This window comes from Pseudomonas sp. GD04158 (assembly GCF_029834875.1).
GTDB lineage: Bacteria > Pseudomonadota > Gammaproteobacteria > Pseudomonadales > Pseudomonadaceae > Aquipseudomonas > Aquipseudomonas hydrolytica.
On record NZ_JAODYT010000002.1, the window covers coordinates 55,244 to 168,275 of the forward strand.

Below are 113,032 nucleotides of genomic sequence, written 5' to 3' on the forward strand. Positions count from 1 at the left end.
GGGGCACCTCGCGACTCTCGCGCACCAGCAAAATGCAAGCGCTATACCAAGCGCCACCCCGGTCACTACCCGACTATTCTTGCGGAACCCTCGCGCCGCAGCGCACTCGTAAACTTTACATACCCCAACGCAGAGGACTGCTCACCATGCAAAACAAAGCCGCTACTCAGAGCACCAAGGACGCCCTGCTGGATGAATTCCAGGCCCTGGTCAGCGACACGGAGAAGCTCCTGCATCATTCCGCCAGCCTCGCAGGCGAACAGGCTGAAGCGCTGCGTGACGACATTCGCAGCAGCCTGGGCCGGGCCCGCGAAACCCTGCACAACGCCGAGGCCAGCCTGCGCGAGCAGGGCAAGATCGCCGTCGATGCCACCGAGGAATACGTGCACAAGCATCCGTGGCAGGCACTTGGTCTGTCGGCCGCCATCGGCCTGGTGCTCGGCCTGCTGATCAGCCGCCGTTGACCGTCCCCATGTCCAACAGCCCATCACCTCGTCGTCTGGGCGCAGCGCTGCTCGGCCTGCTGCAAGGCCATGTGGCGCTGCTCGCCCATGAACTGGAAGACCAGCGCAACCAGGCGCTGCGCGCCCTCCTGCTGGGCGGCATGTGCTTCAGCTTTGCGCTGCTCCTGCTGTTCGGGCTCTCGGTTCTGCTGCTGGTTCTCTACTGGGACAGCCATCGCCTGGCGGTCGCCATAGGCCTGTGCCTGTTCCATGGGCTCGGTCTGCTGACCTGCGGCACCTGGCTGCTGCGGAGCCTGCGCAATGCCGAACCGCCTTTCAGTGCGACCCTCGAAGAACTGCAACGTGACCGCGAGCAACTGCTGCCATGACCACTCCAACCCTGCCCCCTGGCGCCTCACCCCGACAACTGCGCAAGGCCGTTCTGCGCATGCGTCTGGAAATGCGTCGCCAGGAGGTGCGCCACGAAGTACTGCAGCTCACCAGTCCACTCCGCCAGGTCCGCGAGTACGGCCAGCGCCTGCGCCAGGGCACTGCACCATTCTGGCTCGCTGGCGGAGCGGCGACCCTGACCGCCCTGCTCGTTCGCAAGCAGGGCTGGCGCCGCTGGCTGCGCCTGGCATTAATACTGATTCCCCTGCTCAGGCGACGTCCTCCCATGCGATAGCAAAATGGCACCGTCGACGCCTGGGCTGGCCGCAATCTTGCTAGGTTGCTCAGTCTGCCGCCTCCATGCGGCCAATCGCTCGCCGCTAAGGACCTCAGGTGCTCGACGGATTGCCTTTCGCCGTCTTCCAACCCTTCATCGACACGGCCACCGGCCGCATAGCTGGCGTCGAGGCGCTGGCTCGACTGCGCGATAGCGATGGCCTGGTGCACTCCGCCGGGCCCTTGTTCGCCGACCCGAAAACGCCCCCGGCCGCCTTGCGCCGCCTCGACCGCCAGGTGCGCGAGGACGCCTTGCGCCGTTTTCACCAGGCACCCAAGGACTGGTTTCTCAGCCTGAACATCTCGCCACGCTGGATCAGCCGCCTGCGCCCGACCCAGCCCTTGCCCAGCCTGATCCAGCTGCAACGCAGCGGCATCGACCCGGCACGCATCGTCTTCGAGATCACCGAACTGGGCGGCGCCAGCCAGCGCCTGCCCAGCGTCGTCTCGCGCTACCGCGAGGCCGGCGCGCGCATCGCCATCGATGACTTCGGCGCCGGCTACTCGCAGCTCGACCGCGTGCTGGCGCTGCAGCCGGACATTCTCAAGCTGGACATGCGCCTGTTCCAGGAAGCAGCCCGCGGCGGCCCCAGCGGCGAGGTGGTCAAGGCACTGGCCCAGATGGCAGAGAAGACCGGCTGCTGGATCATCGCCGAAGGCGTGGAAACCGAAGCCGAGCTGAACTTTGCCCTGGAGTGCGGCGCCCGCTACGTGCAGGGCTTTCTGTTCGCCAGAGCCGAGGAGGAATTCTTCGCCAGCGACGCCTTCGTCGGACGTTTCGCGCGTCTGCGCGACAGCTACGTGCAACAGAAGCTCGCCGAACGCGCCCGCCTGGTGAGCCTGCGCCAGCAGTTGGCCGAACTGATGGGCGAACTCCGGCAGTGGGCCGAAAGCGGCGCCTCGGCAGCTAGCCTGCTGGCGCCGGACAACTATCCCTGGCTACTGCGCATCTACCAATGCGATCGCCATGGCACCCAACTGACGCCGAACCTGGAGTGGCGCCAGCAGACCTGGCACGCCGATGACCGCTACCTAGGGCACAACTGGTCATGGCGCCCCTACTTCTATCAACTGCTGGCCGAAGGCTGGGAAGAGCGGCGCCTGACCCTCTCCACCACCTACCGCGACGCCACCAGCAACCAGTACTGCCTGACCGCCGGCCAGTTCATCGACAACGGCCGCCGCCTGCTGCTGGTGGATATCGACGCGGCGGGTCTGTAGATGCGCCTCGGGCTTGCAGGCAGCGTTCCGAACACCCAAGCTAGGAGGCTGGATCAACTGGCGAGGATCAGCCTTGGATTGGCACACCCTGCTCACCCGTGAACGTCTAGGCAAACCCGCTCCCAGCTCGGCAGAGCTCGGACGCAGCCCTTTCCACAAGGATCATGACCGCATCATCTTCTCCGGTGCGTTCCGCCGCCTGGGTCGCAAGACCCAGGTGCACCCGGTCACCAGCAACGACCATATCCACACCCGTCTGACCCACTCGCTGGAGGTCAGCTGCGTCGGCCGTTCCCTGGCCATGCGCGTCGGCGAGATGCTGCGTGACGAGCTGCCCGACTGGTGCGCCCCGAGCGACCTGGGCATGGTCGTGCAGTCCGCCTGCCTGGCCCACGATATCGGCAACCCGCCGTTCGGCCATTCCGGCGAAGACGCCATTCGCCACTGGTTCCAGCAGGCCGCCGGACGTGGCTGGCTGGATGCGATGAGCGATGCCGAACGCGCCGACTTTCTCAATTTCGAAGGCAACGCCCAGGGTTTTCGCGTGCTCACCCAGCTGGAGTACCACCAGTTCGACGGCGGCACCCGGCTGACCTACGCGACCCTCGGCACCTACCTCAAGTACCCCTGGACGGCCCGCCATGCCGACGCCCAGGGCTACAAGAAACACAAGTTCGGCTGCTATCAGAGCGAGTTGCAGCTGCTCGAGCAGATCGCCGCCAAGCTCGAGCTGCCGCAGCTGGAGGCTCAGCGCTGGGGGCGCCACCCGCTGGTCTATCTGATGGAGGCGGCGGACGACATCTGCTACGGCCTGATCGATCTGGAAGACGGCGTGGAGATGGAGCTGCTCGACTACACCGAGGTCGAGGCCCTGCTGCTGGACCTGGTCGGCGACGATCTGCCGGAAACCTATCGCCAGCTCGGCCCCAAAGACTCGCGTCGGCGCAAGCTGGCGATCCTGCGCGGCAAGGCCATCGAGCACCTGACCAATGCCGCAGCCAGTGCTTTTGTCGAGCAGCAGCGCGACCTGCTCGCCGGCCAGCTGCAGGGCGATCTGGTCGAACACATGCACGGCGCCGCCAAGCGCTGCGTGCAGAGCGCGAAGTCGCTGGCGCGGGAGAAGATCTTTCACGACAAGCGCAAGACGCTGCATGAAATCGGCGCCTACACCACGCTGGAAATCCTCCTCAACGCCTTCTGCGGCGCCGCACTGGAGCAGCACAGCGGTCGCACGCTATCGTTCAAGCACCGGCGCATTCTCGATCTGCTCAGCTACTACGCCCCGGAACCGGGCTGGCCGCTGTATCGCTCGTTCATGCGGGTGATCGACTTCATCGCCGGCATGACCGACAGCTACGCTACGGAAATGGCGAGGGAAATGACGGGCCGCTCGAGCCCCGTCTGACGACAAGAGCGCATGAAGAACCTGATCCGCAGCAGTTTCACCTGGCATGCCGGCCCACCGGCCTGGGGCCCGGCCATCGTCGCCGGGCTGGGTTGTGCCTTGCCGCTGGTGCTCGGCCTGTTCACCGCCCACAGCGGTTTTCTCTGGGCGTCGGCCGGCGCCTTCCAGGCCGCGCAGGCCAATCCGCTGCACCGCTTCGGCATGCTGCGCATGTTGCTGCTCACCGGTCTTGGCGCCTGCAGCGCCGGCCTGGGGTTCTGGGCGGCCAGCCACCCGCTGATCAGTCTCGGCATCTTCGCCGCCTTCGGCCTGTTGCTGGCCTGGCTGCAGCGTTTCGGCAGCGAGGCCGGCAAGCTGGGCATCGGCCTGTGCATCTGCCTGTGTCTCGGCCAGGGGCAGTTCGGTATCGGCAACCTGCACAACCCCTATGCGGTGGCCATGCTGTTCATCCTCGGCGGGCTCTGGGTCATGCTCCTGGCCTTCGGCCTGCGCGGGCTGCACGGCCTGCGCATGTGGCCCTACATGCCGCGCTTTCTCGCCATCCTCAAGGTGCTCAAGCGCCACGCGCAGCGCCTGCCGCGCCAGCAATGGCGCCTGCATGCGCTGGCCTGCATGCTGGCCTTCGCCGCATCCGGGCTGATCGTCAATCTGGCCGGGCTGTCGCGCGGCTACTGGCTGACCCTGACGGTGATCACCACACTGCAGCTGGAATTCCAGGGCAGCCTGGTGCGGGCCCTTCAGGCCAGCCTCGCCAGCCTCGCCGCGGCCGGCTTGCTGATCCTCTTCGGTCACAGCCTGCAGAGCCCGCCGCTGATGGTCATGACCCTGCTGATGCTGGTCGTCCTCAGCCGCGCCTTGCAGGCCAATCACTACGGCCTGTTCGTGCTGCAGACCAGCCTGTGCTTCGTGCTGCTGGCCGAGAGCCTGGCGCAGGACTGGCATCTGGCCGAGGTGCGCCTGCTCAACGCGCTGATCGGCGTCGCCCTGACCCTGACCGTGGCCTTGCTGGTACACGGCCTGAAGCTGCATCTGAGCAAGCCGCAGCGACTGCAGCAAAAGCAGCAGTCGTCCTAGGCTCTGCCTCGCGCCCCGCGCTGCCGGACAAGCGAATTATTGCGACGCAGCGCACTAACCGCCCCCTCTGCATGCCCATTGACTCTTCACTATGCTTGCTGTGCCAGCAGCGCTACCCAAGGAGTGAAGTGCGATGCGCAAACCTGCCGCCCCTCGCGAGCGTCGATTCCCCCTGCATGTCCATATCAGTGCCCTGTTCACGCTGCTACTGCTGCTCACCGGCGTGGTGCTGGGTCTGTTCAATTATCAGCAGACCAGTCAGATCATCTTCTCCAGCAGCAGCAAACTCTTCGAACGCATCCAGCAGGATGTCCAACAAGGGCTGGACAATACCTACCGGCCGATCCGCCACGTGCTCAGCCTGCTGGCCCTCGACCCGGCCACCCGGAGCGATCATCTGGATGGCCGCCTGGCGCTACTGCCCCCCTTCGTTCAGGCGCTGCGCGACAACCCCAAGCTCGGCTCGCTGTTTCTCGGCTACGAGGACGGCGACTTCTTCATGGTCCGGCCGCTGCGCAGCGATGCCCTGAAACAGCGCTTCGATGCCCCGCCAGGGGCGGCCTATCAGGTCTGGTCGATCGACCGTAGCGCCACCGGCACCGAGTCCTACTATCTGTTCTACGACGGCTCGCTGAACCAGATCAGCCGTCGTCAGCGCCTGAGCGAGAACTACGACCCGCGTACTCGGGACTGGTACAAGCGCGCCCGCGGCGATGGCGGGCAGATCACCACGGCGCCCTACGTGTTCTTTTCCACCGAGGAGGTCGGCACCACCCTGGCCCGGCGCAGCGGGCTGACCAATGTGCTGGCCGCCGACCTGACGCTGGACGACCTTTCCGCCACGCTCGCCGCGCACCGGGTGACCGCCAACAGCGACCTGGTGCTGGCCGATGCCGAGGGCAATGCCGTGGCCTATCCCGACAGCAGCCGCCTGATCCGCATCGAGGGCAGCAGCAAGACGCTGGTCAAGGTGCGCGATATCAATCCGGTGCTGGGCGAGCTGCTTGAGGGGCAACTGAACAAGCAGGATCAGGGCATCGTCGAGCTGGCCAAGCAGCGCTGGGCCATGGCCCACCGGCATATCCAGGAAGGCGGGCCGCAGGGGCTGCACCTGGCCCTGGTAGTGCCCGAGCACGAGCTGCTCGCCGATGCCTACCGCATTCGCTGGCAGGGTGCGCTGATCACCCTGACCACCCTGCTGCTTTGCGTACCCCTGGGCTGGCTGGCCTCGCGCCTGGTGGTCAAGCCGTTGCGCGCGCTGGTGCAGGAAGCCGAGGCGATCCGCCGCTTCGACTTCGACTATCCGGCCAGCGGCCGCTCGCCGGTGCTCGAGGTGGACCAGCTGGCCGTCTCGATGACGCGCATGAAGGACACCCTGGGCCGCTTCCTCGACATCGCCGCCAGCCTCTCGGCAGAAACCCGCTTCGATGCCTTGCTCCGGCGCGTGATGGACTCCACCGTGGCCATCAGCGAAGCACAAGGCGGCTTGATCTACCTGCTCGACGCCGACAGTGGCCGCCTCGAGCCACAGGGCGTGGTGCTCGACGGCGAGGCGCAAGATCTGGAGGAGCTGGGTATTCGAGGCTTCGCCCTGGACGAGCCAACACTGCCGGACTGGCTGCGCGGGCCGGCCTCCGGCGGCGCCAGCAACGCCATGTCCATCGGCTTCGACCAGGCCGGCAGCTTTCGCGGCCTGCTGGTGAAACTGGACAGCCCGCGTCTGCACCTGATCGCCGCGGGCCTGCACAATCGCCAGGGCGACACAGTCGGCGTGCTGGTATTGCTGCAACGAGACGAAGGCGACGGCAACGACAGCATGCTACGCCCCGAGCGCCTGGCCTTCGTCGAGGCGGTGTCCGGCAGCGCCGCGCTGTGCATCGAGAGTCAACGCCTGCTGGCAAGGCAGAAGCAGTTGCTCGACGCCTTCATCCAGCTGATCGCCGGTGCCATCGACGCCAAGAGTCCCTACACCGGCGGGCACTGCCAGCGTGTGCCGGAGCTGACCCTGATGCTGGCGCGCGCCGCTGCCGACAGCGACGCTCCGGAGTTTCGCGATTTCCAGCCGGGCGACGAGGAATGGGAGGCGTTGCACATCGCCGCCTGGCTGCACGACTGCGGCAAGGTCACCACCCCCGAATACGTGGTGGACAAGGCCACCAAGCTGGAAACCCTCTACGACCGCATCCACGAGGTGCGCATGCGTTTCGAAGTGCTCAAGCGCGATGCCTGGATCGTCTACTGGCAGGGCTGCGCCGCAGGGGGCGAAGAAGCGGCACTGGCCAGCCTGCGCGACCGGTTGCTGGCCGAACTGGACGACGAGTTCGCCTTCGTCGCGCGCACCAACCTCGGCGGCGAAGCCATGGCCGAGGCGGACCAGGCGCGCCTCAGGCAGATCGCCGAGCGAACCTGGCTGCGCACCCTGGACGACCGCCTGGGCGTGTCGTGGGAGGAGGCCAAGCGCCAGGAGCGCTCACCGGCGCCAACGCTGCCGGTGGCGGAGCCACTGCTGGCGGACAAGCCGGAACACCTGATCGAACGTCCCGCGCAGGAGCTGATCGCCCCGGACAACCGCTGGGGCTTCAAGCTCGACGTGCCGCAGCACAAGTTCAATCGCGGCGAGCTGCACAACCTGAGTATTGCCCGCGGCACCCTGACGGCCGAGGAGCGTTACATCATCAACCACCATATCGTGCAGACCATCCTGATGCTCGACCGGCTGCCGTTCCCCAAACACCTGCAGGGCGTGAGCGAGATCGCCGGCGGCCACCACGAGAAGATGGACGGCACCGGCTATCCCAAGCGCCTCGTACGCGAGCAGATGAGCCTGCCGGCGAGGATGATGGCGATCGCCGATATCTTCGAGGCACTGACGGCGGTCGACCGTCCCTACAAGAAGGGCAAGACCCTGTCGGAAGCGCTGAACATCATGGTCGGCATGTGCAAAGGAGCGCACATCGACCCCGAGCTGTTCGCCCTGTTCATCCGCAGCGGCATACATCGGCGTTATGCCGAGCGCTTCATGCTGGCCGAGCAGATCGACGAGGTGGACGAGCAGGCGCTACTGGAAAAGGCGGGAGTTCTGTAGGGTGCGCCGTGCGCATCAGCAGTTCGACTTGCTGCCGAGGCTCGGTGCGCACGGCGCACCCTAGCTGATAATCGGCGCCGGAGAACCCGGCGCCGAATAGCGATCAGGCCTGGTTGATCGGATTTTCCGGGTACCAGACGTCCAGCAACGGGCTGATTTCGAAGTTCTGCAGCTCGTCGCGGCCCTTCAGCCAGGCCTCCACGGCAGTGCGCTGCTCTTCGTTGACCGAGCCACGCTTGGCCAGGCAGACCAGGCCATAGTCCTCACCACCGACGTAGTCGAGGCCGTTGGCGGCGATGGCCTGACCGAGGAACTGCTCGACGAAGGTGTCGATGGTCTGGTCGTTCAGGTCGGCCTTGAAGTTCAGGGTCAGCTCGAAGCCCAGCTCCTGGAATTCATCGACACAGAGCTTCTTGCGCAGACGGCGGGAACGGTTGGTCGCCATGAAACAATCCTCAAAGGTAATAACGCGCGGCACTCTAGCAGATCGCCCGAGTTACCGCTCGCTCTCGCGCTGCCTTGCGGCATAATGCTCGGCAACTTTTCCAAAGGCCTGGCTGTCGTTATCTGCAGCCGTGCAGCCTGTTCCATATTTCGTTGTGACCGCCCGAGCGCGCAAGGTTTTCCAACATGATTCAGCGGTTTCGCCAACTGGCGCTGAGCGCCCTGCTACTGCCCCTCGCCTTTTCCTGCCAAGCCGCCAGCGGCGCCCTTCCCGCCAAGGTCGAACAGGCGCTGAAGGCCAACAAGATTTCCGACGCTTCCCTCGCCGTGATGACCGTGCCGCTGGGCGGCCAGGCCGGCGGCCTGCAGTTCAACGCCGACGTTTCGGTCAACCCGGCCTCCACCATGAAGCTGGTGACCACCTATGCGGCCCTGGAGCTGCTCGGCCCCAATCACCAGTGGAAGACCGAGTTCTATGCCGACGGCCCGCTCAAGGACGGCGTGCTGCACGGCAATCTCTACCTCAAGGGTGGCGGCGATCCGAAGCTGAACATGGAACGTCTCTGGTTGCTGCTGCGCGACCTGCGCATCAATGGCGTGCGCCAGGTACAGGGCGATCTGGTACTGGACCGCAGCTTCTTCGTCGCGCCGCAGCTACCGGCCTTCAACGACGACGGCGGCGATGCCAACAAGCCCTTCCTGGTGACCCCGGACTCGCTGCTGGTCAACCTCAAGGCGCAGCGCTTCATCACCCGCGCCGACGGCGGCAAGGTGCACATCGCCATGGACCCGCCGATCGCCAGCGTGCGCATCGACAACCAGGTCAGGCTGCTCAAGGCCGCGCCCTGCCCGGCCTGGCCGGACGTGCGTTACAACGCCGTGGAGCAGTACGACGGCACCACCCTGATCGTCAGCGGTCAGCTGGCCGAGGGCTGCACGGCGCAGACCTACCTGTCGCTGCTCGATCACCCCAGCTATGCCGCCGGTGCGGTTCGCGGCATCTGGCAGGAGCTGGGCGGCAAGATTCTCGGCAAGGATCGCATGGCCCCGATACCGGAAAAGGCCCGCCTGCTGGTACGCGCCTATTCGCCGGATGTGGTGGAGATCGTCCGCGACATCAACAAGTACAGCAACAACACCATGGCGCGGCAGCTGTTTCTCAGCATCGGCGCGCAGTTCCGCACCGACGCCGACAAGGACGATGCCATGGCCGCACAACGGGTGATCCGCAGCTGGCTGGCGCGCAAAGGCATCACCGCGCCACACCTGGTGATGGAGAACGGTTCAGGTCTGTCGCGTGCCGAGCGCATCAGTGCGCGCGAAATGGCCCTGATTCTCCAGGCCGCCTGGCGCAGCCCCTATGCCGCCGAGTTCCGCAGCTCGATGCCGCTGGTGGCCATGGACGGAACCATGCGCCGGCGCCTGCAACGCACGCCGCTGGTGGGCGAAGCGCATATCAAGACCGGCACCCTGAACAACGTGCGTGCCATCGCCGGCTACAGCCGCGACAGCAACGGCCAGGACTGGGCCGTGGTGGCCATCCTCAACGACCCCAAACCCTGGGGCGCCACCTCGATTCTCGATCAGGTGCTGCTGTACACCTATAACCAGCCCAAGCGCTGACGACCACATAGCAGGATGCCGTCCGGGGCCTGATTCACAAGCCCCCGGATGGCATCCGGGCTACGCAGTCAGCGAGCGGTGAAGCGCCAGGCGCGGTGGATCTTCGGGTTACGGGCAAAGTCCGGATCCAGGGTCTGCGCGCTGATCTCCTCGACCTGGTAACGCGCCACCAGACTCTCGTCGAGCTGGAACTTGCGGAAGTTGTTGGAGAAGTACAGCACCCCGCCACGAGCCAGACGGGCCATGGCCAGGTCGAGCAACTCGACGTGGTCGCGCTGCACATCGAACACACCTTCCATACGCTTGGAGTTGGAGAAGGTCGGCGGGTCGATGAAGATCAGGTCGTACTCGCCACGATCCTCGGCCAGCCAGGCCATCACGTCGCCCTGCTCCAGGCGATGCTTGTCGGAAAAGCCGTTGAGCGACAGGTTGCGCCGCGCCCAGTCCAGGTAGGTTTTCGACAGGTCGACGCTGGTGGTGCTGCGTGCCCCGCCCTTGGCCGCATGCACGGTGGCCGTGGCGGTGTAGCAGAACAGGTTGAGGAAACGCTTGCCGGCCGCCTCGCGCTGGATGCGCAGGCGCAGCGGACGGTGATCGAGGAACAGGCCGGTATCCAGATAGTCGGTGAGGTTGACCAGCAGTTTGACGCCGCCTTCGCTCACCTCCATGAACTGGCCCTGGGCGGCCTGGCGCTGGTACTGCTTGCTGCCGGTCTGGCGCTCGCGGCGCTTGATCGCCACTCGGCTCTGCGCCACACCCAGCGCCTGCGGGATCGCGGCCAGCGCGTCGAGCAGGCGCGCCTGCGCCTTGTCCGGATCGACCGAGCGCGGCGCAGCATATTCCTGCACGTGCACCCAGTCGCGGTACAGGTCCACCGCCAGGGCGTACTCGGGCATATCGGCATCGTATAGGCGATAGCACTCCACCTCCTCGCGGCGCGCCCACTTGCCCAGCTGCTTGAGGTTCTTCTGCAGGCGGTTGGCGAACATCTGCCCCCCCTCGGACAGGCGCGCCTGTGACGACGCCTCCGCCACTGGTTCGTCCTCGGTCCTGGTGCGCCGCTCGCCGGTGACGAACTGCTCGGTCTGCACCTTGATCAGCAGCAGCTTGCACGCCAGCGCGCCGTTCCAGAACGAATACTGCTTGTGGCTGCGCAGGCCCATGCGCTTGCCCAGTTCGGGAGCTCCGGTGAACACCGCTGCCTCCCAGCCCTGGCAAGCCTGACGCAGGCGCTCGCCAAGGTTCTGATAGAGATACAGCAGACTGGCTTCGTCGCCCAGGCGCTCGCCATAGGGCGGGTTGCTGATCACCAGGCCCTTCTGGTTCTGGTCCGGCCGCGGCTCGAAACTGCCCAGCTCGCCCTGGTAGATCTTCACCCAGTCGGACAGGCCGGCGCGCTCGACGTTGTTGCGCCCAGGCTGGATCAGCCGTGGGTCGGCTTCATAGCCGCGAATCCACAGGGGCGGCCTGGCCAGGCCGGCCGCCGCGCGCTGCTCGGCCTCGGCATGCAGCTTCTTCCAGATCACCGGCACATGACCGAGCCAGTTGGAGAACCCCCAGCGTTCACGCTTGAGATTGGGCGCCACATCGGCGGCCATCAGCGCCGCCTCGATGAGGAAGGTGCCGACACCGCACATGGGGTCGGCCAGCGCGCCGCCCTCGGCGGCGATGCGCGGCCAGCCGGCGCGGATCAGCACTGCGGCGGCGAGGTTTTCCTTGAGCGGCGCGGCGCCCTGCTGCAGACGATAGCCACGCTGGTGCAGGCTGTGGCCGGAGAGGTCCAGCGACAGCACGGCCTCGCCGCGATCCAGACGCAGATGCACGCGCAGGTCCGGATTGATCTTGTCGATGCTGGGCCGCTCGCCACCGGCCGTACGCAGGCGGTCGACGATGGCGTCCTTAACCTTGAGCGCGCCGAAGTGGCTGTTGTCGATTCCCGAGCCGTGGCCGCTGAACTCCACCGCCAGGCTGCCGGCCGGCTCCAGGTGGTCGCGCCAGTCCACCGCCTTGACGCCCTCGTAGAGCTCCTCGGCGTTATTCATGGAAAACCGCGACAGCACCAGCAGCACGCGGTTGGCCAGGCGCGACCACAGGCACAGGCGGTAGGCGACCTCCAGCTCGGCCTGGCCACGCACCGCGGCAGTCTGCTCGCGCGCCTCCTCCAGTCCCAGTGCCCTGGCCTCTTCCAGCAATAGTCCTTCGAGGCCCTTGGGGCAGGTCAGCACGATTTCGTAACGATCAGACATGGATGTTCCACTGCCTATGGCAATCAGGGAGATGTGGCTGCACACCTCGACTCAAAATAAGTGACAAAGCGTCGCACCGCGACCCTTCGTCGGAATAAGCAAGCACTCTCATTCGCACTAGCACAGTGCCGGTCTCACCGGCTACGGCCAGGCAGTTGGGCGCTTGGCCGGACATGGCTGGACATATGCCCAGCCTCCTTATGGCCTCACCGGCATTTAGGTTACGCCCTTATGACAAATCGATCATTCACAGGCCCGAGTGCATTCGTTAGAACACTACCTAAGGCTTTCGCTGCAACGGCGAAGGCACAGAAGGTTCGCCACGCCGGCAGCGGACCTTCGCAGGCAGATACGTCTGCCAGGCCTTGCCACAAGGCCAACGGGACATAACAGTCAACAGTGAGGGCAACACCCTATGAGAAGACTTAAGCGTGATCCGTTAGAACGAGCTTTCTTGCGCGGCTATCAGTACGGCATCAATGGTAAATCCCGCGAACTCTGCCCCTTTACCCTGCCTTCGGTTCGGCAAGCCTGGCTCAATGGCTGGCGCGAAGGTCGTGGCGACAACTGGGATGGGCTGACCGGCACCGCCGGCATTCATAGACTCAACGAACTTCACGCTGTCGGCTGATCAGGATCACACCCGACTTCACCATGCCGACCCCATCCGGGCGGCGGGCGCAAGCCCAAGGGCTCCTTGAGGAGCCCTTTTTATTTGCGCAATGCCGCAATGGCATCCACCGCCTCGCGGATCAGCGCCGGTCCCTTGTAGATGAAGCCCGAATAGATCTGCACCAAGCTCGCCCCAGCGGCAATCTTCTCCGCCGCATGCCGACCTTCGGTGATACCGCCGACGGCGATGATGGGCAGACGCCCCCCCAGCTCACCAGCCAGTACCTTGACGATATGCGTGCTCTTGTCGCGTACCGGCGCGCCGGAGAGACCGCCAGCCTCGTCGGCGTGGGCCAGGCCCTCGACGCCTTCGCGACTGAGCGTGGTATTGGTGGCGATGACGGCATCCATATCCGCGCCCAACAGCGCAGACGCGACCAACGCGGTCTCCTCGTCGCTCATGTCCGGGGCGATCTTGATGGCCAGCGGCACGCGCTTGCCATGCTCCTGGGTCAGATCCTCCTGGCGGCGGCGCAGCGCCTCGAGGAGCTCCTTGAGCGAATCGCCGAACTGCAGGCTGCGCAGCCCCGGCGTGTTCGGCGAACTGACGTTGACCGTGACATAGCTGGCGTGGGCATAGACCTTGTCCAGGCAGGTCAGATAGTCGTCCACTGCCCGCTCGACCGGCGTGTCGAAATTCTTGCCGATGTTGATACCCAGCACGCCTTGGTACTTCGCAGCCTTCACGCGCTCCAGCAGGTGATCGACACCGAGGTTGTTGAAACCCATGCGGTTGATCACCGCCTCGGCCTGCGGCAGACGGAACAAGCGTGGCTTGGGGTTGCCCGGCTGCGGACGCGGAGTCACGGTACCGATCTCGACGAAGCCGAAACCCAGCTGGGCAACCCCGTCGATGGCATCGCCGTTCTTGTCCAGACCGGCCGCCAGACCGACCGGATTGGCGAACTGCAGCCCCATGACGCTGGTCGGCAAGCTTGCCGGCGCTTTCGTCAGCAAGCCGTTCAGCCCCAGGCGGCCGCCGGCACCGATCAGGTCGATGGACAGCTCGTGGGAGGTTTCTGGGGACAGTTTGAACAGCAGCTCGCGGGCCAGGGAGTACATGGGCAGGCTTAGCTCGATAGATGAAAAAGGGCAGGCCGGCGATTATAGCCGCGCAGCCATGGCCGGCGCGAGGCACGCACGCCAGATCAGTCCAAAGGGCGTAAGCTGAGAAGCTCGCCCGAGTTGCTGAATTCCAGCACGAAGGAACCATAGATACCGGCATGGGTCAGATAGGGCCGCAAATGATGAGCCGGTAAACTGACTCGGCGGCCATCGCGACTTTGCGCCATAATCCGGCTGGCATGGCCGCGGTAGATGGCCTGCAATCGTTCGGCCGATAACGCAATATCCAGCACCAAGCTGGGCATGGAGGCACCCTCGCAAATGAATGCGGCTATTTTGCCACAGACCTGTACCGCCACTATCGCTACCGCGCCGCGCTACGCTATATGGGCAACAGCCGTTTGCGTCTGCCACACTGCAAGGGACGCTTCAGGAGCGATCTGCCGGCCATGAGTTTGTCCGAGTCTTCCCCTCTCAGCACCCGCCTGACCGCTCTGGCACAACGCCTGGGGCTGATCGGCCGTGGCTCGCGGCAGATATTCGCCAGGGCCAGCGCGTTGCGTCTGCCCTTCAAGGTACTACCGGCACCCGAGACCAGCATCTGCTGGCATGCCAACCCTCATCTGCAGCGCCTGATCGACCTGCCGCGAGGCGCACTGTCCGGTCCGGTTCAGGAAGACAAGGCGCAGGCACACTCGGCCCTGACTCAGGTGGTGGAAGCCGAAGCTCAGCAACTACAGACTTTCGACCTGCGCCTGATCCACGGGTTCGCCTGTGCGACCGCAGGCTCGCAGAGCTACGCCAGCTTCGAGGACTATGCCGCGAGCGAACACTGCAAACAGGTTCGCATCATCAGCTACAAGGATTTCGTCAAGACCATCAGCCTGGCCCTGCCACGCTTTCTCGCCGGAGAGCCCATCGAACTGCGCCAGGCCAGCTGGCGCGGCGCGCAAACCTTCTGGGCAGGAGAACATCAGGGCGAGGCCTTTGCCGGTGCCATCGCCTATGCACGCAGACGCGGCCTGGAAGTGATGCTGCCAGCCAAGCTGGTTCGTTACCGCCTGAGCCAGCCGGGTCTCGAGAATCTGCAGGCGCGTTATCACGTTCTGGCCATGCCGGGCGAGGCCTGGAGCGACCCGAGTTTCATGGGGCTGCTGCTGGACAATGGCTTGCCCTACGCACGCCTGTCCCTGCTCAAGACCGTCGGTGCACCGGAGTTTCTGCTGCTGCCCAAGGAGCACCCGGAGGCCACGGCCCTGGGCGAAGGCTTGCGCCTGGCCGGCGCGCCGGACGTACTGGGCTATCTGCACCAACTGGGTCTGTAACGCGGCGACGGGCCCATTCGCATAAGCTGCGCTGCGCGCACCGGCCATCCCATCCGAGCTGGTGTACGTGACGCTACGATCACTCGTCGCAGCCGCGCAACAGGCGCCCGATCATATCCAGGGAGTAACCGCGATAAGCGAGAAAGCGCCCCTGCTGGGCACGCTCGCGGGCATCATTAGGTAGCCGGCCGGCGTACTTGCGCTGCCAGGTCTCACGCAGCTGTTCGAACCAGTCGATCCCGCTGTCGCGCAGCGCCTGGTCGATATCGCCACGCGCCAGACCGCGCTGTCCCAGCTCTTCGCGAATGCGCTGCGGACCATAGCCGGCACGGGCGCGATAGGCGACGAAGCTTTCCAGATAGCGCGCCTCCGACAGCAACCCCTCTTCCGCCAGACGATCCAGGGCGCCGTCGATCAGCTCATCCGGGGCGCCGCGCTTGCGCAGCTTTCGGGTCAGCTCCACTCGCCCGTGTTCGCGTCGCGCCAGCAGGTCCATGGCCGCCCGCCTCACGGCGAGCGGGTTATCCAGCACGGCGGTCATGCTCCAATGGCTTAGAAGTCGACTTCGGCGTCAGCCAGCTCGTCTGCCGCGGCTTTGACCGGCGCACCGCTGACCAGCAGTTTCTCGCGGATCTGGCCTTCGATTTCGCGGGCCACCGCCGGGTTGTCTTCCAGGAACTTGGCGGCATTGGCCTTGCCCTGGCCGATCTTGTTGCCCTGGTAGCTGTACCAGGCGCCGGATTTCTCGACCAGGCCCTGTTGCACGCCCAGGTCGATGATCTCGCCGTTGCGGTAGATGCCCTTGCCGTAGAGGATCTGGAACTCGGCCTGGCGGAAAGGCGGGGCCACCTTGTTCTTGACGATCTTCACGCGGGTCTCGCTGCCGACCACTTCCTCGCCTTCCTTGACCGCGCCGGTGCGGCGGATGTCCAGACGAACCGAGGAGTAGAACTTCAGCGCGTTACCGCCGGTGGTGGTTTCCGGGCTGCCGAACATCACGCCGATCTTCATGCGGATCTGGTTGATGAAGATCACCAGGCAGTTGGCATTCTTGATGTTGCCGGTGATCTTGCGCAGCGCCTGGCTCATCAGGCGCGCCTGCAGGCCGACGTGCATGTCGCCCATCTCGCCTTCGATCTCCGCTTTGGGCACCAGGGCGGCCACGGAGTCGACGATGATCACGTCGATGGCGTTGGAGCGCACCAGCATGTCGGTGATTTCCAGTGCCTGCTCGCCGGTGTCCGGCTGCGACACCAGAAGGTCGTCGACGTTGACGCCGAGCTTGCCAGCGTAATCGGGATCCAGCGCGTGCTCGGCGTCGACGAAGGCACAGGTGGCGCCGTTCTTCTGCGCCTCGGCGATCACCGACAGGGTCAGGGTGGTCTTACCGGAGGATTCCGGCCCGTAGATTTCGACGATACGGCCCTTCGGCAGGCCGCCGATGCCGAGGGCGATGTCCAGCCCCAGCGAACCAGTGGAGATGGCCGGAATGGCCTGACGCTCATGGTCGCCCATGCGCATCACCGCGCCCTTGCCGAACTGCTTCTCGATCTGGCCCAGGGCAGCCGCCAAGGCGCGCTTCTTGTTCTCGTCCATTACCATCCTCGCGTATTCAGTAGGGCCTCAGCGGCCGCCAACAACTGTATAAGTAGCCAGTATTATTCCACAGGGCAAGTCGCCCGCCTACCCCGCAGACGGATTTTCCTCTGCAAGCAGGCGCGAAAGCCCCGCCAGAGCGGTCTCGACCGTTTGTCGGCGAACTTCCTGGCGATCCCCTGCGAACTGTTTGCGCACGCTGAACAGCCGCTCGCCATCGCCCCAGGCCAGCCATACGGTGCCTACCGGCTTCTCCGGCGACCCGCCGTCGGGCCCCGCCACACCACTGACCGCAACCGCATAGCGCGCACCGCTATGGGCCTGGGCGCCGCGCACCATAGCCTCAACCACCTCGCGACTGACCGCCCCAACGGTGGCGAACAGCTCGGCAGACACACCCAGCTGCTTGCTCTTCTGCGCGTTGGAGTAGGTGACGTAGCCGGCCTCGAACCAGGCCGAGCTGCCGGGGATACGAGTGATGGCCTCGGCGATGCCACCCCCGGTGCAGGACTCGGCAGTGGTCACCTGGGCGCCAGCGTCTTGCAGTTGCCGGCCCAGTTGCGCGGCCAGTTGGCTGATTGAATCCATATCTTCTCCGGGGTGAAACGAGTCAGGCCGATACCCTACACTAGGCGCTTTTGCGATTTAAGCCGGACAGTCGAGACCATGACGGACCTCTCTCAGCACACCCCGATGATGCAACAGTACTGGAAGCTGAAGAACCAGCACCCGGACCAGCTGATGTTCTACCGCATGGGGGATTTCTACGAGATCTTCTACGAAGACGCGAAGAAAGCCGCGAAACTGCTGGATATCACCCTGACCGCGCGCGGCCAGTCCGCCGGTCAGTCGATCCCCATGTGCGGCATTCCCTTCCATTCGGTCGAGGGCTACCTGGCCAAGCTGGTCAAGCTCGGCGAATCGGTGGTGATCTGCGAGCAAATCGGCGACCCGGCCACCAGCAAGGGGCCGGTGGAACGCCAGGTGGTGCGCATCATCACCCCCGGCACCATCAGCGACGAAGCGCTGCTCGACGAGCACCGCGACAACCTGCTGGCCGCCGTGCTGGGCGATGAACGCCTGTTCGGCCTGGCCGTGCTGGACATCACCAGCGGCCGTTTCAGCGTGCAGGAGATCAGGGGCTGGGAAAACCTGCTGGCCGAGCTGGAGCGCCTGAACCCCGCCGAACTGCTGATCCCGGATGACTGGCCGCAGGGCCTGCCGGCGGAAAAGCGCAAGGGCTCGCGTCGGCGCGCGCCCTGGGACTTCGACCGCGACAGCGCCTTCAAGAGCCTGTGCCAGCAGTTCGGCACCCAGGACCTGAAAGGCTTCGGCTGCGAGAACCTGACCCTGGCCATCGGCGCCGCCGGCTGCCTGCTGAGCTATGCCAAGGAAACCCAGCGCACCGCCCTGCCCCACCTGCGCAGCCTGCGTCACGAGCGCCTGGACGACACGGTGATCCTAGATGGCGCCAGCCGCCGCAACCTGGAGCTGGACGTCAACCTTTCCGGCGGTCGCGACAACACCCTGCAATCAGTCATGGACCGCTGCCAGACCGCCATGGCCAGCCGTCTGCTGGGCCGCTGGCTGAACCGCCCGCTGCGCGATCGCGCGGTGCTGGAGGCGCGCCAGGACGCCATCGCCTGCCTGCTCGACGGCTACCGTTTCGAAACCCTGCAGCCGCAGCTCAAGGAGATCGGCGACCTCGAGCGCATCCTCGCCCGTATCGGCCTGCGCAATGCGCGCCCGCGCGACCTGGCGCGCCTGCGCGACGCCCTGGCCGCGCTGCCGGACCTGCAGCAGGCGATGACCACACTGGACACGCCACACCTGCAGCAGCTGGCCACCTCTATCGCCACCTACCCGGAACTGGCCGACCTGCTGGCCCGCGCCATCATTGACAATCCACCGGCGGTGATTCGCGACGGCGGCGTGCTGAAGACCGGCTATGACGCCGAACTGGATGAGCTGCAGGCGATGAGCGAGAACGCCGGCCAGTTCCTCATGGATCTGGAAGCGCGCGAGAAGGCCCGCACCGGCCTGGCCAACCTCAAGGTCGGTTACAACCGCGTGCACGGCTATTTCATCGAGCTGCCGACCAAGCAGGCCGAATCGGCGCCGGCCGATTACATCCGCCGGCAGACCCTGAAGGGTGCCGAGCGCTTCATCACCCCGGAGCTCAAGGAATTCGAAGACAAGGCACTGTCGGCCAAGAGCCGCGCCCTGGCCCGCGAGAAGATGCTCTACGACGAGCTGCTGGAACGCCTGATCGGTCACCTGGCACCACTACAGGACAGCGCTGCAGCACTGGCCGAACTGGACGTGCTGAGCAACCTGGCCGAGCGTGCGCTGAATCTGGACCTGAACCGCCCGCGCTTCGTCGACGAGCCGTGCATGCGTATTGATCGGGGTCGCCACCCGGTGGTCGAGCAGGTGCTGGCCACCCCCTTCGTGGCCAACGACCTGGATCTCGACGACAACCGCCGCATGCTGATCATCACCGGGCCGAACATGGGCGGTAAGTCCACCTACATGCGCCAGACCGCCCTGATCGTGCTGCTGGCCCATATCGGCAGCTTCGTCCCGGCCGCGGCCTGCGAGCTGTCGCTGGTCGACCGCATCTTCACCCGGATCGGCTCTTCCGACGACCTGGCCGGCGGCCGCTCCACTTTCATGGTGGAGATGAGCGAAACTGCCAACATCCTGCACAACGCCAGCGAGCGCAGCCTGGTGCTGATGGACGAAGTCGGCCGCGGTACCAGCACCTTCGATGGTCTGTCGCTGGCCTGGTCGGCGGCCGAGCACTTGGCGCGCCTGCGCGCCTTCACCCTGTTCGCCACCCACTATTTCGAGCTGACGGTGCTGCCGGAAAGCGAGCCGGTGGTGGCCAACGTGCACCTTTCAGCCACCGAGCACAACGAGCGCATCGTTTTCCTCCATCACGTCCAGCCCGGGCCGGCGAGCCAGAGCTACGGCCTGGCGGTGGCGCAACTGGCGGGCGTACCGGGCAGCGTCATCAGCCGCGCGCGCGAGCACCTGGCGCGCCTGGAAGCCACCAGCCTGCCCCATGACCTGCCGCGCCAGGAGCCCGGCCAGCCGCAGGTGCCGATGCAAAGCGACCTGTTCGCCAGCGTGCCGCACCCGCTGCTTGAGCAATTGCACAAGATCAACCCGGATGATCTAACGCCACGCAAGGCACTGGAGCTGTTATATACCTGGAAGACGCAGATCTAACGCTCACTACAACAAGCTGCTAGAATCGCGCGCAAATTTACGACCGCCCGGTTTATAGCCTGAGCCGCGGCCACAGACAGAGCGCCTGACAGCCCTTCGCAGAAAGGGCGCAGGCCGCCGCCCGAGGAGAGAATCAGACATGACCTTCGTCGTTACCGACAACTGCGTCAAATGCAAATACACCGACTGCGTGGAAGTCTGCCCGGTTGACTGCTTCTATGAAGGCCCGAACTTCCTGGTGATCCACCCGGACGAGTGCATCGACTGCGCCCTGTGTGAACCCGAGTGCCCGGCTCAGGCGATCTTCTCCGAGGACGAAGTGCCCGAGGACATGCAGGAATACATCGAGCTGAACGCCGACCTGGCAGAAGTCTGGCCGAACATCACCGAGAAGAAGGACTCGCTGCCGGACGCCGAGGAATGGGATGGCGTGAAGGACAAGCTGCAGTATCTGGAACGCTGAGTTCGCCTGGAAACACGAAGACCCGCCGAGTGCGGGTCTTTTCGTTTCTGCGGGGCAATTTTTTGATCGTTGCCGCGGCGAAACGGGCGGCCCCAAGAAATCGCAGGCAAAAAAAGGGGCGGCTTGCGCCGCCCACTTTTATTCCCTAGTCCCTTTGTTTCCCAACTCATCGTCCTGATGGATCGCATCTTGCGACAGTCCTGATCATCATCCTGATGACCTGTGCTTGTCCCTGAGCACGGGTGTGATATTAGCCGCTACAGCATTCAGCACAACCTGATCGAAATACTCCGCAAGGGTTCGCGCTCATTCGTCGAAAAACTTAAAATTTCTTTATAATCATGTACTTATAAAAAATCTCGGCTCATGGAAGCCAGATATCCTCGGCCGCGCGGCACAAACACTGACAACATCTGTAAGCAATGGCTTACATGCCTGCGCATAAAAAACCCGGCCGAAGCCGGGTTGGTGATCAGGGCATGGGTCTACTGGAACAACGCATCGCTGGACAGGCCATTCTTCTCAAGAATTTCGCGCAGACGCTTGAGCGCCTCGACCTGGATCTGCCGCACACGCTCGCGCGTCAGGCCGATCTCCTGCCCTACTTCTTCCAGGGTACAGCTTTCGTGCCCGCGCAGACCGAAGCGGCGCACGACGACTTCGCGCTGCTTGTCGGTCAGGTCCGACAGCCACTGATCGATGCTTTGCGACAGATCATCGTCCTGCAACAGCTCGCAGGGATCGGTCGGTCGATCATCGGTCAGGGTATCGAGCAGGGTCTTGTCCGAGTCCGGACCGAGCGAGACGTCCACCGAGGACACCCGCTCGTTGAGGCCGAGCATGCGCTTGACCTCGCCCACCGGTTTTTCCAGCAGGTTGGCAATTTCTTCCGCAGAGGGCTCGTGGTCGAGCTTCTGGGTCAGTTCGCGAGCCGCACGCAGGTAGACGTTGAGCTCCTTGACCACATGAATCGGCAAACGGATGGTTCGCGTCTGGTTCATGATGGCCCGTTCGATGGTCTGGCGGATCCACCAGGTCGCATAGGTCGAAAAACGGAACCCCCGCTCCGGATCGAATTTTTCCACGGCGCGGATCAAGCCCAGATTGCCCTCCTCGATCAGGTCGAGCAGGGAAAGGCCGCGATTGACGTAACGCCGAGCAATCTTCACCACCAGGCGCAGGTTGCTTTCGATCATGCGCTTGCGCCCGGCAGGATCGCCCTTCTGCGCCAGACGCGCGAAGTGCACTTCCTCCTCGGGAGTCAGCAGGGGGGAAAAACCGATTTCGTTGAGATACAGCTGAGTGGCGTCGAGCGCCCGGGTGTAGTCGATGTACTTGTGCTGCTTGGAGGGGGTGGCGTGCTTGGCCTTGGCGCGCGCGACCGGTGTTTCCACCTCATCGCTCTGAACCTCGCCCAAAACGATGCCTGGCTCCATGAGGAGCAGTTCATCGTCGACGTCAAACTCCGGCGCTTCTTTTTTGGTGAGAGCCATTGTTGTTGTCCCTAGCTGAGTTCGACAACAGACTCTGGCGGTACCTTCCTGGCCACACCGGAGCCCGTCCCTCCTACGCGATGGGACGGGCCGGCGGCGGATCAACGACGTGGCAGATACTGCAGCGGATCGACAGGTTTACCTTGGCGGCGAATCTCGAAGTGCAGTTTCACCCGGTCGGCCCCTGTAGACCCCATCTCGGCAATGCTCTGCCCGGCTTTGACCTGCTGCCCCTCCCGTACCAATAGCCTGCGGTTATGACCGTAGGCACTTACGTAGGTATCGCTGTGCTTGATGATGATCAACTCGCCGTAGCCCCGCAAACCACTCCCGGCGTACACCACTGAACCATCAGACGCAGCTAAAACAGGCTGTCCTAATTCCCCCGCGATATCAATGCCTTTATTCAAACTACCGTTTGAGGAGAAACGGCTGATGACCGTGCCCTGCGTTGGCCAGGCCCAGCCACTGGCAGAGCGGCTCACCGGCGTGACCGGTGTGGTGGCAGGCGCGCTGGCCACAGGCGGTCTGGTCGGCGCTGGCGTGGGTTGCGTACTCGGCGTGGTAGCTACCGGTGGACGCCTGGGCGCCGGCTGCGTCGCTACCGGAGCACTGCCAGCCGAAGGCGCCGAGGCTATCGGCTGAGCCGGGGTCGGGCGATTGTCGAAGCGGATGACCTGGCCGACACGAATCAGGTAGGGGTCACGCAGGCCATTGTGCGCGGCCAACGCCTTCCAGTCCCAACCGAAACGAAAGGCAATGGAATAGAGCGTATCGCCACGCTGCACCACGTAATGACCGCTGCGTACCGGCTGACGCTGCACCACCGGAGCGCTGCCCTGATTATGCCCGCGGTCGACCACCTGTACGCCACCCGGCGGCGGACTGGCGCAACCGGCCAATGCGCTGGCGGCAAGCAAGGCGAGCCACAGGCGAAAGCCTGCAGCTCTGCGAACTAGCACGTGAACGGCAGTGCAACTCACCCAACTGCTCCCTGAACGATTCCGAATATGGCGGCTATTGTGCCGGATTTATCTGGCACGACCATCATCGGCCGGCTGGCGCCCGGCCAGCCATTCCAAACCCAGCACCAGTGCGATACCGCCTGCCGCCAGCAGCACGGCCAGCAGCAGCTGCGGGTCCTGACCACTGACCTCGGCGAAATGCCCGGGCAGCAGATTGTTCTGCAGCAGCGGTACCTGCGCACCCTTGCTGTCGATGCGCCAGCTCAGGGTCTCCTTCCAGGGCCATACCTTATTCAGAGAACCCAACATCAGCCCGGTGAGAAACGCCAGGCTGAGGTCGCGCCAGCGTGCCAGCAACCAGCTGAGCAAACGCGCAAAACTCAGAAGCCCGACCAGACAGCCAGCGGCAAACACCCCCAGCACGGCAAAGTCGAGCTCCTTCACCGCGCCCAGCACCACCGAATAGAGCCCGAGCAGCAGCAGGATGAAACTGCCGGAAACCCCCGGCAGGATCATGGCGCAGATGGCGATGGCGCCCGCGAGGAGCAGCGTCGGCAGGTCGCTGCCCCACTGTACCGGCGCAGCCACGGTAATCCAGTAGGCGAAGGCCATGCCGAGCAGAAAACTCAGCGCCCGGCTCCAGTTCCAGCGCCTGATTTCACGGCCGACCAGGTAACAGGACACCAGGATCAAACCGAAGAAGAACGACCAGACCGGTACCGGATGATGCTCCAGCAGATAGGTGATCACCCGCGCCAGGGTCACGATGCTGGTCAGGATGCCGCCGAAAAGCACCAGAAGGAAGGTCGCATTGGCCATCTGCCAGGCGTCCTTGAGCTTCCCGCGCAACAGCAGCACGAGCGCCTCGGGAATACTGGCGATGGAACGCAACAGCTCGTCGTAGATGCCGCTGATGAAGGCGATGGTGCCACCGGACACGCCCGGCACCACATCGGCAGCGCCCATGGCCATACCCTTGGCATAGAGCAGGAAGTGTTTCTTCATGGATCCTTCCAGAAATGAAAGAGCGGTCAGGCCAGCGGCCCGTTGAGTAAGGGGACGAAACGCACCGCATCCAGCACATGGCGAGAAAAACCATGCTCTTCGCGCACGATCAGCAGCAGTTGCTGCACATCTCCCGCGCCGACCGGGATGACCAGACGGCCACCGGGCGCCAGTTGGTCGAGCAGCGCCTGCGGAACCTGCGCCGCCGCCGCGGTGACGATGATGCCGTTGTATGGCCCCAGCGCATTCCAACCTTCCCAGCCATCACCCCAGCGGAAGACCACGTTGCGCAGGCTGAGTTCGGCCAGACGCTCCTTGGCGCGGTCCTGCAATACCTGGATACGCTCGACCGAGAACACCCGCTCCACCAGTTGCGCCAGCACGGCGGTCTGGTAGCCGGAACCGGTGCCGATCTCCAGCACCTTGTCCAGCGGGCCGGCAGCCAGCAGCAGCTCGGTCATGCGGCCGACCATATAAGGTTGGGAAATGGTCTGGTTGTGCCCGATGGGCAGCGCCGTGTCCTCGTAGGCACGGTGCGCCAGCGCCTCGTCGACGAACAGATGGCGCGGCGTGCGCCGAATCACCTCGAGCACCCGCGCGTTGGACAGCCCCTCTTCGTAAAGACGCTGAATCAATCGCTCACGGGTGCGCTGCGAGGTCATGCCGATCCCGCGGCGCTGCATATCGTCCTGGCCACGCATCAGAAGATGCCCTCCAACCAGCCATCCATAGTTTCGAGAGCCTCATTGAAGGTGCGATCGAGCCGTAACGGCGTGATCGATACATAACCCTGCATCACGGCATGGAAATCGGTGCCCTGGCTGCCGTCCTCGACATCGCCGGCGGCGGCGATCCAGTAGCCTTCCTTGCCGCGCGGGTTGACCACCTTGACCGGCGCTGCCGCGCGTGCGCGATGGCCCAGGCGGGTCAGTTGCACGCCACGGATATGCTCCAGCGGCAGATTCGGCACGTTGACGTTGAGCACGGTACGCGGCGGCAGTTCGAGGCGCTCGTGCGCTTCGACCAGCTTGCGAGCGAAATAGGCGGCGGTGGGCAGATTGTCGGGAAGACGCGAAAGCAGCGAAAAGGCGAACGCCGGCCTGCTCAGGAAGCGGCCTTCCAGCGCGGCGGCGACGGTGCCGGAATAGAGCACGTCATCACCCAGGTTGGCGCCCAGGTTGATGCCGGAGACGACCATGTCCGGCGTCTGTTCGAGCAGGCCGTTGAGCCCAAGGTGCACGCAATCGGTAGGCGTGCCATTGAGGCTGATGTAACCATTGCTCAGGGCCATGGGATGCAGCGGACGGTCGAGGGTCAGCGCACTGCTGGCACCGCTCCTGTCTTCGGCAGGGGCAATCACCACGCACTCGGCATAATCGGCCAGCGCCTGGTGCAACGCGGCGATGCCGGGTGCGTTCACCCCGTCGTCGTTGGAAATCAGAATTCGCATGGAGTATCCGTCTGCCCTGCTGGCACCAGATCGAGAAGTTCGCGCACCACCACGGTGGCGAAACATCCGGCCGGCAGGACGAATGCAAGTTGCAGAATATCGGGTTCCGGATAATGCCATGACAGGCCGCCGATGGGGAGGCGCAGAATGCGCCGTTCGTGCGCCATGTCCGCCTTGACCAGCCAGTCCACCAATTGCCCGGCCTCGTCGGCCACGCTCTGCTCCAGCATCTGCGTAGCGCCGCCGGTCGGCAGCGGCCCGTCGCCCCACAGCGGCCCGGTCGGATGCAGGTCGAGAATGGCCAGGCGCGGATCGCTGCATTCGGCCTCGCCGGCCAGGAAGAAACTGCGGCTGCCGGTAAAGGCCAGCAGGTCGCCGATCTGCGCCTGGTTCCAGGTGCCTGCGGCGACGCGACGGGCCAGTACCTGATTGAACAGGTGGCTGCGCGCCGCGGAGAGCAGGCGCGAACGCAGGTTGCGCTGCACCGGCAGCTCCTGGCGGGCGGCGAAGTCTCGAGCCTGCACGACGTTGCCACCGTCGAAGCCGAAGCGCTGCAGGCCGAAGTAGTTGGGCACGCCCTGCTCCGCGACGCGCTGCAGGCGCTGCTCCAGGGCATCGCGGTCCGCTTCGAGGGCCGTCAGGCGCAGGGTGAAACCATTGGCCGAATGGGCGCCGCGCTGCAGCTTGCGGTTGTGCCGCTGGCTGCGCAGGATGGCCAGGTCATCGCCCTGTGCAGCGGCCAGGTCGGGATCGGCCTTGCCCGGCAGGTGCAGGCTGAACCACTGCCGGGTCAGCGCCTGTCGATCCTTGAGCCCGGCGTAGCTGACCGCCTTGAGCGGCAGGCCGGCGGCGCGGGCAATGCGCCGCGCCGCCTCCTCGGTGTTCAGGCCGCGTTTTTCCACCCACAGCCACAGGTGTTCGCCCTGCCCCGTGAGCGGAATGTCCAGCACCTCGTCGACCTGAAAATCCTCGGCACTGGCCTTGAGCACGGCGCGCCCGCAGGCTTCGCCATGGGCCCGCGGCCCCAGCAGTTGCAGCTCGTTCATGCCTTGACCAGCAAGGCCACGGCGTGCACCGCAATACCTTCCTCGCGCCCGGTGAAGCCGAGCTTCTCGGTAGTGGTAGCCTTGACGTTGACCTGATCCAGCTCGACGCCGAGGTCTTCGGCAATGCGCTCGCGCATGCTCTGGATATGCGGCGCCATCTTCGGCGCCTGGGCGATGATGGTGGCGTCGACATTGCCCACGGCGTAGCCCTTGCCCCGCACCAGGCTCATCACATGGCGCAGCAGGGCGCGGCTGTCGGCGCCCTTGAAGGTCGGATCGGTATCGGGGAAGTGCTTGCCGATATCGCCCAGCGCCACCGCACCGAGCAGGGCATCGCTCAGCGCGTGCAGCAGCACGTCGCCGTCGGAATGAGCGACAAGACCGAATTTATGGGGAATCCGTACGCCGCCGAGGGTGATGAAATCGCCTTCGCCGAAGCGGTGTACGTCATAGCCATGACCGATACGCATAAAGAACAACGCCCTGAAAAAGTCAGGGCGTGATTCTACATGCACAGACTGCAGTAGGGTGCGCCGTGCGCACCACCGAGAACCGGAGTCCGCCCTGTTGCACGCAACCTAGGCGGCCCCGCCCCTCCTACGCCAGCGCTTCGGCGTGATGACGCAGGTGCTCGTCGATAAAGCTGGCGATGAAGTAGTAGCTGTGGTCATAGCCCGGCTGCATGCGCAGCGTCAGCGGATGACCGGCGGCCTTGGCGGCAGCCTGCAATGCCTGGGGTTTGAGCTGGCCTTCGAGGAAGTCGTCGCGATCGCCCTGATCGACCAGGATCGGCAGTTTCTCGCTGGCTTCGGCGATCAGCACGCTGGCATCCCACTCGCGCCAGCGCGAACGCTCCTCGCCCAGGTACAGCGAAAAGGCCTTCTCGCCCCAGGGGCAGTTCATCGGGTTGCTGATGGGGGCAAAAGCCGATACCGAGCGATAGCGCCCCGGATTCTTCAGCGCACAGATCAGCGCACCGTGCCCGCCCATGGAGTGGCCGGCGATGCCGCGCTTGTCCGAGACCGGGAAATTGGCCTCGATCAGCGCCGGCAACTCCTGCACCACGTAGTCGTACATGCGGTAATGGCGCGCGAAGGGCTCCTGGGTGGCATTGACGTAGAAACCCGCGCCGAGGCCGAAGTCATAGGCGCCATTGGCGTCGTCGGCCACCCCTTCGCCGCGCGGGCTGGTATCCGGCGCGACGATGATCAGCCCGAGTTCGGCGGCCATGCGCTGGGCGCCGGCTTTCTGCATGAAGTTCTCGTCGGTGCAGGTCAGCCCGCTCAGCCAGTACAGCACCGGCAGCCTGGCGCCCTGCTCGGCCTGCGGCGGCAGGTAAACGGCGAACACCATGTCGCAGTTGAGGCTGCTGGAGCGATGGCGGTAGCGCTTGTGCCAGCCGCCGAAGCTCTTGTTGCTGGAAACGATTTCGAGGGTCATGACCACTCCGTAGGGTGCGCCGTGCGCACCAGGGTTAGCGGTGCGCGCAGCCCAGGCGGCCCCGCGCACCCTACGAAAGAATCCGCACGACCATCGGCCGTGCGGCGCGTCATCAGAAATGAATGACGGTACGAATGCTCTTGCCTTCGTGCATCAGCTCGAACGCTTCGTTGATCTGATCCAGCGGCAGGTTGTGGGTGATGAAGGTGTCCAGCGGAATCTCGCCGCTCTGCGCCTTTTGCACATAACCCGGCAGTTCGGTACGGCCCTTCACGCCACCGAAGGCGCTGCCGCGCCAGACGCGACCGGTGACCAGCTGGAACGGGCGGGTGCTGATCTCGGCACCGGCCGGCGCCACGCCGATGATGGTCGACTCGCCCCAGCCCTTGTGGCAGCACTCCAGCGCTGCACGCATCAGCTGCACGTTGCCGATGCACTCGAAGCTGTAGTCGACGCCACCGTCGGTCATCTCGACGATGACCTCCTGGATCGGCTTGCTGTGCTCCTTCGGGTTGACGAAGTCGGTCAGCCCCAGCTCACGCGCCACGGCTTCCTTGGCCGGGTTGATGTCGATGCCGATGATGCGCGAAGCCTTGGCCATCTTGGCGCCGATGATGGCCGCCAGGCCGATGCCGCCCAGACCGAAGATGGCCACGGTGGAGCCTTCGGTGACCTTGGCGGTATTGAGCACGGCGCCAATGCCGGTGGTCACGCCGCAGCCGAGCAGACAAACCTTCTCCAGCGGCGCCTCCTTGGGAATCTTGGCCAGGGAGACTTCCGGCAGCACGGTGTACTCGGAGAAGGTCGAGCAGCCCATGTAGTGGTAGATCGGCTCGCCGTTGTAGGAGAAGCGACTGGTGCCGTCGGGCATCAGGCCCTTGCCCTGGGTGGCGCGCACGGAGCTGCACAGGTTGGTCTTGTTGGATTTGCAGAATTTGCACTCGCCGCATTCGGCGGTGTACAGCGGAATCACGTGATCGCCGACCGCCAGCGAGGTGACGCCCTCGCCCACCGCCTCGACGATACCGCCCCCTTCGTGACCGAGAATGCAGGGGAACACGCCCTCGCTGTCCTGGCCGGACAGGGTGTAGGCGTCGGTGTGGCAGACGCCGGTCGCGACGATGCGCACCAGCACTTCACCGGCCTTGGGCGGCGCCACATCCACTTCGACGATTTTCAGGGGCTCGTTCGGGGCGAAGGCAACGGCGGCGCGGGACTTGATCATGACAGCTCTCCGGGGGAGTCGTGGACAGTGGCCGGCAGTCTAGTTCACATACCAGGCGAGACAATCAGCAGAAGAGCAAAACATTATTGCCATACAGGGATAATATTGGGCCTCTTTACATCGCCCGCAAGCGGGCTCCTACAAGTGCAGGATGCAATCGGGCACAGGAGAAAAAGCATCGATGAGTCGCTGGGAAGGGCTCGACGAATTCGTCGCCGTCGCAGAATGCGGCCAGTTCAGCGCCGCCGCCGAGCGCCTGGGGCTGTCCACGTCACAAGTCAGCCGCCAGGTGGCACGCCTGGAAGAACGCCTGCAGAGCCGCCTGTTCTACCGCAGCACCAGGCGGGTGGCGCTGACCGAGGCCGGCCAGTTGTTTCTGCAACACTGCCAGCGCCTGCAGGATGCCCGCGAAGAAGCCCTGCGCGCGGTTGGCGATCTCGGCGCTGAACCCAAGGGGCTGCTGCGCATGACCTGCGCGGTAGCGTATGGCGAGCGTTTCATCGTGCCGCTGGTCAACGACTTCATGGCGCGGCATCCGCAGTTGCGCGTGGAGATCGAACTGTCCAACCGCCAGCTCGACCTGCTGCACGAAGGCCTGGACCTGGCCATACGCCTGGGTCGCCTGCAGGACTCGCGCCTGATGGCCGCGCGCCTGGCCCCGCGAGAAATGTACCTGTGCGCGGCGCCCGAGTACCTGCAGCGCTACGGGCGCCCGCACTCGCTTTCCGAACTGGCCCGGCACAACTGCCTGATCGGCAGCAGCGATCACTGGAGCTTCGTCGACAACGGACGGGAGACGCAGATGCGCGTGCAGGGCAACTGGCGCTGCAACAGCGGCCAGGCGGTACTCGATGCGGCGCTGCGTGGCTTCGGCCTGTGCCAGCTACCCGATTACTACGTGCTGGAGCATCTGGCCAGCGGCGCACTGGTGTCCCTGCTGCAACAGCACCGCCCGCCGAATACGGCGGTCTGGGCGCTCTACCCGCAGCAACGGCATCTCTCGCCGAAAGTGCGCCAACTGGTCGACCACCTCAAGGCGGGCTTGAGCGAGCGCATCGAGTACCGCCCGCAACAGAATGTCACAGCCAACGGTTGAACCGTGGGGGATCGGCAAGGCCATACTGAAAGCAGGACTCTTTCAGCGGCGCTGACGCCGCGTTCCCCCTGGCAACAGAAGGAAAGCCTCATGCAAGTCATGGTCAACAGCGATAACCACATCCACGGTTCTGCCGCCCTGGAAGACCGAGTACGCGGTCGGGTCACCGACAAACTCAAGCGTTTCGAGGATCATCTGACCCGCATCGAAGTGCATTTCAACGACGAGAACAGCCACAAGAGCGGCGGCCAGGACAAGCGCTGCCAACTGGAGGCTCGTCTCAAGGGTCGAGACCCGGTCTCGGTCAGCCATAACGCCGATCAGTTGGAACAGGCACTGGAGGGCGCCATCGACAAGCTCGGTACGGTGCTGGAACGCAATATCGGCAAGCAGCGCCCCAGCTGATCTCAGCGCTGCCGGTCGCGTTCGACCCAGGCCTGGCGTAACCAGGCCAGGTCCTCGGGGCGGGTGATCTTGAGATTGTCCGCCCGCCCCTCCACCAGACGCGATGATTGCCCGCACCACTCCAGCGCGGAGGCCTCATCGGTGATCGGCACGCCTGCCGCCAGCGCGCCACGCAGCGCCTGGCTCAGCGCCCCAAGGCGGAACATCTGGGGCGTATAGGCCTGCCAGATCTGGCTGCGATCGACGGTTTGCGCCACCCGCCCATCCGCGTCGGCACGCTTGAGGGTGTCACGCACCGGCACCGCGAGCAGACCGCCGACCGGGTCGTCCGCCAGAACGACCAGCAACCGTTGCAGATCTTCGCGCGCCAGATTGGGCCGGGCTGCATCGTGCACCAGCACCCAGTCTTGCTCACCTGCGCCGGCAGCCTGCAACGCATCGAGCCCAGCCAGTACCGAGTCGGCGCGCTCACGCCCGCCTGGCGCACGCCTTACGCGCGGATCACTGGCTACTGCCAGTTGCGGCCAGTAGGGGTCGTCCGCAGCCAGGCACACCACGGCGCCCAACAGGTCGGGATGATCGAGAAAACAGTCGAGGGTGTGTTCAATGATGCAGCGCCCGGCGACTTGCAGGTACTGCTTGGGCCGATTGGCCGCCATTCGCGCACCGACGCCGGCGGCCGGGACCACCAGCCAGAATTTCGTGCTCATTCGGTCAGCAGATAGAGGGTTTCGCCCTCTTTGAGCATGCCCAGCTCATGACGCGCCCGCTCTTCCACGGTTTCCATGCCGCGCTTGAGCTCCATCACCTCGGCCTCGAGGATGCGGTTGCGTTCCAGCAGGCGCTCGTTCTCGCCCTGCTGCTCGGCGATCTGTTGCTGCAGACGGCTCGCGGCAGCCAGGCTGCCGTCGCCTATCCACAGTCGATACTGCAGACCGGCCAGCAAAAGGATCAGCACGATGAACAGCCAATACGGACTACGCATGGAGCGGCTCGCAGATTGAGTCATCGGCATGGTAGGGGCTGCATTCATGCTTGAAAAGAAGCCGTCTGATGAGTGACATGGGGTTTCGGTACCTGCATCCGTGCAATGGTTCCCAGGGATCGACGAAGCGTCCACGAAAAAGGGCGACTTGCGTCGCCCTTTTCTACCACGCAGTGATCAGCCGCGGAACTCGGCACGGCCTTTGTATGGTGCTTTGCCACCCAACTGCTCCTCGATGCGCAGCAGCTGGTTGTACTTGGAAACGCGGTCGGAACGGCACAGCGAACCGGTCTTGATCTGACCTGCGGCAGTACCCACGGCCAGATCGGCAATGGTGCTGTCTTCGGTTTCGCCGCTGCGGTGCGAGATCACCGCGGTAAAGCCGGCGGCCTTGGCCATCTGGATGGCTTCCAGGGTCTCGGTCAGCGAGCCGATCTGGTTGAACTTGATCAGGATCGAGTTGCCGATCTTCTCGTCGATGCCGCGCTTGAGGATCTTGGTGTTGGTCACGAACAGGTCGTCGCCAACCAGCTGCACCTTGGCGCCGATCTTGTCGGTCAGCACCTTCCAGCCGGCCCAGTCGGACTCGTCCATGCCGTCTTCGATGGAGATGATCGGGTAACGCTGGGTCAGGCCAGCCAGGTAGTCGGCGAAACCGGCGGCGTCGAAGACCTTGCCCTCGCCTTCCAGGTCGTACTTGCCGTCCTTGAAGAATTCGCTGGAGGCGCAGTCCAGCGCCAGAGTCACGTCATCACCCAGCTTGTAGCCGGCGTTGGCAACAGCTTCGGCGATGGCGGCCAGGGCGTCTTCGTTGGAGGCCAGGTTCGGCGCGAAACCACCTTCGTCACCCACGGCAGTGTTCAGGCCACGGGCCTTCAGTACGGCTTTGAGGTGGTGGAAGATTTCGGCGCCCATGCGCAGGGCATCAGCGAAATTCTTGGCGCCGACCGGCTGGACCATGAATTCCTGGATGTCGACGTTGTTATCGGCATGCTCGCCGCCGTTGATGATGTTCATCATCGGCACCGGCATGGAGTAGACACCCGGGGTGCCGTTCAGGTCGGCGATGTGCGCATACAGCGGCACGCCCTTGGCCTGAGCGGCGGCCTTGGCAGCAGCCAGGGACACGGCGAGGATGGCGTTGGCGCCCAGCTTGGCCTTGTTCTCGGTACCGTCGAGCTCGATCATCGCGCGGTCCAGCGCCTGCTGATCGGTCGCGTCCTTACCCAGCAGCAGGTCGCGAATCGGGCCGTTGATGTTGGCGACGGCTTTCAGCACGCCCTTGCCCAGGTAACGGCTCTTGTCGCCGTCACGCAGCTCCAGCGCCTCGCGCGAGCCGGTGGAGGCGCCGGACGGAGCGCACGCGCTGCCGACAATGCCACCTTCCAGAATTACATCGGCTTCCACGGTGGGGTTGCCACGGGAGTCGAGAACCTCACGACCCTTGATGTCGACGATCTTTGCCATTCTTGATAACGCTCCAAAGGTTGACGATAAGACGGCAGCAGCAGGCTGCGCTGGGCCGCCGCTACCCGAGGGCAGATCGGCGGCTCACTCTGACTCACGGGTCAGGGGATTTTTCTCGGGCGGCACTTTACCGGATTGCGTCGGCTTCAGGCAGTCTCGATTGGCGGAAAACTCTTCACCAGATCGTCAAGCTGCTTGAGCTGGGTGAGGAAAGGCTCCAGCTTGTTCAGGCGCAAGGCGCACGGGCCATCGCACTTGGCGTTTTCCGGATCCGGATGCGCTTCGAGGAACAGACCGGCCAGGCCCTGGCTCATGCCGGCCTTGGCCAGGTCGGTTACCTGGGCACGACGGCCACCAGCGGAGTCGGCGCGACCACCTGGCATCTGCAGGGCGTGGGTCACGTCGAAGAACACCGGGTATTCGAACTGCTTCATGATGCCGAAGCCGAGCATGTCCACCACCAGGTTGTTGTAACCGAAGGAGGAACCGCGCTCGCAGAGGATCAGCTGATCGTTACCGGCCTCTTCGCACTTGGTGAGGATGTGCTTCATTTCCTGCGGGGCGAGAAACTGCGCCTTCTTGATGTTGATCACCGCACCGGTCTTGGCCATGGCCACCACCAGGTCGGTCTGCCGCGAAAGGAAGGCCGGCAGCTGGATGATGTCGCACACTTCGGCCACGGCAGCCGCCTGATGCGGCTCGTGGACGTCGGTGATCACCGGTACGCCGAAGGTCTTCTTCACCTCTTCGAAGATCTTCATGCCCTCTTCCAGGCCAGGGCCGCGGAAGGAGGTGATGGAGGAACGGTTGGCCTTGTCGAAGCTGGCCTTGAACACGTAGGGGATGCCGAGCTTCTCGGTCACCCGCACGTATTCCTCGCAGGCCTGCATGGCCAGGTCACGCGACTCGAGCACGTTGATGCCACCGAACAGCACGAACGGCTTGTCGTTGGCGATCTCGATATCGCGAACCTTGATGATCTTCTGCGCCATGGGTCAGACCTTCTTCGCTTTCTGCGCCAGCGCGGCGTTGACGAAACCGCTGAACAGCGGGTGACCGTCACGCGGCGTGGAGGTGAATTCAGGGTGGAACTGGCAGGCGACGAACCACGGATGATCCGGCGCCTCGACAACTTCCACCAGCGCGCCGTCGCCGGAACGACCGGTGACCTTCAGGCCAGCCTCGGTCAGCTGCGGCAGCAGGTTGTTGTTCACTTCATAGCGGTGACGGTGACGCTCGACGATCACGTCCTTGCCGTAGCAATCGTGCACCTTGGAGCCGGCCTGCAGCTGGCAGTCCTGCGCACCCAGGCGCATGGTGCCACCCAGATCGGAGTTCTCGCTGCGCTGCTCGACGCTGCCCGCGGCGTCCTGCCATTCGGTGATCAGGCCGACCACCGGGTGCTGGCTGGCCATGTCGAACTCGGTGGAGTTGGCATCGCTCCAGCCCACCACGTTACGGGCATACTCGATGACCGCCACCTGCATGCCGAGGCAGATGCCCAGGTAAGGGATCTTGTTCTCGCGGGCGTACTGCACGGTCTTGATCTTGCCTTCCACGCCGCGCAGACCGAAGCCGCCCGGCACCAGGATGGCATCGACGCCTTCGAGCAGGCCGGTGCCCTGGTTCTCGATGTCTTCGGAGTCGATGTAACGCAGGTTGACCTTGGTGCGGTTCTGGATGCCGGCGTGGCTCATCGCTTCGATCAGCGACTTGTACGCATCGAGCAGCTCCATGTACTTGCCGACCATGGCGATGGTGACTTCTTTCTCCGGGTTGAGCTTGGCATCGACCACGCGATCCCACTCGGACAGGTCGGCGCCGCCGCACTCCAGGCCGAAACGCTCGACGACGAAGTCATCCAGACCCTGGGCGTGCAGCACGCCCGGAATCTTGTAGATGGTGTCGACGTCTTCCAGGCTGATCACCGCGCGCTCTTCGACGTTGGTGAACAGGGCGATCTTGCGGCGCGAAGACACATCGATCGGATGGTCGGAGCGGCACACCAGCACGTCCGGCTGCAGGCCGATGGAGCGCAGCTCCTTGACCGAGTGCTGGGTCGGCTTGGTCTTGGTCTCGCCGGCGGTGGCGATGTACGGCACCAGGGTCAAGTGCATCAGCATGGCGCGCTTGGCACCCACTTCCACGCGCAGCTGGCGAATGGCTTCGAGGAACGGCTGCGACTCGATGTCGCCAACGGTGCCGCCAATTTCCACCAGGGCCACGTCGGCATCGCCGGCGCCCTTGATGATGCGACGCTTGATCTCGTCGGTGATGTGCGGAATGACCTGGATGGTCGCACCCAGGTAGTCACCACGGCGCTCCTTGCGCAGCACGTCTTCGTACACGCGGCCGGTGGTGAAGTTGTTGCTCTTGCTCATCGTGGTGCGGATGAAGCGCTCGTAGTGACCCAGGTCGAGGTCGGTCTCGGCGCCGTCATGGGTGACGAACACCTCACCGTGCTGGAACGGGCTCATGGTGCCCGGATCGACGTTGATGTAAGGGTCCAGCTTGAGCATGGTGACCTTCAGGCCCCGCGCCTCCAGGATGGCCGCCAGTGAAGCCGAGGCGATGCCTTTCCCCAATGAAGAAACAACACCACCCGTGACGAAGATGTAGCGCGTCATGAAAAACCCTAGAAGTCTGCGTTTAAGCGGTCAGTGCCGCCGGGGAAAGCGAAGGAGCGCCATCGACAACACAATGGCAAGCTCGCCAAGCTCCCTGAGGGAGTCGGCAAAAGCTGTAGTAAGACGGGAGCGTAGTCTACCCGAAAGGCCTTACCAGCTCAAACCTCGATCACCGATAGGCGGCGACCAGTGCAGACGCACCCCGCCCGCCGCCATTCCTGGCGCTTGCGTCAGGTTCGCCACCGCCACCAGCTCATCGCCATCGAACAACAGCGGCAGACGCGAGCGCACGAATGGAGGCACGCGCATTTCGTTCAGCAAGCGTTTGAGATCACGCCGACCACGTCCCGGTACCTGCAGCGACTCGCCGCCGACGCGGTAACGCAGATGCCAGTGACCTTGAGGCAGTTCGCCAGACAGGTTCACACGACCATTGCCGGGGAGCTCGACAGGTTCGCCAAGCGCACCGCAGGGTAGATCGAACGGCTGCGGCGGCCTCAACCAGTCCCCGCTGAGCCACCAGAGCCGCCCCTCCGCCCTGTGCAGCTCGCCATCGGCCAGTTTCCAGATCGGCGTCGCATCCGCAGCCGCATCACGCAGGTCATACCAACCGGCCCAATGGTCGCTGTCGGGCATTCGGCTCATAGGCGCCAGCCAATGCCGCAGCAAATTGCGCTGACGCGCATCGCTCAGCGCGGCCACGGCCGACAAATCCAGGGAAGGCAACGGCAACCAGGGCAAAGCGCAAACGCCACGAGCAGCCAGCAGGTCCATCTCGGCCAGCTCTTCCAACAGCTGCTGGGCCTCGCCCAGATGGCCGGCGCTGCGTGAAAGGCTTGCAGCCAGCTGCGGCCAGCGCTCGGCCAGCAGCGGCATCACCTGTCTGCGCAGGAAATTGCGACTGAAACGCTCGTCGGCATTGCTCGGATCCTCGACCCAGGCCAGCCCATGGCACTGCGCGTAGGCATGCAATTCGGCCCGCGAGCAGCCGAGCAAGGGCCGAAGCAGAGTGCCGCAACCCAGTGACCGGCTGACCGGCATGGCCGCCAGGCCGCGCACGCCAGCCCCACGCAGCAGGCGAAACAGCAGGGTTTCGGCCTGGTCGTCGCGATGCTGGGCACCGAGCAAAATCTCGCCAGGGCCCAGCCGCTCAGCGAACGCCGCATAGCGCGCCCGCCGCGCGGCCTGCTCCAGACTAGCCCCCGGCGCCACCTGCGCCCTGACGATGTCCAGTGGAATATCCAGCCGCGCGCAGACCAGCGCGCAATGCTCAGGCCAGGCATCGGCAGCCGGCTGCAGGCCATGATGGACATGAATGGCGGAGAGCGGCGGCAACTCCTCGTGCTGGGCCCAGTCGGCGAGCAGATGCAGCAGCACGCTGGAATCCAGGCCACCGGAGAAGGCGATACGCCAGGCAGGAGCCGTGCGCCACGGCTGCATGGCCTGGCGCAGGCGAATGGTGAGATCGGTCATCGGCCAAGCTTAAACAACAACGGGCCCGAAGGCCCGTGGTGGTGTGCGATAGATATAGCAGGGTGCGCCGTGCGCACCAAGATACCGGCGCTACAACCATTGGTGCGCACAGCGCACCCTACAACAGCCGTTGAGAAACTCAGGCGATGCCGTAGCTCATCAGGCGCTGGTAACGACGCTCCAGCAGCGCCTTGGTGTCGTGCTTCTGCAGGCTGGCCAGTTGCTTGGTTAGCTCCTGACGGATCGACTCGGACGCGGCAGCCGGATCGCGGTGTGCGCCGCCCAGCGGCTCGGCGATCACCTGATCGACGATGCCCAGGTCCTTCAGACGCTCGGCGGTGATGCCCATGGCTTCGGCGGCGTCCGGGGCCTTCTCGGCGGTACGCCAGAGGATCGAGGCGCAACCTTCCGGCGAGATCACCGAGTAGGTGGAGTACTGCAGCATGTTCAGCTGATCGCAGACGCCGATGGCCAGCGCGCCGCCGGAGCCGCCTTCACCGATCACGGTGGCGATGATCGGGGTCTTCAGACGCGCCATGACGCGCAGGTTCCAGGCGATGGCCTCGCTCTGGCCGCGCTCCTCGGCATCGATGCCCGGGTAGGCGCCGGGGGTGTCGATAAAGGTGAGGATCGGCATCTTGAAGCGCTCGGCCATCTCCATCAGGCGGCAGGCCTTGCGGTAGCCCTCGGGACGCGGCATGCCGAAGTTGCGGCGCACCTTCTCGCGCACTTCGCGGCCCTTCTGGTGACCGATGACCATCACCGGCTGCTCGCCGAGACGGGCGACACCACCGACGATGGCGGCGTCATCGGAGAAGTGACGGTCGCCGTGCAGCTCATCGAACTCGGTGAAGATGTGCTGGATGTAATCCAGGGTGTAGGGGCGGCGCGGATGGCGAGCCAACTGGGCGATCTGCCAGCTGGTCAGGTTGCCGAAGATGCTTTCGGTCAGCGCACTGCTCTTGTCCTGCAGGCGGGCGATCTCGTCGCCGATGTTCAGCGCGTTGTCATTGCCAACCAGGCGTAGCTCTTCGATCTTGGCTTGCAGGTCGGCGATCGGCTGTTCGAAATCGAGGAAATTCGGGTTCATAGTCATCCGTCTTGCGTCGACGGCCAAGTGGCCGGGGAGCTTTATCCATGTGGCGCCCTACCTTAAGGGATGGGGCGCTGCGGGTCGAGTCTGCTGCGCGAAGAGGGAGACCAGCCCCCTCTCGCATCAGCGGTAGTGCAAAAAGACGTTGTCGCGCCCGAACTGGTCACGCAATGCCTGAATCAAAGTGTCGGCCGGGTCGATTCGCCAGGCATCGCCGAATTGAAGCAAGGCGCGTGCCTCCTCGCCACTGTAGTCGACGGTCACCGGGCAGGCGCCCCTGTGCTTGCTGCACAACTCGGCCAGCCAGCGCAGGCGATCGCCCTTGAGCGCTTCGCTGGCTACCCTCACGCGCAGGCTGTCGGCCAGACCGGTCCGCGCCTCTTCCAGGCTCATCACGCGCTTGGCGCGCAGACGCAGGCCACCGGAGAAGTCGTCATTGCTGACTTCGCCCTCGACCACCACCAGCGCATCGTTCTGCAGCAGCGCCTGGTTGCTGGCAAAGGCATCGGCGAACAACGAAGCCTCGATCCTCCCTGATCTGTCATCCAGGGTGATAAAGCCCATCTTGTCGCCCTTCTTGTTCTTCATCACCCGCAGGTTGACGATCATCCCGGCGATGGTCTGGGTGTCGCGCGCGGGCTTGAGCTCGACGATGCGCTGGCGGGCGAAGCGGCGAATCTCGCCTTCGTATTCGTCGATCGGGTGGCCGGACAGGTAGATGCCCAGGGTGTCCTTCTCGCCTTTCAGGCGTTCCTTGATCGGCAGTTCGCGAGCCTTGCGGTGGTTGGCATAGACGTCCGCCTCGGGCTCGGCGAACAGGCCGCCGAACAGGTCCATATGGCCGCTCTCGGCGCTGCGCGCGGTCTGCTCGGCGGACTGCACGGCCTCTTCCATGGATGCCAGCAGCACGGCGCGGTTCTTGTCCACGCTGGCCTGATAGGCCTTGAGCTCGTCCTGGTAGTAGGGGCCGAGGCGATCCAGCGCGCCGCTGCGGATCAGCGCTTCGAGGGTGCGCTTGTTGATGCGCTTGAGGTCGACGCGGTTGCAGAAGTCGAACAGGTCCTTGAACGGCCCGCCCTCGGCGCGGCATTCGACGATGGCCTCCACCGGCCCCTCGCCCACGCCCTTGACCGCACCGAGGCCGTAGACGATGCGGCCGTCGTCGTTGACGGTGAACTTGAATTCGGAGACGTTCACGTCCGGCGGATCGATGCGCAACTTCATGTTGCGGCACTCTTCCACCAGGATCACCACCTTGTCGGTGTTGTGCATATCCGCCGACAGCACCGCGGCCATGAACGGCGCCGGGTAATGCGCCTTGAGCCAGGCAGTCTGATACGACACCAGGCCATAGGCAGCGGAGTGCGACTTGTTGAAGCCGTAACCGGCGAACTTTTCCACCAGGTCGAAGATGTTGCCGGCCAGGTCGGCATCGATGCCGTTGTTGGCACAACCTTCAATGAAGCCGCCGCGCTGCTTGGCCATCTCCTCGGGCTTCTTCTTGCCCATGGCGCGACGCAGCATGTCTGCACCGCCGAGGGTGTAGCCAGCCATCACCTGAGCGATCTGCATCACCTGCTCCTGGTACAGGATGACGCCATAGGTGGGCTTGAGCACCGGCTCCAGGCCGGCGTACTGGTAATCCGGGTGCGGATAGGACAGCTCGGCGCGGCCGTGCTTACGGTTGATGAAGTCGTCCACCATGCCGGACTGCAGCGGGCCGGGGCGGAACAGCGCCACCAGTGCGATCATGTCTTCCAGACAGTCGGGCTTGAGCTTCTTGATCAGCTCCTTCATGCCGCGCGATTCGAGCTGGAAGACCGCGGTGGTCTCCGCCTTCTGCAGCATGTCGTAGGTCTTCTTGTCATCCAGCGGGATGAAGTCGATGTTGACCAGGTCCTCGTCCGCGGCGCCGTCGCGCTTCTGGATGCGGTGGATGGTTTCCATCGCCCACTTGATGATGGTCAGGGTGCGCAGACCGAGGAAGTCGAACTTGACCAGGCCGGCCTGCTCGACGTCGTCCTTGTCGAACTGGGTCACCAGGCCGCCGCCCTCCTCGTCACAGGCGATCGGCGAGAAGTCGGTGAGCTTGGTCGGTGCGATCACCACGCCGCCGGCGTGCTTGCCGGTGCCGCGCACGATGCCTTCGAGCTTGAGCGACATGTCCCAGATCTCCTGGGCTTCCTCGTCGTTCTTGAGGAACTCGCGCAGCGGCTCCTCCATCTCGTAGGCCTTCTCCAGGGTCATGCCCACTTCGAAGGGGATCATCTTCGACAGGCGATCGGCCAGGCCGTAGGACTTGCCCTGCGCCCGCGCCACGTCGCGCACCACCGCCTTGGCCGCCATCGAGCCGAAAGTGATGATCTGGCTGACCGCGTTACGCCCGTATTTCTCGGCCACGTAGTCGATCACCCGGTCGCGGCCGTCCATGCAGAAGTCGACGTCGAAGTCGGGCATGGAAATCCGCTCGGGGTTGAGGAAGCGTTCGAACAGCAGGTCGTAGGCCAGGGGATCCAGGTCGGTGATCTTCAGCACATAGGCCACCAGCGAGCCGGCACCCGAACCACGGCCCGGGCCGACCGGCACGCCGTTGTTCTTGGCCCACTGGATGAAGTCCATCACGATCAGGAAGTAACCGGGGAAACCCATCTGGATGATGATGTCCAGCTCGAAGTTGAGGCGGTCGACGTAGACCTGCTTCTTCGCCTCGTAATCCGGCGTGTCCTTGGGCAGCAGGACCTGCAGACGCTCCTCCAGGCCCTCGAAGGAGGCATGACGCAGGTAGTCGTCGATGCCCATGCCGTTGGGCGTGGGAAAGTCCGGCAGGAAGTACTTGCCCAGCTGCACATCGATATTGCAGCGCTTGGCGATCTCGACGGTGTTTTCCAGGGCTTCCGGCAGATCGGAGAACAGCTCCCACATTTCCGCCGGAGTCTTGAGGTACTGCTGGTCGGAGTAATGCCGCGGCCGGCGCGGGTCATCCAGGGTACGCCCCTCGCCGATGCAGACGCGGGTTTCGTGCGCCTCGAAGTCGTCCTGCTTGATGAAGCGCACGTCGTTGGTCGCCACCAGCGGCGCCTCGACGCGGTCGGCCAACGCCACGGCGGCATGCAGGTATTCCTCGTCGCCGACACGGCTGGTGCGCTGCACTTCCAGATAGAAGCGGTCCGGGAACACCGCCATCCACTCGCGCAGGCGCGTTTCCGCCAGGGCCTCGTCACCGGCCAGCAACGCCAGGCCGACTTCGCCTTCGCGCGCGCCGGACAGCGCGATCAGGCCTTCGGCCGCGTCCTTGACCCACTCACGCTGGATGATCACCAGGTCGTTGCTCTGCCCCTCGGCCCAACCGCGGGAAATCAGCTCGGTGAGGTTGCGGTAGCCCTTGGGGTTCATCGCCAGCAGGGTCAGGCGCGTCAGCGGGCCGTCTTCCTCGGCGCTGGCCATCCAGATATCGGCGCCGCAGATCGGCTTGACCCCGGCGCCCATGGCCGTCTTGTAGAACTTCACCAGCGAGCACATGTTGCTCATGTCGGTGACCGCAACCGCCGGCATGCCAGCCCCGGCCACGGCCTTGATCAGCGGTTTGACCCGCACCAGGCCATCGACCAGGGAGTATTCGGTGTGCAGACGCAGGTGGACGAAAGCTTGGGTCATGGGCGGCCTTGCAGGTGAAAACGACAAAGCGCGGATTGTAGCCTAAGCGGGTCTGACTTAGGGCCAGAGGTTCAGACCGTGGCGGCGATGCAATCGACGGCTACAGGCTCGAGCAACGCCCGCACCGGGGCGAAGGAGCGCCGATGGATGGGGGTCGGCCCCAGGCGCTGCAGCGCCTCGAGATGAACGGGCGTCGGATAGCCCTTGTGACCGGCGATGCCGTAACCGGGATAGAGGCGATCCATCTCGAGCATCTCGCGGTCGCGGCTGACCTTGGCCAGAATCGAAGCCGCGGCGATCGCCGGTACTCGACTGTCACCCTTGACCACCGGTGCACTGGGTACCGTCAGCCTGGGGCAGCGGTTGCCATCGATCAGCGCCAGTTTCGGCGTCACGCTCAGCCCTTCGACAGCTCGCTGCATGGCCAGCATGGTGGCATGCAGGATGTTCAGGCGGTCGATCTCCTCCACCTCGGCGCGGGCGATGCACCAGGCCAGGGCCTTCTCGCGAATTTCGTCGAACAGCACTTCGCGACGCGCCTCGGTAAGCTTCTTCGAATCGTTCAGACCGATGATCGGCCGCAGGGGATCGAGAATCACCGCCGCCGTGACCACCGCGCCGCAGAGCGGGCCACGGCCGACTTCGTCCACTCCGGCGACCAGCTCTTCGACCAGGGTGAAGTCGAGGCCCAGCTGCATCAGTCGCGCCCCGCCAGCTTGAGCACGGCGTCCGCCGCCGACACCGAGGCGTCGCGACGCAGCGCACGGTGAATCACGTCGAAGCCTTCGGTCTGTACCTGACCGCCATCGATCAGCGGCGCCACGGCCTGGGCCAGAGCCTCGGCGGTCGCCGCCTCCTGGATCAGTTCGGGCACCAGCAGACGCTCGGCCAGCAGATTGGGCAGCGAGATGTAGGGACTCTTCACCAGGCGCTTGAGAATGCGATAGGTCAGCGGTGCCACGCGATAGGCCACCACCATCGGACGCTTGTACAGCAGTGCCTCCAGCGTGGCGGTACCCGAAGCGATCAGCACCGCATCGCAGGCGGCCAGCGCCTCGTGAGAGCGGCCGTCGAGCAGAGTCAGCGGCAGATCGCGGCTGGCCAGCATCTGCTCCAGCTGCGCGCGCCGCTCGGGCGTGGCGCAGGGCAGCAGGAAGCGAACGCCTGGACGCAAGGCGCGCAGGCGAATGGCCGCATCGAGGAACAGATCGCCCAGACGCGCCACCTCCCCGCCTCGGCTGCCCGGCATCAGGGCGACGACCGGCCCGTCCTGCGGCAGGTCCAGCGCTTCGCGGGCGGCGGCGCGGTCGGCCTGCTGGGGAATGGCATCGGCCAAGGGATGACCAACGAAACGCACCGGCACCTGATGGGCGTCATAGAACTGCGCTTCGAAGGGGAACAGGGTCAGCATCAGGTCGCAGGCTTCGCGAATCTTCAGCACGCGCTTCTGCCGCCAGGCCCAGACCGACGGGCTGACGTAATGCACGGTCTTGATGCCGGCTCGGCGCAGCTTGAGCTCCAGGCCCAGATTGAAGTCGGGGGCGTCGATACCGATGAACACGTCCGGCTTTGCGGCGATCAGATCGCGGGCCAGTTGACGGCGGCGCCCCAGTAACTCGAACAGACGGCCCAGTACCTCGACCAAGCCCATCACGGCCAGGCGCTCCATCGGGAAATAGGATTTAAGGCCCTCGGCTTCCATGCGCGCACCGCCGACGCCGATGAACTCGGCATCCGGATGGCGCGCCTTGATGGCCTGCATCAGGCCGGAACCGAGAATGTCACCGGACGCCTCACCGGCGACCAGTGCGACGCGAATAGGTCTGCTCATGGGAATCAGCGCGTGATGCCGCGTGTGGAGGCCTGGATGGAGTCGCGGAACACCGCAACCTCCGGGAACTGCGCAGCGGACTCGGCCAGCTCCGTCAGCGCCTGCTCGACAGTCAGTCCCTGGCGATAAACCAGTTTGTAGGCCTTGCGCAGCGCAGCGATGGCCTCGGCCGAAAAGCCACGACGACGCATGCCCTCGAAGTTCATGCTGCGCGCTTCGGCCGGGTTGCCGAACACGGTGACGTACGCCGGAACGTCCTTGCCGATGGCAGTGCCCATGCCGGAGAAGCTGTGCGCGCCGATGCGGCAGAATTGATGCACCAGGGTGTAACCGGAAAGAATCGCCCAGTCGTCGACCCAGACATGACCAGCCAGGGCGGTATTGTTGACCAGAATGCAGTGATTGCCGATCACGCTGTCATGACCGATATGGGCATAGGCCATGATCAGGTTGTGGTCGCCAATGGTGGTTTCGCTACGATCCTGCACGGTGCCACGGTGAATGGTGACGCCTTCGCGGATGGTGTTGTGATCGCCGATCACCAGGCGCGTCGGCTCGCCCTTGTATTTCAGGTCAGGCGTATCCTCACCCACCGAGGAGAACTGGTAGATGCGGTTGTGCTTGCCGATCACGGTCGGCCCCTTGAGCACCACGTGCGGGCCGATGACTGTACCCTCGCCGATTTCCACATCGGGCCCGACAATGCTCCACGGGCCGACGACGACGTCGTCGGCCAGTCTGGCACTGGGGTCGATGATGGCGCGGGGGTCAATCGAACTCATAGTTTGCGTTCCGCACAGATGATCTCAGCGGAGCAGACTTCCTTGCCATCGACAGTGGCGCGGCACTCGAATTTCCAGATGCTGCGACGATCGCTCAGGTACTTGGCTTCCAGCGTGAGCTGATCGCCCGGCAGCACCGGCGAGCGGAAACGCAGCTTGTCCGAACCGACGAAGTAATAGAGGGTGCCGTCGGCCGGCTTCACGCCCATCATCTTGAAACCGAGGATGCCGGCGGCCTGGGCCATGGCCTCGATGATCAGCACGCCAGGCATGATCGGGTGCTCGGGGAAATGGCCATTGAAGAACGGCTCGTTGATGCTGACATTCTTATAGGCGCGAATCTGCTTGCCTTCGACGTCCAGGTCCACCACACGATCCACCAGCAGGAAAGGATAGCGGTGCGGCAAATATTCACGAATTTCGTTGATGTCCATCATGTCCGATTAAGCCTGTAAGAAAAGAAAAGAGCACTACAACGTCGTGCTCAGGCATCAGATGAGACGTTCGCCGTCTGGGTCACGGCGGCCAGCTGTTTTTCCAGCTCACGCAAACGCTTGGCCATCTCGTCCAACTGACGAATACGCGCCGCGCTCTTCTTCCATTCGCCCGCCGGTTGCATGGCGGTACCGGAAGAATAGGCGCCCGGTTCGGTGATCGAGCGCGTGACCATGGTCATGCCGGTGACGAATACGTTGTCGCACACCTCGATGTGACCAACCATGCCGACGCCACCGGCGATCATGCAGTTCTTGCCGATCTTGGTGCTGCCGGAAATACCGCAGCAGCCGGCCATGGCGGTGTTGTCACCGACCTGCACGTTGTGCGCGATCATGATCTGGTTATCCAGCTTCACGCCATTGCCGATCAGGGTGTCGGAGAGCGCACCCCGGTCGATGGTGGTATTGGCGCCGATCTCTACGTCATCACCGATGGTCACCCCACCGATCTGCGCGATCTTCTGCCAGACGCCCTTCTCGTTGGCGAAACCGAAGCCCTCGCCACCGATCACCGCACCGGACTGGATCACCACACGCTTGCCGATCTGCACGTCGTGATACAGCGTCACGCGCGGTGCCAGCCAGCCGCCGTCACCGATCACGCTACGGGCACCGACCACACAGTGCGCGCCGATACTGACCTCGGCACCGATACGCGCGCCACTCTCGATGACCGCGTAGGGCCCCACACTGGCGCTCGGATCGACCTGCGCGTCGTCGGCGACCTGGGCGGTGGCATGAATGCCGGGAGCAGCCTTGGGCTTGCGATCGAACAGATGCGAGAGCTGAGCGTAGGCCAGATAGGGATTGGCAACGATCAGGGCATCGCCAGCGTAACCTTCGGCATCAGCTGCGCTCAGCAGCACAGCGCCGGCCTGGGTCTGCGCCAGAAACTTGCGGTACTGGGCGTTGGCCAGGAAGCTCAACTGTTCGGGCCTGGCCTCCTGCAAGGTGGCCAGGCCCGTTATGACCTTAGCTTCGGCGCCACGCAAGGTGGCGCCCAGGCGCTCGGCCAACTGGCCGAGGGTAAATGTCGCACTCATGCTCAGCGCATCTGATTCATGCGCTCGATGACCTGGCGAGTGATGTCGTACTGAGGCTTGACATCGATCACCGCACCGCGCTCGAGCACCAGGTCGAAGTTACCCTTCTTGATCACTTCTTCCACGGCTTTGTCCAGGTTCGGCTTGAGCTTGGCCAGCATCTCGCGATCGGCGATGGCCTTGGCTTCGTTCAACTCCTTGGACTGGAACTGGAAGTCACGGGCCTTCTGCTTGAACTCGAGCTCGAGGCGCTCGCGCTCGGCCTGCTGCATCTTCTCGCCATCCTTGACCATGCGGTCCTGAATGCGCTTGGCATCGCTCTCCAGGGCCTTGAGCTTGTTCAGCTGCGGACCGAACTTCTTCTCGGCATCGACCGCGTAGCGCTTGGCCGCATCCGATTCGAGCAGCGCCATCTGATAGTTCAGCACGGCCACTTTCATCTCGGCGAACGCCGGAGTGGCGATCAGAGCGGCGGTGAACAGAACCAGTTGAGTCAACTTACGCACAATGCACTCCTGCAACAAAACTGTTGGCTTTCGGTGAATGAGTTTTAGAAGGTCTGACCCAGGGAGAACTGGAAGACCTGAGTATCGGCATCATCCGGCTTCTTGATTGGCATGGCCAGGCTGAAGCTCAGCGGGCCGAGCGCGGTAATCCAGGTCAGGCCGACACCCACGGAGCTGGCCAGGTTGCTGAAATCGATGTCGCAGCTGTCGCTGAGCTTCTTCTGGCTCGACGAGCAGTTGGTATCGAAGACGTTACCCACATCCCAGAACAGCGCGGTACGCAGCGAACGCTGATCCTTGACGAACGGCATGGGGAACAGCATCTCGACGCCGCCCTGCACCAGCACGTTACCGCCGAACGGCAACGGATCCTGGTCCGGGTCGCGGAGCGTGCCAGGCTTGTTGCCGGAGCTCGGCGTACTGCGTGGCCCCAGGCTGCTGTCCTTGAAGCCGCGTACCGAGTTGAAACCACCGGCATAGTAATGCTCGTAGAACGGCAATTCGGCGGTGGAGCCATAGCTGTCGCCATAACCCAACTGGGTATGGAAGCGCAGGGTGTAGGTGTCGCTGATCGGTTTGAATACCTGGCCGCGGTAGTCGAGCTTGTAGAACGACAGATCGCTGCCCGGAATGGTGGTTTCCAGCACCAGGCTCTGCGAATGACCACGGTTGGCCAGCACGCCACGGTTGAGGGTCGACTCGGACCAGCCGATGGAGCCCTTGAAGTTCAGGTAATTGTCGCCCTCGGCCTCGATGAAATCGAAGATCTCGTCGACGGTGTAGCGGCCGGTATCGATAGTATCCTGCTGCACGGTCAGACCGTAGGTCAGACGCGCGGTCTCGCTGATCGGATAACCGATGTTGATGCCGGCACCCAGGCTGTCGACCGAGTAGCTGGATACATCGACATCGAGCTCGTCGTAGTCGGTGGTGCGGTAGAAGGCGTTGTAGCCCAGACTGACGCCGTCGACGGTCCAGTAGGGATCGACGAAGCCGAAGCTGTAACGGGTCTGGTATTCGCTGCGGGTCAGACCGAGGCTGACGCGGTTACCGGTACCCAGGAAGTTGTTCTGGCTGATCGAGCCACCCAGGATCAGACCGGCGTTCTGGGCGAAACCGACGCTGGCGGTGATGGAGCCGGACGGCTGCTCTTCGACGCTGTAGTTGACGTCGATCTGGTCGTCGGTACCCGGCACCTGCGGAGTTTCGACGTTGACTTCCTTGAAGAAGCCCAGACGCTCGAGGCGCACCTTGGACTGATCGATCAGATAGGTCGAGGCCCAGCCACCTTCCATCTGGCGCATCTCACGACGCAGCACCTCGTCCTCGGACTTGGTGTTGCCGCGGAAGTTGATGCGGTTGACGTAGGCGCGCTTGCCCGGGTCGACGAAGAAGGTGATGGAAACGGTGTTGTCCTCGTCGTGCGCTTCCGGCACGCCGTTGACGTTGGCGAAGGTGTAGCCCTCGTTACCCAGGCGACGGGTGATCAGCTCGCTGGTCGTGGTCATCACCTTGCGCGAGAACACCTGCCCTTCCTTCACCAGCAGCAGTGCACGCACGTCTTCTTCCGGTACCTTGAGGTCACCGGACAGTTTCACGTCGCGAACGCTGTACTTCTCGCCCTCTTCGACGTTGACGGTGATGTAGACGTGCTTCTTGTCCGGGGTGATGGATACCTGGGTGGAGCTGATATCCATGTTGATGTAGCCACGGTCCAGGTAGTAGGAGCGCAGACGCTCCAGGTCACCGGACAGCTTCTCGCGAGCGTACTTGTCGTCGTTCTTGAAGAACGACAGCCAGTTGGTGGTCTTCAGTTCGAACAGGTCGGTCAGGTCTTCATCGCTGAACACCGTGTTGCCCACCACGTTGATGTGCGAGATGGCGGCGACGGTGCCTTCGTTGATGGTGATCTTCAGCGCCACGCGGTTGCGCGGCTGGGGAATCACCTCGGCCTGGATTTCCGCGGAGTAGCGGCCCTGCGCAACATACTGGCGCTGCAGCTCGTTGCGCACGCCTTCGAGCGTGGCGCGCTGGAAGATCTCGCCCTCGGCCAGGCCGGACTGATTCAGACCCTTGAGCAGGTCCTCGGTGGTGATGGCCTTGTTGCCTTCGATTTCGATACCGGAAATGGAAGGACGCTCGACCACGGTGATGACCAGCACGTCGCCATCGCGACCGAGCTGGATATCCTGGAAGAAACCGGTGCGGAACAGGGAGCGGGTGGCATCGACCAGCTGGCGGTCGTCGACCTGCTCACCCACGTTCAGCGGCAGTGCGCCAAATACGCTACCGGCGGAAACCCGCTGGAGACCGTTGACGCGTATATCGGAGATGGTGAAGGACTCGGCGTGAACTTCGGCGATCATCAATGCGGACAGTACCGCAGGTAGCAGCAGACGTTTCATGAAGTCCTTTCTTATTCCAACTGACGATAAAAACTGCCGCCCAAGGCGACACTTCTTGTGAATCTCGAGAGCGCAATTCAGCAATGCTTACAGACGGCCAAGATCGTTGACCAGAGCCAGCAACATGACCCCGATGACCAGACTGATGCCGATCTGCATCCCCCAACCCTGGACCCGCTCAGACAAGGGGCGACCACGCACCCACTCGACCAGATAAAACAGCAGATGCCCACCATCCAGTACGGGGATGGGCAGCAGATTCAGAACCCCCAGGCTAATACTCAGATATGCAAGGAATTTCAGGAAATCCCCCAGCCCTGACTCAGCTGAAGCGCCCGCCACTTTAGCAATGGTTATCGGCCCACTCAAGTTTTTTACCGAGAGCTCTCCGAACAGCATTTTCCGCAATGAATCGAGGGTCAGAAGGCTCATCGCCCAGGTCTGACGCATGCCTTCGGCGATGCCTTCGATGGGACCGTAGCGCACCTCACGCAGCATCTCCGGCGGCCATTCCACCCCCTGCACGCCGGCGCCCAGATAACCGCTGCGCACCTCACCCTCGCCGCGCGCCGCCAGTGTCAGCTCGACATCCTGCGCTTGCCCGGCACGCTCGATGCGCAGGGTCACGGCCTCTCCCGGCAGCGCCCGCACGCGATCGACCAGATCCTGCCAGTCGGCCAGCGGCTCGCCATCAAGCGCCAGCAATCTGTCGCCCGTTTGCAGCCCTGCCGCGTGGGCCGGCCCCTTGGGGTCCACCTCGGCCAGCACCGGCTCCAGAGCCGGACGCCAGGGACGAATGCCCAGCGACCCGATGGGATCGGGCTCGTCGACGCCACGCTGCCAATTGTCCAGCTGCACCTGCTTGGGCGTTTCAACGGTCGACCCAGGCTCGAGGACGCGCAGATTCAGGGTGCCGCTCTCACCGAGACGACGCACCAGTTGCAGGTTGACCGCAGCCCAGCCGCTGGTTGCCTCGCCATTGACCGCGACGATCTCCTGCCCCGCCTGCAGCCCCGCAGCCGCTGCCAGACTGCCTTCCTGCACCGCGCCGATGACCGGGCGCACCTGCTGGCTACCGAGCATGGCGACGAACCAGAAGAACAGCAGAGCCAGCAGGAAGTTGGCCAGCGGGCCTGCAGCGACGATAGCGATGCGCTGGCGCACGCTCTTGCGATTGAAGGACTGCTCGACCAGCTCGGGCGGCACGTCGCCCTCACGCTCGTCGAGCATCTTCACGTAGCCACCGAGCGGAATGGCCGCGATCACGAATTCGGTGCCCTGCCGGTCATGCCAGCGCAGCAGAGGCGTACCGAAGCCGACGGAAAAGCGCAGGACCTTGACCCCGCAACGCCGGGCCACCCAGAAATGCCCGTATTCGTGAAAGGTCACCAGGACACCCAGAGCGATCAGGGTGCCGACCACCATATACAGCCCACTCATCTATTCTCTCCAGCCCATCAATGCCGGGCGAGCCATTCACCAGCCAGGGCGCGCGCCCGGCGATCGGCCTCGAAGACCGCATCGAGCGCTTCGACTGCCCGCGCCGACTCCGCGTTCAACACGAACTCAATCATACGCGCGATATCGCTGAAGCGGATGCGGCGCTGCAGAAAGGCGTCGACCGCGACCTCGTTGGCCGCGTTGAGCATCGCCGGAGCGCTGCCGCCGACCTGCGCCGCCTCGCGCGCCAGACGCAGACAGGGAAAGCGCTGCTCGTCGGGGCGCTCGAAATCCAGGCGACCGATGGCAAACAGATCCAAGGGCGACACCCCCGAATCGATACGCTGCGGCCAGGCCAGGGCATGGGCGATGGGCGTGCGCATGTCCGGGTTGCCCAACTGGGCCAGCACCGAACCGTCGACGTAATCGACCAGCGAATGAATCACGCTCTGCCGGTGAATGACCACCTCGATCTGTTCGGGACGGGCGTCGAACAACCAGCAAGCCTCGATCATCTCCAGGCCCTTGTTCATCATGCTTGCCGAATCGACCGAAATCTTGCGCCCCATCGACCAGTTCGGATGTGCACAGGCCTGCTCGGGCGTGACACGCTCCAGCTCGGCCAGCGGCGTTTCGCGAAAGGGACCGCCGGAAGCGGTGAGCAGCACCCGACGCACGCCGACCGCCTGCAGCCCGCGGCCGTAGTCGCTCGGCAGACACTGGAAAATGGCGTTGTGCTCGCTATCGATCGGCAGCAAGGTGGCGCCGCTCTCGCGCACCGCCTGCATGAACAGGGCGCCGGACATCACCAACGCTTCCTTGTTGGCCAGCAGCACTTTCTTGCCGGCCTGCACCGCCGCCAGGGTCGGCCTCAGGCCGGCGGCACCGACGATCGCCGCCATTACGCAGTCGACCTCGCCGTGTGCGGCTACGGCGCACAGGCCCTCCTCGCCCACCAGCACCTCGGTGGGCAACGCCGCCGCTCGCAGGCTGCCCTGCAGAGCGTGCGCCGCGGCAGCGTCGGGCACCACGACATAGCGCGGACGATGCTGTACGCAGAGCATCTCCAGCTCCGCCAGCCGGGAAAAGCCGCTGAGCGCGAATACCGCGTAACGCTCGGGGTGACGCGCGATCACGTCCAGGGTGCTCAGACCGATGGAGCCGGTCGCCCCCAGTACGGTGATCTGCTGCACTGTGCTCACAGCGAACCCCAGCCCGCCAGCCACAGCAGCGCCGCAAACAGCGGAATGGCCGCGGTGAGGCTGTCGATACGGTCGAGCACGCCGCCATGACCAGGCAGCAGGTTGCTGCTGTCCTTGATTCCGGACTGCCGCTTGAACATGCTCTCGGTCAGGTCACCGACCACCGAAACCAGCACCACCACAGCCGCACCACCGAGCGCCAGCAGCAGGCTGCCAAGGCTCCAGCCCTGCTGCAGACCAACCAGCAGGGTGATCAGCAGGCTGGTGGCGAGGCCGCCGTAGAGGCCTTCCCAGCTCTTGCCGGGGCTGACCCTGGGCGCCAGCTTGCGCTTGCCGAAGGTCTTGCCAGAAAAATAAGCACCGATATCCGCAGCCCAGACCAGCACCATGACGGCGATGATCAGGCCGTTGGCCTGCGGCCACTGCTTGAGCAGCACCAGCCCCTGCCAGGCCGGCAGCAGAATCAACAGACCGATCAGCAATTTGCCGGGCAGGCCGCCCCAGTACCGACTGCTGTCGGGGTAGCCGAGCACCAGCAGCGTCGCCGCAGCCCACCACAGCACCGCGATGAGCAATAGCAGCGGCGCTAGCGCAGGCAGCAGATAGAGACCGTAGAGCAGCACCGCCACCCCGACTGCATAGGCGATGCGCTGAGGCTGAGCGTCAAGCCCGGCCAGACGCGCCCACTCCCAGGCACCCAGCGAGACCACCGCACCAATGAATAGCGCAAAGGCGCCGCCGTCGAGCAGAAAAAAACCGCCCAGGGCGATGGGCAACAGCACCAGCGCCGTGATGATTCGTTGCTTGAGCATTAGGAACGCGCCTCGGCTTCCACCTGCTCGCTGGTCTTGCCGAAGCGACGCTGGCGGGTAGCGAAATCGGCCAGCGCCTTGCGCATGGCCTCGTGCTTGAAATCCGGCCAGTAGAGGTCGGAGAAGTACAGTTCGCTGTAAGCCAACTGCCAGAGCAGGAAGTTACTGATGCGGTGCTCGCCACCGGTGCGTATGCACAGATCGGGCAACGGCAGATCGCCGGTGGCCAGACAGCCCTGCAGCAGCCCGGGAGTGATGTCCTCGGGCTGCAGATGCCCGGCCTGCACCTCGCGCGCCAGACGCTGGGCGGCCTGGGCGATATCCCACTGCCCGCCGTAATTGGCAGCGATCTGCAAAGTGAAGCGCCGGTTGCCGGCCGTCAGCAACTCGGCCTCACGCATGGCGGCCTGCAACTCCGGATGAAAGCGCGAGCGATCACCGATGATGCGCAGGCCGATGTCGTTATCCAGCAGCTTCTTCGCCTCGCGGCGCAGCGCGCCGAGGAACAGCTCCATCAGCGCACCGACCTCCTCGGCCGGGCGCTGCCAGTTCTCACTGGAGAAGGCGAACAGGGTCAATACCTCGACACCCGACTCGGCACACACCTCGATCACCGCGCGAACCGCGTCGACGCCCGCCTTGTGCCCCGCTACGCCCGGCAACAGGCGTTTCTTCGCCCAGCGGTTGTTGCCATCCATGATGATGGCGACATGCCGCGGCACCGCCCCCTGCTTGTTCTTGTCCATGTCGGGAAGCCTGTACCGTCAAACGGCCATCAGGTCCGCTTCCTTGACCTCCAGGGCCTTGTCGACATCAGCGATGAACTTGTCGGTGATCTTCTGCAGCTCGTCAGCAGCACGACGCTCTTCGTCTTCGCTGATCTCCTTGGCCTTGGCCAGCTTCTTCAGCTCGGCCAGGGCGTCGCGGCGCACGTTGCGCACGGCGACCTTGGCATCTTCGGCCACGCCACGCGCCTGCTTGGTGTAGCCCTTGCGGGTTTCCTCGGTCAGCGCGGGCATCGGCACGCGGATGGTGGTGCCGGCGCTGCTCGGGTTCAGGCCCAGATCGGAGGTCATGATGGCCTTCTCGATGGCAGCGCTGAGGTTCTTGTCGTGAGCGACGATCTTCAGAGTACGAGCATCTTCAACGGTGATCGCAGCGACCTGATTCAGCGGCATGTCGCTACCCCAGGCCGGCACCTTGACGCTGTCGAGAATGCTCGGGTGAGCGCGGCCGGTACGGATGGAAGCCAGGTTACGATCCAGCGCTTCCAGGGATTTGCCCATACGCTCCTGAGCGTCTTTCTTGATGTCGTTGATCATTGTGCATCCTCCTCGATCAGGGTTCCTTCGGCGCCGCCCACCACTACATTGAGCAGAGCGCCCGGCTTGTTCATGTTGAAGACCCGCAGCGGCATGTTGTGATCGCGGCACAGGCAGATGGCCGTCAGATCCATCACGCCCAGCTTGCGATCGAGCACCTCGTCATAGGTCAGCCGCTCGAACTTCTCGGCATGCGGGTCCTTGAACGGGTCGGCAGTGTACACGCCATCGACCTTGGTCGCCTTCAGAACCACGTCGGCATCGATCTCGATGGCGCGCAGGCAGGCAGCCGAATCGGTAGTAAAGAACGGATTGCCGGTACCGGCAGCGAAGATCACCACCTCGCCGGTATTCAGGTGACGCATGGCCTTGCGGCGGTCGTAATGATCGGTCACGCCGACCATGGAGATCGCCGACATGACGATGGCGGGGATATTCGAACGCTCCAGCGCGTCGCGCATGGCCAGGGCGTTCATCACCGTGGCCAGCATGCCCATGTGGTCACCGGTGACTCGGTCCATGCCGGCCGCCGAAAGGGCCGCACCGCGGAACAGGTTGCCGCCGCCGATGACCAGGCCGACCTGCACACCGATGCCGACCAGCTGGCCGACTTCCAGGGCCATGCGATCGAGCACCTTGGGATCGATGCCGAAATCTTCCGAGCCCATCAGGGCCTCGCCGCTGAGTTTGAGCAGAATGCGTTTGTAGCGAGGTTGGCGACCACTCGTCTGCTGAGCCATTGCAAGTCTCTCCTGCGGCGATATGAATGCTTTTGCGATGCCAGGCATCGCGATTATCCGGCACTTCGATCGTGCCAACGACCGCTGCGATCGCGGCCGCTACTGCTTTTGCACCCCTTAGTCGGCAAAGAGGCTGCACGCGCAAGCGGGCAGCCTCTCGGGGACAACTGGCCGAACTGCCGATTACTGCTTGCTGGCAGCAACCTGAGCAGCGACTTCGGCAGCGAAGTCGGTCTCGGCCTTCTCGATGCCTTCGCCCACTTCGTAACGTACGAAGGAAACGACTTCGGCACCGGCTTTCTTGACCAGGTCACCGACCTTGACTTCCGGATCCATGATGAAGGCTTGCTCGACCAGGCTGGCTTCGGCCAGGAACTTGGCGATACGGCCTCTGACCATGTTCTCGACGATGTTTTCCGGCTTGCCGGCGATCTTCTCGGCGTTCAGCTGCAGGAAGATTTCCTTTTCCTTGGCAACCAGCTCTTCGGAAACCTGGTCCGGCGATACCACGGCCGGGTTGCTTGCGGCGACGTGCATGGCAACGTGCTTGGCCAGCTCGTCGTTGCCGCCCTTCAGGACGACCAGAACACCGATGCGGTGGCCGTGCAGGTAGGCACCGACGGTTTCGCCGGAAACGGCGGTCAGACGACGGATGTTGACGTTCTCGCCGCACTTGGCAACCAGGGCCTCACGAGCCGACTCACGGGAAGCGATCAGCGGAGCAGCTTCGGTCAGGTTCTTCTCGAAGGCTTCGTCGATGCTTTCCTTGACGAACGCCTTGAAGTCGTCCTGCAGGGCCAGGAAGTCGGTCTGCGAGTTGACTTCGATGATCACGCCGCGGCCGCCTTCGACACGAACGGCGATGGAGCCTTCGGCGGCGATGTTGCCGGCCTTCTTGGCAGCCTTGATGGCACCGGAAGCGCGCATGTCATCAATGGCTTTCTCGATGTCGCCACCGGCGGCAACCAGGGCCTTCTTGCATTCCATCATGCCTTGGCCGGTACGCTCGCGCAGTTCTTTAACCAGGGCTGCAGTAATCTCTGCCATCTTGAAAATCCTCTCGGTAGGTCTTCAACCATTCACCCGCCAGGCGGGCGATCAAATCTGTGAGTGGCAAAAAGGGGGCCTAGCCCCCTTCTTGCACAGCGCATAACGCTAAATGCTTGGCGTTACCGCTTAGCCTTCGGCGCTCTCGGCAGCCGGAGCTTCTTCGACGAACTCTTCAGTCGCGCCGCCAGCGTTGCTGCGACCACGGATCACGGCGTCGGCCATGGCACCCATGTACAGCTGGATGGCGCGGATGGCGTCGTCGTTACCCGGGATGATGTAGTCAACACCTTCCGGGCTGCTGTTGGTATCGACAACGCCGATGACCGGAATGCCCAGCTTGTTGGCTTCGGTGATGGCGATGCGCTCGTGGTCGACGTCGATCACGAACAGCGCGTCCGGCAGACCGCCCATGTCCTTGATGCCGCCCAGGCTGCGATCCAGTTTTTCCAGATCACGGGAGCGCATCAGGGCTTCTTTCTTGGTCAGCTTGGCAAAGGTGCCGTCCTGGGACTGGGTTTCCAGCTCGCGCAGGCGCTTGATCGAAGCACGGATGGTCTTGTAGTTGGTCAGCATGCCGCCCAGCCAGCGGTGATCGACGAACGGCGAGCCGCAACGAGCAGCTTCTTCGCGAACGATCTTGCCAGCGGAACGCTTGGTGCCGACGAACAGGATCTTGTTCTTGCCAGCAGCCAGCTTCTCAACGAACGACAGGGCGTCGTTGAACATAGGCAGGGTTTTTTCGAGGTTGATGATGTGAATCTTGTTGCGCGCGCCGAAAATGTACTTGCCCATTTTCGGGTTCCAGTAACGGGTCTGGTGGCCGAAGTGCACACCGGCCTTCAGCATATCGCGCATGTTGACTTGGGACATGATAGTTCCTTGATAAGTCGGGTTAGGCCTCCACGTATCCCAGCTTCCAACCCTTACGGGCACCCAGGAAACCGTGTCGATACGTGTGTGGGTTTAAGGCTTTCGGGCATGCTGCCCGTAAAGCGGCGCGTTTTATACCACACAAAGCAGCCGCAAGCTACAAGCCTCGCACTGCAAGCACAGACAAAGCTTCTCTGCCAAAGCACGCGACGCTGCGCGCACTTCCCGACGCCAGGGGCTTGCAGCTGCCTTTTGGGGCTTGCGGCTCGTAGCTGCTAAGATACTCCCCTTTTCCGTTCGCGCCCGAGAGCTTCATATGTCCGTCACCATCAAATCCCCCGAAGAAATCGAGAAAATGCGCGTCGCCGGTCGCCTGGCCGCCGAAGTGCTGGAGATGATCGGCGAGCACGTCAAGCCTGGCGTCACTACCGACGAGCTGGACCGCATCTGTCACGACTACATCGTCAACGTACAGAAAGCCATTCCCGCGCCGCTCAACTACAAGGGCTTCCCCAAGTCGATCTGCACCTCGATCAACCATGTGGTGTGTCATGGCATCCCCAACGACAAGCCGCTGAAAGAGGGCGACGTGCTGAACATCGACGTCACCGTGATCAAGGATGGCTACCACGGCGACACCAGCAAGATGTTCATGGTCGGCAAGGTGGCGGAGTGGGCCGAGCGTCTGGCCAGGATCACCCAGGAGTGCATGTATAAAGGTATCGAGCTGGTCAAACCGGGCACGCGCCTGGGCGATATCGGCGAAGTGATCCAGAAGCACGCCGAGAAGAACGGTTTTTCCGTGGTGCGCGAATACTGCGGCCACGGCATCGGCGCCGTGTTCCATGAAGAGCCGCAGGTGCTGCACTACGGCAAGGCCGGTACCGGCATGGAACTCAAGGAAGGCATGACCTTCACCATCGAGCCGATGATCAACCAGGGACGCCCGGAAACCCGTCTGCTCGGCGATGGCTGGACCGCCATTACCAAGGACCGCAAGCTGTCGGCGCAGTGGGAGCACACCGTGCTGGTCACCGCCAACGGCTACGAGATCCTGACCCTGCGCAGCGACGATACCCTGCCGCGCACCTCGGCCTGACCGCGATCCGTAGGGTGCGCCGTGCGCACCATTGAAGCTTGTGGTGCGCATGGCGCACCCTACGAACCTTTAAGAGGAAGGCGCCTGCATGCCGCAGATGGACCCCGAACTGTTTGACCGCGGTCAGTTCCAGGCCGAGCTGGCGCTCAAGTCCAGCCCCATCGCCGCCTTCAAGAAGGCCATCCGCCATGCCCGCGAGGTGCTCGATGCGCGCTTCAAGGGCGGCCGCGACATCCGCCGTCTGGTGGAGGACCGCGCCTGGTTCGTCGACCAGATCCTGCAGGAAGCCTGGAAACGCTTCGCCTGGAGCGAGGACGCCGATATCGCCCTGCTCGCCGTCGGCGGTTATGGCCGCGGCGAACTGCACCCCTACTCGGATATCGATCTGCTGATCCTGCTCGACAGCAGCGATCATGAAATCTTCCGCGAGCCCATCGAAGGCTTTCTCACCCTGCTCTGGGACATCGGCCTGGAAGTGGGCCAGAGCGTGCGTTCGGTCGACGAATGCGCCGAAGAAGCACGCGCCGACCTGACGGTGATCACCAACCTGATGGAAAGCCGCACCATCGCCGGCCCGGAACATCTGCGCCAGCGCATGCAGCAGGTGACCAGCAGCGAACAGATGTGGCCGAGCAAGCACTTCTATCTGGCCAAGCGCGAGGAGCGCAAGGCGCGCCACGCCAAGTACAACGACACCGAGTACAACCTCGAGCCCAACGTCAAAGGCTCACCCGGCGGGCTGCGCGACATCCAGACCGTGCTCTGGGTCGCTCGCCGCCAGTTCGGCACCCTCAACCTGCAGGCCCTGGTGGGCCAGGGCTTTCTGCTGGAAAGCGAATACGCCCTGCTCTCCTCCAGCCAGGAGTTCCTGTGGAAGGTGCGCTACGCCCTGCACATGCTCGCTGGGCGCGCCGAAGACCGCCTGCTGTTCGACTACCAGGCCCGGATCGCCGCCCTGTTCGGCTATCAGGACGGCGACGGCAAGCGCAGCATCGAGCACTTCATGCAGAAGTACTACCGCGTGGTCATGGGCATTTCCGAGCTGTCGGACCTGATCAACCAGCACTTCGAGGAAGTCATCCTGCGCGCCGGCGAAAGCGGCCCGGCCACACCGCTGAACAGCCGCTTCCAGGTGCGCGACGGCTATATCGAGGTGACCCACCCGAACGTCTTCAAGCGCACCCCCTTCGCCATCCTCGAAGTCTTCGTGCTGATGGCGCAGAACCCCGAGATCAAGGGCGTACGCGCCGACAGCATTCGCCTGCTGCGCGACAGCCGCCACCTGATCGACGACGACTTCCGCAAGGACATCCGCAACACCAGCCTGTTCATCGAGCTGTTCAAGTGCAAGGAAGGCATCCACCGCAACCTGCGCCGCATGAACCGCTACGGCATCCTCGGCCGCTACCTGCCGGAGTTCGGCCATATCGTCGGGCAGATGCAGCACGACCTGTTCCACATCTATACGGTCGATGCGCACACCCTCAACCTGATCAAGCACCTGCGCAAGTTCCGCTGGCCGGAGCTGGCGGAGAAGTTCCCGCTGGCCAGCAAGCTCATCGACCGACTGCCCAAGCCCGAGCTGATCTACCTTGCCGGGCTCTACCACGACATCGGCAAGGGCCGCGGCGGCGACCACTCCGAGCTGGGCGCGGTGGACGCCGAAGCCTTCGCCCGCCGGCATCAGCTGCCGGCCTGGGACAGCGCCCTGATCGTCTGGCTGGTGCAGCACCACCTGGTGATGTCCACCACCGCGCAGCGCAAGGACCTGTCCGACCCGCAGGTGATCCACGACTTCGCCCAGTTCGTCGGCGACCAGACCCACCTGGACTACCTCTACGTGCTGACCGTGGCCGACATCAACGCCACCAACCCGAGCCTGTGGAACTCCTGGCGCGCCAGCCTGCTGCGCCAGCTCTACACCGAGACCAAGCGTGCGCTGCGCCGCGGCCTGGAAAACCCGCTGGATCGCGAAGAACAGATTCGCCAGACGCAGAGTGCGGCGCTGGACATCCTGGTGCGCGGTGGCACCGACCCGGACGACGCCGAACAGCTGTGGAGCCAGCTCGGCGACGACTACTTCCTGCGCCATACCGCCAACGACGTGGCCTGGCATACCGAGGCCATTCTCCAGCACCCGGCCGACAGCGGCCCGCTGGTGCTGATCAAGGAAACCACCCAGCGCGAGTTCGAGGGCGGTACGCAGATCTTCATCTACGCCCCGGACCAGCACGATTTCTTCGCCGTGACCGTGGCCGCGATGAGCCAGCTCAACCTGAACATTCACGATGCGCGCATCATCACCTCCACCAGCCAGTTCACCCTCGATACCTACGTGGTGCTGGACGCCGACGGCGGCTCGATCGGCGACAACCCCGCGCGCATCAAGCAGATTCGCGAAGGCCTGATCGAAGCGCTGAAGAACCCGGACGAGTACCCCACCATCATCCAGCGTCGGGTGCCGCGCCAGCTCAAGCACTTCGCCTTCGCCCCGCAGGTGACCATCCACAACGATGCGCAGCGCCCGGTGACCATTCTCGAGCTGACCGCACCGGACCGCCCCGGCCTGCTGGCACGCATCGGGCGGATCTTCCTCGAATACGACCTGTCGCTGCAGAACGCCAAGATCGCCACCCTGGGCGAACGGGTCGAAGACGTGTTCTTCGTCACCGATGCCAACAACCAGCCGCTGTCCGATCCCGAACTCTGTGCACGCCTGCAGGAAACCATCGTCCGCCGCCTGTCCGAGCCCAGCGCTCAGCCGCAGAGCCTGCAGATCGACATATGATTGAGCCGCCCCGCCTTCCGATGTACGCGAGATAACGATGAACCCAGCCCTCGACCAGCTCCAGCCCTACCCCTTCGAGAAACTGCGCGAACTGCTCGGCAGCGTGCAGCCGGCCGCCGACAAGCGTCCCATCGCCCTGTCCATTGGCGAGCCCAAGCACCGCTCGCCCGACTTCGTCGGCCAGGCGCTGACCGCCAACCTCGACAAGCTCGCCGTGTACCCGACCACCCTGGGCCTGCCCGAGCTGCGCCAGAGCATCGCCGCCTGGTGCGAACGCCGCTTCGGCGTGCCAACTGGCTGGCTGGATGCCGCGCGCCACGTGCTGCCGGTCAACGGCACCCGCGAGGCCCTGTTCGCCTTCACCCAGGCCGTGGTCGACCGCAATGACAAGGGCCTGGTGGTCAGCCCCAATCCCTTCTATCAGATCTACGAAGGTGCGGCGTTCCTCGCCGGCGCCGAGCCGCACTACCTGCCGTGCCTGGAAGCCCATGGCTTCAACCCGGACTTCGACGCGGTGCCGAGCGAAGTCTGGCAGCGCTGCCAGATTCTCTTCCTGTGCTCGCCGGGCAACCCCACCGGCGCGCTGATCCCGGTGGAGACGCTGAAGAAACTGATCGCCCTGGCCGACAAGCACGACTTCATCATCGCCGCCGACGAATGCTACAGCGAGCTGTACTTCGATGAGGATGCGCCACCGCCCGGCCTGCTCAGCGCCTGCGCCGAACTGGGCCGCAGCGACTTTGCGCGCTGCGTGGTGTTCCACAGCCTGTCCAAGCGCTCCAACCTGCCGGGCCTGCGCTCGGGCTTCGTCGCCGGCGACGCCGCGATTCTCAAGGCCTTCTTGCTGTATCGCACCTACCACGGCTGCGCCATGCCGGTGCAGACCCAGCTGGCCAGCGTCGCCGCCTGGAACGACGAGGATCACGTGCGCGCCAACCGCGACCTGTACCGCGAGAAGTTCGACGCCGTGCTGGATATCCTCGCGCCCGTGATGGACGTGCAGCGCCCGGACGGCGGCTTCTACCTGTGGGCGCGCACCCCGGGCGACGACACCCTGTTCACCCGCGAACTGTTCGCCGCCGAGCACGTCACCGTGGTGCCGGGCTCCTACCTGTCACGCGAGGTGAATGGCATCAACCCGGGCGCCGGCCGCGTGCGCATGGCGCTGGTCGCGCCGCTGGCCGAGTGCATCGAGGCCGCCGAGCGCATTCGCCGCTTCATCGAAAACGCCTGACTGCCAAGCCGCGGCCGAACGTTCGGCCGCGGCCCTCATTTGACGTGGGTCGCGCGCAGCTGGTGGAAGACCGCGCGCCCGCCTTCGCTGGGCGGGCCCTGGTTATCCAGGGTGTAGACGCCTGCCTTGAAGTAGAAACGCTTGCTGGCCCAGGCTGGGTCGATCTTGTCCGTGTAGGTCAGACCGTCTATCGACACCTTCAGGTCCCCCTTGCGAGAGATGTCGATCGCATAGTTGAAGCGGGTGTTGAGCGGCATGCTGCGGTAGGTCATCACCACCGGACTCTTGATGTCGCCGGGTTTTCTGCGCAGCTCCAGGTTCACATAGCCGACACCCTGCACGAGTTGGTACTGCAGCTTGATATAGGGCGTGGGATTGTCCTTGGAATGCACCTGACCGATCACTATCTTGCCGCTGGAGGGAACCTGAGTGACTGCCAGGGACGCCGCCAGGCGGTGATTGCCCTCTTTGTACAACCAGTTGCGCTGCTTGCCATCGGCAAAGGTCTCGCGCAGCTCGCTGCGCGGATAGGGGCTGTTGGAGGTGCTGGTACCGGTCACCGGCGCCCAGAACAACAGGGTGGTTCCGGAACGGTAGAAGTACGGGCTGCGGTAGTCGGCTTTCACCAGGCGGGTTTCGATGGTACGGGCAGGCACTTGCTCAGGAATGGTCAGATTCCAGGTATTCAGATCGATCATGATGATGACCACTGCGGGCGGCTTGCGCACCTTGCATCCAGGTAAAACGTGCAAGCCAACGGAGTACGCTCCACCAACCCGGTGAAGCGAATGTGACTATCAGGCGTAACGGTAAGGGCGCACATTTCTTGACTGCCCTGCGACGAACGGCGACGAGGACAACTGCCAGGTGGGAATCCGTCGTCCGGCACAATGTCATGGCATAATTGCCGCTCTCTGCGACCAACCACCGATGAACCGGAGCATCACGTGAGCGCGATCCACCTCTACGGCATCAAGGCCTGCGACACCATGAAGAAAGCCCGCACCTGGCTGGACGAGCACGGCATCGCCTACGACTTCCACGACTACAAGACCGCCGGCATCGACCGCGCGAGCCTGCAGAAATGGTGCGACGAGCACGGCTGGGAGACCATTCTCAACCGCGCCGGCACCACCTTCCGCAAGCTCACCGACGAGCAGAAGGCCGGCCTCGATCAGGCCAAGGCCATCGAGCTGATGCTGGCCCAGCCCTCGATGATCAAGCGCCCGGTGCTCGATCTCGGCGATCGCACCCTGGTCGGCTTCAAACCGGATAACTACCAAGCCGCATTGGCCTGATTCTTTACCCTCGATTTCGTTGCAAGGAACCCACCTATGAGCACCTCCCTCTTCAGCATCGCCTTCGGCGTCGGCACCCAGAACCGCCAGGGCAACTGGCTGGAAGTCTTCTATGCCCTGCCCCTGCTCAATCCGGCAGCGGAGCTGAGCGACAAGGCCGCCGCCATTCTCGGTTACCAGGGCGGCAACCAGGCCATCGCCTTCACCAGCGCCCAGGCCGGCGAACTGGCCGATGCCCTCAAGGGCGTCGACGCTGCCCAGGCTGCCCTGCTCACCCGCCTGGCCGAGAGCCACAATCCGCTGGTGGCAACCTTCCTGGCCGAAGACAGCGCGCTGACCACCACTCCGGAGGCCTACCTCAAGCTGCACCTGCTGTCGCATCGCCTGGTCAAGCCGCACGGCCTGAACCTGACCGGCATCTTCCCGCTGCTACCCAACGTCGCCTGGACCAGCCAGGGCGCGGTCGACCTGACCGAGCTGGCCGAGCGTCAGCTGGAGGCACGTCTGAAGGGCGAACTGCTGGAAGTGTTCTCGGTGGACAAATTCCCCAAGATGACCGACTACGTGGTGCCGGCCGGCGTGCGCATCGCCGACAGCGCGCGCATCCGTCTGGGCGCCTATATCGGTGAAGGCACCACCGTGATGCACGAAGGCTTCGTCAACTTCAACGCCGGCACGGCAGGCCCGGGCATGATCGAAGGCCGCGTCTCCGCGGGCGTGTTCGTCGGCAAGGGCTCGGACCTGGGCGGCGGCTGCTCGACCATGGGCACCCTGTCCGGCGGCGGCAACATCGTCATCTCGGTCGGCGAAGGCTGCCTGATCGGCGCCAACGCCGGCATCGGCATCCCCCTGGGCGACCGCAACACCGTGGAATCGGGCCTGTACGTCACCGCCGGCACCAAGGTGGCCCTGCTCGACGACCAGAACCAACTGGTGAAAGTGGTCAAGGCGCGCGAACTGGCCGGTCAGCCGGACCTGCTGTTCCGCCGCAACTCGCAGACCGGCGCGGTGGAGTGCAAAACCCACAAGTCGGCCATCGAGCTGAACGAAGCCCTGCACGCCCACAACTGATCCAGTAGGGTGCGCCGTGTGCGCCACCCGTCCATGTGCGACCCGGTGCGCACGGCGCACCCTACGGATAGGCTCCTATGTCACTGACTTCCCCCTGGCGCGCCGACTTCCCCGGCATCCTCGCCCTCGCAGGCGAGGGCCAGACCTACCTGGACAGCGCCGCCACCGCCCAGAAACCGCAGGCGGTGCTCGATGCCCTGCTCGGCTATCTGGCCGGCGGCGCGGCCAACGTGCATCGCGCCCAGCACCTGCCGGGCGAACGCGCCACCCGCGCCTTCGAGGCGACGCGGGACAAGGCGGCGGCCTGGCTGAATGCCGCCAGCCGCGATGAGATTCTCTTCACCCGCGGCTCGACCGAAGCCCTGAACCTGCTGGCCTACGGCCTGGAGCATCTGCTGCAGCCCGGCGACGAGATCGTCGTCAGCGCCCTGGAGCACCATGCCAATCTGCTGCCCTGGCAGCAGCTGGCCCAGCGTCGCGGCTTGCAGCTCGTGGTGCTGCCGCTGGACGATACGGGCAGCATCGACCTGAGCCAGGCCGCCCAGCTGATCGGTCCGCGCGCCCGCCTGCTGGCGGTGTCGCAGCTGTCCAACGTGCTCGGCCGCTGGCTGCCGCTGGCCGAGCTGCTGGCACTGGCCCGCGCGCAAGGCGCCATCAGCGTGGTCGACGGCGCCCAGGGTGCGGTGCATGGCCGCCACGACATGCAGGCGCTGGGCTGTGACTTCTACGTCTGCTCGGCGCACAAGCTTTACGGCCCGGACGGCGTCGGCCTGCTCTATGGCCGTGGCGCGGCGCTGACGCAGCTGCGTCACTGGCAGTTCGGCGGCGAGATGGTGCTGGACGCCGACTACCAGAGCGCGCGCTTTCGCCCCGCTCCGCTGGGTTTCGAGGCGGGCACCCCACCGGTCTCGGCGGTGATCGCCCTGGGCGCGGCGCTGGACTGGCTGAACGGCCTCGATCAGGCCGCCGTGGCGCGGCATGAAGCCGCACTGCATGCCGAACTGCTGGCCGGCCTGGCGGCGCGCGACGGCGTGCGCCTGCTCGGCGCGCCGCAGCTGGCACTGGCCAGTTTCTGCGTCGACGGCGTGCACAACGCCGACCTGGCCCATCTGCTGAGCGAACAGGGCATCGCCGTGCGTGCCGGTCATCACTGCGCCATGCCGCTGATGAAGGGCCTCGGCCTGTCCGGCGCGATCCGCGTGTCGCTCGGCCTGTACAACGACGGCGACGACCTGCAGCGCTTCTTCGCGGCGCTGGACAAGGCCCTAGAGCTGCTGCAATGACGGATAACCTGCCCGGCACCGCTCAGCAAGCGCTGGAGGCCTTCAATGCCTGCCCCGGCTGGGAGCAGCGCGCACGCCTGCTGATGCAGTGGGGCGAGCGCCTGCAACCGCTGACCGACGCCGAGCGCATCGACGAACACCGCGTGCACGGCTGCGAAAGCCTGGTCTGGCTGGTGGCAGAGAAACAGGATGGCATCTGGCATTTCCGCGCCGGCAGCGAAGCCCGCCTGCTACGCGGCCTGCTGGCCGTGCTGCTGGCCAGAGTCGATGGGCTCGGCAGCGATGAGCTGGCCAGGCTCGATCTGGTCGGCTGGTTCGAGCAGTTGGGCCTGCAACGCCAGCTCTCGCCGTCACGCAGCAATGGGCTCAATGCGGTGCTGCAGCGCATGCGAGAGCTGGCTGCGTCCTGAACCATTGCCGATGGGAGCCGCTGAGGCCCCTAAGGAGAGCACGAACCTGCTCCCCCGAGAGTCTGGCCGCTAGTCGCTCTTGCCCCGCTCGCGCAGCGTCAGCCCACGCAGGAAGTTGCGCAGGATCTGGTCGCCGCATTCGCGGTAATGCTTGTGCCCGGGCGCGCGAAACAGGGCGCCGAGTTCGGCCTTGGTCATCGGCAGGTCAACCGATTGCAGGATGGTCTGGATATCGTCGTCGCGCAGCTCGAACGCCACGCGCAGCTTCTTCAGGATGAGGTTGTTGCTCAGGCGCTTTTCCACCGGCAGGCGCGGACGGCTGTCGTCCTTGCCGCGCTTGTGGAACACCAGCCCCTCGAGCACATGGGCCAGCAGCACGTCGCTGCATGACCGGTAACCGGCGTCTTCCTCGCGCAACAGGCAGGCCGAAATCAGGCCTGGCTCCGGCACATAGTCCGCCAAGCGGCAGAACTCCTCCAACTTGCCATCGCTGACATCGAGCAGGTAGCGCAGGCTGCGCAGCACATCGTTATTGAGCACGGTCGCGACTCGGTAAATGAGGGACCCGGATGATAGCGGAAAAGACGCTCACTCCCGCGCTGCCTGGCTCGGCGCGCCGGGCAGCCAATCGTCGGCGTTGCCGGAGTTGAGCGCCTGCTGCAGGCTCTGCAGATCGCCTCGCCCGGCGAAACGGCGCAGGCCGGCATTGAACTGATGCAGCAGCTCGGCTGCTGCGGGGTCGTCCTTGCGAAACAGCAGGCGCAACGGTTCCTTGTTCAAAAAGCGCGGGTGATGGGTGATATGGCTGCCGCCATCGGGGAACAGACGACGCAGCATGGCATAGCCCACCGCCCGGTCCTGCGGGTGCAGGTCGATGCGCCCGAGCTCCAGCAGGCGGAAGCTGGTCTCCTCCTTGCCGCTGAGCTCCACCTGCAGGCTTCCGGCCTGCAATGCCTCGTCGAATGCGGGGCCGTAGGAATAGCCGAGCGTGGTGCCGATGCGGTAGCGCAGCAGGTCCTCGACATGCTGCCAGTCGAAAGCCTTGTCGCGACGGTGGAACAACACCACCTCACCGCGCACCAGCGGGTCGCTGCAGACACCGTAGTTGAGCCGACTGGGGCTGCAGCTGTAGGGCATGATGGCGTGCAGTTGGCCCTGCTGCAGCATCAGCACATTGCGATCCCAGGGATGGAAGAAGTACTCGACGCGGTAGCCGGACTCGGCGAATACCGCGCTGATCAGGCGTGCCAGGGCGCCGCCGTCGCTGCGCCCCTGATCGACATAAGGTGCCCAGTCGCCGGTGCCGATGCGCAGTGTCTTAGGCTCGGCCTGCGTCGGCAGCATGACCGCCAGCAAGGCCGGCAGCAGGAGGGAAGCGAGCATCCGTGCCCAGCGCCTTTGAACACGGGCGCGCAAATTCAGATACGACACGAGTCACCTCTATACAGACTGCAGTACGAGCATCCGTGCCGCCATTCCAACCTCTCCCGCCCCAAGCATAGCCAAGCGGCCGCAGCCGGGCCTGCTCAACCGGCGGGCTTGCGCTCGCTGGGGCGCCGCGCGCCGGCCACCAGCTTGTCCACCAGTTTGGCCGCCGCGGCCATACCGAAACTGGCGGTCACCATCATCACCGCGCCGAAACCACCGGCGCAGTCCAGCTTCACCCCTTCACCGACGAAGCCCTTGGCCTGGCACACCGTGCCGTCGGGCTTGGGGTAGCGCAGCTGTTCGGTGGAGAACACGCAGGGCACGCTGTAGGTGCGCCCCGGCGTGCGCGAGAAGCCGTAGTCGCGGCGCAGGGTGCTGCGCACCTTGGCCGCCAGCGGATCGTTGAACGTCTTGTTGAGGTCGGTGACCTGTATCTGCGTGGGGTCGACCTGGCCACCGGCGCCGCCGGTGGTGACGATCTGGATCTTGCGCCGCTTGCACCAGGCGATCAGCGCGGCCTTGGCCGGGACGCTGTCGATGCAGTCGATCACCCCGTCGAGCTGTTCGGTGATGTATTCGGCCATGGTCTCGCGGGTGACGAAATCGGCCACCGCATGCACCACGCAGGCCGGGTTGATGGCGCGGATGCGCGCGGCCATCTCGTCCACCTTGGCCTTGCCCACCGCACCTTCCACCGCGTGCACCTGGCGATTGGTGTTGGTGATGCACACGTCGTCCAGATCGAACAGCGATATCTCGCCCACACCGCTGCGCGCCAGGGCTTCGGCAGCCCAGGAACCGACACCGCCGATGCCGACCACCGCCACATGCGCCGCGGCCAGGCGTTGATAGCCCTCCTGGCCGTAAAGCCGGGCTATGCCGCCGAATCGCTGATCGTCTGTGTTCATCTCACCCCCTGCAGGAAGGCGCGCATTATAGGGACAGCCTCCGCCCCACCCAAGCCCGCCGGGCAGGTCAACCGTCGGCCGCGCTGGCCAGAGCTATAGTGAGCGCAGCAGTGAGGCGTCGACCATGCGCAATTTCAGCGTCTACAACCCTACCCGCCTGCATTTCGGTTCAGGCCAGCTCAGCCGCCTGAGCGAGGAAATCCCACCGGGCAGCCGCGTATTCGCCCTGCACGGCGGCGCCGGCATCCTGCAGAGCGGCCTGTGGGATGAAGTGCAACGCAGCCTGCCGGACGTCAGCCTCAGCCGCTTCGGCGCGGTGGAGGCCAACCCGCAGTACGACACCCTGCTGCGCGCGGTCAGCCAGGCCAGCAAGGAGCGCTGCGATTTCATCCTCAGCATCGGTGGCGATGCGCTGATTCATGCCGGCAAATTCCTCGCCGCCGCTCTCTGTCACCCCGGCGACCCGTTGCAGTTACTGTGTGGCGCGCCGATACGGGCAGCCCTGCCGCTGGGCTGCGTGCTCAGCCTGCCTCTGGGCAGCGCCCTGGGCAACACGCAGGGCCTGGTCAGCCACGCCGAGCGCCAGCAGAAACTGCCCTTCGCCAGCCCCCTGCTGCATCCGCGCTTCGCCATCCTCGACACCCGTCCCCATCTCGACTGGCCGGCCCGCCAGCTCGCCCAGGCCACGGTCGAGGCCTTCGATCATGCCCTCAGTCATTACCTGCCCGCGAAGCCCGCCGATCCCCTGCAGGCGCGCTACGCCGAAAGCCTGCTGCTGACCCTGATCGAAACCGGCCCGGCGGCCCAGGCCAACCCCGATGCCGAGGACGCCCGAGCCTCGCTGCTGTGGTGCGTGCTGCAGACGCGGCAAGGTCCGCTCGGCTACGGCATGCCGCGCGACCGCAGCGCTCGCCTGATCGGTCAGCAGCTCGGCGCCCTGTATCACCTGACGGCGGCGCAGAGCCTGGCGCTGATCCTGCCGGCGCTGCTCGGCGAATATCGGGAGATCAGGCGCGACCGGCTGCTGCAATACGCCGAGCGCGTGTGGCAACTGCGCGATGGCACCGCCGCGCAGCGCATGGACGACGCCATTGCCGCCACCGCAGAACTGTTCGGCCGACTCGGCCTGGCAACCCGCCTGAGTGAACACGGGCTGGATGCCGAAGTGGTGCCGGAGGTGCTGGCACAACTGCAACGCCACGGCCTGGTCGGGGCCGGCGACCAGAGCGAACTGGATCTGGACCTGTGCGAGCGGGTCCTGCTGCGCGCCTTATGACCTGATCGGTAACGACTTTTGCTTTAAGATGGCCAGCCTTCACGCCAGCCGCCGTACCGGAGCCGCAATGACCGCAACCCTCACCCCGACCCTGGAGCTTGCCTTCGACCTGATCCGCCGCCCGTCCGTCACCCCGGTCGACGAAGGCTGTCAGGAACTGATGATGCGCCGCCTGGCCGCCTGCGGCTTCGAGGTGGAGCGCATGCGCATCGAAGAGGTGGAGAACTTCTGGGCCAAACGCGGTGGCGACGGCCCGGTGCTGTGCTTCGCCGGCCACACCGACGTGGTGCCCACCGGCCCGCTGGACGCCTGGCAGTACCAGCCGTTCGACGTACGTGTCGATGAAGAGGGCATGCTCTGCGGCCGTGGCGCGGCGGACATGAAAGGCAGCCTGGCGAGCATGATCGTCGCCGTCGAGCGCTTCGTCGCCGACCACCCGAACCACAGGGGCGCCATCAGTTTCCTGATCACCAGCGACGAGGAAGGCCCGGCCCAGCACGGCACCAAGGCCGTGGTCGAGCGCCTGCGCGAACGCAGCGAGCGCCTGGACTGGTGCATCGTCGGCGAACCGTCGAGCACCACCCTGCTCGGTGATGTGGTGAAGAACGGCCGCCGCGGCTCCCTCGGCTGCACCCTCACCGTGTACGGCAAGCAGGGCCACGTGGCCTACCCGCACCTGGCGAAGAACCCGATTCACCTGGCTGCCCCGGCACTGGCCGAACTGGCCGCCGAGCACTGGGACCATGGCAACGACTACTTCCCGCCGACCAGCTTCCAGGTGTCCAACCTCAACTCCGGCACCGGCGCCACCAACGTCATCCCCGGCGAACTGAAGGCGGTGTTCAACTTCCGCTTCTCCACCGAATCCACCGTCGAGGGCCTGCAGCAGCGCGTCACCGCCATCCTCGACAAGCACGGCCTGGATTACCACCTGGAGTGGGCGCTGTCCGGCCTGCCCTTCCTCACCCAGCCGGGCGAGCTGCTCGACGCCGTGGCCGCCAGCATCAAGAACGTCACCGGTCGCGACACCACGCCGTCTACCAGCGGCGGCACCTCAGACGGTCGCTTCATCGCCACCCTGGGCACCCAGGTGGTCGAGCTCGGCCCGGTCAACGCCACCATCCACCAGATCAACGAGCGCGTACTGGCCAGCGATCTCGATCTGCTCACCGAGGTTTACTACCGAACCCTAGTGAAACTGCTGGCATGAGCCTGATCTGCCCCATCTGCCAGACGTCGCTGGAGCCGAGTGACAGCGGCCTGATCTGCAGCAACCGGCACAGCTTCGACCGCGCGCGCCAGGGGTACTACAACCTGCTGCCGGTGCAGCACAAGAACAGCCGCGACCCCGGCGACAACGCCGCCATGGTCGAGGCGCGCCGACGCTTTCTCGAAGGCGGTCACTACGCGCCGCTGGCCGCGCGCCTGGCGGCACTGGCAGCCGAGTACGAGCCGGCGCGCTGGCTGGATATCGGCTGTGGCGAGGGCTACTACACCGAGCAGATCGCCCGCGCCCTGCCCAACGCCGACGGCTACGCCCTGGATATCTCCCGCGAGGCGGTCAAACGCGCCTGCAAGCGCGCGCCGCAGCTGAGCTGGCTGGTGGCGAGCATGGCCCGTGTGCCGCTCGCAGACGCCAGCTGCGAATTGCTGGCCAGCGTGTTCAGCCCGCTCGACTGGAACGAGGCCCAGCGCCTGCTCGCCCCCGGCGGCGGCCTGCTGCGCATGGGCCCGACCCGCGTGCACCTGATGGAGCTGCGGCAGAAGCTGTATGACGAAGTGCGCGACTACGACGACGAGAAGCACCTGGCGCTGATCCCGCCGGGCATGCACCTGGCGCATAGCGAGACCCTGCAGTTTCCGCTGCAGCTGATCGACGCCCAGGCCCGCGCCGACCTGCTGGCCATGACCCCGCACGGCTGGCGCGCCAGCGCCGAACGCCGCGAAGCGGTGATTGCCGCCCCCTTCGAAGTCACCGTCGCCATCCGCTACGATTGGATCGTCAAAACTCAGGAACGAATCTAATGCGCCAACCCGATATCGAGATCTACCTGAAAGACGCCGAACGCGACGCCGTGGCGCAGTGGCTGGGTGAGGCACTCGGCCCGTGCAGCGACTGGCAGCAGAAAGGCCAGACCTTCAAGTGCAAGGCCGGCAACGTGCCGGTGACCTGGCTGCCGAAAGCCGTGGGCAAATGGCACAGCCTGTACCTGGAAAGCGACGCCACGCCCTGGGCCGACGACCTGGCCTGCGCCCGCGCCGCCCATGCCGCGCTCGGCGTGCAGATCCGCTGTGCGCCCGGCACCTGGGTGGAGGATGAAAGCGACGAGGAAGCCGACCGCTGGATCAAGGTCGATGCCGATGGCGAAACCGAGATCGTCTGGCGTACCGAATAAAAGTGGCCGCCTTGAATCGAGAGCACGTAGCCCGGATGCAATCCGAGGCCTGACCGAGGCATTTCCCCGCATCTGGCTACAGAACCGCGACGGCGAAACCGAGATCGTCGTAGGGTGCGCCGTGCGCACCGCGCCATCCCCCGCCCTGAAAAGTACAGCGTGCAGAAACGACAAGGCCCGTCATCGACGGGCCTTGTGGCATTACGAGCTTGGCGTTCAGAGCGCCGATACGTCTTCCGCCTGCAGGCCTTTCTGGCCCTGGGTCACACCGAACTCGACCTTCTGACCTTCGATCAGGGTGCGGTGGCCTTCGCCGCGGATGGCACGGTAGTGAACGAATACGTCCGGGCCGCTTTCGCGCTGGATGAACCCGTAACCCTTGGAATCATTGAACCATTTGACGGTTCCAGTCTCACGATCTGCCATTACCAACTTCTCCAAACTCGCTATGTTTTTATTGTCCAGCAGGGGCTTTGACGGCTCGGTAAAAACGTTCTTCATCGTTCGCCAACCCCGGCAAATGGAACATGGAGCAGGTCAAGCGAATGGCGTTCTTGCAGCAACCGCTCGGCCGAGTATAAAGCATGAAATGTGACTGAAAAGCACTTTTTAGAAGCGAACTTCGCCCAAGCAGCGCAGTACTTCCAGAGGTTTTTTCGGCCCGCCATCCCTGGCGGCAACGGCCTTCAAAACGCGCCTAACCTTCTGTCACCACGTCATCCTCAGTTCTTGGCCAGCAGATCGCGCAACTTCTTCGCCAGCCTTTGCACCTGATCGGCCTCCAGACGATAGGCCCAGTCGCTGCGTGCACTGATCTCGCCGGCCTTGAATCCCTCATGCTCGGTCTGGACCAGCCAGTACTGCTCGCCCTGTTTGTACAACAGGCCCTCGAGCCTCTGGCCATCGAAACCGCCGAGGCTGAATGTCAGCATCGGTGCCTGCTTGAACCCCACCTGCGCCAGTGGCGCTGCATCGGCGAAACGGAGATTGGAGAACAGCGTGACCATGCCGTTGGCCACTCCCTCGAAGCTGAGCTTCTGATCCTTGCGCAGTTGCTCGACCGTGAAGTTGTACTGCTCGGCATCGGTCTTGCTCAGCGTCAGCGTCTCGCCGTCGGCGTAACGCAGCTCCAGGCGTTTGACGCTGGCGAAGGGGATGTCGCTGACCCGGCGATCCAGCCACTGCAGTTCATGGGTGGGCAGCTCGAACACCTGATCGATCTGCCAGACCTGGTCTTCACCGGCGCGCCGCACCAGTTGCCCACTGCCCTGCTGCGATGGATTGCCCAGGCGCAGGTTCAACTCCGGGTGGCCGTCGAAGTACAGGCGCAAACGCAGCGCCTGCTCGTCCTCCTGCCCTTGCTCGGCCAGGCCCAGCCGCCCATGCCACTGGGCATTGGCGGTCTTGGCCTCCACCGTGCGCGCCTCACGCAACGCGCGCAGCAGCCTGGCCAGAGGCTCCGGCGCGGCCGGGTAATTCGCCTTGGCCGGCACCACCCAGCTCTCGTCGCGGCGCTCGATGCGCACCGGCGGCTGGCCGGGTTGCTCCACTTCCACGGCCTGCAGGCTGCCCAGGTAGTCCTGTTCGGCGGCCAGCCAGGGCGCACGCTCGATCTGCGCGGTGCTCTGCTGCTGGTCGCGCTGCACAGCGAGATAACCCAGCACGCAGAGCAGCACGATGACGATCAATGCAATCAGACCTTTACGTCCCATGATCTTTTCACCCTTGGATAGGAGGAAGCCACGCAGGGGCGCCGTGCGCACCGAAGCTTCCTGAGTGGTGCGCACGGCACACCCTACGGGCCTCTGGAAAACCAGACATAGGGGGAGGCACTTCAGCGGCAACGGTCGCGGCTGAAGCCCCTCCCACAGGTGAACATCAAGCGTGACGGCGGCGCCGCCACAGCCACAGCGCCAACACGCCGAGAGTCAGCAACGCCGGCACCAGGGCGATGTTGATGATCTTCAGCGTGCGCCCCAGCGCCTCGATATCGGCGTTGAGCTGATAGCGCACGTCGCGCAGCTCCTTGCGAATCTCCAGCTTCTGCTGGATGAAACGCTGCAGCGCGCCCTGCTGCTCCGGCGTCAGCTCCAGCGCCTGGCTGGGGTCGTCGCTGCGCTGCAGCGCGGCCAGTTGCTGCTCGGTCTCGGCCAGACGCGCCTGCAGAGCCTGCTCCTTGTCACGGAAGCGCTGTTCGGCGGCGCGCTGCAACTCCTCGACCACCACGAACGGGCGGCTGAAGCGACCACGCGAGCGCACGCTGATCAACGCCTCGGAGCCGGCCAGGTTGTCCAGCGCGTTGATCGCGAAGCTGCCGTTATCCGCCCAGGGTTGCGGGATGCGCTGGCCAAAGAACTCCTGCACCTGCACCCACATGCGATCACTGAGGATGTCGGTATCGGCCACGGCGATCACATTGATGTTGTCGGCCTGCTTGAGGCCGTCCTTGCGGCCTTCGATGCCATCGGGAAAGGCGCTCTGCGCCGGACCGTCGATACGTGCGGCGATGGTGTAGCGCTCGCCGGTCGGCTCCAGTTCACGGATCAGCTCCTCCGGGTTGCTGAGCATGGCGAAGCGCTGGGCGTCGAAGGGCATGGCGTATTCCGAGCTCTGCATCAGCGGGGTGAAACGCGTCTTCGCCCCCTCCAGCGGCTCGAGAATGCCGGAGGTGGCGACCGTGACGCTCTCCAGCCCGGCCGTGGCGATGTCATCCTGATCCAGCGCCTTGCGCGGCAGGCTCAGCCAGGCGGCGTGGCGCACCGGACGCTGGCCCTGGCCACGGTTGACCGACATGGCGTAGGAACCATCGCCGAGCACCTTGTCCGGCACCAGGCGCAGGCCCCAGGCCTTGAACAGCGGCTCGATGTCGGACGCCCGGTCCACCGCCATCTCACCCGGCATATCGCCGGTATCGGCCTCGGCATAGGGGTCGACGAACACCATCAGCTTGCCGCCGCGCAGCACGAACTGGTCGATGGCGTACAGGGTCTGCTCGGGCAGGTTCTTCGGATGCACCAGCCACAGCACCGAGACGTTCTCGGGGATCAGGTCGACGTCGGCCTTGAGCTGCTCGATCTGGAACAACTGGCGCACCTGCTCCAGCACCATCCACGGCGGAGTCGGCTGCCGCGCCATCATGTCGAAGCCGCCGGTCATCTGCAGCCCGGAGAGCACGCCAACCACCGGCAGTTCCGGCTTGGCCAGGGTCTGCACCAGGCGGCTCAGCTCGTATTCAAGATGTTCTTCCTGATCCAGAGCGAAGAACGGGATCACCTGGGTGTCATCCAGGCCGTTGGTGCCGGCCAGGCCGAAGTAGATCGAGTCACCGCCCTGCTGCAGCGGGATGCCCTGCAGGCCGAATTCGGCAGCCTTGTCCTCGTCCTCGGAGAACGGCTCGGGGTCGATGACGTGCAGGCGGATCTTGCCGCCGGCCTGACGCTGGTAGGCCTTGAGCATCTCCTCCACACGCTGCGCGTAGGTACGCAGCGCCGGCAGGTCCTTGGCCACCTTGTCCGAGTAGAAGAAGTACAGGTTGATTGGCTCGTCCAGCTCACCGAGGATCTGCTTGGTGCCGTCCGAGATGGTGTAGAGCTTCTGCTCGGTCAGGTCCAGGCGCGCACCGCCCAGGCCGAGGCCGGCCAGCAGGTTGAAGGCGAGAAAGGCCACCGCGATCAGCAGCAGCCCGGCGCCGGAATAGATCAGCTTTTTCATGGGCGCTCCTCAGTCGGCTTTCTTCAGGTCGATGACCACGGCGGTGGCGGTCAGCCAGGCGGCGATCAGCGAGAGGAAATACAGCAGGTCGCGCAGATCGATCACGCCCTTGCTGATAGCGTCGAAGCGCACCAGGAAGCTCAGCGAGGCGATGGCGTCCACCAGCCACTGCGGCGCCCAGGCGAAGGCGTCGAGCACCATGGGAAAGCCGCTGACGATAAACAGGAAGCAGGCGCTGACCGCCAGGATGAAGGCGATCACCTGGTTCTTGCTCAGCGCCGACATGCACGAGCCAATGGCCAGATACGCGCCGGCCAGCAGCCAGCTGCCGATGTAGCCGGTAACGATGGCGCCGTTGTCCGGCTCGCCCAGGTAGTTGACCGTGATGATCATCGGGAAGGTCAGCAGCAGCGCGATGCCGGCGAACACCCAGGCCGCCAGGAACTTGCCGGTGACCGCCTCGAAGCGGGTGATCGGCAGGGTCATCAGCAGCTCGATGGAGCCGGACTTGCGCTCCTCCGCCCACAGTCGCATGGCAATCGCCGGCACCAGGAACAGATAGAGCCAGGGGTGGAAGTTGAAGAACGCAGAAAGATTGGCCTGGCCGCCCTCGAAGAAGCCGCCCAGGTAGAAGGTGAACACCCCGGACAGCACCAGGAAGATGACGATGAACACATAGGCCAGCGGCGTGGCGAAGTAGCTCGCCAGCTCGCGCTTGAAGATCACGGGCAACTGGGTCATGGCTGCTCTCCCCGGGTCAGCGTGCGGAACACTTCATCCAAGCGGCCGCGTTCCACGTTGAGTTCCTTGACCCTCCAGCCGCGTTCGGCAATCAGCGTATTGACCTGCGGGAAGATCACCTCGCCCGGCTGCGCCAGCACGCTCAGGCTGTGCTCGCGGGCGTTCTCCTCGACACCAGCGACTCCTGGCAGCGCCGCAAGAGCAGCCTGATCCAGCGCCTCCTCGGCCACCAGCGTCACCGCCTGGTGGTAGCGCGAGCGGCTTTCCAACTCCAGCGGCGTGCCATCGGCCAGCAATCGGCCCTGAGCGATCACCACCGCGCGGGTGCACAGCGCCGTGACCTCTTCGAGGATGTGGGTGGAAATGATCACGATCTTGTCGCGCGCCAGGCCCTGAATGAGCTGGCGCACCTGGTGCTTCTGGTTCGGGTCGAGGCCATCGGTGGGCTCGTCGAGGATCAGCACGCGCGGATCATGCAGGATCGCCTGGGCCAGGCCGACGCGGCGCTTGAAGCCCTTGGAGAGCGTCTCGATGCTCTGCTCCAGCACCTTATCCAGCTCCACCTGCTCCACTGCATGCTGTACGCGCTGCTTCTTCTCGGCACCGTGAAAACCGCGCACCTCGGCGATAAAGTCGAGAAAGCCGCGCACCGTCATATCGCCATAGCAAGGCGCGCCTTCCGGCAGATAACCGATCTGCCGCTGGGCTTCGAGGGTCTGGGTCTGGATATCGCAACCGAGGATGCTCGCCGTGCCGGAGGTCGGCGCGAGAAAGCCGGTGAGCATCTTCATGGTGGTGGATTTGCCGGCCCCGTTGGGGCCGAGAAAGCCCAGCACTTCCCCGGGCTGGACCTGGAACGACAGGTCATCGACTGCCGTGTGCTGCGCAAAACGCTTGGTCAGGTTTCTTATATCGATCATGGCCTCTCACCGTCGCGAATGGCCTGCGCTCAGCGAAACCATCGCGAGAGCGCAGGCCGCAAGAACGCCGGGCACGAACAAAAGCACGCGCCCGGACGAGGGCCAGACCGTATCAAAACTGAAAAGTTCAGTCAGCAGGCCGAAACAAGTAGTAAATGGAATATGTGTTTAGCGATCCAGAGGGCTCAACACCGCTAGGCCACCTCGGTTGAGCACATGGGTATAGATCATGGTTGTCTTAACATCTGAGTGGCCGAGCAACTCCTGCACGGTGCGAATGTCCTGGCCTGCCTCCAGAAGATGCGTGGCAAAGGAATGACGTAACGAATGTGGCGTCGCATGCTTGATCAAGCCAGCACGCCGCGCCGCCTCACGCACCGCCCTCTGGATGGTTTTTTCATGCAGGTGATGGCGATGAATGCCGTGCCCGCGTGGATTCTGAGAGCGATTGCCAGACGGGAAAACGAACTGCCATCCCCACTCCTTCGCCGCATTCGGATACTTGCGCGCCAGCGCGAACGGCAAATTAGCTTCGCCAAAGCCTTCTACCAGATCCCCCTGATGCACGCGCTGCACCTCGTTCAAATGTTGCCGTAACGGCTCGACGACACGCATTGGCAGCATGGTTACCCGATCTTTCTGGCCCTTACCATCACGCACGATGATTTCTCGCCGGGTAAAGTCGACATCCTTGACTCGTAGCCGAAGCGCCTCAAGTAATCGCAATCCAGCACCATAGAGCAGATTCGCAACGATCCAGCTATCGCCCTGCAGTTGAGCCAACAGGGCATCGACCTCACTACGGGTAAGCACCACCGGCAAATGCTTGGGTTTCTTCGCCCGTACGACCCCCTGCAACCAAGGCAAATCCAGCTTGAGCACTTCCTTGTAGAGGAATAGCAGAGCGGCCAAAGCCTGGTTCTGTGTCGAGGCAGACACGTCGCGCTTAACCACAAGATGGGTCAGAAAAGCCTCGATCTCCGCCGCGCCCATCTCTGCCGGATGCCGATAGTGGTGAAAGCGGATGTAGCGCTTTACCCATTCGGCATAGACAGCTTCGGTACGGATGGAATAGTTTCTGACTCGAATTTGCTGGCGCAGTTGATCCAGCAGCTTGGGCTTGCCGTCATCCATGTCGCGTTTCTCCCTAGGAGCTGTCGCGTTTGCCGCGACAACCTTCAAGCTAGACAAGGACTTGCAAGACAACAAGGAAGATTATGCGACAGCTGTCGCGTGGAAACGCGACATGAATGTCGTCTAATTAATAGTTAGGTGCAGTCGTGGATATCGTTGATTTCGTAGAAAATACGTATCAATTATTCGAGGCCTTTGAAAAGCCTGAGTCAGCCACGGATATTGAACACTGCGAAGAATGTAGAGATCATAACGACGAGATTAATAATGTAAACAGGCGAGACTTGTCACCTGAACAAATTGGCACTGTATGCTGGGGAATTTCTTCCTTTTTAACACCTCAGGCAATGGGCTATTACATACCAAGACTTATCGAACTAGCCGTAACAGGGCAGAACGACAAAGAAGGCTCGCCTTACATATGTCTATTCATCAACCAAATAGGCTTAAATGCAGAGTCTTTGCAATTTTCAGAATTTTCGGCTGAGCAACGACAGGCAGTCCACAAAAGCTTAATTATTCTAAAAAAAGAATACATGAGCACATTAATTGAATACTGCTGGGAAAAAGATATCGATACAGCAATAACACAGTGGAGCACCTAACAAATGGTTCAAATCGTTCGCTCCGCTCACTGGGACGGGCTAAAGCCCGCCCCTTAACCAAACGTTAGGCGTTTAAAAGGAGACTCCATGATTTACGCGCTTTGGGCTGTCGTATTCTTCTTTTCCGCATCATGGACCTTAGGGCTCATCATCAATCCAAGCATGCGGGTAAAATCAACCATAGTTACTATCATTTACTGGTGGATATCTATCGGCTTCGCACTCGTATCCGCTTTCAATCCTTGGCACCTATTGTGGTTAATGCCGCTCGCGCTGATAGCTCCAATGCTATTCATGCAAGCTGAAATGGCTTCATCATTTCGCACCAGCGTAACAAGCATTTTCTTCAAGTCGCTCTTTGTTTTGGGCCCGGCCCTTGGGGCACTAATTTATTTGTCTCAGTGAATAACCTGACCATGAGAAGCCTAACAAGTGGTTCAAACCGTTCGCTTCGCTCACTGGGACGGGCTAAAGCCCGCCCCTTAACCAAACGTTATAGACCACGGAGGGATTTGTGTGCTTGCTTGGGACGAAAGTGATGTATTGACCTGCCTTGAAACCATTCCGGAAATTGAACCGGATGGCATTTGCTATCACTACAAGGTGGACAAAGGCGGGGCTACATTAGATTTAACGATATACCCTTACGATGGGGACGTTTACTTTGAGCTTTCTCATAAATACGCCGAACAACCCTTATTCTCCATGAAACTTCTTGAGTGCTCGGGCGTACGCTATGTTAAAAAGTGGCCAAATGAGTATTTAGAGTTCGCACCTGCAAAATGCTTTGGCAATCGGTACGACGGAGAGTCCGCAATTCCTTACGGTGTTCGCGTGCATGCTAGCCCAAACATTCGAATTGAAATTTACTAGGCTAGTGGCTTATAACAATGCGCTCAAATCGTTCGCTTCGCTCACTGGGACGGGCTAAAGCCCGCCCCTTAGCTTAATCGTTAGGAGCCTTTGTGGAGTCTGTGCAGCTCAATCAAGCGTTCCTCAGTCATACGCCAATTTCTGGCGTGGTCTATCAGCATAATGATTTCGTGCTTGTCGTAAGTGGCGCGCACTCCGGCAGCAAAGGCTCGCTAGTTTCTCTTATATCTCTCAGTCCAGAACCAACATTTATTTTGGAGCTAGAATCCGGTTTCGATGTAGAAAATCAAACAATCGGAGCTTGCGTATGCAGTCTCCTAACAATGCGCTCAAAGCGCTCACTTCGTTCGCTGGGACCGCGTTCCGCGGCCCCTTAGCTTAATCGTTAGGTCACACGATGAATTGGCGCCCACTTGCAAACTGCAAGAAAAAATCTTTTGGAAGAGGTGTGGTATTCCGTTTCCCGGCAAAAGCTCCATTTGAGAAAATCGTCGACTTCATGATTATCGAAGAACATGATTCACCAACGTTTTATAAGCTGATATGTTCATCTGGCCATCATGCCGGACAAACCGAGTTGGTGTTTCCTGCCGAAGCAAAGCATGAAACTGGCGCAGTGTCAGTGGCTTGGCTAAAGAAAAATTGGCAAACCTGGATTTATCCCGAGTGCGAAGTTGAAGCCGTCAGTTACGTGGACTGTTATCCACCGGGCCACGGCGTGAAACCTAACTAGTGGTTCAAACCGTTCGCTGCGCTCACTGGGACAGGCTAAAGCCCGCCCCTTAACCAAACGTTATACGGACTTCTCATGAACGATTACCTTCTCCTTCTAGGCGGCGTAGGTTTAGTCAAAGGAAAAGTAAAAGGCTTTGGACCTGCCTTGTTGCAGGCATCTAAAGACCTTTCCGAGTGCATGAGGTTATCCGGCTGGTCTACAAGTGCCCCATTTGATAAAGTCAGCCTCATTGTCAAATATGGAGCAGACACCTCACAAAAAGTAGAAATAGGGCGCATCAACAAACATAAAGAACTGGAAGCCTCTATACAGATCCCATTACAACAACTCCAAAATTCGTCAAACCTAGATGCCGAAATAAAAAAAATTTCAGTTCATGTACTAAATTTAGTATCAACAAAGTATGGTCTCCCGAAAATCACCGTATAACAATTGGTTCAAACCGTTCGCTTCGCTCACTCGGGACCGGCTAAAGCCCGCCCCTTAACCAAACGTTAGGCCGCAGGTCCGAAGTGGTGGTTCATGCGCCCACCAATGCAGAGCACTCATCATTCACTCTGAGGCAATCAAGATGGCAACGGTTCGCGAAGGCAACAAGGGAGTTCTGCTGGTCGTAGACGTGCAGGTTGGCGTTATGAAGGAATCGTGGGACGCAGCACGGATCATCAAGAATGTCTCGCACGCTGTCGAGCGGGCTCGCGCCGCCGGCGTACCCGTGATATGGGTGCAGCACTCGGACAACGAATTGCCTTTCGGAAGCCCGGCGTGGCAGTGGGTGCCAGAATTGTCGCCTGCAGAGAGCGAGCCGCTGATTCATAAGCGCTTCAACTCGTCGTTCGAACAGACGCCGCTCGAAGATGAACTCGCCAAGCTCGGGGTGAGCCATATTGTGCTGGCTGGCGCTGCGACCAACTGGTGCATCCGTGCCACCGCCTTTGGCGCACTGGACCGTGGCTACGACTTGACTCTAGTCAAGGACGCGCACACCACCGGCACAATGGAGCTTGAGGACGGAACGAAGATTGAGGCAGCAAACGTGATCCGGGAGCTGAATATCGCGATGCTCTGGCTGAGCTACCCTGGCCGCACGAACGGCACCGCCAAAGCCGAAGAAGTGGACTTTGCAACGCCTGGCGGCGTGCGCCCATGAGGACATACCATGTCCTCGACATTGTTGTGGCCTAACCCTTCGTCAAGGGGACGTCTTGCGGCAGACCGTAAGTCGCCCCTTACGTCGAACGTTAGGAGCCCTGTATGAGCTGGGTGCGAGACTCAAAAACCCTCAAAGACTTTCTGTCCTTGGTAATAGTTCATGCACCAGATGATTTTCCAGAAGAGGATTATCTGAAAGCTGATGAGCAACTGAATCTTGAGCGGGCTTTTGCGGAGCTTAGAAACGGCGTAACTATCTTAGCTTCATCTAACTCAAGCATTGAGGTTGCTAGCAAGCTAAATGCAATTCTAGATCAGGCACTTCTAGCCTATCGCTCTGGCGATGACATTCAGGGGGCGCATACACTGCATGAGTTCGAGAAAATAGCTTTCAAATAAGGGCTCCTAACAATGCGCTCAAATCGTTCGCTTCGCTCACTGGGACCGGCTAAAGCCGGCCCCTTAGCTTAATCGTTATGTCCTAGGTTAACCATGAGTTTCTACTTTGCATTTGCATTTGCATTTGCTTTTTTACTAATGCTGTTCGTTGCTTGCGTCTACTTATTGTGCAAAGTGTTTTCGTGTGTTAATCCCGGCAATGAGAAAAAACTTAAACTAATGGGCCCGCTAGCTCTATTTTGGCCTGGAACATTACATAAATCCGGCTACTTATATTTGCTTTCGCTTGTGGTTTGCACTGCACTATTCTTGTTGATATTCGCCAATTTTCCAGAAGCACAGTGAACAACCAAACATAACGATCGGTTCAAACCGTTCGCTTCGCTCAATGGGACGGGCTAAAGCCCGCCCCTTAACCAAACGCTAGCATTCAATGAGTGCACATTCCTTCAGCACGATTGAGTGGAAACACACATACCCGGCTCATGCTTTCCGGGCCATGTCACAGCAGCATGACCGGCGCTTCCGTCAGCATATTGATCACGGGCGGAGCCAGGCCGTTGGCGCCCCACCATCCGAACAGGGAAGCCTATGAAGTCCATCATCCTCTTGGCACTTTCGTTGTGCTCGTCTATGGTCTGGGCCGGTGAGTCCTGCGTCTATCCCAGCAAACAGGGCGACGGCAGCGTTGCCTACTTCGAGGACTGCGGCGTGGTTGAGGGTGATCGGCTCACGCTTAACAGCGAACACGCCGAGAACCTGGCCTTCGACGGCAACGGCATGGCCTGCGTCATCCTCGCGGCGAGCGAAGCCTTCTACCTGCTGCAGGACGGACGCTCGCAACATGTGCTGTTCTTCGACAATGGCTGCGACTATTTCAGGGAAGGCCTTGCCCGAGGCCTGGTGAAGGGCCGGATGGTCTTTATCGACGCACGACTGGAAACCGTGCTGAAACCCGGCTTCGATCTGTTATTGCCTTACGACTACGGGCATGCCGTGGTGTGCAACGGCCCCTTCGTGGAAGAACGGCAAGACGAGCACACGCTGCTTCGCGGCGGCCAATGCGGCTTGATGGACAAGCAAGGCAGGATCGTCGTCGAAGCCGTTCACGCCATGGGCGACAACGAGGTGTTCGACCACTATCTGAATCACAACAGCCATTGCCCAGCGCCCCCGCTGCGTACCCAAGAGGCCGCGCTGTGCCACGCCAGGCGGCACGTCGCGAACATGGATCATCACAGTGCGCAATGGAAGCGGCAGAAGATTTCCCGGCATGGCGCTGTCTGGTTGGTCACTTTCGTCGAAGAGGGCGAGGGCGATGAGGAATTTACCCTGACCCTGAACGCGGACAGCGCTCAATGGGGCTCGTTGATCCAAGAATCCCACGACGAGGCCAGGCAGCGTCTGGAACCATAGCCTGCATACGGCTGGCGGCCTTGGCCTGGACCAGGATATGCGGGCGCAAGTGGAGGTCGATGCGCAGCCCAACCTGGCCACCAGTACCCTCCTCCTTCTACCTAGAGGTGATTGCCATGAAAGAAGCACAAGGTATCTCGATCCAGACGCTAGGCAGCGAGCATGTCGATGTCATGCGCGCGATGCTGAGCATGTTCGGCGAGGCCTTCGGGGAGACGGCGACCTACACCGCAGCGCAGCCCGACGATGCCTACCTGCAGGGGCTGCTGGCGAGCGATGCGTTCTTCGCCATTGCCGCATTGGCCGAGGGGCAGGTGGTCGGCGGGCTGGCGGCCTACCTGCTACCCAAGTTCGAGCAGGCGCGCGCGGAAATCTACATCTACGACCTGGCCGTTGCGCAGCCGCATCGGCGGCGCGGCATCGCGACGGCGATGATCGAGCAGTTGAAGCACATCGCAGCGGCCAGAGGAGCCTACGTCATCTACGTGCAGGCGGACCATGGCGACGATCCCGCCATCGCGCTCTATACCAAGCTCGGCATCCGAGAGGATGTGCTGCATTTCGATATTCCGCTGGAGCGCGGCTAGCCGCCCGTTGCGCTGGCCGAACATTGACGAATCGCGTCTACTCTCACGCACGCTCATCACTGCAAGGAATCGCCCCGATGGACCTGATCGCACGCAACTTCCGCTGGTTGATGCTGATATCCGGCGTGCTCACGGCAAGCATGTTCTATGGATTGTTCGCGCCCCAGGCGGCGCTGGAGTCGATGTTCGGTGCCTCGTTCAACGGGCAGCTGGAAGGCCTGGTCATTCGCAGCTGGTCGGCGCTGGTCGGGCTGATCGGCGTGATGCTGATCTACGGCGCGTTCAGCCCGCAGAACCGGGTGTGCTGCGCCGTGTTCGCGGCGACCAGCAAGGCCATCTTCGTCGTGCTGGTGCTGCTCTACGGCCAGCAATACCTCGCCACGGCGGCGCCCGCCGTCGTTCTGGATCTGCTGGTGATCGTCTTCACCCTGCTCTTTCTGCTGGCAACCCGGCGCCGCGCGGTGCTTTAGCAGCCGTTCGCGCGGCGCCCTGCGACTGCAGGCGGCGTTGGTCTTCCGAGTGTCACAGCCTGATAGGATCATCGCCGCCTGCATGATGTGCTCACGAAAGCCGGCCCCGTTCCGGCGACGCCCCTCCAACCACCCCGCCACCGAGGCCCGTTTTGGAAAACACGGTCTTTCTCGCCGTCATCGCCGCCGCTGCCCTGCATGCCGGCTGGAACGCCCTGCTCAAGATCGGTCTGGATCGTTTCCTCACCGCCACGCTGATCCAGATCGGTGCCGGCCTGGTGGCGCTCTGCGCCTTGCCGCTGGTGGCGCTGCCACAGGCTTCGGCCTGGCCCTGGATCGCGCTGTCGGCGCTGCTGCACATCGGCTACAACTTCTTTCTCGCCCGCGCCTACCAGTACGGCGACCTCGGTCAGGTCTATCCCATCGCTCGCGGCAGTTCGCCCCTGATGGTCGCCCTGCTGTCGCTGCTGCTCCTGCATGACGGCCTCGATGCCCTGCAACTGCTGGGGCTGCTGACCCTGGTGCTGGGCATCTGGCTGATGGCGATACGCGGTGGGCATCACCAGGCGCCACAGGCGCCGATGCTGGCCTGTGCGCTGATGACGGCGCTGTTTATCGCCGGCTATACCCTGAGCGACGCCGTGGGAGCGCGCAGCAATGGCGACGCGCTGAGTTATTCGTTGTGGCTGTTCACCGTCAACGGCGTGGTGATGGCGCTGGTGCTGGCCCTCAGTCGCGGCCCCCGGGCCTTTCTGCAGTTGGGCCCGCACTGGCGCGGCGGGCTGGCCGGCGGGGCGATGTCCATGGCCGCCTATACCATCGTGATCTGGGCCATGACCCAGGCGCCGGTGGCGCTGGTATCGGCGCTGCGCGAAACCAGCGTACTGTTCGCCGTGCTGCTGGGGGTGCTGCTGCTCAAGGAGCCATTGCGGCCGATTCGTGTCCTGGCCTGCGTGGTGATCGCGGCCGGCGTGGTGATGATGAAGTTGGCCTGAGGGTTTCGCCTTGTAGCAGGTGGTGGGCTGAAGCGGTACGCCGCCCGGCCCACCCTACTCGACTGACGTGGCCTGACGACCCTCCGTCGCCCCGCCTCGCTGGTGCCGGCCAGGTAGCTAGAGTTACTGAGCACTTCACCCGCACAGGAGGGAACACGATGTCGAAGAATATCTGGGGCCCCAAGACCACCGGCAGCGATGGGGTCATGAGCGAAGATGACTTCATCGCCTTTGCCATCGCTAAGGTCGGTGACGGTGGCACGACCTGGCGCAAGAACGTGGCCAAGGCCTACAACGCCATCACCAATCACGACGGTCAGGCGGGCGCCAACGACAAGTATCCGCACAAAGGCAAAGCGGTCTGCCACGTCTCGGAAGGCAAGCGCGGCGCCGGCAATGGCGTCTCGGTGTTCTTCACCGCCAAAGGCGAGGTCGTCGCCAGCGTCATCGGCATCGGCTATCACATCGGCTCGGCCTCCTATCACCTGGAATGGCGTTTGCCGAGCTGGGACACCGCCAACAGCGCCAACATCACGCTGTAACACCGGCGCCCTACCCTGGGTACGCGCTGCGAGCCCTTGCGCAGCGCGTATGCAAGAGGCCTTCGGGTCCACCTTGCAGCGCGGTGAAGAACTTCCCCCGGAAGTTTTTTGCCCGCCACGCGGGCTTGCGGCACACTAGCGACCTTCCCGAGCATCCGCTCGTTTAACTGCTCAAGAGTCCGTATGACCCGTTCTCCCCTGCGCCGCCTCGCCTTTGGAGCGCTGCGCCGCCTGCTGTACCTCTGGGTACGCTCGGAAACCATCAACCAGTCCGCCTTCACCCTCAAGCTCGACCGCAGCAAGCCGGTGTTCTATGTGCTGCAGCAGCCGTCGGTGAGTGACCTGGCGGTGGTCGACCGCGAGTGCACCAAGGCTGGCCTGCCGCGCCCGGTATTGCCGGTGGCGGTCGGGGAACACATTGAGCCCGCCGCCTTCTTCTACCTGACGCCGGAGCCGGACTGGTTCGGCCGTCAGGACAAGCGCGGCATCTCGCCAACCCTCGATCGCGTGGTCACCGCCCTCGGCCAGCATGCCGTGGACGACGCCCAGATCGTCCCGGTCAGCGTGTTCTGGGGGCAGTCGCCGGACCGCGAGACCAGCGCCTGGAAGCTCCTGTTCGCCGACAGCTGGGCCGTGACCGGGCGCCTGCGCCGGCTGGTGAGCATCCTGATTCTCGGGCGCAAGACCCGCGTGCAGTTCTCCACGCCGATTCACCTGCGCGAGCTGGTCGAGCAGGACAAGGGCCAGGAGCGCACCCTGCGCATGGTGCATCGCATCCTGCGCGTGCACTTCCGCAACCAGAAGGCGGCGGTGATCGGCCCGGACGTGTCGCACCGGCGCAACCTGGTCAAGGGCCTGGTGCACGACCCGCTGGTGCGTCAGGCGATTGCCGAGGAAGCCGAGCGCGAGAAGATCAGCCTGGAGAAGGCCGAAGCCCAGGCGCTGCGCTACGGCAACGAGATTGCCTCGGACTATACCTACACGGTGATCCGCTTCCTCGAGCTGGTGCTTTCCTGGTTTTGGAACAAGATCTACGACGGCATCAAGGTGCACAACGTCGAAGGCGTGCGCGACATCGCCCAGGGCCATGAGGTGATCTACGTGCCCTGCCACCGCAGCCACATCGACTACCTGCTGCTGTCCTACCTGCTGTTCCGCAACGGCCTGACGCCGCCGCACATCGCCGCCGGCATCAACCTCAACATGCCGGTGATCGGCGGCCTGCTGCGCCGTGGCGGCGCCTTCTTCATGCGCCGCACCTTCAAGGGCAACCCGCTGTACACCGCGGTATTCAACGAATACCTGCACACCCTGTTCAGCAAGGGTTTCCCGGTGGAGTACTTCGTCGAGGGCGGCCGTTCGCGCACCGGGCGCATGCTGCGGCCGAAGACCGGCATGCTGGCCATCACCCTGCGCAGCTTCCTGCGCAGCCACCGCCTGCCCATCGTCTTCGTGCCGGTGTACATCGGTTACGAGCGCGTGCTGGAAGGTCGCACCTACCTGGGCGAACTGCGCGGCGCGAGCAAGAAGAAGGAGTCGATCTTCGACCTGTTCAAGGTGCTCGGCGCGCTCAAGCAGCGCTTCGGCCAGGTCTCGGTGAATTTCGGCGAGCCGATCAAACTGGCCGAGTTCCTCGATCAGCAGCAGCCCGGCTGGCGCCAGCAGGAGCTGGGCCCGCAATACCGCCCGGCCTGGCTCAACGACACCACCAACCGCCTGGGCGAGCGCGTAGCGCGCCACCTCAACGAGGCAGCCTCGATCAACCCGGTCAACCTGGTGGCATTGGCGCTGCTGTCCACCAGCAAGCTGGCTCTGGACGACCGCGCCCTGGCGCGCGTGCTCGACCTGTATCTGGCGCTGCTGCGCGCGGTGCCCTACTCGCCACACACCACCCTGCCGGACGGCGACGGCGCGGCGCTGATCGAACACGTCAAGGGCATGGACCTGCTGGCCGAGCAGAAGGACGCCCTCGGCAAGATTCTCTATCTGGACGAGCAGAACGCCGTCCTGATGACCTACTACCGCAACAACGTGCTGCACATCTTCGCCCTGCCGGCGCTGCTGGCGAGCTTCTTCCAGAGCAGCGCGCGGATCAGCCGCGAACAGATCCTGCGCTTCACCAAGGCGCTGTATCCCTACCTGCAGGCCGAGCTGTTCATCCGCTGGGAGATCGAACAGCTGGACGACGTGGTGGACCAGTGGCTGGCGGCCTTCGTCGAGCAGGGCCTGCTCAAGGTCGAGGGCGACGTGTACGTGCGCCCGGCGCCCAGCTCGCGCCAGTTCGTGCTGCTGACGCTGCTGTCGCGTTCGGTGGCGCAGACCCTGCAGCGCTTCTACATGGCCATCGCCCTGCTGCTCAACGCCGGGCAGAACGCGATCAGCGCCGAGGAGCTGGAAGATCTGTGCACGGTCATGGCCCAGCGCCTGTCGATCCTGCATGGCCTGAACGCACCGGAGTTCTTCGACAAAAGCCTGTTCCGTCACTTCATCCAGAGCCTGCTGGATCAGGGCGTGCTGCGCCAGGACGAGGCCGGCAAGCTCAGCCATCATCCGCTGCTCAGCGAACTGGCCGAAGGCGCCGCCAAGCGCGTGCTGCCGGCGGAGATTCGCCTGTCGATCCGCCAGGTGGCGCTCGATCGCAACGAGGACGAGCCGGCGGCGCCGTAATCGTAGGGTCGCGCGCGGCCAGCCAGGCCGTGTGCGCCTCCGAATCACCGTAGCCCCGGTGCGCACGGCGCACCCTACGTGTCACGTCAGCTCCTGGGGTGGATGTCGCTTTTACATCCACCATGGCGCAGGCTCGGAGCAACCAGACGAACCTGTCACGGTTTTGGCAGTCAGTCGATAAGCCACACACTGGCAGGAGGCTCTGGCCATGATCGACTCCCTGATGCTCAGCGCGGTACGTGTCACCACCCTGGCGGCCGGGCAGATACTGACCAACGCCAGCGGCTTCTTCTTCAGCCGAGATCAGCAACTGTTTCTGGTGACCAGCCGTCATGTGGTGCTCGACGAACCTAGCGGCCACCACCCCGACGCCCTGCAGATCGAACTGCACACCGACGCGGACAATCTGGCCAGCACGGCGGATTTCACCATCCCTCTCTATCACGGTGACCGGCACCTGTGGCGCCAGGGCATCGACGGTGCCGGCGAGATCGACGTGGCGGTGATCGAACTGGACCGTTCGGCGCTTCCGCCAGGCAGCCTCTACCAGGCCTTCACGGCACAGCACCTGTTGCAGGCCGACGAGCATGTGGAGATCGGCTCGACCCTGCTGGTGGTGGGCTTTCCCCTTGGCTTTCAGGACAGCCTGCACCGCATGCCGGTGGCGCGCCACGCCGGGCTGGCCTCGTCCTTCGGCCTGCGTTTCCAGGGGCTGGGCTACTTTCTCACCGATGGCCGCACCCACCGCGGCATCAGCGGGGCGCCGGTGGTCAAGCGCGCCAGCGTCGACGGCGAGCTGCCCTGGCACCTGCTCGGCATCCATTCCACCCGCCTGCTCGGCGAGCGCGACGAGGAACAGGACGAAGCCCTGGGTCTGAACTGCACCTGGTATGCCGATATCCTGACGACGCTGACGGAATGATCGCCCGGCGTCATCGCCTGGGATGATTGCCAGGCTCGCCGGCTAGCCGGCTCCTACAGAACAAACCACGCCCCGTAGGAGCCCGCTTGCGGGCGATAGCCAGTAGCCGGTGTGATCCGGGTCCAAGAAAAAACCCGCCGAGCGCATCGCGCAGGGCGGGTTTCTTTGCAGCGGTTTACGCCTTACAGGGTCACGGCAGCCGGCTCGGGCTCGGCGGCCATTTCCACGTCCGGCGCCACTTCGACGTGCAGCAGTTCGAGACGCTCGCTGCTCCACTGACGAATGCGGTTGGTCAGTTCCAGGTCGTCGTTGAGCTTCTGCCCGTAGGACGGAATGATGCCCTTCAGACGCTCTTGCCACTCAGGGGTGGCGACCTTGTCGGCGAAGGCCTTCTCGATCAGGTGCAGCATGATCGGCGCGGCGGTGGAGGCACCCGGTGAGGCGCCCAGCAGTGCGCTGATGCTGCCGTCAGAAGCGGTCACCACCTCGGTGCCGAACTGCAGCACGCCGCCCTTCTCGGCATCCTTCTTGATGATCTGCACGCGCTGGCCGGCACTGATCAGCTCCCAGTCGGCATCCTGCGCCTCGGGGAAGTACTCGCGCAGCGAAGCCATGCGCTCGTCCTGGCTGAGCATCAGCTGGCCCATCAGGTAGGTGCTCAGCGACCAGTTGTCCATGCCGGCGTTGACCATCGGCAGGAAGTTGTCGGTGGTCATGCTGCTGAACATGTCGAGCAGCGAGCCGTTCTTCAGGTACTTGGTGGAGAAGGTGGCGAACGGGCCGAACAGCAGCACGTTTTCGTCGTCGATCACGCGGGTGTCCAGGTGCGGCACGGACATGGGCGGCGAACCCACCGAGGCCTTGCCGTAGACCTTGGCCAGGTGCTGGGCAACCACGTCCTGGTTGCGGGTCATGAGGAACTGGCCGCCGACCGGGAAGCCGGCATAACCCTTGGCCTCTTCGATACCGGACTTCTGCAGCAGCTTGAGCGCGCCACCACCGGCGCCGATGAAGACGAAGCGCGCATCGATGCTGCGCTCTTCGCCGCCCTTGGCCAGGTCGGCCACGGTCACGCGCCAGGTGCCGTCATCGTTGCGCTTGAGGTCGCGAACTTCGTGTTCCAGGTGCAGACGCGCCTGGTCCTTGCCAATCAGCGAATCGATCAGTTGGCGGGTGATCTCGCCGAAGTTGACGTCGGTGCCGATGGCCATGCGCGTGGCGGCAACCTTCTGCTGCGGGTCGCGGCCCTGCATGATCAGCGGCACCCACTGGGCGATCTGTGCGTGATCCTCGGTGAACTCCATGCCGCGGAACAGGTTGCTGTGCTGCAGCGCAGCGTGGCGCTTGCGCAGGTATTCGACGTTGTCGTCGCCCCAGACGAAGCTCATGTGCGGGGTGATGTTGATGAAGCTCCTGGGCTTGCTCAGCACCTCGCGCTCGACCTGGGTGGCCCAGAACTGCTTGGAGATCTCGAACGACTCGTTGATGGCGATGGCCTTGCTGATGTCGATGCCACCGTCGGCGGTTTCCGGGGTGTAGTTCAGCTCGCAGAACGCCGAGTGGCCAGTGCCGGCATTGTTCCAGCCATTGGAGCTCTCGCCGGCGACGCGGTCGAGGCGCTCGTAGATTTCGATGCTCCAGTCCGGCTGCAGCTCGTTGAGGTAGGTGCCGAGGGTGGCGCTCATCACGCCAGCGCCGATCAGCAGCACGTCGACGGTTTTCTCGGGCTCGCGCGGTTTGGAGCAACCGATCACGCTGAAACAAAGCAGCGTCAGCAGGATTTTCTTCATGGGACATTCCAGTGTTGTCGCACGACGGCAACAGCCGTGCAGGCAAGGTTTCGGGTAGCGGCCGTTTGGGCCGCACAATGGGCGATAGCCGCAGATCTGCGGCGCGGCGGAAGGAAGGGTGTTTCCAGGCCTCTTGGCGGGCGTGTTCCGATCGCGCCGCGGGCAGGAGCAATATGCGTGCCGCTGAAAGGATTCAGCGCTATCGGCGAGGCCATAGCGGCACCGCCCTGAGACCTCCGTGGCGAGATGTCGCCAAAGCGCGGCGCCAGGGGGCGTTCCGATGGCGGGATTCCGCCCGAATCCGGCTACGACGGAAGGGGCCACGACAGGAGGGCTGGCGGCCTCGCAAATCGCCGATCACGGCTGCTGCGTTACCGGAGCCACACGCCGGCAGCGGCGCCGAACGACTGCCGACCGGTCGTATCTGATCCGCTTTTTTATCGAAAACCTGAGTCTGTTTTGCAAACAGTGGCCCCCGGATCATGGCGCCAGCCTGATTAACGCCTGATGAGGGCAACGACATGACCGAGCTGATCCCCGTGCGCGCCGTCGAGACCATCGACCCTGCCAAACCCATCCGCCTGACACCGGCCCAGGCCGGCGGCCCGATCCACACGCGCAGCTTCACCGGGCGCTTTCGCAACCTGCGTCTGCTCGGCGCCGGCCTGCTGTTTCTGCTGTTCTTCGGCACCGCCTGGATCGACTGGAATGGCCGCCAGGCGGTGCTCTGGGACCTGCAGAACCGTCAGTTCCACATCTTCGGCGCGACCTTCTGGCCGCAGGATTTCATCCTGCTCTCGGCCATCCTGATCATCGCCGCCTTCGGCCTGTTCTTCATCACCGTGCTGGCTGGTCGTGTCTGGTGCGGCTACGCCTGCCCGCAGAGCGTGTGGACCTGGGTCTTCATGCGTGTCGAGCAGCTCACCGAGGGCGACCGTGGCCAGCGCATCAAGCTCGATGCCGCGCCCTGGTCGCTGCAGAAGCTGGCCCGGCGCAGCGCCAAGCACGGCCTGTGGCTGGCAGTGAGCCTGGTCACCGCCCTGGCCTTCGTCGGCTACTTCACCCCGGTGCGCCAGTTGACGGTGGACCTGGCCACCTTCGAAGTCGGCGCCACCACGGCGTTCTGGGTGCTGTTCTTCACCGCCGCCACCTATATCAACGCCGGCTGGCTGCGCGAGAAGGTGTGCCGCGACATGTGCCCCTACTCGCGCTTTCAGAGCGTGATGTTCGACAGCGATACGCTGGTCATCTCCTACGACGCCGCCCGCGGCGAAAACCGTGGCCCGCGCCGCAAGGACGCCGACTACAAGGCCGAAGGCCTGGGCGACTGCATCGACTGCACCCTGTGCGTCCAGGTCTGCCCCACCGGCATCGATATCCGCGACGGCCTGCAACTGGAATGCATCGGCTGCGGCGCCTGCATTGATGCCTGCGACAACGTGATGGACAAGCTCGGCTATGACCGTGGCCTGGTGCGCTACAGCTCCGAGAACGAGCTGGCCGGCGGCAAGACCCACTGGTTGCGCCCACGCCTGATCGGCTACGCGGCGATGCTGGCGCTGATGATCGGCGCCTTCGCCTGGGCGCTGGCCGAACGCCCGCTGATCTCCCTGGACGTGACCCGCGACCGTGGCCTGTTCCGTGAGAACTCGCTGGGCCAGATCGAGAACATCTACAGCCTGAAGATCATCAACAAGACCCAGCAAGCGCGCAGCTACGCCATCGCGCTGGTCGATGCCGGCGACTTCGAACTGCACGGCCCGCGCACGTTGAACCTGGCGCCGGGCGAGATTCGCGATCTGCCGGTAAGCGTGGCGCTGACGGCCACGCACAATGGTGCTGGGCCGCAAACCATCCGCTTCGAGGTGCGCGACCAGGCCGATTCGCAGAGCCACGTCAGTACCCAGAGCACCTTCCTGGCGCCGCTGCGTTGAGGCGCGGTAAACCGTGCTGTTCACTTAACGAAAGGTGGACGCGATCAATCCCCTCGCCCCTCCGGGGAGAGGGCTAGGGAGAGGGGAGCAAGCGTCGCAGTCCGGATGCAATCCGGGGCGGTTCGAGATGCCTCCCCGGATTGCATCCGGGCTACATGAGTCAGATCCACCCTGGACAATTCACGAGGCACTGCCATGTCTGCCGCTCACCCCGTAAAGTGTTCGCCCGTACCCTTTGCGGCGGTGAACCAGGACAGGATGAAACGCTACGAAAAATTCGCCGACGAGATCGCCGCGCTGATCCGTACCGGCGTGCTCGGCCCCGGCGAGAAGGTGCCCTCGGTGCGCCACGCCAGCCGCACCTACGGGGTCAGCCCATCCACCGTGTTCCAGGCCTACTACCTGCTGGAAGACCGCGGCCTGATCCAGGCGCGCGCACGCTCGGGCTACTTCGTGCGCGAGCACGCCAAGCGCCCACTGCACGAGCCGGAGCTGACCGCCCACACGGCACAGACCACCGAGGTCGGCGTCAGCGAGCTGGTGTTCTCCGTGCTCGCCTCGCTCAAGGATCCGCACACCGTACCTTTCGGCTCGGCCTTCCCCAGCCCCGACCTGTTCCCCCTGCCGCGCCTGGCCAAGAGCATGGCGCACGCGCTGCGCATGCTCTCGCCGCACGAGATCATCGCCGACATGACCGCCGGCAACGCCGACCTGCGCCGGCAGATCGCCCTGCGCTACATGGTCAGCGGCGTGATGCTGCCGATGGAAGAGCTGGTGATCAGCAACGGCGCCATGGAGGCGCTCAACCTTTGCCTGCAGTGCGTGACCCAGCCGGGCGATCTGGTGGCCATCGAGTCGCCCACCTTCTACGCCTGCCTGCAGGTGCTGGAGCGGCTGCAGCTCAAGGCGGTGGAAATTCCCGTACACCCGCGCGAAGGCATCGACCTGGGCGCCCTTTCCGACAGCCTCAGACAACTGCCGATCAAGGCCTGCTGGTTTATGAGCAGCCTGCAGAACCCGCTCGGCGCGAGCATGAGCGAGGAGAAGAAGCAGGCGCTGTATGACCTGCTGGTCGAGCATCAGGTGCCGTTGATCGAGGATGACGTGTACGCCGAGCTGTACTTCGGCAGCCACCCGCCCAAACCGGTGAAGAGCTTTGACCGCGAGGGGCTGGTGATGCATTGCAGCTCCTTCTCCAAGAGCCTGGCGCCCGGCTATCGCATCGGCTGGGTGGCCGGCGGGCGCTATGCCGAGCAGATCGCCCGACTGAAGCTGATGACCACCATCTCGCCGTCGGTGCCAGCCCAGGCGGCACTGGCCGACTACCTGCAGCACGGCGGTTACGACCGCCACCTGCGCAAGCTGCGCCATGCCCTGGAGATGCAGCAGAGCGCCATGCTCGCCTCCGCCGCCCGACACTTCCCCGCCAGCACGCGGGTCACGCGGCCGGCGGGCGGCTATTTTCTCTGGTTCGAATTTCCCGAGCGCCTGGACTCGCTGCAATTGCTGCGCCTGGCGCTGGCACAGGGCATCAGCCTGGCGCCGGGGCCGATCTTCTCCGCCAGCCAGGGCTTTCGCCATTGCGCGCGGCTGAACTACGGCCACCCCTGGAGCCCGCGCAGCGAACAGGCCATGGAAGTGCTCGGGCGCCTGGTGGCAGGGCTGTTGTAGCCCGGATGAAATCCGGGCGCCGCTGGAGGGATTCCCCGGATTGCATCCGGGCTACATCGCTGGTGCGCGCGGCGCACCCTACGCTCGTCCGCGGCTATGCCTAGCCCGTAGGGGGCGCCGTGCGCACCGAAAACAAGGCCCCCACTCCCGACATGATCCCGGACAATATCCAGTGCTGTCTGCCGACCTAGACTCGCCTCTTTCCGAGTTCGCCAGGAGAGCAGCATGTCACCCGATATCGTCATCGTCGGCGCCGGCCCGGCCGGCCTGTGCCTGGCCCGCGCCCTGTCCGGGCACGGCCTGTCCATCGTCGTGCTGGAACGCCAGGCCGAGCAGGCGCTGGCCGAACCTGCCTTCGACGGTCGCGAGATCGCCCTCACCCACGGCTCGCAGGCGCTGCTCGAACGCCTGGGTCTATGGGCGCGCCTGCCGGCCGATGACATCGCCGTGCTGCGCGATGCCCAGGTGTTCAACGGCCCCTCGCTGTTCGCCCTGAAGATTCGTGCCGAGCAGGCCGGCGCCGAGCGTCTGGGTCATCTGGTGGCCAACCAGGCCATTCGCCGCGCGGCCTATCAGACGATGCGCGAATGCGCCGATGTGCAACTGCTCTGTGAAACCGGCGTACGCGCCATTCACCCGCAGGCGAATGCGCTGCAGCTGGTGCTGCAGGACGGCCAGGTGCTGCAACCGCGCCTGCTGGTCGCGGCCGACAGCCGCTTCTCGGAAACCCGCCGCCAGCTCGGCATCGGCGCGCAGCTCAAGGATTTCGGCAAGAGCATGCTGGTGTGCCGCATGCAGCACGAGCAGGACCACCAGCAGGTGGCGTGGGAATGGTTCGGCTATGGCCAGACCCTGGCCCTGCTGCCGCTCAATGGCCGGCAGTCATCGGTGGTGCTGACCCTGCCGCCACGCGAGATCGAACGCCTGCAGCAACTCGACGACGCCCGCTTCGCCCGCGAGATGGAACAGCGTTTCGAGCGGCGCCTGGGCGCCATGCAACTGGTCAGCAGCCGTCACGTCTACCCGCTGGTGAGCGCCTATGCGCGGCGCATGGTCGGCGCGCGCTGCGCGCTGATCGGCGATGCCGCCGTGGGCATGCACCCGGTCACCGCCCATGGTTTCAACTTCGGCCTGGGCAGCGTGCAACGCCTGAGCGAACAGCTGCTGACGGCATGGCGCGAACGTCAGGACATCGGCGCGGCCGAGCCGTTGGCGCGCTACGAGCGCCAGCAGCGCCTGGCCACCTGGCCGCTGTATCAGGCCACCAACCTGCTGGTGGAGCTGTACACCAACGACCGCCTGCCCATGCGCCTGCTGCGCGGCGCCGGGCTGCGCGTGGCGCAGGGCCTGCTGCCGCTCAAGCGAGGCATCGCCCAGCACCTGACGGCGCGCGGCTGAGGTTCACACCCACTGATCGTTACGCTTGCGCCGCACCCGCAGCATGGTCGGCAGAATCAACCCGAGCAACAGCCCGGCGCCGGCGATGCTGCCGCCATAGGCCATGTAGCGCATCAGCACCTGCTGCTGCTCTTCACCCAGCTGCGCCTGGGCATCGCGCAGTTGCGAACGGGTGGTGGTCAGTTCGGCATCCAGCGCGCCGCGTGCGGCCTGCAGTTCGTCGATCAGTTGCTTGCGCGAGTCCAGGGTTTCCTGCATGCCCTGCACGCGGGTCTTCCAAGTGTCGTCGATACCCTTGAGTTGAGCGGTCAGGTCGGCGACCTGCTGTTCCAGCTGCGGCAGACGCTCGGCCTGGCCTGGCACCGCCTGCAGGTCGCGGCTGGGGATCCAGACGGCGTTGCCGCCGTCGCTGCGCACCTGGCTGTAATCGCCCTGGGTGCGCAGCAGTTCGACCTTCTGCCCGGAGGTCAGGGTGCCGACGATACGGTAGCCATCGGTAGGCCCGCTGCGCACATAGGTGTTGAGGCTGTCGCTGACCCAGCGCTGGTTGCTGGCGGACTCTTCGGCATGCAGCGAGGCGGCGCCGAGCAGGCTGCCGAGCAGCATGCAGGCACCCAGGGTGCGGGAGGAAAATGGAGCGAGACGGGATAAAAACATGGGGCGATCTTCACGTGGCAGTCAGACGAACCCGGGAACGGGATAACGATGGCGGCCGCAGGCAAGGGAGCTGCAACAGGATCAGAGCAGAATTCGCGACGAAGACGTCACGCTAACGGCAAATAGCCATCCATTCCCCCCAAGCGGGCCGACAGCAGACAGACCCTGCAGGGGCGCTTCGAGTTCAGTCAGGGCGGGTGCGGCGGATGGACGGAGCCCTCTCAGGCGTTATGGCGCTGCACGAAGGCGCAGAAATCCGCCAGCGGCATCGGTCGACCGAGCAGGTAGCCCTGGAACTGGCTGCAGCCGTTGTCGGCCAGAAAGCGCCGCTGCGCCTCGGTTTCCACCCCTTCGGCGATCACCGTCATGCCCATGCTCTGGCCAAGGGCGATCACGGTGCGCACGATGGTTTCGCTGTTGGCATCGGTGAGCACGTCGCAGATGAAGGAGCGGTCGATCTTCAGCTTGCTCAGCGGCAGCCGCTTGAGGTGGCTGAGGGAGGAAAAGCCGGTACCGAAGTCGTCCAGCGAGAAACGCACGCCGTGCTCCACCAGCGCGTTCATCTTGCGGGTGAGGTCTTCCATGTCGTGCACGATCAGGGTCTCGGTCAGCTCCAGTTCGAGACGCTGGGCAGCGATGCCGTGGCGCTCGATCAACGCGAGGATCTCGGCCACGAAACCGGGCTGGCGAAACTGCTTCTGGCTGATGTTCACCGCCAGGCCGATGTCGCGAAACAGCGGCTCGTCGCTCCAGTGCCGCAGCTGCGCTGCCGTCTGCTCCAGCACCCACTGGCCGAGGGGAATGATCAACCCGGTGTTCTCGGCGTGGTCGATGAATTCGCCAGGCCCCACCAGGCCGCGCTGCGGGTGCTGCCAGCGAATCAGCAGCTCGGCCCCGATCACCCGGTTGGCCGCGTTGAGCTGCGGCTGGTAATAGAGCACGAACTGCCGCTCGCGCAGCGCCGCGCGCAGGTCGCTGTCCAGTTCCGAGCGTTCGGCCGTATCGGTCTGCAGGATGTGCAGCAGCACGAAGAACAGCACCATGGCGACGCCGCCCTGCACCCACGAGCCCACCACGCGCACCTCGTCCGGCAGGGCATGGGCATCGGTGGGGCGCCAGACGGATGCCGCCAGCCCGACGAACAGCAGCAGGCAGAACAGCGCAACGCCGTAACGCAGCCATAGCGGATCGTCGCGAAAGGCCATCAGCGCGCCCACCGCCATCGGCAGCAGATACAGGTGGCTGGCCCGTGGCGCCGCGAGCGTGGGCGGGTCGAGCAGAAGCGCGGAGGCGACCACGACGAGGATCAGAGCACCGAACAGGATCAGGTTGGCGCTGCGCCCCCGACCGCGCAGGGTCAGCGCGAAGACGGCCAGCCCGCTGAGGATGATCACCCCGTCCATCACCACGATGGCCCAGTAGCCATTGAGCGAGAAGAACAGCCCCCAGAGCAGCCCGATCACCACCATGACCAGGCTGGCCAGCATGCGCATGCGCCGTTCGCGGCGCTGGCCTACCAGGGCCAGATCTGCCCCGTGCCAGAGTTGGCGCACGCGCTTGGCGAAGGTGGAGAGTGCCGGCATGGAAGAATTCCCGAGCGAACACTCTCATTCTTGAAGCTAGCTGGCCGAATGCAAGCCGCCCGCGCAATCAATTTGCCATTGCGCCTCGCCGGCCAGGCGCTCGGCGATGAAATCCAGCAACAGGCGCATGGCCGGCAGCATCTGCCGACGCGTGCCGTACAGGGCGTGGATGCCCAGCTCCGCCGGCCGGTAATCCGCCAGCAGCTGCACCAGGCGCCCTTCGCGCAGCAACCCGGCCACTGAATACAGCGGCTGCAGGCTGATGCCGGCGCCGGCCAGCGCCGCCTCCAGCAGCACCATCGACTCGTTGGCACTGAGGCTGCCGGCTACCGATACCGCGCTCGCCTCGCCCTGGCGCTCGAACTCCCACAGGCTGCGGCCGAAGTAGGCGTAGCTCAGGCAGTTGTGCCGGGCGAGCTCCTGCGGATGCTGCGGCGTACCATGCCGCGCCAGGTAGGCCGGGCTGGCGCAGACCACCGAGCGGCACACGCCCAGGCGCCGCGCGATCAGGTTGGGGTCGAGCTGGTTGGTGATACGCAGGGCCAGGTCGATGCGCGCCTCCACCAAGTTGACCGCCTCGCTGCCCACCAGCAGATCGATGCTCACCTGCGGGTAGCGCTCGGTGAATTCCTGCAGCGCATGCACCAGCCAGGCCTGGGCGAAGGACTGGCTGCAGGTGATGCGCAGGGTGCCGCGCGGCGCGTCGTCCAGCCCCTGGCCGAGGGCCTGCATGTTCTCGGCCAGCGCCAGCATCTCGCGACACTGGGGCAGCATCTGTTCACCGGCGGCGGTCAGGCTCAGCTTGCGCGTGCTGCGGTGCAGCAGGCGCACGCCCGCCCAGTGCTCCAGCTCGGCCAGATAGCGCGAAACCATTGCCCGCGACATCTCCAGCGCCTCGGCGGCGGCCGTCTGGCTACCACGCTGCACCACTTCGACAAACACCTGCGCCGCCGTCAGTCGATCCATTATTCGCTCGATTCATGCAACAAAGACGGCCAGTTTACCGGGCTTTTCGCTCGGCCTGTAGCTCATAAGATGCGCCCTTCCCCATTTGCCAGGAACGCTTCATGTCTCTTGCCACCCGTTTCATCGCCAGCCTTGGCCTGCTCGCCAGCGCCGTCGGCGCGCTCGCCCAGCCGCTGACCCTGGACACCTACAACCCGCGCGAAGCCGCCGTGTTCCCGGTCAGCTCGACCCTGATCAGCGGCGAGAAGGAGGCCATCCTGGTCGATGCGCAGTTCTCCAGCAACGAGGCGCAGGCGCTGATCGAGCGCATCCGCGCCAGTGGCAAGCGCCTGACCACCATCTTCATCAGCCATGGCGACCCGGACTTCTATTTCGGTCTGGACGCCCTGACCCGCGCCTACCCGGAGGCCCGAGTGCTGGCCACCGCGGCCACCGTCGCCTACATCGAGAGAACCCGTGCGCCCAAGCTGGCCTACTGGGGACCGATCCTGAAAGACAGCGCGCCGGCGCGTACCCTGGTGCCCGAGGTGCTGCGCGGCAACCTGCTAGAACTGGAAGGCCAGCGCATCGAAGTGGTCGGCCATGATCCGCAGCACACCAGCCTGTGGGTTCCCAGCCTCAAGGCAGTGGTCGGCGGAGTTCTGACCAGCGCCAACATCCACCTGTGGGTCGCCGACGCACAAAGCGTTGAGGCCCGCCAGAGCTGGCTGAAGTCCCTGGACGAGCTCGAAGCCCTGCAACCGACCACCCTGGTGCCGGGTCACTACCTCGGCGAGCCGGCGATGAACCTGGCCGACCTGCGCTTCACCCGCCACTACCTGCTGGCTCTGCAACAGGAGCTGCCCAAGGCCCCGGACAGCCAGGCGCTGATCGCGGCGATGAAGGCGCGCTACCCCCAACTGCAAGATGACAGCAGCCTGGAACTGAGCGCCAAGGTGCTCAAGGGAGAAATGCAGTGGCCGTGAAACGCCGGCTGCTGCTTTGCGGTGCTTCGTGCGGGCTGGGCCTCGGCCTGGTGCGCGACGTCATCGCCCTTCAGCTCGGGCAACCCAGCTGCGCATTTCTCGACTACCAGGGCCAGCCGCTGCCCTGGTGAGCACCAGCCAGCCTCCGCCCAAACGACAACGCCCGGCAGATCGCGGAGACTGGCGGGCGTTGTCGTTTGGGGCGCCGGTAAAAGCTGTACAGCCTGCATAACCATGGGCGCGACGCGGTATTCATTGCACGAACGTGCGTAAAAGGGCTTGCAAAGCGGGCAAATCAGCTATACAAAAACTGTACATACACAAACCATGTACAGCTTTAGGTAAATCGACATGCCGTCTTACCGTGCCCCGCTGCGTGATATGCGCTTCGTCTTCGAAGAACTGCTCGATGCCTACAATATTCTGCAGACCCTGCCCAAGCACGGCGAGTTCAGCGCCGATCTGGGCGGTGCGATTCTCGAGGAAGCCGCCAAGCTGGCCGAAAATGTTCTGGCCCCGCTCAATGGGCCCGGCGACAAGCAAGGCTGCCAGTACGACCCGAACACCTATGCGGTGCGTACCCCGGACGGTTTCAAGGCGGCCTACCGGCAGTTCGCCGAGGGCGGCTGGACGGCTCTGGCCTGTACTCCGGAGTTCGGCGGCCAGGGCCTGCCGCACGTGCTGAATATGCTGGTCGAGGAGATGACCTGCTCGGCCAACCTGTCGCTGGGCATGTACCCCGGCCTGACCCACGGCGCGATCAACGCGCTGACCAGCCATGGCACGCCCGAGCAGCAGGCGCAGTACCTGCCGCAGCTGATCAGCGGCGAATGGACCGGCACCATGTGCCTGACCGAACCGCAGTGCGGCACCGACCTCGGCTTGATCCGCACCCGCGCCGTGCCGCAAGCCGATGGCAGCTTCGCCCTCACCGGCACCAAGATCTGGATCACCGGCGGCGAGCACGATCTGGTCGACAACATCATTCATCTGGTGCTGGCCAAGCTGCCGGATGCGCCGGACAGCGTGAAGGGCATCTCGCTGTTTCTGGTGCCCAAGTTCCTGGCGGACGGCACGCGCAACAGCGCCTTCTGCGGTGGTCTGGAGCACAAGATGGGCATCAAGGGCTCGGCCACCTGCGTGATGAACTTCGAAGGGGCCAAGGGCTGGCTGATCGGCGAACCGAACAAGGGCCTGAGCTGCATGTTCACCATGATGAACTCGGCACGCCTGATGGTCGGCATGCAGGGGCTGGGCGTGGCCGAGAGCGCCTACCAGATCGCCCTGGGCTTTGCCCGCGAGCGCCTGCAGAGCCGTTCGATCGCAGGTCCGAAAGCGGCCGACAAGCCGGCCGACCCGATCCTGGTGCATCCGGACGTGCGGCGCATGCTGCTGCGTCAGAAGGTGATGATCGAGGGCTGCCGCGCGCTGGCCTATTTCGCCGGTCTGCAGCAGGACATCGCCCACGGCGCCGAGGATGCCGAAGCGCGCACCCGCGCCGACGACCTGGTGCAGCTGCTCACCCCGGTGGTCAAGGCTTTCCTCACCGATGAAGGCTTCACCTGCGCCAACGAAGGCCTGCAGGTGCTCGGCGGCTCCGGCTTCACCGAAGACTGGGGCATCGAGCAGCTGGTGCGCGACAGCCGCATCACGCGCATCTACGAGGGTACCAACGGCATCCAGGCGCTGGACCTGGTGGGCCGCAAGCTGGCCCTGGGCGGCGGGCGCGCGGTGCGTGTCTTCTTCGCCCTGATCGACAGCTGGCTCAAGAGCAACGCCGAGGCCCCGCATGCCGCCGCCGTCACCCAGACGTTGCGACAGCTGCAGCAGGCCTCCCTGTGGCTGGCCAGCGAAGGCAGCAAGGACCCGGAACAGGCGGCCGCAGCGGCAACGCCCTATCTGCGCCTGTTCGGCCTCACCAGCCTGGCCTGGCTGTGGGCGCAGATGGCCCAGGTGGCACGCCGGCAGCTCGATGCCGGCAGCCCGGAAACGCATTTCTACACCGCCAAGCTCAAGTCCGCCGACTTCTTCATGGCCCGCATCCTGCCCGAGGCCGGAGCCCTGCTCGGCGAGATCCAGGCCGGCAAGCAAACCCTGATGGCCTTCTCCGACGAGGAGTTCGCCGCCTGACGACAAGCTGCGCAATCCGGCAACCCCCTTCTCCCCTTTTTGGTTGTCGGATTTTTTCTTCAGTGCCCGCGGCCGCCGGGCCCAGACACGTACCGGCTGGCTGCGGCCGAAACCAGCCACCGCGGAGGGACAGATCATGGCAGAGCGCTCGCTGCACCTGCTTTCGGCCCTGCTGCTGTCGCTGGCGCTGGCTACCACTTCGGTACATGCCAGCACCCAGAGCGGCTGGCGCGAACAGCTGCCGCAGGCAAGCCTGATCGGCAGCGGCGACTTCAGCTGGTTCGGCTTCTCGGTCTACAACGCCAAGCTTTGGAGCCCCTCCGCCAAGGTGGATTTCGACCAGCCCTTCGCCCTGGAACTGACCTATCGGCGCAACATCAGCCGCGACACGCTGGTGGACACCAGCCTCGACGAGATCCGCCGCATCGACGCCCAGGCCCTGCAGGCGGGGCGCGAGGCCGAGTGGGCGCGGCAGATGCGTCAGGCCTTCGTCGACGTACAGGACGGCACCCGCATCACCGGCGTCTATCTGCCTGGCGAGGGCTGCCGCTTCTATGTCGACGGTCAGCTGCAGCACGTGGTCGACGACCCCGAGTTCGCCCGCGCCTTCTTCTCCATCTGGCTCGATCCGCAGACCCGCAGCCCGAAACTGCGCGCGGCGCTGCTCGGCCACAACCGTTGAGGTAACTCATGAGAGTCCTGTTGATCCTGCTCGGCAGCCTGCTGCTGGCCAGTTGCGGCCAGGTACCGGTCGAACGCTACGCCAACGAGAAGCCGGTGCTGGACCTGCCCACCTACTTCTCCGGCCCGGTGCAGGCCTGGGGCATGTTCCAGGATCGCTCCGGGGAAGTGATCAAGCGCTTCCACGTCGACATCGACAGCCGCCGCGAGGGCGACAAGCTGATCCTCGACGAGCGTTTCCTGTACAGCGACGGTACGCGCCAGCGGCGGGTCTGGACGCTCACCCCGGATGGCCCCGGTCGCTGGATCGGCACCGCCGATGACGTGGTCGGCCAGGCCGTCGGTGAAGTGGCCGGCAACGCCCTGCGCTGGCGTTACCACCTCAACCTGCCGGTGGACGACACCACCTATGTGGTCTATTTCGACGACTGGATGTACCTGATGGACGACGACACGATGATCAACCGCTCGGTCATGAGCAAGTTCGGCATCGAGCTCGGTCAGGTCACCCTGTTCTTCCGCCGCGGCGCCGCGCAGCCGTGAGCGAAGCCCTGGCGCTGAGCAGCCTGGGCAGCGGCTACCGGGCGCTGGTGATCGGCGCCAGCGGCGCCATTGGCCAGGCCTTCTGCCAGCTGCTGCGCGCCGATGCAGGTTGCGCCCAGGTACGCGAACTGAGCCGCGCCAGCTCACCGGCACTCGACCTGGAAGACCCCGCCAGCATCGCCGCGGCTGCGGCAGCGCTGGCCGCAGAAGGCCCCTACCAGCTCATCCTGCATGCCGCCGGGCTGCTGCATCGCCCCGGCATCGCGCCGGAAAAGAGCCTGGCCGCCATCGAAGTCGATGCTCTGCAGGCGGTCTTTCAGGTCAATGCCCTGGGCCCGGCGCTGGTGCTGCGCCACTTCCTGCCGCTGCTCGACAGACAGGGCGCCATGGCCATGCTCTCGGCCAAGGTCGGCAGCATCGGCGACAACCGCCTCGGCGGCTGGTACGCCTACCGCGCCTCCAAGGCGGCGCTGAACATGCTGATCAAGACCGCCGCCATCGAACTGGCGCGCAGCAAACCCAAGGCGCGCCTGCTTGCCCTGCATCCGGGCACGGTGATCTCACCCTTGTCGCACCCCTTTCGCGGCGCCTCGGCCGCACGTCCGGCCGAGCAGGCGGCGGCCGAGATGCTGCGGGTGATCGACAGCCTCGGCCCCGAGCACAGCGGTAGCTTCCATGCCTACGATGGGCAGGCCTTGCCCTGGTAGGGGCTGATCACAAACCGCCGAACAGGTCGAAGGAGTCGAGCAGGCGCCAGGCGATTTCCGGTTTTTTCTCCATGGCCCGGCGAATCGCCGCCGGAATGCTCTGCCGGGTCTTGCGGCACAGCCCCGGGTGGGTATCGAAGTGCATATGAATGCCGCGCATGCTGCGTACCTCGCCATGGCTCGGCTCGATGTGCAGGCGGATGCCCAGTTGCTCGAACATGCGCTGCTGCATGCGCTCGAGGTCTTCCAGGCTTTGCAGACTCTCCAGGCGATCGAGCAGGCGCTGCTCCTCGTGGCGGGTCAGCAGCAGCACGCGCAGATCGGCGCCAGGCCGCTCCAGCAGCTCGTCACGCTGGCAGTCGCAGGCGCCCGGCGGGCAGGGATTGCGTAGGGGAAGCGGCGAATTCATGGCCCTGATCATAGCCACAGCCGCGGGCGCTGCCCATCCATCCCGTCGCCTGGCTTGCCTGGCCGGCAGACTTCGTTAAGCTCAGGGGATTTTCCCCCATGCAAGGATGAACACCATGCTGCGCCTCACCACGTTCGCCGCTGGCCTGCTGCTCTCGGCCAACGTTTTCGCTCTGTCTCTTGCCGACCTGAGCCAGAAGGACGCCAGCGGCGGCCTCAAGGATGCGCTGATCCAGGGCGCCCAGGTGGCCGTCAAGCAGCTGGGCACCCCCGGCGGCTTCAACAACAACCCGGACGTGCGCATCGAGCTGCCGGGCAAGCTCGGCAAGGCGGCCAAGACCATGAAGATGATGGGCATGGGCGCCCAGGTCGAGCAGCTCGAAGCGAGCATGAACAAGGCCGCCGAGGCCGCCGTGCCGCAGGCTCAGGCGCTGCTGGTCGATGCCGTGAAGAAGATGACCGTGGCCGATGCCAAATCGATTCTCAGCGGCCCGCAGGACTCGGCCACACAGTACCTGAACAAGAGCAGCCGCGAGCAGATCCGCGCCAAGTTCCTGCCCATCGTCAAGCAGGCCACCGACCAGGTCGGTCTGGCCCAGCAGTACAACGCCTTCGCCGGCCAGGCCGCCAGCTTCGGCGTGGTCGATGCCAAGAGCAGCACGGTGGAAAACTACGTGACCGAGCAGGCGCTCGACGGCCTGTTCGAGATCATCGCCCAGCAGGAGGCGAACATTCGCCAGAACCCGGCCGGCGCCGCCACCAGCCTGGCACAGAAGGTGTTTGGCGCGCTCTGAGAACGGCCGCCCCGTTGGCTCGCGGCCAGCGGGGCGTGCTCTTTGCGTTCAGGGCCGGCACAGCCGATCCAGCTGCGGCCGCGCGAACAGATACCCCTGCATATAGCGAATGCCCAGTTCGCTCAGCGCATCGCGCTCTCCGGCGTTCTCGATGCCCTCGGCGATGATGCGGATATCCAGCCGCTGGGCCACCAGCACGATGCCGGCGACGATGGCCTGGCGCACCGGGTCCTGGTCGATGCCGCGAGTCAGGGCCATGTCCAGCTTAAGCACGTGCGGCTGGAATTCGGCCAGCAGGTTGAGCCCGGAATAGCCGGCGCCAAAGTCGTCGATGGCGGTGGTGAAACCCTGCTTTCCATACTCGGCGAAGATCCGCTTGAGGTGCTCGGCATCGTGGATCTGCTCGCCCTCGGTCACCTCGAACATCAGCCGCTCACGCGGGAAGTCGAAGCGCTGCGCCGCCTCCAGCGTGGCGCGGATGCAGGTTTCGGCGCGATACACCGCGTTGGGCAAAAAATTGATGCTGAGCAGACAGTCCGGAATATCGAGCAACCCGAGGGTCGCCGCCTGCTCGATGGCCTTGACCCGGCAGGCCTGGTCGAAACGGTAGCGATTGCTGTCGTTGACCCTTCCCAGCACTTCGCCGGCCGACTCGCCCTGGCTGCCGCGCACCAGTGCCTCGTAGGCAAACGGCCTGTTTTCCTGGACATCGACGATCAACTGGAACGCCATGGTGAAATCGAAGCCGAGTGCCTCGGCGTTACGGCACTCGGCGCATCCCAGCGCACGAAACGGCTGGGGAAAGACGCTCGGACTGGCATTGCTCATAGGCGCTTCCTTCAAAGACAAGGCGAGGGGGCATCCCTGCTCTCAGCCTAGTCAAAAGCGGAACGAGGCTACCTGTTTTTCCAGCGTCAGGGCCAGCTTCTGCAGGTCCTGCGCCGTGCGCGAGGTGTCGGCCACCGCCTCGCTGTTCTGCATCGACATCTGCGCGATGCGCTCGACGTTGCGCGCCACATCCTGGCTGGCCACGGTCTGCTCGCGCAGCGCCAGGGAGATCTGATCGACCACGCCGACCACGCTGGCGGAAGCCTGCCGAATGGCGATGATGGCGTCACCGGCCTGACTGGCCTGCTCCACCCCACCGTTGACCTGCTGCACGCCGATTTCCATATTGCTCACCGCGTTGCGGGTTCCCAGCTGGATCTTCTTGATCATCTCGGTGATCTCCTGGGTCGAGTTGGCGGTGCGCTGCGCCAGCAGACGCACCTCGTCGGCCACCACGGCGAAGCCACGCCCCTGCTCGCCGGCCCGCGCCGCCTCGATGGCCGCGTTGAGCGCCAGCAGGTTGGTCTGGTCGGCGATTTCCTTGATCACGTTGACGATCGAGGAGATCTGGTCCGAATGCTGGCCGAGCTCGGCGATCTGCGCGGCGGCCCCCTGCACCGTATCGGCGATACGCTGCATGCTGCTGAGGGTTTCCTGAATCACCGCGCCACCCTCGGCCGACTGCCGGCCCGAGTCGCTGGAAAGGCCGTGCGCTTCCTTGGCATTGTCGGCCACGTGATTGATGCTCACGGTCAGCTCCTCCACCGTCGCCGCCATGCTCGATGCCGCCTGCGACTGCTCGTGAGTCGAAACCGAAAGCTGGGTGGAGGCGTTGGATATGTTCTGCGCAGCGTCCACCAATTGCCCCGCGCCGATACGGATCAGTCCGATCATCTCGCGCAGCCGCTCCTGCATGGTGACGAAGGCATCCAGCAGTACGCCGATCTCGTCACGCCCGGCCCGCTCGATGGTCGAGTCGAGACGCCCCTGCGCAACGTTGCGCGCCACCGCGACCACCTGTTGCAGGCGCCCGGCGATGCTGCGCGAAAGCAGGAAGGCCACGCTAACGGCCAGCGCCGTGGCGATCAGCCCGCCCACCAGCAGGATCACCAGCGACAGCGACTTGGCGGCATTCATGGACGCCGTACGCTGCTCCAGCAGCCCACGCTCCTCGGCCTGGATCTCGCTCAGAAGACGGCGCATGGCATCCATCTTCACCTTGGCATCACCTGCCGCCACCCGCTCGATGAGGGCATCGAAACTCTGCGTGCCGGCCGCCACCTGGCGACGCAACTCGAGAATGCCGTTGATGTCCTCACGCTGCCACTGATCGTAGGAAGCCTGCAGCTCGGCGAAGCGGCGCTGCTGAGCGGAGTTGTCGCGGGTGAGCTGACGCAGCTTGGCCAGATGCACCTGGAAATCCTTCTGGCCGGCATCCAGGGGACCGAGGAACTGCTCACGTCCGGTGATCACGAACCCTCGTGCACCGGTTTCGATATTGATCAGGCTGGCCAGCAGGTCGGCGGATTCGTTGATCACGTCATAAGTGTGGATGTTCAGCCGTACCGCACGCTCGACCTGATCGAAACCACGCCAGGTCGACAGCACCAGCACCAGGATGATCAGCAGGACGACACCGAAACCCGCATACAGCTTCTGGGAGATGTTGAGATTGGCAAGCATGGGAACTCCTGAGTCGTCATGAATGAGCAGTCAGAAGTGAGTCATACGACCGCATCGACTGGCAGTTCGCCATTATGCATTTCTATACAAAAATTGTACAAATCAAAATCTATGTACAGCATTGAAAATTTCTAATCGCGCAAACGAAAACCCCGCCGGGCTTTTGGCCGGGCGGGGCTTTCGCGGTGCCGTTGCCGATCAGGCGCAGGCGGCTTGCATCTGACGATGCGTATCGATGAGGTGCTGCACCACGCCAGGATCGGCCAGCGTGGAGATGTCGCCGAGTGCCTCGTATTCGGCGGTGGCGATCTTGCGCAGGATGCGGCGCATGATCTTGCCCGAGCGGGTCTTCGGCAGGCCCGGCGCCCACTGGATCACGTCCGGTGTGGCGATCGGACCGATTTCCTTGCGCACCCAGTTCCTCAGTTCCTGACGCAGTTGCTCGGAGGATTCCTCGCCCGCGTTCAGGGTCACGTAGACGTAGATGCCCTGCCCCTTGATGTCGTGCGGCACGCCGACCACCGCGGCCTCGGCCACTTTCGGGTGGGCGACCATGGCGCTCTCGATCTCGGCGGTGCCCATACGGTGGCCGGAAACGTTGAGCACGTCGTCGACGCGTCCGGTGATCCACCAGTAGCCGTCTTCGTCGCGGCGCGCGCCGTCACCGGTGAAGTACATGCCCTTGAAGGTCTTGAAGTAGGTGTCGACGAAGCGGTCGTGGTCGCCGAACAGGGTGCGCGCCTGACCCGGCCAGGAATCGATGATCACCAGGTTGCCTTCGGCCGGCCCTTCGATAATGTTGCCCAGGTTGTCCACCAGCGCCGGCTGCACGCCGAAGAACGGACGCGCGGCGGAGCCCGGCTTCATGGCGTGCGCGCCCGGCAGCGGGGTCATCAGGCAGGCGCCGGTTTCGGTCTGCCACCAGGTGTCGACGATCGGGCAACGGCTCTGGCCGACGTTCTCGTAGTACCACTGCCAGGCTTCCGGGTTGATCGGCTCGCCGACCGAACCCAGCAGGCGCAGGCTGGAGCCATCGGCACCGGCTACTGCAGCCTTGCCCTCGGCCATCATGGCGCGAATGGCGGTCGGTGCGGTGTAGAGAATGTTGACCTTGTGCTTGTCGACGATCTTGGCGACGCGGGTCACGTCCGGGTAGTTCGGCACGCCCTCGAACATCACGGTGGTGGCACCGTTGGCCAGCGGGCCGTAGACCAGGTAGCTGTGACCGGTGACCCAGCCGATGTCGGCGGTGCACCAGAAGACCTCGCCCGGACGGTAGTCGAACACCCGCTCATGGGTCAGCGAGGCGTATACCAGGTAGCCGCCGGTGGTGTGCAGCACGCCCTTGGGCTTGCCGGTGGAACCGGAGGTGTAGAGGATGAACAGCGCTTCCTCGGCGCCCATTTCCTTCGGCGCGCAGACGCTGCCGGCCACCTTCATCAGGTCTTCGTACCAGATGTCGCGATGCTGGTTCCACTTGATCTCGGACCCGGTGCGCTGGACCACGATGACCTTCTGCACGCTGTGGGTTTCCGGGTTGGTCAGCGCGTCGTCGACGTTGGCCTTCAAGGCCACCTTCTTGCCGCCACGCACGCCTTCGTCGGCGGTGATCACCACCTTGGACTGGCAGTCGATGATGCGACCGGCCAGCGCCTCGGGCGAGAAGCCGCCGAACACCACCGAGTGGATGGCGCCGATACGGGCGCAGGCCAGCATGGCCACCACGGCCTCGGGGATCATCGGCATGTAGATGGTCACCACGTCGCCGCGGTGAATGTCCTGGCCGCGCAGGGCGTTGGCGAACTTGCACACCTGCTCGTGCAGCTCGCGGTAGGTGATTTCCTTGTGCTCGGCGGGGTCGTCACCTTCCCAGATGATCGCGATCTGATCGCCGCGCTCTTCCAGATGACGGTCCAGGCAGTTGTAGGAGACGTTCAGGGTGCCATCGGCAAACCACTTGATGTCGACGTGGTGATCGTCGAAGGAAGTCTGCTTGACCTTGGTGTAGGGCTTGATCCAGTCGATGCGCTTGCCTTGCTCGCGCCAGAATCCTTCCGGGTTGACGACCGACTGCTGATACATGGCCTTGTAGGTGGCCTCATCGGTCAGGGTCCTGGCGGCCGCTTCCGGGCTCACGGGATAGATAGACGCAGCACTCATGGATATACCTCGATGGCGAGTTGTTTTTTTATGCTGCCTTTTGTATCCCCCGACCCTTCGTGGGGCCATTCGACCATGGTCTTACCGTTGTAAGACCATGGTCTTGAGGGCTCTGAACGGGACGGCGGCGGCGCGCGCCGGATAGCTGACGGCGAGCCACTGCGCGGGCAAAAAAAGGGCGACCAATTGGTCGCCCGCCCATTCAAGGCATTCCTCGAAAGGAATGCGGAAACGCTTGCACCCAAATCACGCAGGATGATCGGGACGGGCGCAGTTTCGCCGCAGCGCGCAGTGGCGCCTATTGCACCAAGGTCGTAGGGCAGCAGCGACCTTGGGGGCGGCCATAATGTCCGTCGAACCCCGAGGATAAGACCGATGAAGCCAGAGCATCTCGCCCTGCTGCAGCAGGCGCCAGCCGCTACCCGTGCCGACGATACCTGGGCCAGGCTGTGCTGCGAGCAGGCGCTGCTGGCATTGGAAGAAGGCTGTTACGCAGTCGGTGCGGTGCTGATCGATGACGCCGGTGAACTGCTGTGCAGCGGCCGCAATCAGGTGTTCGCCGGCCATTACGCCAGCGCCGCGCATGCCGAGATGCAGGTGCTCGATCAGCTGGAAGCCGAGCACCCGCAGCTCGACCGCAGCGGCCTGACCCTCTACGTCAGCCTGGAGCCCTGCCTGATGTGCCACGGCCGTATCCTGCTGGCCGGCATCCGTCGCGTGCGCTACCTGGCGCGCGACCGCGACGGCGGCTTTGCCGCACGCCCGCCACGCCTGCCGCGTGCCTGGGCGAATCTGGCTTCACGCCTGTGCGTGGCACAGGCCGCAGCCGACCCTTACTGGATCGGGTTGGCCGAACGGGTGATCGATCACCTGCAGGACCGCCGGGCAATGCGCGAGCGCGTGGTCGCCGCCTGGAGAGGCGGCCAGGCGGATTGACGCGTATCGCGCTCCGTAGGGTGCGCCATGCGCAACAAAACCGAGGGCATCAACCGGACCATTGGGATACGGCCGCGATCCCGTAGGGTGCGCCGTGCGCACCGAACATTGCGAGCATCAGCCGGCACCAGCGAAGCATTGGTGCGCATGGCGCACCCTACTCCCTGCCCAACCCATGCTGACGCAGCTTGTTGGCGATGGTGGTGTGCGACACGCCGAGGCGCTTGCCCAGCTGACGGCTGCTGGGATGATCGCGAAACAGCCGCTCCAGCACGGCTTTCTCGAAGCGGCCGAGGATGTCGTCGAGGCTGCCTTCCACCGAGAACTCGCCGAGCGGCTGCGGCGCGCCGTAGTCCGGCAGGCGGATATGCTCGGCCTTCACCGTGCCGCCATCGCACAGCGATACCGCCTGGAACAGCACGTTTTCCAACTGGCGCACGTTGCCCGGCCAGTGGTAATGGGCCATGCGCTCGAAGGCCTGCGGCGCCAGCTTCGGCAATGGGCAACCGATCTGCCGGCTGGCCGAGTCGAGAAAGTGCTCCACCAACGGCTCCAGGCCGTCGAGGCATTCGCGCAGCGGCGGGATATGCAGGGACAGCACGTTGAGACGGTGGTAGAGATCCTGACGGAACTCGCCGCGGGCGCACAGCTCGGACAGATCGACCTGGGTGGCGCAGATCACTCGCACGTCCAGGTACACCTCCTCGTCGCTGCCGACACGGCGGAAGCAGCCGTCCTGCAGAAAGCGCAGCAGCTTGGCCTGCAGGCGCGGGCTCATCTCGCCGACGCCATCGAGAAACAGCGTGCCGCCGGCGGTCAGCTCGAGCAGGCCGAGCTTGCCTTCCGGGCGCGCCCCTTCGAAGGCGCCGGGGCCGTAACCGAACAGCTCGGTCTCGGCCATGGACTCGGGCAACCCCGCGCAATTGAGCGCCATGAACGGCGACTGACCACGCGGGCTGGCCAGGTGGCAGGCACGCGCCAGCAATTCCTTGCCGGTACCGGTTTCGCCCTCGATCAGCAGCGGCGCATCCAGCGGTGCCATGCGCCGCGCCTCCTTGACCACCGCGGCCATGACCTTGGAGCTCTGGAAGATCGAGTCGAAGCCGCGCAGTTCCTGCTTGCGCACGTGGTAGATGCGTTCACCCACCCGATCGGCGCGGTGCAGGGTCAGCACCGCACCGGCCAATGCCTCGCTGTCGTCGTGTTCGTTCTGCAGCGGCGCGATATCGGCAAGAAACACGTCGCCCTTGATCTTCACCCGCAGGCCGTTGATCCGCGTCTTGTTGGCGCGCACCAGTTCGGGCAGATCGAAATCCTCGGCATAACGCGACAGGGCCATGCCCGGCACCTCGTCCACGCGCACGCCGAGCAACTGCGCGGCGCTGCGGTTGGCCGCGACGATACTGCCGGCCATGTCGATGGACAGCACCGGAAAATCCAGCGCGCCGAGCAGCGCATTGAGCTCCAGATGGCGCCGCTCGCTGGGCATCAGGCCGACGCGCTTGACGCCGAACACACCGGCAATGGCCTCGAACTTCGGCCGCAGCGACTGGAATTGCAGATTGATCAGATTCGGGCAGTGCAGGTAGAT

At 64.1% G+C, this 113,032-nt stretch carries 108 protein-coding genes (1 of these 108 only partly in view); 50 read left to right on the forward strand and 58 right to left on the reverse strand.

The window, feature by feature from the left end; translation table 11 throughout:
• Positions 1 to 146 precede the first annotated feature (146 nt).
• From N7333_RS01375 to N7333_RS01405, 7 genes are all read left to right on the forward strand, one after another.
• On the forward strand, positions 147 to 464 hold the full coding sequence (locus tag N7333_RS01375) for a DUF883 family protein (protein WP_003244295.1): 318 nt from the start codon (positions 147 to 149) through the stop codon (positions 462 to 464).
• A gap of 8 nt (positions 465 to 472) precedes the next feature.
• Positions 473 to 832 (forward strand): phage holin family protein, encoded by a 360-nt coding sequence (locus N7333_RS01380; protein WP_012019153.1) that lies wholly within the window; start codon positions 473 to 475, stop codon positions 830 to 832.
• Positions 829 to 1,128: a hypothetical protein gene (locus N7333_RS01385; RefSeq protein ID WP_003244292.1), complete on the forward strand. Its 300-nt coding sequence runs from the start codon at positions 829 to 831 to the stop codon at positions 1,126 to 1,128. Before N7333_RS01380 ends, N7333_RS01385 begins: the two co-directional genes overlap by 4 nt.
• 98 nt (positions 1,129 to 1,226) lie before the next feature.
• Complete coding sequence (locus N7333_RS01390) at positions 1,227 to 2,390, forward strand: EAL domain-containing protein (protein ID WP_036987147.1); 1,164 nt, start codon at positions 1,227 to 1,229, stop codon at positions 2,388 to 2,390.
• A gap of 73 nt (positions 2,391 to 2,463) precedes the next feature.
• Entirely contained in the window at positions 2,464 to 3,795 is a 1,332-nt protein-coding gene (locus tag N7333_RS01395) for a deoxyguanosinetriphosphate triphosphohydrolase (protein WP_273263356.1), read from the forward strand.
• A 12-nt stretch (positions 3,796 to 3,807) separates the two neighbouring features.
• On the forward strand, positions 3,808 to 4,869 hold the full coding sequence (locus tag N7333_RS01400) for an FUSC family protein (protein WP_003244281.1): 1,062 nt from the start codon (positions 3,808 to 3,810) through the stop codon (positions 4,867 to 4,869).
• A 133-nt stretch (positions 4,870 to 5,002) separates the two neighbouring features.
• Positions 5,003 to 7,954, forward strand: a complete 2,952-nt coding sequence (locus N7333_RS01405; RefSeq protein ID WP_279858182.1) for an HD domain-containing phosphohydrolase — start codon at positions 5,003 to 5,005, stop codon at positions 7,952 to 7,954.
• 103 nt (positions 7,955 to 8,057) lie between these two features.
• On the opposite strand, the gene N7333_RS01410 is transcribed toward N7333_RS01405, so the two are convergent.
• On the reverse strand, positions 8,058 to 8,399 hold the full coding sequence (locus tag N7333_RS01410) for a YggL family protein (protein WP_003244279.1): 342 nt from the start codon (positions 8,397 to 8,399) through the stop codon (positions 8,058 to 8,060).
• Positions 8,400 to 8,584: 185 nt separating this feature from the next.
• On the opposite strand from N7333_RS01410, the gene dacB reads away from it, so the two are divergent.
• Complete coding sequence (gene dacB / locus N7333_RS01415; RefSeq protein ID WP_279858184.1) at positions 8,585 to 10,021, forward strand: D-alanyl-D-alanine carboxypeptidase/D-alanyl-D-alanine-endopeptidase; 1,437 nt, start codon at positions 8,585 to 8,587, stop codon at positions 10,019 to 10,021.
• Between the two features lie 68 nt (positions 10,022 to 10,089).
• Here the strand turns inward: dacB and rlmKL are convergent, their stop codons facing one another.
• Complete coding sequence (gene rlmKL, locus N7333_RS01420; protein ID WP_279858186.1) at positions 10,090 to 12,267, reverse strand: bifunctional 23S rRNA (guanine(2069)-N(7))-methyltransferase RlmK/23S rRNA (guanine(2445)-N(2))-methyltransferase RlmL; 2,178 nt, start codon at positions 12,265 to 12,267, stop codon at positions 10,090 to 10,092.
• A 415-nt stretch (positions 12,268 to 12,682) separates the two neighbouring features.
• Here rlmKL and rmf point away from each other — a divergent pair, with 415 nt between their 5' ends.
• The gene (rmf, locus tag N7333_RS01425; RefSeq protein ID WP_003244273.1) at positions 12,683 to 12,898 is read left to right on the forward strand and encodes a ribosome modulation factor; all 216 of its coding nucleotides are present in this window, start codon (positions 12,683 to 12,685) and stop codon (positions 12,896 to 12,898) included.
• Positions 12,899 to 12,978: 80 nt separating this feature from the next.
• Here rmf and N7333_RS01430 read toward each other — a convergent pair whose 3' ends face one another.
• Together N7333_RS01430 and N7333_RS01435 are read right to left on the reverse strand one after the other, a co-directional pair.
• On the reverse strand, positions 12,979 to 14,001 hold the full coding sequence (locus N7333_RS01430; RefSeq protein WP_279858188.1) for a quinone-dependent dihydroorotate dehydrogenase: 1,023 nt from the start codon (positions 13,999 to 14,001) through the stop codon (positions 12,979 to 12,981).
• 86 nt (positions 14,002 to 14,087) lie between these two features.
• Positions 14,088 to 14,309: a DUF2835 domain-containing protein gene (locus N7333_RS01435; RefSeq protein WP_003244264.1), complete on the reverse strand. Its 222-nt coding sequence runs from the start codon at positions 14,307 to 14,309 to the stop codon at positions 14,088 to 14,090.
• Positions 14,310 to 14,453: 144 nt separating this feature from the next.
• Between N7333_RS01435 and N7333_RS01440 the strand changes: the two genes are divergently transcribed.
• On the forward strand, positions 14,454 to 15,329 hold the full coding sequence (locus N7333_RS01440) for a DUF6685 family protein (RefSeq protein WP_003244262.1): 876 nt from the start codon (positions 14,454 to 14,456) through the stop codon (positions 15,327 to 15,329).
• 79 nt (positions 15,330 to 15,408) lie between these two features.
• On the opposite strand, the gene recX is transcribed toward N7333_RS01440, so the two are convergent.
• The 3 genes from recX to N7333_RS01455 form a co-directional block, all read right to left on the reverse strand.
• A complete protein-coding gene (gene recX / locus N7333_RS01445) occupies positions 15,409 to 15,870 on the reverse strand; it encodes a recombination regulator RecX (protein ID WP_041772931.1) in 462 nt (153 codons plus the stop codon).
• 11 nt (positions 15,871 to 15,881) lie between these two features.
• The gene (recA, locus tag N7333_RS01450; RefSeq protein WP_012019162.1) at positions 15,882 to 16,925 is read right to left on the reverse strand and encodes a recombinase RecA; all 1,044 of its coding nucleotides are present in this window, start codon (positions 16,923 to 16,925) and stop codon (positions 15,882 to 15,884) included.
• 87 nt (positions 16,926 to 17,012) lie between these two features.
• Positions 17,013 to 17,513 (reverse strand): CinA family protein, encoded by a 501-nt coding sequence (locus N7333_RS01455; RefSeq protein ID WP_279858191.1) that lies wholly within the window; start codon positions 17,511 to 17,513, stop codon positions 17,013 to 17,015.
• A 78-nt stretch (positions 17,514 to 17,591) separates the two neighbouring features.
• Here N7333_RS01455 and mutS point away from each other — a divergent pair, with 78 nt between their 5' ends.
• Entirely contained in the window at positions 17,592 to 20,159 is a 2,568-nt protein-coding gene (gene mutS / locus N7333_RS01460; RefSeq protein ID WP_279858192.1) for a DNA mismatch repair protein MutS, read from the forward strand.
• A gap of 139 nt (positions 20,160 to 20,298) precedes the next feature.
• A complete protein-coding gene (gene fdxA, locus N7333_RS01465; protein WP_003244255.1) occupies positions 20,299 to 20,622 on the forward strand; it encodes a ferredoxin FdxA in 324 nt (107 codons plus the stop codon).
• Positions 20,623 to 21,107: 485 nt separating this feature from the next.
• On the opposite strand, the gene rpoS is transcribed toward fdxA, so the two are convergent.
• The 9 genes from rpoS to N7333_RS01510 all read right to left on the reverse strand — a co-directional run bounded on the left by rpoS (position 21,108) and on the right by N7333_RS01510 (position 29,246).
• Positions 21,108 to 22,115 (reverse strand): RNA polymerase sigma factor RpoS, encoded by a 1,008-nt coding sequence (gene rpoS, locus N7333_RS01470; protein ID WP_003244254.1) that lies wholly within the window; start codon positions 22,113 to 22,115, stop codon positions 21,108 to 21,110.
• A gap of 101 nt (positions 22,116 to 22,216) precedes the next feature.
• Positions 22,217 to 23,077, reverse strand: coding sequence for a peptidoglycan DD-metalloendopeptidase family protein (locus tag N7333_RS01475; protein ID WP_279858282.1), 861 nt, complete (start codon positions 23,075 to 23,077; stop codon positions 22,217 to 22,219).
• A 69-nt stretch (positions 23,078 to 23,146) separates the two neighbouring features.
• Entirely contained in the window at positions 23,147 to 24,085 is a 939-nt protein-coding gene (locus N7333_RS01480) for a DUF368 domain-containing protein (RefSeq protein WP_279858193.1), read from the reverse strand.
• Between the two features lie 26 nt (positions 24,086 to 24,111).
• On the reverse strand, positions 24,112 to 24,747 hold the full coding sequence (locus N7333_RS01485; protein ID WP_003244247.1) for a protein-L-isoaspartate(D-aspartate) O-methyltransferase: 636 nt from the start codon (positions 24,745 to 24,747) through the stop codon (positions 24,112 to 24,114).
• A 38-nt stretch (positions 24,748 to 24,785) separates the two neighbouring features.
• On the reverse strand, positions 24,786 to 25,535 hold the full coding sequence (gene surE, locus N7333_RS01490) for a 5'/3'-nucleotidase SurE (RefSeq protein ID WP_148117727.1): 750 nt from the start codon (positions 25,533 to 25,535) through the stop codon (positions 24,786 to 24,788).
• The gene (truD, locus tag N7333_RS01495; protein WP_279858194.1) at positions 25,523 to 26,581 is read right to left on the reverse strand and encodes a tRNA pseudouridine(13) synthase TruD; all 1,059 of its coding nucleotides are present in this window, start codon (positions 26,579 to 26,581) and stop codon (positions 25,523 to 25,525) included. The genes surE and truD overlap by 13 nt, the downstream gene beginning before the upstream one ends.
• Positions 26,578 to 27,051 carry a 2-C-methyl-D-erythritol 2,4-cyclodiphosphate synthase gene (gene ispF / locus N7333_RS01500; RefSeq protein WP_012019169.1) on the reverse strand — a complete coding sequence of 158 codons (474 nt, stop codon included), beginning with the start codon at positions 27,049 to 27,051 and terminating at the stop codon, positions 26,578 to 26,580. The genes truD and ispF overlap by 4 nt, the downstream gene beginning before the upstream one ends.
• 127 nt (positions 27,052 to 27,178) lie before the next feature.
• A complete protein-coding gene (gene fghA, locus N7333_RS01505) occupies positions 27,179 to 28,027 on the reverse strand; it encodes an S-formylglutathione hydrolase (RefSeq protein ID WP_195882140.1) in 849 nt (282 codons plus the stop codon).
• 106 nt (positions 28,028 to 28,133) lie between these two features.
• On the reverse strand, positions 28,134 to 29,246 hold the full coding sequence (locus tag N7333_RS01510) for an S-(hydroxymethyl)glutathione dehydrogenase/class III alcohol dehydrogenase (protein WP_012019171.1): 1,113 nt from the start codon (positions 29,244 to 29,246) through the stop codon (positions 28,134 to 28,136).
• Between the two features lie 181 nt (positions 29,247 to 29,427).
• Here N7333_RS01510 and N7333_RS01515 point away from each other — a divergent pair, with 181 nt between their 5' ends.
• Both N7333_RS01515 and N7333_RS01520 read left to right on the forward strand, forming a co-directional pair.
• The gene (locus N7333_RS01515; RefSeq protein ID WP_279858199.1) at positions 29,428 to 30,342 is read left to right on the forward strand and encodes a LysR substrate-binding domain-containing protein; all 915 of its coding nucleotides are present in this window, start codon (positions 29,428 to 29,430) and stop codon (positions 30,340 to 30,342) included.
• A gap of 90 nt (positions 30,343 to 30,432) precedes the next feature.
• The gene (locus tag N7333_RS01520; RefSeq protein WP_003244239.1) at positions 30,433 to 30,747 is read left to right on the forward strand and encodes an HPF/RaiA family ribosome-associated protein; all 315 of its coding nucleotides are present in this window, start codon (positions 30,433 to 30,435) and stop codon (positions 30,745 to 30,747) included.
• 2 nt (positions 30,748 to 30,749) lie between these two features.
• On the opposite strand, the gene ispD is transcribed toward N7333_RS01520, so the two are convergent.
• From ispD to rpsB, 23 genes are all read right to left on the reverse strand, one after another.
• The gene (ispD, locus tag N7333_RS01525) at positions 30,750 to 31,457 is read right to left on the reverse strand and encodes a 2-C-methyl-D-erythritol 4-phosphate cytidylyltransferase (RefSeq protein WP_279858200.1); all 708 of its coding nucleotides are present in this window, start codon (positions 31,455 to 31,457) and stop codon (positions 30,750 to 30,752) included.
• Entirely contained in the window at positions 31,454 to 31,732 is a 279-nt protein-coding gene (locus tag N7333_RS01530) for a septum formation initiator family protein (protein WP_003244235.1), read from the reverse strand. The genes ispD and N7333_RS01530 overlap by 4 nt, the downstream gene beginning before the upstream one ends.
• Positions 31,733 to 31,909: 177 nt before the next feature.
• Positions 31,910 to 33,199, reverse strand: coding sequence for a phosphopyruvate hydratase (gene eno, locus N7333_RS01535; protein WP_003244233.1), 1,290 nt, complete (start codon positions 33,197 to 33,199; stop codon positions 31,910 to 31,912).
• A 146-nt stretch (positions 33,200 to 33,345) separates the two neighbouring features.
• Positions 33,346 to 34,191 (reverse strand): 3-deoxy-8-phosphooctulonate synthase, encoded by an 846-nt coding sequence (kdsA, locus tag N7333_RS01540; RefSeq protein WP_003244230.1) that lies wholly within the window; start codon positions 34,189 to 34,191, stop codon positions 33,346 to 33,348.
• A gap of 3 nt (positions 34,192 to 34,194) precedes the next feature.
• Complete coding sequence (locus N7333_RS01545) at positions 34,195 to 35,826, reverse strand: CTP synthase (protein WP_279858201.1); 1,632 nt, start codon at positions 35,824 to 35,826, stop codon at positions 34,195 to 34,197.
• 150 nt (positions 35,827 to 35,976) lie between these two features.
• On the reverse strand, positions 35,977 to 37,299 hold the full coding sequence (gene tilS, locus N7333_RS01550) for a tRNA lysidine(34) synthetase TilS (RefSeq protein WP_012019178.1): 1,323 nt from the start codon (positions 37,297 to 37,299) through the stop codon (positions 35,977 to 35,979).
• A 139-nt stretch (positions 37,300 to 37,438) separates the two neighbouring features.
• Complete coding sequence (locus N7333_RS01555) at positions 37,439 to 38,389, reverse strand: acetyl-CoA carboxylase carboxyltransferase subunit alpha (RefSeq protein ID WP_003244224.1); 951 nt, start codon at positions 38,387 to 38,389, stop codon at positions 37,439 to 37,441.
• Positions 38,390 to 38,515: 126 nt separating this feature from the next.
• Positions 38,516 to 42,046, reverse strand: a complete 3,531-nt coding sequence (gene dnaE, locus N7333_RS01560; RefSeq protein ID WP_279858203.1) for a DNA polymerase III subunit alpha — start codon at positions 42,044 to 42,046, stop codon at positions 38,516 to 38,518.
• 71 nt (positions 42,047 to 42,117) lie between these two features.
• Positions 42,118 to 42,744 (reverse strand): ribonuclease HII, encoded by a 627-nt coding sequence (gene rnhB / locus N7333_RS01565; protein ID WP_279858204.1) that lies wholly within the window; start codon positions 42,742 to 42,744, stop codon positions 42,118 to 42,120.
• The gene (gene lpxB, locus N7333_RS01570; RefSeq protein ID WP_003244219.1) at positions 42,744 to 43,877 is read right to left on the reverse strand and encodes a lipid-A-disaccharide synthase; all 1,134 of its coding nucleotides are present in this window, start codon (positions 43,875 to 43,877) and stop codon (positions 42,744 to 42,746) included. The genes rnhB and lpxB overlap by 1 nt, the downstream gene beginning before the upstream one ends.
• A gap of 5 nt (positions 43,878 to 43,882) precedes the next feature.
• The gene (lpxA, locus tag N7333_RS01575; RefSeq protein WP_003244217.1) at positions 43,883 to 44,659 is read right to left on the reverse strand and encodes an acyl-ACP--UDP-N-acetylglucosamine O-acyltransferase; all 777 of its coding nucleotides are present in this window, start codon (positions 44,657 to 44,659) and stop codon (positions 43,883 to 43,885) included.
• A complete protein-coding gene (gene fabZ / locus N7333_RS01580) occupies positions 44,656 to 45,096 on the reverse strand; it encodes a 3-hydroxyacyl-ACP dehydratase FabZ (protein ID WP_003244215.1) in 441 nt (146 codons plus the stop codon). The genes lpxA and fabZ overlap by 4 nt, the downstream gene beginning before the upstream one ends.
• 47 nt (positions 45,097 to 45,143) lie before the next feature.
• On the reverse strand, positions 45,144 to 46,205 hold the full coding sequence (gene lpxD / locus N7333_RS01585) for a UDP-3-O-(3-hydroxymyristoyl)glucosamine N-acyltransferase (protein WP_085986038.1): 1,062 nt from the start codon (positions 46,203 to 46,205) through the stop codon (positions 45,144 to 45,146).
• Positions 46,202 to 46,705, reverse strand: a complete 504-nt coding sequence (locus N7333_RS01590) for an OmpH family outer membrane protein (RefSeq protein ID WP_279858205.1) — start codon at positions 46,703 to 46,705, stop codon at positions 46,202 to 46,204. The genes lpxD and N7333_RS01590 overlap by 4 nt, the downstream gene beginning before the upstream one ends.
• 44 nt (positions 46,706 to 46,749) lie before the next feature.
• Positions 46,750 to 49,110 carry an outer membrane protein assembly factor BamA gene (bamA, locus tag N7333_RS01595; RefSeq protein ID WP_003244210.1) on the reverse strand — a complete coding sequence of 787 codons (2,361 nt, stop codon included), beginning with the start codon at positions 49,108 to 49,110 and terminating at the stop codon, positions 46,750 to 46,752.
• Positions 49,111 to 49,197: 87 nt separating this feature from the next.
• Complete coding sequence (gene rseP / locus N7333_RS01600; protein WP_279858206.1) at positions 49,198 to 50,550, reverse strand: sigma E protease regulator RseP; 1,353 nt, start codon at positions 50,548 to 50,550, stop codon at positions 49,198 to 49,200.
• Positions 50,551 to 50,567: 17 nt separating this feature from the next.
• A complete protein-coding gene (gene ispC, locus N7333_RS01605; protein ID WP_279858207.1) occupies positions 50,568 to 51,752 on the reverse strand; it encodes a 1-deoxy-D-xylulose-5-phosphate reductoisomerase in 1,185 nt (394 codons plus the stop codon).
• Entirely contained in the window at positions 51,749 to 52,564 is an 816-nt protein-coding gene (locus tag N7333_RS01610; protein ID WP_012019184.1) for a phosphatidate cytidylyltransferase, read from the reverse strand. Before N7333_RS01610 ends, ispC begins: the two co-directional genes overlap by 4 nt.
• A complete protein-coding gene (uppS, locus tag N7333_RS01615; protein WP_003244205.1) occupies positions 52,564 to 53,310 on the reverse strand; it encodes a polyprenyl diphosphate synthase in 747 nt (248 codons plus the stop codon). The genes N7333_RS01610 and uppS overlap by 1 nt, the downstream gene beginning before the upstream one ends.
• 18 nt (positions 53,311 to 53,328) lie before the next feature.
• Positions 53,329 to 53,886, reverse strand: coding sequence for a ribosome recycling factor (gene frr / locus N7333_RS01620; protein WP_003244203.1), 558 nt, complete (start codon positions 53,884 to 53,886; stop codon positions 53,329 to 53,331).
• Entirely contained in the window at positions 53,883 to 54,626 is a 744-nt protein-coding gene (gene pyrH / locus N7333_RS01625) for a UMP kinase (protein ID WP_279858208.1), read from the reverse strand. Before pyrH ends, frr begins: the two co-directional genes overlap by 4 nt.
• A 183-nt stretch (positions 54,627 to 54,809) precedes the next feature.
• Positions 54,810 to 55,673, reverse strand: a complete 864-nt coding sequence (tsf, locus tag N7333_RS01630) for a translation elongation factor Ts (RefSeq protein ID WP_279858209.1) — start codon at positions 55,671 to 55,673, stop codon at positions 54,810 to 54,812.
• 129 nt (positions 55,674 to 55,802) lie between these two features.
• The gene (rpsB, locus tag N7333_RS01635) at positions 55,803 to 56,546 is read right to left on the reverse strand and encodes a 30S ribosomal protein S2 (RefSeq protein ID WP_003244198.1); all 744 of its coding nucleotides are present in this window, start codon (positions 56,544 to 56,546) and stop codon (positions 55,803 to 55,805) included.
• A gap of 316 nt (positions 56,547 to 56,862) precedes the next feature.
• Here rpsB and map point away from each other — a divergent pair, with 316 nt between their 5' ends.
• From map to dapC, 3 genes are all read left to right on the forward strand, one after another.
• Complete coding sequence (gene map / locus N7333_RS01640; protein ID WP_003244196.1) at positions 56,863 to 57,645, forward strand: type I methionyl aminopeptidase; 783 nt, start codon at positions 56,863 to 56,865, stop codon at positions 57,643 to 57,645.
• A gap of 88 nt (positions 57,646 to 57,733) precedes the next feature.
• Positions 57,734 to 60,433 (forward strand): [protein-PII] uridylyltransferase, encoded by a 2,700-nt coding sequence (locus N7333_RS01645; protein ID WP_003244188.1) that lies wholly within the window; start codon positions 57,734 to 57,736, stop codon positions 60,431 to 60,433.
• Positions 60,434 to 60,470: 37 nt separating this feature from the next.
• The gene (dapC, locus tag N7333_RS01650) at positions 60,471 to 61,667 is read left to right on the forward strand and encodes a succinyldiaminopimelate transaminase (protein WP_129484120.1); all 1,197 of its coding nucleotides are present in this window, start codon (positions 60,471 to 60,473) and stop codon (positions 61,665 to 61,667) included.
• Positions 61,668 to 61,702: 35 nt separating this feature from the next.
• Here the strand turns inward: dapC and N7333_RS01655 are convergent, their stop codons facing one another.
• Positions 61,703 to 62,395: a polysaccharide lyase family 7 protein gene (locus N7333_RS01655; RefSeq protein WP_279858212.1), complete on the reverse strand. Its 693-nt coding sequence runs from the start codon at positions 62,393 to 62,395 to the stop codon at positions 61,703 to 61,705.
• A gap of 162 nt (positions 62,396 to 62,557) precedes the next feature.
• Between N7333_RS01655 and N7333_RS01660 the strand changes: the two genes are divergently transcribed.
• The 4 genes from N7333_RS01660 to N7333_RS01675 all read left to right on the forward strand — a co-directional run bounded on the left by N7333_RS01660 (position 62,558) and on the right by N7333_RS01675 (position 65,729).
• Complete coding sequence (locus tag N7333_RS01660) at positions 62,558 to 62,965, forward strand: ArsC family reductase (protein ID WP_129484119.1); 408 nt, start codon at positions 62,558 to 62,560, stop codon at positions 62,963 to 62,965.
• 36 nt (positions 62,966 to 63,001) lie between these two features.
• The gene (gene dapD / locus N7333_RS01665; RefSeq protein ID WP_129484118.1) at positions 63,002 to 64,036 is read left to right on the forward strand and encodes a 2,3,4,5-tetrahydropyridine-2,6-dicarboxylate N-succinyltransferase; all 1,035 of its coding nucleotides are present in this window, start codon (positions 63,002 to 63,004) and stop codon (positions 64,034 to 64,036) included.
• A 77-nt stretch (positions 64,037 to 64,113) separates the two neighbouring features.
• Entirely contained in the window at positions 64,114 to 65,319 is a 1,206-nt protein-coding gene (locus N7333_RS01670) for a cysteine desulfurase (protein ID WP_279858213.1), read from the forward strand.
• Positions 65,316 to 65,729, forward strand: a complete 414-nt coding sequence (locus tag N7333_RS01675; RefSeq protein WP_279858214.1) for a SufE family protein — start codon at positions 65,316 to 65,318, stop codon at positions 65,727 to 65,729. The genes N7333_RS01670 and N7333_RS01675 overlap by 4 nt, the downstream gene beginning before the upstream one ends.
• Before the next feature lie 69 nt (positions 65,730 to 65,798).
• Here the strand turns inward: N7333_RS01675 and N7333_RS01680 are convergent, their stop codons facing one another.
• From N7333_RS01680 to tcdA, 3 genes are all read right to left on the reverse strand, one after another.
• The gene (locus tag N7333_RS01680; RefSeq protein ID WP_279858215.1) at positions 65,799 to 66,269 is read right to left on the reverse strand and encodes a DUF1456 family protein; all 471 of its coding nucleotides are present in this window, start codon (positions 66,267 to 66,269) and stop codon (positions 65,799 to 65,801) included.
• A gap of 48 nt (positions 66,270 to 66,317) precedes the next feature.
• A complete protein-coding gene (locus tag N7333_RS01685; RefSeq protein WP_279858217.1) occupies positions 66,318 to 67,112 on the reverse strand; it encodes a transporter substrate-binding domain-containing protein in 795 nt (264 codons plus the stop codon).
• A 143-nt stretch (positions 67,113 to 67,255) separates the two neighbouring features.
• Positions 67,256 to 68,065 carry a tRNA cyclic N6-threonylcarbamoyladenosine(37) synthase TcdA gene (gene tcdA / locus N7333_RS01690; RefSeq protein WP_003244169.1) on the reverse strand — a complete coding sequence of 270 codons (810 nt, stop codon included), beginning with the start codon at positions 68,063 to 68,065 and terminating at the stop codon, positions 67,256 to 67,258.
• 124 nt (positions 68,066 to 68,189) lie between these two features.
• Here tcdA and N7333_RS01695 point away from each other — a divergent pair, with 124 nt between their 5' ends.
• From N7333_RS01695 to N7333_RS01710, 4 genes are all read left to right on the forward strand, one after another.
• Positions 68,190 to 69,341 carry an iron-containing alcohol dehydrogenase gene (locus N7333_RS01695; protein ID WP_279858218.1) on the forward strand — a complete coding sequence of 384 codons (1,152 nt, stop codon included), beginning with the start codon at positions 68,190 to 68,192 and terminating at the stop codon, positions 69,339 to 69,341.
• A gap of 67 nt (positions 69,342 to 69,408) precedes the next feature.
• On the forward strand, positions 69,409 to 70,551 hold the full coding sequence (gene dapE / locus N7333_RS01700) for a succinyl-diaminopimelate desuccinylase (protein ID WP_279858219.1): 1,143 nt from the start codon (positions 69,409 to 69,411) through the stop codon (positions 70,549 to 70,551).
• Positions 70,548 to 71,366, forward strand: coding sequence for a putative RNA methyltransferase (locus N7333_RS01705; RefSeq protein ID WP_279858221.1), 819 nt, complete (start codon positions 70,548 to 70,550; stop codon positions 71,364 to 71,366). Before dapE ends, N7333_RS01705 begins: the two co-directional genes overlap by 4 nt.
• On the forward strand, positions 71,366 to 71,737 hold the full coding sequence (locus N7333_RS01710; RefSeq protein ID WP_012019196.1) for a hypothetical protein: 372 nt from the start codon (positions 71,366 to 71,368) through the stop codon (positions 71,735 to 71,737). The genes N7333_RS01705 and N7333_RS01710 overlap by 1 nt, the downstream gene beginning before the upstream one ends.
• 216 nt (positions 71,738 to 71,953) lie before the next feature.
• On the opposite strand, the gene N7333_RS01715 is transcribed toward N7333_RS01710, so the two are convergent.
• The 6 genes from N7333_RS01715 to N7333_RS01740 all read right to left on the reverse strand — a co-directional run bounded on the left by N7333_RS01715 (position 71,954) and on the right by N7333_RS01740 (position 78,243).
• Positions 71,954 to 72,163 carry a cold-shock protein gene (locus N7333_RS01715; protein WP_003244161.1) on the reverse strand — a complete coding sequence of 70 codons (210 nt, stop codon included), beginning with the start codon at positions 72,161 to 72,163 and terminating at the stop codon, positions 71,954 to 71,956.
• 296 nt (positions 72,164 to 72,459) lie between these two features.
• Positions 72,460 to 73,449, reverse strand: a complete 990-nt coding sequence (locus N7333_RS01720; protein ID WP_279858222.1) for a DUF4340 domain-containing protein — start codon at positions 73,447 to 73,449, stop codon at positions 72,460 to 72,462.
• A gap of 166 nt (positions 73,450 to 73,615) precedes the next feature.
• On the reverse strand, positions 73,616 to 75,448 hold the full coding sequence (locus N7333_RS01725) for a Gldg family protein (protein WP_279858223.1): 1,833 nt from the start codon (positions 75,446 to 75,448) through the stop codon (positions 73,616 to 73,618).
• Between the two features lie 9 nt (positions 75,449 to 75,457).
• Positions 75,458 to 76,189 carry an ABC transporter permease subunit gene (locus N7333_RS01730; protein WP_003244158.1) on the reverse strand — a complete coding sequence of 244 codons (732 nt, stop codon included), beginning with the start codon at positions 76,187 to 76,189 and terminating at the stop codon, positions 75,458 to 75,460.
• Positions 76,186 to 77,109 (reverse strand): ABC transporter ATP-binding protein, encoded by a 924-nt coding sequence (locus N7333_RS01735; protein WP_279858224.1) that lies wholly within the window; start codon positions 77,107 to 77,109, stop codon positions 76,186 to 76,188. The genes N7333_RS01730 and N7333_RS01735 overlap by 4 nt, the downstream gene beginning before the upstream one ends.
• A 168-nt stretch (positions 77,110 to 77,277) precedes the next feature.
• Positions 77,278 to 78,243 carry an integron integrase gene (locus N7333_RS01740; protein WP_279858225.1) on the reverse strand — a complete coding sequence of 322 codons (966 nt, stop codon included), beginning with the start codon at positions 78,241 to 78,243 and terminating at the stop codon, positions 77,278 to 77,280.
• Positions 78,244 to 78,389: 146 nt separating this feature from the next.
• Here N7333_RS01740 and N7333_RS01745 point away from each other — a divergent pair, with 146 nt between their 5' ends.
• From N7333_RS01745 to N7333_RS01810, 14 genes are all read left to right on the forward strand, one after another.
• Positions 78,390 to 78,848 carry a hypothetical protein gene (locus N7333_RS01745; RefSeq protein WP_279858226.1) on the forward strand — a complete coding sequence of 153 codons (459 nt, stop codon included), beginning with the start codon at positions 78,390 to 78,392 and terminating at the stop codon, positions 78,846 to 78,848.
• A gap of 87 nt (positions 78,849 to 78,935) precedes the next feature.
• A complete protein-coding gene (locus N7333_RS01750) occupies positions 78,936 to 79,253 on the forward strand; it encodes a hypothetical protein (protein WP_279858227.1) in 318 nt (105 codons plus the stop codon).
• 111 nt (positions 79,254 to 79,364) lie between these two features.
• Positions 79,365 to 79,721 carry a Ypar14, super integron cassette gene (locus N7333_RS01755; protein ID WP_195882968.1) on the forward strand — a complete coding sequence of 119 codons (357 nt, stop codon included), beginning with the start codon at positions 79,365 to 79,367 and terminating at the stop codon, positions 79,719 to 79,721.
• A gap of 397 nt (positions 79,722 to 80,118) precedes the next feature.
• Entirely contained in the window at positions 80,119 to 80,454 is a 336-nt protein-coding gene (gene imm45 / locus N7333_RS01760) for an Imm45 family immunity protein (protein ID WP_252576672.1), read from the forward strand.
• 75 nt (positions 80,455 to 80,529) lie between these two features.
• Positions 80,530 to 80,886, forward strand: a complete 357-nt coding sequence (locus N7333_RS01765; protein ID WP_279858234.1) for an Imm39 family immunity protein — start codon at positions 80,530 to 80,532, stop codon at positions 80,884 to 80,886.
• 142 nt (positions 80,887 to 81,028) lie between these two features.
• Positions 81,029 to 81,607, forward strand: coding sequence for an isochorismatase family protein (locus N7333_RS01770; RefSeq protein ID WP_279858236.1), 579 nt, complete (start codon positions 81,029 to 81,031; stop codon positions 81,605 to 81,607).
• A gap of 104 nt (positions 81,608 to 81,711) precedes the next feature.
• The gene (locus N7333_RS01775) at positions 81,712 to 82,008 is read left to right on the forward strand and encodes a hypothetical protein (RefSeq protein ID WP_279858239.1); all 297 of its coding nucleotides are present in this window, start codon (positions 81,712 to 81,714) and stop codon (positions 82,006 to 82,008) included.
• A gap of 591 nt (positions 82,009 to 82,599) precedes the next feature.
• Positions 82,600 to 83,424, forward strand: a complete 825-nt coding sequence (locus tag N7333_RS01780) for a hypothetical protein (RefSeq protein WP_279858241.1) — start codon at positions 82,600 to 82,602, stop codon at positions 83,422 to 83,424.
• Positions 83,425 to 83,540: 116 nt separating this feature from the next.
• Entirely contained in the window at positions 83,541 to 84,011 is a 471-nt protein-coding gene (locus N7333_RS01785) for an AAC(3)-I family aminoglycoside N-acetyltransferase (RefSeq protein ID WP_003244139.1), read from the forward strand.
• Between the two features lie 77 nt (positions 84,012 to 84,088).
• On the forward strand, positions 84,089 to 84,481 hold the full coding sequence (locus tag N7333_RS01790) for a hypothetical protein (protein ID WP_279858243.1): 393 nt from the start codon (positions 84,089 to 84,091) through the stop codon (positions 84,479 to 84,481).
• A 152-nt stretch (positions 84,482 to 84,633) separates the two neighbouring features.
• Positions 84,634 to 85,476 (forward strand): EamA family transporter, encoded by an 843-nt coding sequence (locus tag N7333_RS01795; RefSeq protein ID WP_279858245.1) that lies wholly within the window; start codon positions 84,634 to 84,636, stop codon positions 85,474 to 85,476.
• Between the two features lie 158 nt (positions 85,477 to 85,634).
• Positions 85,635 to 86,018 carry a hypothetical protein gene (locus tag N7333_RS01800; RefSeq protein WP_003244133.1) on the forward strand — a complete coding sequence of 128 codons (384 nt, stop codon included), beginning with the start codon at positions 85,635 to 85,637 and terminating at the stop codon, positions 86,016 to 86,018.
• A 183-nt stretch (positions 86,019 to 86,201) separates the two neighbouring features.
• Positions 86,202 to 88,685: a glycerol-3-phosphate 1-O-acyltransferase PlsB gene (gene plsB / locus N7333_RS01805; RefSeq protein WP_012019215.1), complete on the forward strand. Its 2,484-nt coding sequence runs from the start codon at positions 86,202 to 86,204 to the stop codon at positions 88,683 to 88,685.
• A gap of 208 nt (positions 88,686 to 88,893) precedes the next feature.
• Positions 88,894 to 89,607, forward strand: coding sequence for a serine protease (locus N7333_RS01810; RefSeq protein ID WP_012019216.1), 714 nt, complete (start codon positions 88,894 to 88,896; stop codon positions 89,605 to 89,607).
• A gap of 182 nt (positions 89,608 to 89,789) precedes the next feature.
• Here the strand turns inward: N7333_RS01810 and N7333_RS01815 are convergent, their stop codons facing one another.
• A complete protein-coding gene (locus tag N7333_RS01815; protein WP_279858249.1) occupies positions 89,790 to 91,397 on the reverse strand; it encodes a malate:quinone oxidoreductase in 1,608 nt (535 codons plus the stop codon).
• Between the two features lie 521 nt (positions 91,398 to 91,918).
• On the opposite strand from N7333_RS01815, the gene ccoG reads away from it, so the two are divergent.
• The 3 genes from ccoG (at position 91,919) to ubiM (ending at position 96,400) form a co-directional block, all read left to right on the forward strand.
• A complete protein-coding gene (gene ccoG / locus N7333_RS01820; protein WP_279858252.1) occupies positions 91,919 to 93,331 on the forward strand; it encodes a cytochrome c oxidase accessory protein CcoG in 1,413 nt (470 codons plus the stop codon).
• 258 nt (positions 93,332 to 93,589) lie between these two features.
• The gene (mapR, locus tag N7333_RS01825; RefSeq protein ID WP_279858254.1) at positions 93,590 to 95,002 is read left to right on the forward strand and encodes a GntR family transcriptional regulator MpaR; all 1,413 of its coding nucleotides are present in this window, start codon (positions 93,590 to 93,592) and stop codon (positions 95,000 to 95,002) included.
• 225 nt (positions 95,003 to 95,227) lie between these two features.
• Positions 95,228 to 96,400, forward strand: coding sequence for a 5-demethoxyubiquinol-8 5-hydroxylase UbiM (ubiM, locus tag N7333_RS01830; protein WP_279858256.1), 1,173 nt, complete (start codon positions 95,228 to 95,230; stop codon positions 96,398 to 96,400).
• 3 nt (positions 96,401 to 96,403) lie between these two features.
• Here the strand turns inward: ubiM and N7333_RS01835 are convergent, their stop codons facing one another.
• The 3 genes from N7333_RS01835 to N7333_RS01845 all read right to left on the reverse strand — a co-directional run bounded on the left by N7333_RS01835 (position 96,404) and on the right by N7333_RS01845 (position 99,606).
• Positions 96,404 to 97,057, reverse strand: a complete 654-nt coding sequence (locus N7333_RS01835; RefSeq protein ID WP_279858258.1) for a TIGR04211 family SH3 domain-containing protein — start codon at positions 97,055 to 97,057, stop codon at positions 96,404 to 96,406.
• Positions 97,058 to 97,278: 221 nt separating this feature from the next.
• The gene (locus N7333_RS01840) at positions 97,279 to 98,640 is read right to left on the reverse strand and encodes an EAL domain-containing protein (protein ID WP_096827004.1); all 1,362 of its coding nucleotides are present in this window, start codon (positions 98,638 to 98,640) and stop codon (positions 97,279 to 97,281) included.
• Between the two features lie 36 nt (positions 98,641 to 98,676).
• Positions 98,677 to 99,606, reverse strand: coding sequence for a LysR family transcriptional regulator (locus N7333_RS01845; protein ID WP_096827006.1), 930 nt, complete (start codon positions 99,604 to 99,606; stop codon positions 98,677 to 98,679).
• Positions 99,607 to 99,707: 101 nt separating this feature from the next.
• Here N7333_RS01845 and N7333_RS01850 point away from each other — a divergent pair, with 101 nt between their 5' ends.
• From N7333_RS01850 to N7333_RS01875, 6 genes are all read left to right on the forward strand, one after another.
• Positions 99,708 to 100,571 (forward strand): MBL fold metallo-hydrolase, encoded by an 864-nt coding sequence (locus tag N7333_RS01850; protein ID WP_273264251.1) that lies wholly within the window; start codon positions 99,708 to 99,710, stop codon positions 100,569 to 100,571.
• Entirely contained in the window at positions 100,562 to 100,702 is a 141-nt protein-coding gene (locus N7333_RS01855) for a hypothetical protein (RefSeq protein WP_279858264.1), read from the forward strand. The genes N7333_RS01850 and N7333_RS01855 overlap by 10 nt, the downstream gene beginning before the upstream one ends.
• Positions 100,703 to 100,922: 220 nt before the next feature.
• Entirely contained in the window at positions 100,923 to 102,701 is a 1,779-nt protein-coding gene (locus N7333_RS01860; RefSeq protein WP_279858266.1) for an acyl-CoA dehydrogenase C-terminal domain-containing protein, read from the forward strand.
• Between the two features lie 136 nt (positions 102,702 to 102,837).
• The gene (locus N7333_RS01865; RefSeq protein WP_279858268.1) at positions 102,838 to 103,383 is read left to right on the forward strand and encodes a chalcone isomerase family protein; all 546 of its coding nucleotides are present in this window, start codon (positions 102,838 to 102,840) and stop codon (positions 103,381 to 103,383) included.
• A gap of 8 nt (positions 103,384 to 103,391) precedes the next feature.
• On the forward strand, positions 103,392 to 103,925 hold the full coding sequence (locus tag N7333_RS01870; RefSeq protein WP_012019227.1) for a DUF3833 domain-containing protein: 534 nt from the start codon (positions 103,392 to 103,394) through the stop codon (positions 103,923 to 103,925).
• Complete coding sequence (locus N7333_RS01875) at positions 103,922 to 104,632, forward strand: SDR family NAD(P)-dependent oxidoreductase (protein WP_279858271.1); 711 nt, start codon at positions 103,922 to 103,924, stop codon at positions 104,630 to 104,632. Before N7333_RS01870 ends, N7333_RS01875 begins: the two co-directional genes overlap by 4 nt.
• 7 nt (positions 104,633 to 104,639) lie before the next feature.
• On the opposite strand, the gene N7333_RS01880 is transcribed toward N7333_RS01875, so the two are convergent.
• The gene (locus N7333_RS01880; protein ID WP_004374102.1) at positions 104,640 to 105,041 is read right to left on the reverse strand and encodes a hypothetical protein; all 402 of its coding nucleotides are present in this window, start codon (positions 105,039 to 105,041) and stop codon (positions 104,640 to 104,642) included.
• 115 nt (positions 105,042 to 105,156) lie between these two features.
• On the opposite strand from N7333_RS01880, the gene N7333_RS01885 reads away from it, so the two are divergent.
• Complete coding sequence (locus N7333_RS01885; protein ID WP_012019230.1) at positions 105,157 to 105,834, forward strand: DUF4197 domain-containing protein; 678 nt, start codon at positions 105,157 to 105,159, stop codon at positions 105,832 to 105,834.
• A 48-nt stretch (positions 105,835 to 105,882) separates the two neighbouring features.
• Here N7333_RS01885 and N7333_RS01890 read toward each other — a convergent pair whose 3' ends face one another.
• From N7333_RS01890 to acs, 3 genes are all read right to left on the reverse strand, one after another.
• On the reverse strand, positions 105,883 to 106,662 hold the full coding sequence (locus N7333_RS01890) for an EAL domain-containing protein (protein WP_012019231.1): 780 nt from the start codon (positions 106,660 to 106,662) through the stop codon (positions 105,883 to 105,885).
• Positions 106,663 to 106,713: 51 nt separating this feature from the next.
• The gene (locus tag N7333_RS01895) at positions 106,714 to 108,345 is read right to left on the reverse strand and encodes a methyl-accepting chemotaxis protein (RefSeq protein ID WP_279858273.1); all 1,632 of its coding nucleotides are present in this window, start codon (positions 108,343 to 108,345) and stop codon (positions 106,714 to 106,716) included.
• A gap of 198 nt (positions 108,346 to 108,543) precedes the next feature.
• Positions 108,544 to 110,505: an acetate--CoA ligase gene (gene acs, locus N7333_RS01900; protein WP_004374086.1), complete on the reverse strand. Its 1,962-nt coding sequence runs from the start codon at positions 110,503 to 110,505 to the stop codon at positions 108,544 to 108,546.
• 375 nt (positions 110,506 to 110,880) lie between these two features.
• Between acs and N7333_RS01905 the strand changes: the two genes are divergently transcribed.
• Positions 110,881 to 111,441, forward strand: coding sequence for a nucleoside deaminase (locus N7333_RS01905; protein ID WP_003241912.1), 561 nt, complete (start codon positions 110,881 to 110,883; stop codon positions 111,439 to 111,441).
• A 157-nt stretch (positions 111,442 to 111,598) separates the two neighbouring features.
• On the opposite strand, the gene N7333_RS01910 is transcribed toward N7333_RS01905, so the two are convergent.
• Positions 111,599 to 113,032, reverse strand: the 3' portion of a protein-coding gene (locus tag N7333_RS01910) for a sigma-54-dependent phenylalanine hydroxylase transcriptional regulator PhhR (protein ID WP_003241910.1). 120 nt of this gene lie beyond the right edge of the window; only the last 1,434 of its 1,554 coding nucleotides appear in the window; the start codon falls outside the window, past its right edge — the gene reads right to left on this strand; the stop codon is at positions 111,599 to 111,601.

Excerpts from the sequence above, each read along its gene's own strand:
- N7333_RS01375 (WP_003244295.1), top strand. The coding sequence starts at position 147 with ATGCAAAACAAAGCCGCTACTCAGAGCACCAAGGACGCCCTGCTGGAT.
- N7333_RS01380 (WP_012019153.1), top strand. The coding sequence starts at position 473 with ATGTCCAACAGCCCATCACCTCGTCGTCTGGGCGCAGCGCTGCTCGGC.
- N7333_RS01385 (WP_003244292.1), top strand. The coding sequence starts at position 829 with ATGACCACTCCAACCCTGCCCCCTGGCGCCTCACCCCGACAACTGCGC.
- N7333_RS01400 (WP_003244281.1), top strand. The coding sequence starts at position 3,808 with ATGAAGAACCTGATCCGCAGCAGTTTCACCTGGCATGCCGGCCCACCG.
- N7333_RS01405 (WP_279858182.1), top strand. The coding sequence starts at position 5,003 with ATGCGCAAACCTGCCGCCCCTCGCGAGCGTCGATTCCCCCTGCATGTC.
- N7333_RS01410 (WP_003244279.1), bottom strand. The coding sequence starts at position 8,399 with ATGGCGACCAACCGTTCCCGCCGTCTGCGCAAGAAGCTCTGTGTCGAT.
- dacB (WP_279858184.1), top strand. The coding sequence starts at position 8,585 with ATGATTCAGCGGTTTCGCCAACTGGCGCTGAGCGCCCTGCTACTGCCC.
- rlmKL (WP_279858186.1), bottom strand. The coding sequence starts at position 12,267 with ATGTCTGATCGTTACGAAATCGTGCTGACCTGCCCCAAGGGCCTCGAA.
- rmf (WP_003244273.1), top strand. The coding sequence starts at position 12,683 with ATGAGAAGACTTAAGCGTGATCCGTTAGAACGAGCTTTCTTGCGCGGC.
- N7333_RS01430 (WP_279858188.1), bottom strand. The coding sequence starts at position 14,001 with ATGTACTCCCTGGCCCGCGAGCTGCTGTTCAAACTGTCCCCAGAAACC.
- N7333_RS01435 (WP_003244264.1), bottom strand. The coding sequence starts at position 14,309 with ATGCCCAGCTTGGTGCTGGATATTGCGTTATCGGCCGAACGATTGCAG.
- N7333_RS01440 (WP_003244262.1), top strand. The coding sequence starts at position 14,454 with ATGAGTTTGTCCGAGTCTTCCCCTCTCAGCACCCGCCTGACCGCTCTG.
- recX (WP_041772931.1), bottom strand. The coding sequence starts at position 15,870 with ATGACCGCCGTGCTGGATAACCCGCTCGCCGTGAGGCGGGCGGCCATG.
- recA (WP_012019162.1), bottom strand. The coding sequence starts at position 16,925 with ATGGACGAGAACAAGAAGCGCGCCTTGGCGGCTGCCCTGGGCCAGATC.
- N7333_RS01455 (WP_279858191.1), bottom strand. The coding sequence starts at position 17,513 with ATGGATTCAATCAGCCAACTGGCCGCGCAACTGGGCCGGCAACTGCAA.
- mutS (WP_279858192.1), top strand. The coding sequence starts at position 17,592 with ATGACGGACCTCTCTCAGCACACCCCGATGATGCAACAGTACTGGAAG.
- fdxA (WP_003244255.1), top strand. The coding sequence starts at position 20,299 with ATGACCTTCGTCGTTACCGACAACTGCGTCAAATGCAAATACACCGAC.
- rpoS (WP_003244254.1), bottom strand. The coding sequence starts at position 22,115 with ATGGCTCTCACCAAAAAAGAAGCGCCGGAGTTTGACGTCGACGATGAA.
- N7333_RS01480 (WP_279858193.1), bottom strand. The coding sequence starts at position 24,085 with ATGAAGAAACACTTCCTGCTCTATGCCAAGGGTATGGCCATGGGCGCT.
- N7333_RS01485 (WP_003244247.1), bottom strand. The coding sequence starts at position 24,747 with ATGACCTCGCAGCGCACCCGTGAGCGATTGATTCAGCGTCTTTACGAA.
- surE (WP_148117727.1), bottom strand. The coding sequence starts at position 25,535 with ATGCGAATTCTGATTTCCAACGACGACGGGGTGAACGCACCCGGCATC.
- truD (WP_279858194.1), bottom strand. The coding sequence starts at position 26,581 with ATGAACGAGCTGCAACTGCTGGGGCCGCGGGCCCATGGCGAAGCCTGC.
- ispF (WP_012019169.1), bottom strand. The coding sequence starts at position 27,051 with ATGCGTATCGGTCATGGCTATGACGTACACCGCTTCGGCGAAGGCGAT.
- N7333_RS01510 (WP_012019171.1), bottom strand. The coding sequence starts at position 29,246 with ATGATCAAGTCCCGCGCCGCCGTTGCCTTCGCCCCGAACGAGCCCCTG.
- N7333_RS01515 (WP_279858199.1), top strand. The coding sequence starts at position 29,428 with ATGAGTCGCTGGGAAGGGCTCGACGAATTCGTCGCCGTCGCAGAATGC.
- N7333_RS01520 (WP_003244239.1), top strand. The coding sequence starts at position 30,433 with ATGCAAGTCATGGTCAACAGCGATAACCACATCCACGGTTCTGCCGCC.
- ispD (WP_279858200.1), bottom strand. The coding sequence starts at position 31,457 with ATGAGCACGAAATTCTGGCTGGTGGTCCCGGCCGCCGGCGTCGGTGCG.
- N7333_RS01530 (WP_003244235.1), bottom strand. The coding sequence starts at position 31,732 with ATGCGTAGTCCGTATTGGCTGTTCATCGTGCTGATCCTTTTGCTGGCC.
- eno (WP_003244233.1), bottom strand. The coding sequence starts at position 33,199 with ATGGCAAAGATCGTCGACATCAAGGGTCGTGAGGTTCTCGACTCCCGT.
- kdsA (WP_003244230.1), bottom strand. The coding sequence starts at position 34,191 with ATGGCGCAGAAGATCATCAAGGTTCGCGATATCGAGATCGCCAACGAC.
- N7333_RS01545 (WP_279858201.1), bottom strand. The coding sequence starts at position 35,826 with ATGACGCGCTACATCTTCGTCACGGGTGGTGTTGTTTCTTCATTGGGG.
- tilS (WP_012019178.1), bottom strand. The coding sequence starts at position 37,299 with ATGACCGATCTCACCATTCGCCTGCGCCAGGCCATGCAGCCGTGGCGC.
- N7333_RS01555 (WP_003244224.1), bottom strand. The coding sequence starts at position 38,389 with ATGAACCCGAATTTCCTCGATTTCGAACAGCCGATCGCCGACCTGCAA.
- dnaE (WP_279858203.1), bottom strand. The coding sequence starts at position 42,046 with ATGACCCAAGCTTTCGTCCACCTGCGTCTGCACACCGAATACTCCCTG.
- rnhB (WP_279858204.1), bottom strand. The coding sequence starts at position 42,744 with ATGCAGCTGGGCCTCGACTTCACCCTGGTCGAAGAGCTGGTCGCCGGA.
- lpxB (WP_003244219.1), bottom strand. The coding sequence starts at position 43,877 with ATGAGCAGACCTATTCGCGTCGCACTGGTCGCCGGTGAGGCGTCCGGT.
- lpxA (WP_003244217.1), bottom strand. The coding sequence starts at position 44,659 with ATGAGTTCGATTGACCCCCGCGCCATCATCGACCCCAGTGCCAGACTG.
- fabZ (WP_003244215.1), bottom strand. The coding sequence starts at position 45,096 with ATGATGGACATCAACGAAATTCGTGAATATTTGCCGCACCGCTATCCT.
- bamA (WP_003244210.1), bottom strand. The coding sequence starts at position 49,110 with ATGAAACGTCTGCTGCTACCTGCGGTACTGTCCGCATTGATGATCGCC.
- rseP (WP_279858206.1), bottom strand. The coding sequence starts at position 50,550 with ATGAGTGGGCTGTATATGGTGGTCGGCACCCTGATCGCTCTGGGTGTC.
- N7333_RS01610 (WP_012019184.1), bottom strand. The coding sequence starts at position 52,564 with ATGCTCAAGCAACGAATCATCACGGCGCTGGTGCTGTTGCCCATCGCC.
- uppS (WP_003244205.1), bottom strand. The coding sequence starts at position 53,310 with ATGGACAAGAACAAGCAGGGGGCGGTGCCGCGGCATGTCGCCATCATC.
- frr (WP_003244203.1), bottom strand. The coding sequence starts at position 53,886 with ATGATCAACGACATCAAGAAAGACGCTCAGGAGCGTATGGGCAAATCC.
- pyrH (WP_279858208.1), bottom strand. The coding sequence starts at position 54,626 with ATGGCTCAGCAGACGAGTGGTCGCCAACCTCGCTACAAACGCATTCTG.
- tsf (WP_279858209.1), bottom strand. The coding sequence starts at position 55,673 with ATGGCAGAGATTACTGCAGCCCTGGTTAAAGAACTGCGCGAGCGTACC.
- rpsB (WP_003244198.1), bottom strand. The coding sequence starts at position 56,546 with ATGTCCCAAGTCAACATGCGCGATATGCTGAAGGCCGGTGTGCACTTC.
- map (WP_003244196.1), top strand. The coding sequence starts at position 56,863 with ATGTCCGTCACCATCAAATCCCCCGAAGAAATCGAGAAAATGCGCGTC.
- N7333_RS01645 (WP_003244188.1), top strand. The coding sequence starts at position 57,734 with ATGCCGCAGATGGACCCCGAACTGTTTGACCGCGGTCAGTTCCAGGCC.
- dapC (WP_129484120.1), top strand. The coding sequence starts at position 60,471 with ATGAACCCAGCCCTCGACCAGCTCCAGCCCTACCCCTTCGAGAAACTG.
- N7333_RS01660 (WP_129484119.1), top strand. The coding sequence starts at position 62,558 with ATGTCATGGCATAATTGCCGCTCTCTGCGACCAACCACCGATGAACCG.
- dapD (WP_129484118.1), top strand. The coding sequence starts at position 63,002 with ATGAGCACCTCCCTCTTCAGCATCGCCTTCGGCGTCGGCACCCAGAAC.
- N7333_RS01670 (WP_279858213.1), top strand. The coding sequence starts at position 64,114 with ATGTCACTGACTTCCCCCTGGCGCGCCGACTTCCCCGGCATCCTCGCC.
- N7333_RS01675 (WP_279858214.1), top strand. The coding sequence starts at position 65,316 with ATGACGGATAACCTGCCCGGCACCGCTCAGCAAGCGCTGGAGGCCTTC.
- N7333_RS01685 (WP_279858217.1), bottom strand. The coding sequence starts at position 67,112 with ATGCTCGCTTCCCTCCTGCTGCCGGCCTTGCTGGCGGTCATGCTGCCG.
- tcdA (WP_003244169.1), bottom strand. The coding sequence starts at position 68,065 with ATGAACACAGACGATCAGCGATTCGGCGGCATAGCCCGGCTTTACGGC.
- N7333_RS01695 (WP_279858218.1), top strand. The coding sequence starts at position 68,190 with ATGCGCAATTTCAGCGTCTACAACCCTACCCGCCTGCATTTCGGTTCA.
- dapE (WP_279858219.1), top strand. The coding sequence starts at position 69,409 with ATGACCGCAACCCTCACCCCGACCCTGGAGCTTGCCTTCGACCTGATC.
- N7333_RS01705 (WP_279858221.1), top strand. The coding sequence starts at position 70,548 with ATGAGCCTGATCTGCCCCATCTGCCAGACGTCGCTGGAGCCGAGTGAC.
- N7333_RS01710 (WP_012019196.1), top strand. The coding sequence starts at position 71,366 with ATGCGCCAACCCGATATCGAGATCTACCTGAAAGACGCCGAACGCGAC.
- N7333_RS01715 (WP_003244161.1), bottom strand. The coding sequence starts at position 72,163 with ATGGCAGATCGTGAGACTGGAACCGTCAAATGGTTCAATGATTCCAAG.
- N7333_RS01720 (WP_279858222.1), bottom strand. The coding sequence starts at position 73,449 with ATGGGACGTAAAGGTCTGATTGCATTGATCGTCATCGTGCTGCTCTGC.
- N7333_RS01725 (WP_279858223.1), bottom strand. The coding sequence starts at position 75,448 with ATGAAAAAGCTGATCTATTCCGGCGCCGGGCTGCTGCTGATCGCGGTG.
- N7333_RS01730 (WP_003244158.1), bottom strand. The coding sequence starts at position 76,189 with ATGACCCAGTTGCCCGTGATCTTCAAGCGCGAGCTGGCGAGCTACTTC.
- N7333_RS01735 (WP_279858224.1), bottom strand. The coding sequence starts at position 77,109 with ATGATCGATATAAGAAACCTGACCAAGCGTTTTGCGCAGCACACGGCA.
- N7333_RS01740 (WP_279858225.1), bottom strand. The coding sequence starts at position 78,243 with ATGGATGACGGCAAGCCCAAGCTGCTGGATCAACTGCGCCAGCAAATT.
- N7333_RS01750 (WP_279858227.1), top strand. The coding sequence starts at position 78,936 with ATGATTTACGCGCTTTGGGCTGTCGTATTCTTCTTTTCCGCATCATGG.
- imm45 (WP_252576672.1), top strand. The coding sequence starts at position 80,119 with ATGAATTGGCGCCCACTTGCAAACTGCAAGAAAAAATCTTTTGGAAGA.
- N7333_RS01765 (WP_279858234.1), top strand. The coding sequence starts at position 80,530 with ATGAACGATTACCTTCTCCTTCTAGGCGGCGTAGGTTTAGTCAAAGGA.
- N7333_RS01770 (WP_279858236.1), top strand. The coding sequence starts at position 81,029 with ATGGCAACGGTTCGCGAAGGCAACAAGGGAGTTCTGCTGGTCGTAGAC.
- N7333_RS01775 (WP_279858239.1), top strand. The coding sequence starts at position 81,712 with ATGAGCTGGGTGCGAGACTCAAAAACCCTCAAAGACTTTCTGTCCTTG.
- N7333_RS01780 (WP_279858241.1), top strand. The coding sequence starts at position 82,600 with ATGAAGTCCATCATCCTCTTGGCACTTTCGTTGTGCTCGTCTATGGTC.
- N7333_RS01785 (WP_003244139.1), top strand. The coding sequence starts at position 83,541 with ATGAAAGAAGCACAAGGTATCTCGATCCAGACGCTAGGCAGCGAGCAT.
- N7333_RS01790 (WP_279858243.1), top strand. The coding sequence starts at position 84,089 with ATGGACCTGATCGCACGCAACTTCCGCTGGTTGATGCTGATATCCGGC.
- N7333_RS01800 (WP_003244133.1), top strand. The coding sequence starts at position 85,635 with ATGTCGAAGAATATCTGGGGCCCCAAGACCACCGGCAGCGATGGGGTC.
- plsB (WP_012019215.1), top strand. The coding sequence starts at position 86,202 with ATGACCCGTTCTCCCCTGCGCCGCCTCGCCTTTGGAGCGCTGCGCCGC.
- N7333_RS01810 (WP_012019216.1), top strand. The coding sequence starts at position 88,894 with ATGATCGACTCCCTGATGCTCAGCGCGGTACGTGTCACCACCCTGGCG.
- N7333_RS01815 (WP_279858249.1), bottom strand. The coding sequence starts at position 91,397 with ATGAAGAAAATCCTGCTGACGCTGCTTTGTTTCAGCGTGATCGGTTGC.
- ccoG (WP_279858252.1), top strand. The coding sequence starts at position 91,919 with ATGACCGAGCTGATCCCCGTGCGCGCCGTCGAGACCATCGACCCTGCC.
- mapR (WP_279858254.1), top strand. The coding sequence starts at position 93,590 with ATGAAACGCTACGAAAAATTCGCCGACGAGATCGCCGCGCTGATCCGT.
- ubiM (WP_279858256.1), top strand. The coding sequence starts at position 95,228 with ATGTCACCCGATATCGTCATCGTCGGCGCCGGCCCGGCCGGCCTGTGC.
- N7333_RS01835 (WP_279858258.1), bottom strand. The coding sequence starts at position 97,057 with ATGTTTTTATCCCGTCTCGCTCCATTTTCCTCCCGCACCCTGGGTGCC.
- N7333_RS01840 (WP_096827004.1), bottom strand. The coding sequence starts at position 98,640 with ATGCCGGCACTCTCCACCTTCGCCAAGCGCGTGCGCCAACTCTGGCAC.
- N7333_RS01845 (WP_096827006.1), bottom strand. The coding sequence starts at position 99,606 with ATGGATCGACTGACGGCGGCGCAGGTGTTTGTCGAAGTGGTGCAGCGT.
- N7333_RS01850 (WP_273264251.1), top strand. The coding sequence starts at position 99,708 with ATGTCTCTTGCCACCCGTTTCATCGCCAGCCTTGGCCTGCTCGCCAGC.
- N7333_RS01860 (WP_279858266.1), top strand. The coding sequence starts at position 100,923 with ATGCCGTCTTACCGTGCCCCGCTGCGTGATATGCGCTTCGTCTTCGAA.
- N7333_RS01865 (WP_279858268.1), top strand. The coding sequence starts at position 102,838 with ATGGCAGAGCGCTCGCTGCACCTGCTTTCGGCCCTGCTGCTGTCGCTG.
- N7333_RS01870 (WP_012019227.1), top strand. The coding sequence starts at position 103,392 with ATGAGAGTCCTGTTGATCCTGCTCGGCAGCCTGCTGCTGGCCAGTTGC.
- N7333_RS01880 (WP_004374102.1), bottom strand. The coding sequence starts at position 105,041 with ATGAATTCGCCGCTTCCCCTACGCAATCCCTGCCCGCCGGGCGCCTGC.
- N7333_RS01885 (WP_012019230.1), top strand. The coding sequence starts at position 105,157 with ATGCTGCGCCTCACCACGTTCGCCGCTGGCCTGCTGCTCTCGGCCAAC.
- N7333_RS01890 (WP_012019231.1), bottom strand. The coding sequence starts at position 106,662 with ATGAGCAATGCCAGTCCGAGCGTCTTTCCCCAGCCGTTTCGTGCGCTG.
- N7333_RS01895 (WP_279858273.1), bottom strand. The coding sequence starts at position 108,345 with ATGCTTGCCAATCTCAACATCTCCCAGAAGCTGTATGCGGGTTTCGGT.
- acs (WP_004374086.1), bottom strand. The coding sequence starts at position 110,505 with ATGAGTGCTGCGTCTATCTATCCCGTGAGCCCGGAAGCGGCCGCCAGG.
- N7333_RS01905 (WP_003241912.1), top strand. The coding sequence starts at position 110,881 with ATGAAGCCAGAGCATCTCGCCCTGCTGCAGCAGGCGCCAGCCGCTACC.